Origin of the sequence: Bacillus sp. ISL-55, assembly GCF_018613155.1 — a bacterium.
Taxonomy (GTDB): domain Bacteria; phylum Bacillota; class Bacilli; order Bacillales; family Cytobacillaceae; genus Mesobacillus.
On the sequence record NZ_JAGGQU010000001.1, the window covers coordinates 117,190 to 232,532 of the forward strand.

The window sequence follows — 115,343 nt, forward strand, 5'->3', positions numbered from 1 at the left end:
GCTGATCCGAGAATTGCTGATAACGCACGTCCACTTTCCGTGGTAACATATACCGAAGTTTGCAATATGGCTTACCAGGGAGCAAAGGTGATCCACCCACGTGCTGTTGAGATCGCCATGCAGGCAAAAGTTCCGATCAGAATCAGGTCAACTTATTCGGAAGGCCTTGGCACGCTCGTTACTACCCTTAATCGTGAAAATAAAGGAACTGACATAAAGGAACGACCTGTAACGGGAATTGCGCATGTTTCAAATGTAAGCCAAATAAAGGTTTTTGCAAAAAAAGACCAATACAATCTCCAATCTGAGGTTTTTAAGGCAATGGCCAATGAAAATATCAGCGTGGATTTTATTAATATTTCTCCAAATGGAGTGGTCTACACTGTCTTGGACGAAATGACGGACCGGGCTGTGAGAGTATTAGAAGGATTGGGACACACTCCGCAAATTGTGAGACATTGTGCGAAGGTATCGGTTGTCGGAGCAGGAATGGCAGGAGTCCCGGGTGTAACTTCAAAAATTGTTACAGCTTTATCAGAAAAAGGGATCCGCATCCTTCAGTCCGCTGACAGCCATACAACCATTTGGGTATTGGTCAAACAAGAGGATTTAGGAAAGGCAGTAAATGCATTGCATGATGCCTTCCAACTCGAAGAGGAAACAGCAGATTTCGAACGGCAAGATATTTAATAAAGATTTTGCTTCCGGCCTCTAAAAGCCGGAAGCCTTTCAGAAGAGGAGTGAACAGGAATGGTTCAATTCGGAAGAGTATCCACAGCAATGGTGACCCCTTTTGACCACAAAGGTCACATTGATTTCAATAAAACGACCCAGCTAGTAAACCATTTGATCGATAACGGGACAGATTCCCTTGTTGTTGCAGGGACAACAGGTGAATCCCCGACTCTATCTAAAGAAGAGAAAATCGCATTATTCCGGCACGTCGTGAAGGTTGTTGACAAGAGGGTTCCTGTCATTGCAGGAACGGGCAGCAATAACACATATGCTACCATCGAACTGACTAAAAAAGCAGAAGAGATTGGCGTGGACGCGATCATGATTGTAGCGCCATACTATAATAAGCCAAACCAGGAGGGCCTTTACCAGCATTTTAAGGCAGCTGCAGAAGCTACCTCACTCCCAGTAATGGTGTATAACATTCCGGGCAGGTCAGTAGTCAACATTCTGCCAGAAACAATCATCAGGCTTGCTGAAATTCCCAACATTGTCGCTGTAAAAGAAGCAAGCGGCGACTTGAACGCCATGACGCAAATCATCGCCAATACACCGGACGATTTCCTTCTATATAGTGGAGATGATGGATTGACTCTGCCAGTGCTTGCAATCGGCGGTACTGGAATTGTATCTGTAGCTTCACATGTAATTGGAAATGAAATGCAAGCAATGGTTGATGCATACTTAAGCGGAAGAAATGCTGATGCAGCGAAACTCCACCAGAGACTGCTGCCAATCATGCAGGGACTGTTCGCAGCTCCTAGTCCTTCACCTGTAAAAACGGCTTTACAGCTAAAAGGGCTTGATGTAGGATCTGTACGTTTGCCAATGGTGCCATTGACTGAACAGGAAAGAACCGCAGTAGCTAAACTATTTCAATAAATTGTGTAAGGCCAACCTTTGGGGGTTGGCTTTTTTTGAGATGTAAAAAAAGCAATTTTTGAACTATGGCATTTCAGTAATGTCATCGTGGCCTTTCTTATGGTACTGTCCACAAGCTACAAAATGTCTAATAACCACAGCTTCCTGGACATTTTGAAAGTGCACAAGCACCAAAATGTCTAATAAAAATAGTTTCCTGGACATTTGAAAAGTGCACAAGTTCCAAAATGTCTAATAACCACAGCTTCCTGGACATTTTGAAAGTGCACAAGCTACAAAATGTCTAATAAACCCAGTTTCCTGGACATTTTGAAAGTCCACAAGCTCCAAAATGTCTAATAACCACAGCTTCCTGGACATTTTGAGAGTGCACAAGCTTCAAAATGTCTAATAAACCCAGCTTCCTGGACATTTTGAAAGTGTACAAGCTACAAAATGTCTAATAAACACAGTTTCCTGGACATTTTGAAGGCCCACAAGCACCAAAATGTCTAATAAAACCAGCTTCCTGGACATTTTGAAAGTGCACAAGCTACAAAATGTCTAATAAACACAGTTTCCTGGACATTTTGAAGGCCCACAAGCACCAAAATGTCTAATAAAACCAGCCTTCCTCGACATTTTGACTGAACACGCGGCCTGAAATGTCTATTAAGTTCAGTTAGACATTTGGCCACCTTCCTGACCTCAGGATGTTTGATAAACACTTATGCTGGTTCTAATGGATAAAAGCAGATTAATGAAAAAACCGGGTTCTGTCACCTAGAAAATCCCTTAGGATATTAAGTTGTCAATATTTTCTGTCATCAAGTATAATGTTATTAATTGGTCACGGTCGGAGATATAACAACATAGGAGGAGCGGAGAATTGAATACGAAGAAAAATGAAAATATAAAAATCATTGCACTTGGTGGAGTAGGGGAAATCGGCAAGAATATGTACGTCACCGAAGTGGACGGTGATATTTTTGTGGTTGATGCAGGGTTAATGTTCCCCGAAGATGAGATGCTGGGGATCGATATTGTCATTCCCGATTTTTCCTATTTAACTTCTAATAGTGAAAGGGTAAAGGCGATTCTACTGACGCATGGGCATGAAGACCACATTGGCGCATTAACTTATGTTTTGAGAAAAATAAGTGTTCCTGTTTATGGAACTAAGCTTACCATTGCCCTTGCAAAGGAGAAGATGAAGGAACAGGAATTTTGTGGTTCGGTTGATTTTCATGACATCAATGCAGATACTGTCTTGAATTTCGAAAGTGTTTCTGTTTCATTTTTCAAGACCAATCACAGCATCCCTGATTCAGTTGGCATCAGCATCAATACCTCAGAAGGAGCAATCGTACATACAGGTGATTTTAAATTCGATCAGGCTGCTGGCCCGCTATACAAACCCGAAATTGGCAAGATGGCCGCAATTGGTGAAAAAGGAGTTCTCTGCCTGCTTTCTGACAGTACAGAGGCGGAGAGCCCGGGATATACTCCATCTGAATCAACCGTTGTTTCTGAGTTGTCTAATGTATTTCATAATGCACAGGGCAGAATCATTGCTGCCTGCTTCGCTTCTGATCTAAACAGAATCCAGCATCTCTTTGACAGTGCCGCGGCAAATGCCCGTAAGGTAGCTGTGGCAGGAAAAAGCCTGAAACGTGTTTATGATCTGGCATTACAACTTGGCTACATACAGGTTGAAAAGGACTTGATTATTTCGGTAAATGATTTGGAGAACTATGAAGATAATCAGGTAGTTATTTTAACCACGGGAAATCAGGGCGAGCCAATTGAAGCCCTTCAAAAAATGGCTAAACAAGTGCATCCCCAGGTAAATATCCAGGAAGGGGACACTGTCTTGTTTGCAGCATCCCCATTAAGGGGAAGTGAAGTATTTATTTTTAAGACAATGGATATGCTTTACCGAGCCGGAGCAAACGTAGTATCAAGCAAAAAAAGTGTTCAGGTTTCAAGCCATGGAAGCCAGGAAGAACTGAAATTCATGATTAATTTAATGAACCCGAAATTCTTCATTCCTGTTCATGGTGAACACAAAATGCTTAAGGCCCACAAAAAGTTAGCGCAGTCTTGCGGAATTTTGGAAGAGAATATTTACATCCCGGACCGCGGTGACGTTATTGACATTTCTGGCGGAAAACTAAAGTCCACAGAGAAGGTGCCGGCAGGGAATATATTGATTGATGGAATCGGAGTAGGAGATGTAGGCAATATTGTTCTCCGCGACCGCAGGCTGCTCTCGCAGGACGGTGTTTTAATTGTAGTCGTCACACTGAATAAAGCAGACAGAAAGATTGCAGCCGGCCCGGAAATTATATCCCGCGGATTCGTCTATGTACGAGAATCAGAAAAGCTGATGGCTGATTCAATCACCCTGGTAAAAGAAGTCGTAGAGAAAAATACAAATAAAGAGCCATTCGATTGGAACAGTCTAAAACAGGATATACGTGATTCACTGAGCCAATACTTATATGAAAAAACAAAACGCCGCCCAATGATCATGCCGATCATAATGGAAGTTAAATAAGCACGATAAAGTACTGGCTCAAGGCCAGTGCTTTTTGTTTTTTTATTTTTATGTCACTTAGCGCTCTGGAATGAAATTGAAGATGATGTTCATACTAAAATTATCATGCCTGAAGGGAGCATATGAATATGAATAAATTCAGTTCGGAAAACCAGGAAGGTCAGCAAGGGGATAAGGAAAACAAACCATCGGGCCTTCTTGAGAAAATCCAACAGCTTGGTCAGACGAATGTTCCCCAGCTGTCTCAAGATTCAAAAATTCATTGTTTGACGATTGTCGGTCAAATCGAAGGGCATATGCAGCTTCCGCCTCATAATAAAACGACAAAATATGAGCATTTGATTCCGCAGCTTGTTGCAATTGAACAAAACCAGAATATTGAAGGATTGCTTGTCATTCTTAATACTGTTGGCGGGGATGTGGAAGCAGGGCTGGCAATCTCGGAAATGCTGGCATCACTTTCGAAGCCAACCGTTTCTATCGTACTTGGCGGCGGTCATTCCATCGGAGTGCCTATAGCAGTTTCCTGTGATTATTCGTTTATTGCCGAGACTGCGACAATGACAATTCATCCAGTCAGGTTGACTGGACTCGTCATCGGTGTTCCGCAAACATTTGAATATCTCGATAAAATGCAGGATAGAGTTATTAACTTTGTTACGAAGCATTCCAATATAACTGAAGAGACATTCAAAGAGTTGATGTTTGCCAAAGGCAACCTGACAAGGGACATCGGAACGAATGTTGTCGGCCTTGATGCAGTTGAGACTGGTCTGATCCATGAAGTCGGCGGAATAGGGCAGGCGATGAAAAAATTAAATGAATTAATCGATATAAATAAACGAGAGTCAGAAGTGATTGTACAATGATCCTTTATACTATGATGCCGCATGAACAGGTTTTTCCGCCGAGTGAAGAGGGAGCCGTTAACCAGGTCATGATCAGCTATAATGGAATCCCTATCATGGCTGAATATACAGAGAATCACGAGTACCGGGTAGTCAGGGTAATGAGTACAGACCCAAACCATTATATGGAGCAATCCTGTTTGCCTGGTTCTACCATTACTCTTTCTTAAGTACTCATTGCGCGATATGATTTAATAGAAAACCTTTTACCACGACCAGAGCACCCAGTGAAATAGCATCGCCCCTATCTATTATAAAAAACGATTGTGCCGATTCTACTGGCAAATATGATATAATATGGTTACACTAAAGCATTGGCAGCCGAATAGGGCTGCTTTTATTCTTACTGCAGTTTGAGAACAGGACTCTTTGCTTATGCTGATAGTGAAGCTAAAAATATTCAGGTGATAAAATGGCCAAAAAGAAAAGACGGCAATCGAGAAAGAAGAGTACATTGAAAACAACAGTTCAATATGAACTTGCCGGGTTAGCACTGCTCGCGTTGGCCATCATAGCGATGGCGGATTTGGGTGCTGTAGGAAGGGCGGTCGTAATGTTTTTCCGCTTTTTCTTCGGGGAATGGTATATGCTCAGTCTGGTAGGACTGGTCGTGTTCAGTATTTACATTATGTGGAAACGCAGTCTCCCGTTTATATTCCATACCAAATTGCTTGGTACATATCTGATTGTTGGTGCAATCTTGTTATTAAGTCATGTGACGTTATTCGAACTATTATCCAATGGAGGTAAGTTTGAGGATCCTAGTGTCATTAAAAATACTTTTGAGCTATATGTCATGGAAGCAAAAGGAGAGACAAGCACGACCGACCTCGGAGGCGGGATGATCGGCGCTGTGATGTTTGCGCTGTTTTACTTTTTGTTTGATGCAGCAGGATCTCAATTGATTGCTTTTCTTCTGATCATCATTGGAGGTATTCTCGTTACAGGGAAGACCTTTAGTGAAGTTGCGGGGAAAATACTTACACCGATTGGCAGTTTTATCAAAGGCCAGTGGATTTCATTTATTGATGATCTAAAGCAGTGGAAGGAAGATCAACAGCATAAAAAGGAAGCCAAGAAGCTCGAAGCGAAACAGGCAAAAACTGAGAGCAAACAGGCAGATAAACAGGAATCATCTGTTGAAAAAATAATTGACCTTAACCCGGAGCCCGCTCCAGAGCCAATCATCTCCAGCTTTGCGGAGCGAGCCTATACAAACCCGGCTGAAGCACAACCATGGCAGCCGGAGAAGCAGGCAAAACCTGCAAATGACAAAGAAGATGACGGGGAAGCATTGGCACAGCCCATTACTTTTACCGAGGTAGAGAATACCTCCTATGAGCTCCCGCCGATAGACATATTGAAGCTGCCGAATAAAACCGACCAGAGTGGAGAATACGAAATGATCCATGCCAATGCGGCCAAGCTTGAACGTACATTCCACAGCTTTGGCGTAAAGGCAAGGGTTACCCAGGTGCATCTTGGTCCTGCTGTTACGAAATATGAAGTGCACCCCGACGTCGGTGTCAAGGTTAGCAGAATTGTAAGTCTGAACGATGATCTGGCACTGGCTTTGGCTGCGAAGGATATCAGGATCGAAGCGCCTATACCAGGAAAATCAGCCATTGGAATAGAGGTTCCTAATTCTGAGGTGGCAGTGGTTTCTTTACGGGAAGTTATTGATTCAAAACAGCACAACAAACCTGGGGCAAAACTCCAAATTGGTTTAGGACGCGATATTACCGGTGAAGCAGTGCTTGCAGAATTGAATAAAATGCCCCACCTTCTTGTTGCTGGTGCTACAGGAAGCGGCAAGAGTGTATGTATTAATGGCATTATCACTAGTATTCTCATGAAGGCAAAGCCTCATGAAGTCAAACTGATGATGATTGATCCGAAAATGGTAGAGTTGAATGTTTATAACGGAGTTCCACATCTGCTGGCTCCTGTCGTCACCGATGCTAAGAAAGCATCCCAGGCACTGAAAAAAGTGGTCAGTGAGATGGAAAGGCGCTATGAGCTCTTCTCACACACTGGTACAAGGAACATAGAAGGCTACAATGAATATATTAAGAGGTATAATAGCGAGGAAGAAGCAAAACAGCCTCTGCTTCCATTCATTGTCGTTATTGTGGACGAGCTAGCTGACTTAATGATGGTCGCATCTTCGGATGTTGAAGATTCAATTACCAGACTCGCTCAGATGGCACGAGCTGCGGGAATCCACCTGATCATTGCAACGCAGAGACCATCTGTTGATGTCATTACAGGGGTAATCAAAGCAAATATTCCGTCAAGAATTGCATTTGCCGTTTCTTCGATGACAGACTCACGGACGATTCTCGATATGGGCGGCGCTGAAAAGCTGCTGGGAAGAGGAGATATGCTGTTCCTGCCGGTCGGTGCATCCAAGCCTGTCAGGGTGCAGGGAGCTTTCTTATCGGATGAAGAGGTTGAAGAGGTTGTAAACTTCGTCATTGGCCAACAAAAGGCACAGTATCAGGAGGAAATGATTCCAGAGGATATACCTGAGAACACGTCTGAGGTTGAAGATGAATTGTATGGTGATGCTGTAGACCTTGTGGTGGAAATGCAAACAGCTTCTGTATCCATGCTGCAAAGGAGATTCAGGATAGGATATTCACGCGCGGCAAGGCTGATTGATGAAATGGAGCTGCGCGGTGTCGTTGGTCCTTATGAAGGAAGTAAACCAAGGACCGTCCTGGTGGCTAAGTCAGAAGAGGCATAAAATCAATACTTGAAACGAGTCAAAAGCCGGATGGTCACATCCGGCTTTTGCTTTTGATATAGTAAATACCTCCTATTGGAGAAATAATTATGTCATACTATTAAAACCGCTTACAAATTACTATTATATCAAAAATATAGGTTTATTGTCCCGGAAAAAGTGACAATTTTGGTTATTCTAGCTTTTTTCGACAAATTGTTGAAACACTATTTATTTATGCCTGAAAAAGTGTTATAGTATTTTCGATTAGTAGGAATGCTATACATCAGATGTCTGATGTCTTGAGCAAAGGTTGGAGGAACGCCTCATGTCGATCAAGTCAGATAACCGGCACCTGTATTTACAAGTAATCGATCACCTGAAGCAAGATATTCAAAAAGGTATATATAAAGAAAGAGAGAAATTGCCTTCTGAATTCGATCTTGCCAAACAACTTGGAGTTAGCAGAGCGACTCTCCGCGAAGCATTGCGAATCCTTGAAGAAGAAAACGTCATTGTTCGCAGGCATGGTGTAGGAACCTTTGTCAACGCCAAACCATTGTTTGAGTCAGGCATTGAACAGCTTAACAGCGTGACGGGCATGATTGAGCAGGCAGGGATGAAGCCTGGTACAATCTTCTTAAACTCAACGACTACTGGGCCAACCGAAGAAGATATTCGTCGTTTTTCATGCGCGCTTGATGATGAAATCACTCTCGTCGAAAGGGTCAGAACTGCAAACGGGGAACCTGTTGTCTATTGTCTGGACAAGATTCCTGCAAGCATCCTGCCGGAAGATACTTCTTTTGAAGATGAATCATTGCTTCATCTTCTTGAGGTCAAATCAAACCGGAAGGTCACATATGCAGTGGCCCAAATCGAGCCAATCGGCTACCATGAGAAGATTTCACCCATCCTTGAATGCGAGCCGGAAACAGCGCTGCTTGTATTGAAGCAGATGCATTTCGATGATAACGATGTTCCAATTCTTTATTCGGTGAATTACTTTAAAGCCGACAAGTTCAGTTTTCATGTCCTTAGAAGAAGAATTTAACTTTTTTTAATGAAATGAAAACGCTAACTGATTGGTTTTTCAGAACATTCCTGCGAAATCACAAACATTCTCTGGGGGGTACAAACCTTGAAAAAGCGTAAATTTGGTTTGGTAATGTCATTGCTTTTAGCGGCAGGTACAATGTTGGCAGGTTGCGGAAGTGACGAAGGCGACAGTTCTAAGGGCAAGGAGTCAGACTTAAGAGTTGGTATGGTTACTGACGCAGGTACGATTGATGACAAATCTTTCAACCAGGGCACTTGGGAAGGAATCCTGAAGGCTGAGGAAGATCTTGGAGTTAAGACAAAGTACCTTAAGCCAGCTGGAACGACTGAAGCAGAATACTTAAAAGAAATCGGTAACTTATATGATGCAGAATATAAGTTTATCATTACACCGGGCTTTAAATTTGAAACAGCAGTTTTCCAAGCCCAAGATAAATATGAAGATGCTAAATTCGTCATCATTGACGGAAACCCACACAATGGCGACTATAATCCAGTAGTAAAAGACAACACTGTTGCAGTATTCTTTGCTGAGCATGAGTCTGGATTCCTTGCTGGTGTTGCTGCAGCGGTTGAATTGAAGGAAGGCGAAGCTGGATTCATCGGCGGTATGGAAATTCCAGCAGTACAAAAGTTCAACTGGGGCTTCCAGCAAGGACTTAAGTATGCAAATGAAAATCTTGACACTAATGTAACAATGAAAGCTGAGAACGTTGTATATCAAGGTTCATTCGACAACGCAGCTGCTGGTGGACAAATCGCGGCTCAATTCTATGACCGTGGCGTAGATGTCATCTTCACTGCTGCAGGTGGTGTTGGTGTTGGAGCGATCAACGAAGCTAAGAACCGTGCGAAGGCTGGAGATAATGTCTGGATCGTTGGTGTTGACGTTGACCAGTTTGAAGATGGTAAGTACGATGGCGACAAGTCAGTTATCTTGACTTCAGCAATGAAGAAGCTTGACCAGGTTGCTTTCGACATGGTACAAGCTGAGATTGACGGCGAATTCCCAGGCGGAAAAACAATGATTTTCGATGCTAAGAACGATGGTATTGGTCTTCCTGAGAAGAACCCTAACCTAAGCGAAGAAACTACTGGCAAGGTAAAGGAAGCTTACGAAAAGATCAAATCTGAAGAAATCAAGGTCTCTGCTGAACAAGGAGATTTATTCAAGTAAAAAAGTGCAAAAGAGACGGTCTCTTCCGTCTCTTTTGTCTATCAAACTCAAAACGGAAAATATTTGAAATTGTATTTCCGCTTCGATAAAGAAATGTACAGCTCCAGAGCCTGGCTTCCAATCGATCGGCCTTCCAAAGGATTTGTTTTTTCTCACTTCCCCTTGGTATCCTGGCCTATTCTTGTGAAGCTGACCAAGGCGCTTACGCTATTCTTAATAGGTATAGAGTCTAATACAAAGGTGAGTGCTACTATGAGTTATGTAGTTGAGATGTTGAATATTCGGAAAGAGTTTCCGGGTATCGTAGCCAACGATAATATTACCCTTACACTAAAAAAAGGGGAAATACATGCACTTCTAGGTGAAAACGGCGCAGGAAAGTCAACCCTGATGGGTGTTCTGTTTGGCATGTATCAGCCTGAACGAGGCTTAATAAAAGTAAATGGCAAAGAAGTGAAGATTACTAATCCTAATGTTGCAAACCGTTTGGGAATTGGGATGGTTCACCAGCACTTTAAGCTGGTTGATAACTTTACTGTAACAGAAAACATCATATTGGGCAGTGAGCCGCTTAAAGGCATGGTGCTCGATATTGATAAAGCTGCAAAAAGAATTGCAGAATTATCAAAGCATTACGGTTTGAATGTAGATCCTCATGCGAAAATCGAGGACATTTCAGTAGGTATGCAGCAAAGGGTAGAAATTTTGAAAATGCTTTATCGTGAAGCAGATGTACTGATTTTGGATGAGCCAACAGCTGTTCTTACACCGGCAGAAATCGATGAATTGATGAAAATCATGCGCAATCTTATTAATGAAGGTAAGTCTATTATTATTATCACTCATAAACTGAAGGAAATTAAGGCAGTTGCTGACCGCTGTACGGTAATCCGCCGCGGAAAAGGAATAGGCACTGTTAATGTGGCAGAATCGAGTGAGGCAAGTCTTGCCGAAATGATGGTCGGACGTCATGTCTCTTTCAAAGTGGATAAGAAAGAAAGTACTCCTGGTGAAGTGGTACTTAAAATAGATTCTTTATCAGTCAAGAACAATAGAAAAGTGATGGGTTTGAAGGACTTTTCATTGGAAGTCCGAGCTGGCGAAATAGTCGGTATTGCTGGTGTTGAAGGCAATGGACAGACAGAAATCGTAGAAGCAATCACTGGCTTAAGGAAAGCTGAGTCTGGGACAATTTTAATCAGTGGTGAAGAAATCACGAACCTTCCAATCCGTCAGCGGAATGAAAAAGGAATTAGCCACATTCCGGAAGACAGGCAAAAGCGCGGTCTTGTCTTGGATTACTCACTTGTATCAAATATGGTGCTTCAAATTTATAACAAGCAGCCTTTCTCTAAGCGCGGACTATTAAGTTTCCCTGCTATGAAAGCGTATGCTCAAAATATCATCGAAAACTTCGATGTGCGTTCAGGCGAAGGTGCTTCATCGATTGCCAGGACTCTTTCTGGAGGGAATCAACAGAAAGCAATCATCGGCAGAGAGCTCGAACTTGACCCTAAGCTCTTGATTGCAGTCCAGCCGACTCGTGGTTTGGATGTAGGTTCCATTGAATATATCCATAGAAGGATTATTGAGCATCGTGACAAAGGAAATGCAGTACTTCTTATTTCATTGGAGCTTGACGAGGTTCTGCAGCTTTCAGACCGTATCGCCATCGTGAATAATGGTGAGCTTGTAGGCGAGGTAATCGCTGCGGAAACAAATGAAAATGAAGTTGGTCTTATGATGGCAGGCGTGGCTAAGGAGAGAAGCATATGAGAAATACCATCGTATCATTAATATCTATTATTCTAGGTCTGGTGGCCGGTGGCATTTTGATGCTGTTCATCGGCAGCAATCCGATTGAAGGCTATTCCTACTTGCTTCAAGGAGCATTGAAAAACCTAGAGCGTATCGGTAATACTTTAGCAACAGCAACTCCTCTTATTTTCACTGGTTTGTCTGTTGCGTTTGCTTTCCGTACAGGTCTTTTTAACATTGGGGCATCAGGACAGATGCTGGTTGGGGGTCTTGCTGCTACAGCAGTTGCCTTGACTTTCGATTTATCCCGGCCAATCCTTCTTTTGGTCATGGTCCTTGCAGGTCTGGTAGCCGGCGGATTATGGGCTTTCGTTCCTGGTCTTCTCAAAGCGAAATTCAATGTTCATGAGGTTGTTTCGACGATCATGATGAACTGGATTGCTTACTGGACGATTTACTATGTGGTACCTGGTTACTTCAAAGGTGAATTCCTTGAGACAGAATCTAAGAAACTGGCAGAATCAGATACTCTGAGAACTCCATTTCTTACAGAAATGTTTGATGGATCTTATATTAACTTAGGTCTGTTTCTTGCAGTCATCGCAGTTATCATTATTGCCTTCATCATTGAAAAGACAACCCTTGGATTTGAGTTAAAGGCAGTTGGATTTAACAGATTCGCTGCGGAATATGCAGGTATGAAAGTTAACCGAAACATCATTCTTTCCATGTTGATTTCTGGTGCTCTTGCTGGAGTCGGCGGAGTAGCACTGTACACAGGAAATGCATCAAGCATTCAAATCGGTATACTGCCTGCGCAGGGTTACGATGGCATCGCGGTCGCTCTTCTCGGTGCAAATCATCCTGTGGGTGTATTCTTCGCGGCAGTGCTGTTCGGGATTCTTTACTCAGGTACTGGGTTCATGAATGCTATGACTGAAATTCCACCTGAATTGGCAAATACCATTATCGCGATCATCATTTATTTTGCTGCAACGAGTGTAATGATTGAACGTCTGCTGAATAAATTCAAGACGAGAAAATCAAACAAAGAAGATAAAAGTGGTCCTGTAGTCGAGAAGGGAGATTCATAAGATGTGGTCAATAATAGAGCAAATTTTTCCTTACGCGATTATCTTTACAATTCCTCTTCTTATTACGGCATTAGGCGGACTTTTTAGTGAAAGAAGCGGTATTGTTAATATTGCCCTTGAGGGATTAATGGTCATTGGTGCCTTTTCTGGCGCTTTGTCCATCCATTACCTGAACGGCGTATTGGACAACCACACATTGGTACTGTGGCTTGGATTGCTGGCTGCTGTAATTGCTGGTATACTTTTCTCCATCTTGCATGCATTTGCGAGCATTAATCTTAACGCAAACCAAATCATCAGTGGAACGGCAATTAATATGATTGCCACTGCCCTGACCGTTTTCCTGGCACGCAATATCACTGGAAGTGGAAACATAAGAATCTCAAGCGGTTTCTCTCCATCAAATGTTCCTTTTCTATCTGATATTCCAGTGATTGGAGATTTATTTTTCACAAAAACATATCCAACAACATGGTTTGTATTAGCTATTCTTTTCGTAAGTTCATTCGTTTTATATAAAACAAGGTTTGGTCTTCGTTTAAGATCATGTGGTGAATTCCCGCAGGCTGCTGAAGCAGCAGGAATTAATGTCAGGAAAGTCCGTTACAGCGGGGTGCTGATCTCTGGAGCTTTCGCCGGATTGGGCGGAGCCTTGATTATTGTCACGCAGTCAGGTGAATTCACAGGGACTGTTGCAGGACTGGGCTTCCTTGCACTGGCTTCCTTGATTTTCGGTCAGTGGAAACCGCTAGGCGTGCTGGCAGCGACATTATTTTTTGGATTTGCCAGTACGATTGCAAACGTCTCTCAAGTAATTCCTGAGCTGGCTGTTATCCCGCCGATCTTGTTAAAGATTTTCCCATATGTAGTGACACTGATCGCACTTGTTATATTCTCCAAGTCGTCACAAGCTCCAAAGGCTGTTGGAGAAACCTTTGACAGTGGAAAACGTTAAACTTTTATACTGTAAAAAGAGGTACCTGCTAAAGGTACCTCTTTTAATTCGGAGCTTGGATTTTATTCACTACATTAAAATATCATATGAAAATGCATATTCCTTTTAGAATAAATCTTCCATATGTGTTAATATAAAGGAAAAGTTTGCTAAAAATAATATCGTCAAGAGGGCATGCATATGAAACTATCATTATATATGGATGATCGTGAAACAGAAAAAATCTTTTCTTATTTACGCTGGATATTCTTGTTGGTAGGAATTATGGTATTTTATTTCCCCCCTCTGGCGGACAGGCTGAATTTCACCAAAGAAACCTTTCCCTTATTGCTGGCGATAGGATTTGTCTATATGGCCGTGACTCAGGTTGCTTTAATTAAAATGCCGGCGGGAAACGAGTATTTCAATTTGCTTACGAAAGCCGGAATCGTATTTGATTATATTGCGCTGATGTGGCTTCTTGCATTGACGAACGGAGTCTTGTCGCCGCTTTTTCCGATTGCTTATTTGGTTGTCATGCATGCGACAATCTACTGGAGGACGAAAGGGGCAATTCTATCCTCGATTTCGCTGACAGCAGGATACTCAACTATTTTTGCTTTACAGGCTCAATTCGATTTTAATACAACGTTTGTCTTTATTTTAAATCTTATTTTCATTTGGATCATAGGTGTGTTTGGGTCGTTAATCGTCATTCGTGAAAGGAAGCATTTGAGACAGAAGGAAATTTTTCATGAATTGATGTTCACTGATTACTTAACAGGCTTATACAATCATCGGCATTTCCAGGAACAACTAAGGATTATGACAAGCGTACAGCAGAATTTCCTGCTTGTCATGGGAGATATCGATCACTTTAAGCAAATCAACGACCATTTTGGCCATTTGACTGGAGATGAAATACTAAAAAATTTAGGTGGGATTTTTCGGGATCTGGCTGATGATTACGATGCACAGGCTTTCCGTTATGGTGGAGAAGAGTTTGCCTTTCTTTTGCCGGACACAGAGGAAAACAGGCAGATTTGCTTTTTTGATGACCTATATGGAAAGTTATCATCCGAGAAGTTTAGCAAAGAATGCATTAGTGTCACAATGAGCTTTGGGATTGCTGCTTCAAAAGCGGGAGTTTTGCCGGATAAACTCCTTGGTTACACAGACCAGCTTTTGTACAGGGCGAAAGCAAACGGGAAAAATCAGGTGAAATTTGAATCAGGATATACATATTATTATTCGAAAGCTAAAGAAGAAATAGCCGCTTCAAAGCAATAAAAGCTTCCCACTTGGGAAGCTTTTTCCGTATTGGCTGCCAATTCCTTGAATTAGCCTTAATGTCAAAGGTATAGTTAGAGTATATTTATTGGAATATTAAATATAGACTTCACAACGTATACATAACAGAGAAGAATGTTTTATTTTCATCAATGATGTGAAGAAGAATGATTGTAAGCAAGTCCTGGTGTTATAAATAAAGGAGGATTTCAATGGCTGTCATTTCAGAAAGTATCAAGGATATGAAAGGCTACAAGCTCCATATTGTTAAAACGGAAAAATTCAAGACGAATACAATTGTTTGGAAGATGAAGGCACCACTTACCAGTGAGGATGTAACAAAAAGGGCGCTTCTCCCTTATGTACTGCAAAGCAGCTCTAAGGCTTACCCTTCCACTTCAAAGTTTCGTTCCTACCTTGATGAGCTATACGGAGCAAATTTATATGTTGATGTATCAAAAAAGGGAGAATATCAGGTCATTAGTTTTTCATTAGAAATCGCCAATGAAAAATTCTTAAGCGATCGTGAACCTTTACTAAAAAAAGGATTGCAATTGATGGCGGAAATGTTGGTGAATCCGTTTGCAGACAATGAAGCTTTTGACAAAGAAACTGTCGAAAAGGAAAAGCGAACGTTAAAGCAGAGAATCCAGGCTGTCTATGATGATAAAATGAGATACTCTAATTTCAGGCTCGTCCAGGAAATGTGCAAGGATGAACCATACGAGCTCCATGTCAATGGCGAGATTGATGACATTCCGCAAATCGACGAGAAGAATCTCTATGAATACTATAATAAAGCCTTTGCAGAAGATGAGCTTGACTTGTTCATTATCGGAGATGTCGATGAGACAGAAGTACAGTCGATTGCCGAAGAACTCCTGCAATTTAGCCAGCGCACACCGAAACTCGTTGAGCCTGCTAAAGATGCCCATGTCGAAGAGAAAACTGTCAAGGATCAGGAGGATGTCAAACAAGGGAAGCTGAATATAGGCTACAGAACAAATGTACTTTATGGTGATAACGATTATTATGCTCTCCAGGTTTTCAACGGAATTTTTGGAGGCTTTTCACATTCCAAGCTTTTCTTGAATGTCCGGGAAAAAAATAGCCTTGCGTATTATGTCGCAAGCCGTCTTGAAAGCCATAAAGGTTTGATGATGGTTATGTCAGGCATTGAATTTGAAAATTTCGAGCTGGCTGTAAAAATAATCCGTGAACAAATGGAAGCAATGCAAGCAGGCGATTTTACTGACCAGGAAATCGAACAAACAAAGGCAGTGATTGAGAACCAAATGCTTGAAACAATGGATACAGCAAGAGGGATGGTAGAGGTCCTGTATCATAATGTTGTATCACGTCAAAATGTCAGCCTCGATGACTGGCTTCAGGGCATGAGTAAAACCACAAAAGAAGAAATCGTTGCTGTAGCCGAAAAGGTTCAGCTTGATACGGTCTACTTCTTAACTGGATTGGAGGCGGACAAATAATGGAGAAAATTACGTTTGAACAGCTTCAGGAAGAAATGTACTATGAAAAGCTGAATAATGGGCTTGATGTTTACATCCTTCCGAAAAAGGGCTTCAATAAAACATATGCTACTTTTACAACTAAATACGGGTCGATCGATAATCACTTCCTTCCGCCGGGAAAGGATGATTATGTTAAGGTGCCCGATGGCATCGCTCATTTCCTTGAGCATAAATTGTTTGAAAAGGAAGATGGGGACGTGTTCCAGCAGTTCAGCAAACAGGGTGCTTCTGCGAACGCATTCACATCCTTCACGAGGACGGCTTATTTGTTCTCCAGCACTTCCAATGTGGAGAAAAACCTGGAAACGTTGATTGACTTTGTTCAGGAACCATATTTTACAGAGAAGACAGTTGATAAAGAAAAGGGAATCATCGGGCAAGAGATCACGATGTATGATGACAACCCTGATTGGAGATTGTATTTTGGGCTGATCCAGAATATGTATAAGAACCATCCAGTAAGCATTGATATCGCAGGTACAATCGAATCAATTTCCCATATCACGAAAGATATGCTGTATGAATGCTATGAAACCTTTTACCATCCAAGCAATATGTTATTGTTCGTAGTTGGTCAAGTTAACCCTGATGAAATCATGGGCTTAATAAAAGAGAACCAGGGGAAGAAGGAATACAAAAACAAGCCAGAAATCAAGCGGGTATTTGATGAGGAACAGGCAGGGGTTGCTGAAAAGAAACAGGTTCTGAAAATGAATGTCCAAACGTCCAAGTGTCTTGTTGGCATCAAGGCGGCCGATCCAACTGAATCAGGCAAGCAGATGCTGAAAAAAGAGCTGTCAATCAATGTGATGCTTGATATTCTTTTTGGGAAAAGTTCTGAAAACTACACCGAGTTATATGGTTCAGGCTTAATCGATGATACGTTCTCATACGATTATACCGAGGAGCAAGGCTTTGGTTTTGCAATGGTTGGCGGTGATACAAATGAGCCTGATGTCCTTGCCAGCAAATTAGAAGCCATGCTGTTGGATGCAAAAGCCGGCCGGGGATTGACAGATGACAATCTCGAAAGAACAAAAAAGAAAAAAATAGGAGCTTTCCTAAGGGCTGTTAATTCGCCAGAGTATATTGCAAACCAGTTCACACGCTATGCATTCAATGAAATGGATCTGTTTGATGTTGTGCCGGTACTTGAAAGCCTTACACTGGAGGACATTAAGCAGGCTGCCAACAATTTAATTGCCGAAGAGAGATTCACGGTTTGTCAGGTAGTACCAAAGGAAAAGAAATAACACACGATTCAATAAGATGTGCGCCGGTCATTACCGGCGCATTATTTAATGAAGCTGGAGAGGAAGAACATGAAGAAATTCGCGCTCGTAACAGGAGCAAGTGGAGCGATTGGCAGGGCAATATCCATTAAGCTTGCATCAGAAGGTTATTCGTTATACCTGCACTATAATCAAAATGAAAATGGAATGAAAGAACTTATTGACCAGATTGAACAGTTTGGCGGTGAGTATATTCCAATCAAGGCTAATTTGGCATCAAAATTAGGTTACTTGGAATTAGCTGCAAACATCTTTTCACTTGATGCGATTGTACATAACGCAGGCAATGCTTTATACGGTCTTGTTGAAGACTTAGAGGAAAATGATGTAGAGGAACTTATACAGATTCACGTCACATCTCCGCTGATGCTGACAAAAAAGCTTATTCCCAAATTAAGGGCCAAGGGAAGCGGAAGTATCGTCATCGTGTCGTCGATATGGGGACAGACAGGCGCGTCCTATGAAGTAGCCTACTCGACTGTGAAGGGAGCCCAAATAGCCTTCGCCAAAGCCCTGAGCAAAGAGCTGGCAAGCTCCAAGGTCAGGGTGAATGCCGTAGCTCCAGGTGCCATTCAAACCCCAATGGTTGAAGGATTCACACACGAGGAGATTGAGGGCATAATCGAACAAATTCCTTCAGGGCGTTTAGGGTCAGCTGAAGAAGTAGCTAGTAGTGTGGAATTCCTGTTATCTGAAAAGTCCTCCTATATAACTGGCCAAGTCCTGGCAGTGAATGGTGGCTGGCTGACGTGACGGACATGTGACAATTTTTCAAAACATGTATTGTAATGAATAATAATTGTCGTACGTATGCAAAATAACCTTGTACTATTTTAGACAAGGAGGTTGTCAATATGTCCGTATTGGATAGTTGGAATCAGTGGAAGGATTTCTTGGGAGACCGCCTTCATCAGGCGCAGGACCAGGGAATGAATAAAGAAGTTATGGGAGACCTTGCCTATCAGATCGGGGATTATCTTGCTCAGAACGTCGATCCGAAAAATGAGCAGGAAAGAGTCCTTTCAGACCTTTGGTCAGTTGCAAGCCCGGAAGAACAGCATGCCATCGCTACAATGATGGTTAAACTTGTACAGAACAACGGCACTAAATAATGTGTAAGATTTAAGAGAGGACATCTAAAATCCTCTCTTTTTTTATTGTCCTTTCGTTCAATTAGAAACATATACCCGGCTTTTTTTTACTTTTAACTTCTGGCTTGTTTTTCCTTTCATCTTCCTTGAAAATCATATAATATAGTAGCTAGATATTTGATGTCAAAATGTGTCGCAATCAAGTGACCTTATAGCAGAGGAGGAGAACGATGGAAAAGAAAGAATGGTACTTGGAATATGAAATAATGATTAACCGTCCAGGACTGCTAGGTGATATATCCTCTTTGCTTGGTATGCTGTCAATCAATATTGTTACGATCAATGGAGTCGATGAAGGTAGACGCGGTCTATTGATCCTTGCGAAAGATGATGACCAAATTGAGCGTTTAGAGTCAATTTTGAATACTATGGATACAATAAGGGTAATTAAAATCCGTGAACCTAAGCTTCGTGATCGAATGGCGGTCAGACACGGCAGGTATATACAGCGAGACGCAGATGATAAAAAAACATTCCGGTTTGTAAGGGATGAGCTTGGACTACTTGTCGATTTTATGGCAGAATTGTTTAAGCAGGAGGGGCACAAGCTGATTGGGATTCGCGGGATGCCGCGAGTTGGCAAGACAGAATCGGTGGTGGCTTCAAGTGTTTGTGCAAATAAACGCTGGTTGTTTGTTTCTTCCACTTTATTAAAACAAACAATCCGTAATCAATTGATTGAAGATGAATACAATGCAGAAAACCTATTTATCATTGACGGTATCGTTTCCACAAGGAGGGCTAATGAAAAGCACTGGCAGCTTGTCAGAGAGATTATGCGCCTGCCTGCGGTGAAGGTTGTGGAACACCCGGATATTTTTGTCCAAAATACAGAATATACAATGGAAGATTTTGATTATATTATTGAACTTCGCAATAATCCAGATGAAGAAATCGTTTATGACATGGTTCAGAAGAATCACATGTTCACCGATTCTGATTTTGGAGGATTTGATTTTTAACAGTATTGGAAGGTGTTATCGTGACTGAGTTAGGAAATATATTAAAGGAAGCACGTGAAGCTAAGGGCCTCAGCCTGGACGAACTGCAGTCCATCACGAAAATACAGAAGCGCTACCTTCTAGGCATCGAAGAGGGTAATTATTCAATGATGCCAGGAAAGTTTTATGTCCGTGCATTCATTAAACAATATGCTGAAGCTGTCGGCCTTGATCCGGAACAGCTGTTTGAGCAGCACAAAAGTGAAATTCCATCTACATACAACGAAGAATTGCCTGACCAGCTTTCCCGCGTTCAGTCGAGGAAAAGCATTTCTCCTGAGACATCTAGGATCTTGAATATCCTTCCAAAGATATTGATAGTAGTATTTATAATAGGTGCATTCGCCTTAGTATGGTATCTGATTGTCAAGAATGCAAGTGACGATATAAAGGATCCCGTGACGACAGGCAAGGAGACAAAGGTAGAAGAACCTGCCGAGATCGTAGATGATACTGATACAGAAGATGAAAATAATGGCGAAGAAGCGTCTGAGGAAGAACCAGCCGAAGAGGAAGCTGAGCCTGATACACCTGCACAGGAGCTTTCAGTCTTATCGAACAGCGGCAAGAACACTGTTTATGAGTTGAAGAATACAGACAAGTTTGTCGTGAAGGTTGTTTCTTTAGGCAGGACATGGGTCAGTGTGAAAAATGGGGCAGGCAAGACTTATTTTGGAGAAGAGTTGAATAAAGATGTTAAAGCCAGCGAGACTGCTGACCTGACAAACGATACTCAGGCTTTGATCAGAATCGGCTTTGCTCCAGAAACAGAAATATACGTAAATGATCAGAAGCTGGAATATGCAATTTCCCCTTCAGATGTTACGACACAAAATATAACCATCAATTTTGTTAAGTAAAGTTTAAGCCAATTGCCCGTATGGACTATTGTTTATACGGGCTAAAATTATACTAGGCATTTTTAATGAAGATTTATACATATTGGATATAATGAAGGAAGTCATACTAATGGCTTTGCAATTTTGCACCTTGGAGGAAAAGAATATGAATTTGCCAAATAAGATTACGGTTTCACGAATTTTATTGATACCGTTATTCATGATTATCATGATTGTTCCGTTTTCATGGGGGGAAATCTCCCTGCTTGGTACGACCATGCCGGTCACTCATTTTGTAGGAGCTTTAATCTATATTTTTGCGTCTGTGACAGACTGGGTTGACGGTTATCTTGCGCGTAAGCACAATTTAGTAACTAATCTAGGGAAATTTCTTGACCCTCTGGCGGATAAACTGCTTGTTTCTTCTGCATTGATTGTGTTGGTTGAACTGGGGTATGCCCCAGCATGGATCGTCATCATTATTATCAGCCGAGAGTTTGCGGTGACAGGACTTCGTTTATTGCTAGCAGGCGGTGGTGAGGTTGTTGCAGCGAAAATGCCTGGCAAAATTAAAATGTGGGCACAAACAGTGGCAATTTCCGCGCTGTTGCTGCACAATATCATTTTTGAAGCATTCTCTATCCCGTTTGCAGATATTGCATTATGGGTGGCGATGTTCTTTACAATTTGGTCTGGATGGGATTACTTCGCTAAAAATATGCAAGTATTCCGTAATTCCAAATAATTGATTTTGTCAGGGGGACAAGATATGAATGCAGAGATCATTGCTGTGGGATCTGAATTGCTTCTCGGGCAAATCGTCAATACAAACGCCAGATTCCTTTCCAGGCAGCTTGCCGATTTGGGAATCAATGTTTACTATCATACTGTCGTTGGGGATAATCCGGAAAGATTGAAGGTCGCAATGGAAATCGCCCAGAAACGGGCAGAGCTCATTATCTTTACAGGCGGATTGGGACCTACAAAAGATGACCTTACAAAAGATACAATTGCCGGACAGCTTGGAAAGCAGCTCGTTCTTGATGAAGAAGCGATGAGGTCCATCGAACTGTATTTCGAAAAAACGAACAGGTTAATGACTGAAAATAACAGGAAACAAGCTCTCGTGATCGAGGGATCCACCATTCTGAAAAATGAACATGGCATGGCTCCGGGAATGTTCCTGGCAACAGCAGACAACAAGTTCATGCTTCTCCCGGGACCACCGTCCGAAATGGAGCCAATGTTTCTGAAATATGGCCAGCCGGCTATAGAGGGCATGACCGGCAATCAGTCTAAAATTGAATCGAGGGTCCTGCGGTTCTTTGGAATCGGAGAGGCAGCCCTGGAAACGAAAATAGTAGATTTGATTGACCAGCAGAGCAACCCAACCATCGCCCCTTTGGCTGGTGACGGTGAAGTTACACTGAGGCTTACGGCGAGGGATGATCCCAAAGACACTGCACAAGCGTTGATTGATAGAGTGGAAGCAGAAATCATGGACAGAGTCGGTGAGTATTTTTATGGTTACGACGAAACTTCGTTAATGATCGAGCTTTCGAGACTATTGAAAAACAAAAACTTGACCTTATCAGCGGCTGAAAGCCTGACAGGCGGAATGTTCCAGCAGGAATTGACTTCAATCTCCGGTGCAAGCAGCCTTTTCAAAGGCGGCTTAGTTTGTTACTCGAATGAAGCGAAGATAGGACTTGTAAAGGTTAATCCGGAAACAATTGAGAATTATGGGGCCGTAAGCGGTGAATGTGCGGAAGAGCTGGCAATGAATGCTGCAGCGCTTACCAACTCTGACATCGGCATCAGTTTTACCGGAGTGGCTGGTCCCGACAGCCTTGAAGGTCATCCTCCAGGGACAGTATTTATCGGCCTCCACGTAGAAGGCCAACCAGTCCATTCAGAAAAACTAAGCCTGAGTGGCTCCCGAACAGCGATTAGGAAGAGGGCTGTAAAGTTTGGCTGTCAGATCATAATTAATAGATTATCAGGAACACGGAAGTGATGAACTTCCGTGTTTTATTTTTAAATGTTGCATTATCCCGTTCTTAAATAGTAAGTTTTCTTGCGAAAATTCTGTTTTAAAGGGTATAGTCTGCTTGAAAACTGGTGAATCATCCGGGTAAAATTCAATTTTCTTAATTTCCTGTGTTCTAAAAAAAACGAATAAATGTTCGATTTTTTAATAGACAAACACCCGGGAAAAAGGTATAGTAATAGTAGGCTTTAAATAAGAGATTTGCGGCCAAGCAGTATGCTGGTTCGTTTTTATATAATAAGGAGGAATTTGAGTGAGTGATCGTCAAGCTGCCTTAGATATGGCGTTAAAACAGATTGAAAAGCAATTTGGTAAAGGCTCAGTTATGAAATTAGGAGAGAAGACAGACACAAAGATTTCTACTTCTCCTAGTGGATCCCTTGCATTGGATGTCGCACTGGGAATAGGCGGATATCCTCGCGGGCGGGTTGTTGAAATCTACGGACCTGAAAGTTCAGGTAAAACGACTGTTGCGCTTCATGCAATTGCAGAAGTACAGGCAAATGGCGGTCAGGCGGCATTCATTGACGCCGAACATGCTCTGGACCCTGTATATGCACAGAAGCTTGGTGTAAATATCGATGAACTTCTTCTTTCCCAGCCAGACACAGGAGAACAGGCTTTGGAAATCGCAGAAGCACTTGTGCGAAGTGGAGCAATTGATATTATTGTTGTTGACTCCGTTGCAGCTCTTGTTCCTAAGGCTGAAATTGAAGGTGAGATGGGTGATGCCCATGTCGGTCTTCAGGCTCGTTTAATGTCCCAGGCATTACGTAAGCTTTCCGGTGCGATCAACAAGTCTAAGACTATTGCAATCTTCATTAACCAGATTCGTGAAAAAGTTGGCGTTATGTTCGGTAACCCTGAAACTACACCAGGAGGCCGTGCATTGAAGTTCTATTCAAGCGTGCGTCTTGAAGTACGCCGTGCAGAAACATTGAAGCAGGGTAATGACATGGTTGGTAACAAAACAAGGATTAAAGTTGTTAAGAACAAGGTAGCTCCTCCGTTCCGTACAGCAGAAGTGGATATCATGTATGGTGAAGGGATTTCCCAAGAGGGAGAAATCATCGACATGGGTTCAGATCTTGATATCGTCGATAAGAGCGGTTCATGGTATTCCTATAATGGTGAGCGTCTTGGTCAGGGAAGGGAAAATGCGAAGCTTTTCCTTAAAGAGAATCCGTCCATTCGTCTTGAAGTCAAACAGAAGATCCGTAATCACTATGGTCTTGATGGCGAGTTCACTGTGACTGAAACTGATGAAGACCAGGAAGAACTCAAGTTGGATTAATAGATTATCTATGCTTATGATCAAGGTCTCCTGAAAGCCAGGAGACCTTGTTTTTGTGTTAAACAGTGAAAATTCCGGATTGAAAATCAACAGAAACCATTCCAAAAATAAGAATTGATTGAATAATTAATCTAACCAATAGAATCCTTATAGGACAAACCCTTGACAATAAAATTTGACAGCTTTACAATTAAAAATGTATATTTTACATTTTCATGGTATTAAAAACGTTTAAAAGCATTTGAGCTGTATATTGATGCTTGTAACAATGTACATGCCGACACTTTAAAAAACGTAACACAAGTTCATAGCAAGAGGAGGTGAAAATGATGGATCTAATTATTTCAATCATCTCCATTTTGCTTGGCCTATTCGTCGGTGCAGTTGTTGGCTATTTTTATCGTAAATCCGTTGCGGAAGCAAAAATTGCAGGTGCCAAAAACGCCGCAGAACAAATTGTTGAAGATGCGAAGCGTGAAGCAGAGGCTATGAAAAAAGAATCCCTGCTGGAGGCTAAGGATGAAAATCACAAACTGCGTTCAGAAGCAGAGCGTGAAATTCGTGAACGAAGAAATGAACTGCAAAAACAAGAAAATCGTTTATTGCAAAAAGAGGAGAATCTTGATCGTAAAGATGAGTCGTTGAACAAACGTGAGAATCTTTTAGAGAAAAAAGATGACGCTCTTTCCAAAAGACAACAGCATATTGAAGAGATGGAAAGCAAAGTGGACGAGATGGTACGAAATCAGCAGACTGAACTAGAACGCATCTCGGGCTTAACGCGTGATGAGGCTAAATCCATCATTTTGGAGCGAACTGAGCAAGAACTTGCTCACGACATTGCACTAATGATTAAGGAAAACGAAAACAGGGCGAAAGAAGAATCCGATAAGAAAGCGAAAGAAGTACTTTCACTGGCCATTCAAAGATGTGCAGCAGATCATGTTGCTGAAACGACTGTATCAGTCGTAAATCTTCCGAATGATGAAATGAAAGGGCGTATTATCGGTCGTGAGGGACGGAATATCCGCACCCTGGAAACGTTGACGGGAATCGATCTCATTATTGATGACACTCCGGAAGCCGTTATCCTTTCTGGATTTGACCCAATCAGACGTGAAACAGCCCGTCTAGCTCTAGAAAAGCTTGTCCAGGATGGACGTATTCATCCGGCTCGAATTGAAGAAATGGTTGAGAAAGCGCGCCGTGAAGTAGATGAACACATTCGTGAGGTTGGGGAACAGACTACCTTCGAAGTGGGAGTACACGGACTGCATCCAGATCTTATTAAAATTCTTGGCCGCTTGAAATATCGTACAAGTTACGGACAGAATGTACTTAAGCATTCTATGGAAGTAGCCCAATTGTCCGGATTGCTTGCCGCAGAGCTAGGTGAAGATGAGACATTAGCTCGCCGCGCAGGACTCCTGCATGACATCGGAAAGGCGATTGACCATGAGGTAGAAGGAAGCCACGTTGAAATCGGCGTGGAGCTGGCTACTAAGTATAAGGAACATCCTGTTGTTATCAACAGCATTGCTTCCCACCATGGTGATACTGAGCCAACTTCGATCATTGCAGTACTTGTTGCTGCTGCTGATGCATTGTCAGCTGCAAGGCCTGGTGCCCGCAGCGAAGCGCTTGAAAACTATATCCGCCGTCTTGAAAGGCTGGAAGAGATTTCTGAATCCTATGAAGGAGTCGAAAAATCATTCGCAATTCAGGCGGGTAGAGAAATCAGGATCATGGTTAAGCCTGATCAAATCGATGACTTGCAGGCACACCGCCTCGCACGTGATATTCGAAAGAAAATCGAGGAAGAGCTCGATTATCCTGGACATATCAAAGTTACAGTCATCCGTGAGACACGGGCAGTTGAATATGCAAAATAAAGCGGTGCTTCGGCGCCGCTTTTTATATTGGCCGGTAAGTTCTTTTCCGATGGTTTTCATCTAATCTGGATGTTATGGTACAATTTTAACAATGGATGTTTTACAGGTGTTAAAGGTTCGGGGCTTTTATTTTGGGCGCTCACAAGAATTGGTGCTTAATACTAATGTGTTTGAGAAAAAGAGCCACGCCAAATATTTAAATTATAGACAGGAAAGTGAATGCAATGAGAATTTTATTCGTAGGGGATGTTGTAGGTTCCCCGGGCAGGGATATGATTACGGAATACCTGCCAAAGCTAAAGGGGAAATTTCGCCCGACTGTTACAATTATAAATGGTGAGAATGCAGCGAGCGGTAAAGGGATTACCGAAAAGATTTATCGGCAGTTTCTTGAACAGGGTGCCCAGGCGGTAACTCTAGGAAACCATGCATGGGATAATCGTGATATTTTTGAATTCATTGATAATGCTAAATATCTGGTCAGGCCCGCGAATTTTCCTGAAGAAGTACCTGGAAAAGGGATCGTTTATCTAAAGATCAACCAGGAAGAACTGGCAATCATCAATTTGCAGGGACGTACTTTCTTGACGCCACTTGATTGTCCATTTAAAAAAGCAGACGAATTGATAGAGGAAGCAAGAAAGCGCACATCCCTCATTTTCGTAGATTTCCATGCAGAGGCAACTAGCGAAAAGCAGGCCATGGGCTGGTATCTTGATGGAAGAGTTTCTGCTGTAGTAGGAACACATACTCATGTTCAGACGGCAGATGAACGGATTTTGCCATCTGGTACAGCTTACCTGACTGATGTAGGCATGACCGGGCCGTATGATGGAATATTGGGAGTAGAAAAAGAAGCGGTGCTTAGAAGGTTCATGACAAGTCTCCCAACGCGATTCGAAGTGGCCAAGGATGGAAGAAATCAACTATCAGCAGTATTGATAGATTTGGACAAGAAGACTGGCAAAGCAGTGAAAATTCAAAAGATCCTTGTTAATGAAGACCATCCTTTTTTTGACTAGAATATATGGATAACCTTTAAGGCTGCAGGTGGACTCTTTGAGTTTTTCTGCAGTCTATTATTTTGCGCAAAATAGGTTATTGGATATATAAAGCTGCAAATGGCTATCTTTCTGAACGATACCCTTATGAAGAGGAAAGAGTCCGCATAAGGATACGATACTGCCCGAACGATACCCTTATGAAGAGGAAAGAGTCCGCATAAGGATACGATACTGCCCGAACGATACCCTTATGAAGAGGAAAGAGTCCGCATAAGGATACGATACTGCCCGAACGATACCACTTATGAAGTGGGAAAGGCCTTCAAAAGGATACAATACTGCCCGAATGATACTCTTATGAAGAGGGGAAGGTCCGTTGAAGGGTCCGATCAACCCCGCAATCAGCCTCACACAGAACCATACCAAACAAAACATTGTCTTCACTTACAGTGCTTTTTTTTAGTGAAGGTCATATGTGGGCTTCTTCCTGAATATAGTAGCAGTGGAACAGACTAAACTGGATGTCCACTTAAGACGTCCAGGACGGGATAAATAAGGAGGAGCCAGGAATGGAGATATTAAAAGTTTCAGCAAAATCTAATCCTAATTCTGTAGCTGGTGCGCTTGCTGGAGTACTGCGCGAAAGAGGTGGCGCAGAAATTCAGGCTATCGGGGCGGGTGCATTGAATCAGGCCGTTAAGGCAGTAGCGATCGCAAGAGGGTTCGTAGCACCTAGCGGAGTCGATTTAATTTGCATCCCGGCATTTACTGATATCCTGATTGATGGCGAAGAACGGACAGCCATTAAATTGATTGTTGAACCCAGATGAAAGCGTAAGCGCTATAGATAGATTAGCACTCTAAAGAATTTTCAATAGTCACTTTCAGCCTGTTTGCTATTGCAAGCAGGTTTATTTCATTGAATGGAGTATTATGAATGTAAAGAGGAGGTATATTTGTGAAAATCTATGACGCTCATTGCGATGTTCTATATAAATTATTCATGGACCCAACGCTTGATTTTGCCAAATCCCCTGAACTGCAAGTCAATCTTGAACGGCTGAAGGCATCGTCTACTAAAGTCCAATTATTTGCCATCTATGTACCTGAATCAGTGCACCCTGATCTGAAATTTGAAGCAGCACTGCGAATGGCGGACTTATTTTATGAAAAAGTCTTAAGGCCTCACCCTCAAATCAAGCTGATTATTGACAAGGTGGACATAGACCTTCTTGCTGATGATGAAATTGGTGCAGTACTGACCCTGGAAGGTTGTGATGCGATTGGGCAGGATTTATTGAAATTACGAACTTTGCTGAGACTTGGAGTTCGGTCTGTAGGATTAACGTGGAACTTTGGGAATTATGTGGCTGATGGTGCCATGGAGGAACGGGGAGCGGGACTATCAAGATTTGGACGTCAGGTCGTCCAGCTGCTGAATGAAACCAGAACAGTCTGCGATGTCTCACACTTATCTGAACAGGGCTTCTGGGATGTAATGGAAGCAGCTGACCGGGTATTCGCATCCCATTCAAACTGTTACTCACTTTGCCGCCATCCCCGCAATCTTAACGATAATCAGATCAAAGCGCTGATTGGCCGAGATTCAGTCATTGGTGTTACCTTTGTGCCGGAATTCTTATCAGGTAAAAAGAATTCTGCTTCGATAGAAGATGTCATCCGCCATCTTGATCACATTTGTTCTCTAGGGGGAGAAAATCATGTGGGATTTGGATCTGATTTTGATGGAATTGAATTCACGGTAAAAAATCTCAATGGTAACGAACAATATGAAAATCTGTGGAACGAATTGCAAAAATATTATTCTGATATACAAGTGAGTAAGTTCCTATATGGGAATATGGCCGCCAGATTATCTGTGCAAAGATCGTAAATTCCATGAAGACAGCGAATTTCTGTATAGTAATCGAAGGGTTGCGGATTAAGAAACTTATAATATTTTAATAAATAAAAAAATATTCATATTTTCGTCAATAATTATTCTTAAAGGGTTGCTTTTTTATTCACATAGGTCTAGAATTGTAAGCGTTTAGTACCATCCATTTGCTAGATTTCAGCATGAAGTGCGAGATATAAACCGCTTAATTCTAGTGAATTACTTGGAAAAGTGCTACACTTAATAACGAAGCGTTTTTACATATTTTTTTACGTATCTAAAGGGGTGTAAGAGATGATCAATCAACTTTCATGGAAAGTTGGCGGACAGCAGGGAGAAGGAATTGAATCTACCGGGGAAATTTTCTCTATTGCATTGAACCGTCTAGGCTACTACTTGTATGGCTACCGTCACTTTTCATCACGTATCAAGGGCGGACATACAAATAACAAGATTCGAGTGAGCACTACAGAGGTTCGATCTATTTCTGACGATTTAGATATTCTTGTAGCTTTCGATCAGGAAACGATCGATGTAAACTACCAAGAATTGCATGAGAATGGCGTAATTATTGCTGATGCGAAGTTTGGCCCAAAAAAGCCTGAGGACACTCAAGCTGCGATGTATGCGGTTCCATTCACGGAAATGGCTACTGAATTGGGAACATCTCTTATGAAAAACATGGTTGCCATCGGTGCGACTAGTGCAATTTTAGATTTGGATATCCAGGTATTCGAAGAAGTCGTCAAGGAAATTTTCGGACGCAAAGGACAACAAGTTGTCGATAAAAATATGGAAGCCATCAAAGCTGGCTACGAATATACGAAAGAACAATTAGGCGGCGCTGAGACAATGCAGCTTGAAAAGGCTGATGGACAGAAACGGATGTTCATGATTGGCAATGATGCAATCGCTCTTGGAGCAGTAGCAGCAGGATGCCGCTTCATGGCTGCATATCCGATCACGCCTGCTTCAGAAATCATGGAATATCTGATCAAGAAACTTCCTGCTCTTGGCGGGACAGTTATCCAGACCGAAGATGAAATCGCTGCTGTCACTATGACAATCGGCGCTAACTATGGCGGCGTACGTGCCATAACAGCTTCTGCTGGACCAGGTCTTTCATTGAAGATGGAAGCAATCGGGCTTTCAGGTATCACGGAAACACCGCTTGTCATTGTTGATACACAGCGTGGCGGCCCATCAACGGGACTTCCTACAAAACAGGAACAGTCAGATTTAATGGCAATGATTTATGGAACTCACGGTGAGATTCCTAAAATCGTCTTTGCTCCAAGTACTGTTCAGGAAGCATTCTATGATGCAGCAGAAGCATTCAACCTTGCTGAGGAATATCAGTGTCCTGTCATTATGCTGACTGACCTGCAATTATCTTTAGGAAAGCAGACAGTTGAACCGCTTGAGTTTGATAAAGTAGAAATCCGCCGCGGTAAATTGGCTACAGAAGCTCTTCCTGAAATTGATAACAAAGGCTACTTCAAGCGTTATGAAGTAACTGAAGATGGCGTTTCACCACGTGTTATCCCAGGAATGAAGAACGGTATCCACCATGTTACTGGTGTAGAGCATGATGAAACAGGAAAACCTTCAGAATCTGCTGCCAACCGTATTGCGCAAATGGATAAGCGTATGCGTAAAATCAGTAATCTGAAGTTCAATACGCCTATCCATAAGAATGCTCCGCATGAGGAAGCTGATCTGTTGATTGTAGGTTTCAACTCTACAAGAGGTGCAATTGAAGAGGCAATGGGAAGACTTGAGAAGGATGGCCTGAAAGTAAACCATGCACATGTGCGCCTGGTACATCCATTCCCGGCTGATGAGATGATGCAGCTTGTACAATCTGCAAAGAAAGTTGCAGTTATTGAAAATAATGCGACTGGACAGCTGGCAAACATCATGAAGATGAATGTTGGAAGTCATGAGAAGATCCATAAGATCCTCAAGTATGACGGAAACCCATTCTTGCCGCAGGAAGTCCACACAAAATGCAAGGAGTTGTTCTAGGATGGCGACTTTTAAAGAATTTCGCAATAATGTAAAACCAAACTGGTGCCCTGGCTGTGGCGACTTCTCTGTACAGGCAGCCATGCAGCGTGCTGCTGCTAATGTGGGTTTAGAGCCTGAAGACCTGGCTGTAATCTCTGGTATCGGCTGTTCAGGCCGAATCTCCGGATATATTAACTCATATGGTTTCCACGGAATCCATGGCCGTGCGCTTCCTATTGCGCAAGGAGTTAAGATGGCTAACCGTGATTTAACTGTTATCGCTTCTGGTGGTGACGGAGACGGATTCGCAATCGGTATGGGACATACAGTCCATGCGATCCGCCGTAACATCAATATCACTTACATTGTCATGGACAACCAGATTTATGGTCTGACAAAGGGACAAACTTCCCCTCGTTCGGCTGCTGGCTTCAAGACAAAATCAACTCCTGCAGGTTCTATCGAGCAGGCCATTTCCCCAATGGAATTGGCTTTGACAGCTGGAGCTACTTTCGTGGCACAAAGCTTCTCAACAGACCTGAAAGACTTGACTGCACTGATCGAGGCTGGAATCAAGCATGAAGGTTTCTCTTTAATCAACGTATTCAGCCCTTGTGTAACTTACAACAAGGTAAACACATACGACTGGTTCAAGGAAAACTTGACAAAACTTGGCGACATTGAAGGATATGATCCTTCAAACCGCGAAGCAGCAATGCAGACATTGATGCAGCACAATGGTCTTGTTACTGGATTGATTTATCAAAATACAGAGCGTAAATCTTATCAGGAACTAGTCAGCGGTTATTCTGAAACTCCGCTATCTCAAGCTGACCTTAAGCTAGATCAAGATCACTTTGATAAGCTAGTTGCTGAATTCATGTAATACAACAAATCCGGAAATCAAGCCGGAATGAAATAAAACCCCAATCGACCAGGATTGGGGTTTTGTTATTATTATAAAATGCTGTTTTTGTAAAGATTGTTGTTGAAATCCTAAAACCGTTTTTAACGTTATAGAAGGTCAGTTTGCAGGTCGGTATTCAGTTTGCATGCTCTTTTCTCACAAAAACAGTCAACTTTGCGAAAAAAATAGGTTATTCACTCCTATTTTGTTGTCAATAGCAACGAAGTTTGAGAAAAGTGCCTTATAAAATAAATCCGATTGCTAGAATTAGTGACAAGCATCACTACAAAATAATAAACTGTTAGGTAATATAATTTATTAAGTCGGCTTTTTTTACCAGGAAAGCTGTATTTCCAGTGCCTGCTATTGTGTTCATTGATTGAAGAGTTTATACTATTATAATGTGTATATTTTATATTTTCAGGGTGAAATATAGCCCTTTTAAAAGTAGAAAGCAGAACTGTTTGTGAACCTAGCACGGGCACCAGGCTCTATCAATCTGCCTGCTCGCTTTCTAATGAAAGGAGATCTATAATGAACGAGAATCAACGCTTGGAAGGACAACAAGTACAAACTGGAAGTTCTTCGGACAAAAAATCCAGCAAGGATTACAGCAAGTACTTTGAAACAGTATATACAGCTCCTTCCCTGAAGGATGCAAAAAAACGCGGCAAGGAAGAAGTCCAGTATCATAAGGACTTCGACATCCCTGAACAATTCATTGGTATGGGACAAGGGCGCAAATTCTATATCCGCACTTATGGGTGCCAGATGAATGAGCACGACACAGAAGTCATGGCAGGTATTTTCCTTGGTCTTGGCTATGAACCTACTGACAGTGTAGAGGACGCGAATGTCATCCTCTTGAACACTTGCGCAATCAGGGAAAATGCTGAGAACAAGGTGTTCGGTGAACTTGGACATCTAAAGCATCTTAAAAGAGAAAAGCCTGATCTTCTATTGGGAGTTTGCGGCTGCATGTCCCAGGAAGAATCCGTCGTTAACAAAATTCTAAAAACGTATAACCAGGTTGATATGATTTTTGGTACGCATAATATTCATCGCCTGCCACATATTCTCCAGGAAGCATACATGTCCAAAGAAATGGTTGTAGAAGTTTGGTCTAAGGAAGGGGACGTAATCGAAAACCTTCCTAAGGTGCGCAAAGGCAATATTAAGGCATGGGTAAACATTATGTATGGCTGTGATAAATTCTGCACATACTGCATCGTCCCTTATACACGAGGCAAAGAACGCAGCCGCCGTCCTGAGGATATCATCCAGGAAGTCCGTCAGCTTGCTGCCCAGGGCTACCAGGAAATTACCCTTCTTGGCCAGAATGTAAACGCCTATGGAAAAGACTTGGCAGATATGAAATACGGTCTTGGTGACTTAATGGATGAAATCCGTAAAATCGATATCCCGCGGATTCGGTTTACAACCAGCCACCCGCGTGATTTTGATGATCACTTGATTGAAGTGCTGGCAAAGGGCGGTAACCTGATGGACCATATCCATCTTCCAGTACAATCAGGATCTACTGATGTATTGAAAATCATGGCCCGGAAGTACACTCGGGAACAATATCTCGAACTTGTCCGCAAAATCAAAGCAGCAATTCCTAATGTTACATTGACTACGGATATTATTGTAGGTTACCCGAACGAGACGGATGAGCAGTTCGAGGAAACAATGTCACTTGTCCGTGAAGTTGGCTATGAAGCAGCCTATACATTCATTTACTCTCCAAGGGAGGGAACACCTGCAGCTAAAATGCAGGATAATGTACCAATGGAAGTGAAAAAAGAGCGCCTTCAGCGCCTGAATGCACTTGTGAATGAGCAATCCGCACAGTCTATGAAGAAATATCAGGACCAGATTGTTGAGGTCCTGGTAGAGGGCGAAAGCAAAAACAATCCAGATGTTCTTGCAGGTTATACAAGCAAGTTGAAACTTGTCAATTTTGTAGGACCTAAAACGGCAATCGGCAAAATCGTCAGGGTAAAGATTACTGATGCAAAAACATGGTCTTTAAACGGGGAAATGGTAGAAGAAATACAACCAGTTGAGGTGAACTAAGTTGGCAAAATATAATAAAGATGACATTATCCAGCGTTCAAGAGAAATCGCAAGAATGATTGCGGAAACAGAAGAAGTTGACTTCTTCAAGCGTGCAGAAGCACAAATCCATGAGAATGAAAAAGTGAAAACACTCATTTCTTCTATTAAAGGTCTACAAAAACAGGCAGTTAACTTCCAACACTATGGAAAAACAGAAGCATTGAAGAAGACTGAAGCAAAAATTGCTTCTTTAGAACAACAACTTGATGAAATTCCGGTGGTCCAGGAATTCAAGCAGTCGCAAATCGATGTAAATGAATTGCTTCAGCTAGTGGCCACAACGATTTCAAATACCGTTACAGATGAAGTAGTCGAATCAACTGGAGGAGATATACTTCGCGGTGAAACTGGAGCAGCTCTGAAAAACGAAGAAAGCTGCCATACACACAACCATTAATTATCGATCAGTAAATGGTACCTGAATATTCAGGTGCCATTTTTTTATCGCGGCCATCGAATCTTGATTTTAATTAGCCTTCGCAAGTAGCTCCCCCGTGCGTGCCACTTTAAAGCAATCAAATCCCAATCAACTTTCATCAATCGGGAACATTCAGGGCATATGGGCATACAATGAACTATGCCTAAGTTTTTACCAGCGGTTCTAAAATTAATCGCACACTAGTCTAATATCACGCATAGGATGAATTGAAAAAGATTGAGGAGGTTTCGCTCGCAATGGGAGATTACAGAGAGATTATTACGAAAGCCGTCGTAGCGAAGGGACGCAAATTCACGCAGTCCAATCATACGATCAACCCAGCGCATAATCCGAGCAGCATTCTGGGCGCTTGGGTCATAAACCATAAGTATAAGGCAAAAAAGGTAGGGAAAGTGGTTGAAGTAAACGGGTCTTACGAAGCCAACATCTGGTACTCCTTTGATGATAATACAAAAACTGAAGTAGTGACGGAGAAAGTAACTTACTGCGATGTCATCAAGCTGAAGTACCGTGACCCTGACTGCATGGATGATCATGATGTCCTTGTAGAGGTCCTGCAGCAGCCTAACTGCATTGAAGCAGTCATTTCGCCTAATGGCAACAAAATCATCGTTCACGTCGAGAGGGAATTCCTTGTAGAAGTCATCGGTGAAACCAAGGTATGTGTTGTCACTCATCCGGGCGGATGCGATTGCGATGATGACGAGTGGGGTCATGGCATCGATGATGACGAATTCGAAGACTTGAACCCAGACTTTCTCCTGGGAGAGGAAGAATAACATCGAACTAGGAAGCTTTCACTTCCTAGTTTTTTTTTTTGGAAAATGAACAAAGAGAAGGCATCGGTTTGCAACTCCAGCACCTTTGGTTCCAGTGCCTTATGCTTTATTTTGAAAAGGAGTTACAGAAAAAAATTAGGTTTCTCGATACTTTTGCAGATTTCACATTCATTTAATTCTACCCATGAGTAAAAACTGCTTCTGCAAGAATTACATTCATTTTTATTAACATGATAGACAACTACACGTGTCTTGTGGATATTATGAACAATCTGAATTCCGCTGTGCTGGCATATATCCATGCAAAGATTGCACCCTGAACAATTTTTATCATCGATTGTTAGTGTACCGTCCTCCAGTGTGAAAATCTTTGTAGGGCAGATGTTAAAACAGGCCTCACATAATGTGCATTTCTCCTCATGTATCCTTACTTCGTGAAACGACCAATCATTATATAGGCTAGAAGCCTTAAAGCTGTCCTCATTGAATCGCCATTTTACTGGCGTTACTGAAGACAGTACAGTCTTTTTGCCATCCATCGAGAGTTTCGTAAAAAAGCCACGCCTTGATAGCTTCGGTTGAGCCTCTTCTTTAAGTGATATGGTCTTGATGATCAACAGTGGATCAAGTTCCAGTACCTTCAAAACTTCATTGGCTTTCCCTATACGTTTTTCTAGCTCCTCATCAGCAGCTGCTTTTTGGATAAAGCGGACTCCTTTTTTATGAAAATAAAGCAATTCCATGAAGCTAGGAAGCGGAGAATCATCTTGTAATAAAAGGTAGTCCTTGATGACCTTCCTTGCTGGCGACTGTCCTTTTATTGCCTGCTGCGGACATACTGTGATGCAAACACCGCAGAGGGTACAAGCCTTTTCATCTATTTTTAGTGTTCCTTCTTTTATATTTATTGCCCCTTGTGGACATTCATCCATACAAGCTGTACAGGTACTCAATGGACTTTTCTTTTTTGAACAGGCTTCTGATATTTCCAGTTCATAGCTCAAGCTTTCGAGCCAATTGGTTAGCAGCGACATATAGGTCACCTCAAGAGTGATAATTCATTTACTTCCATTCTACGACTAAAGTTCTTAAAAAGCGGCGAGTTTGCTGGATTTACAAACATATTTAAAGGAATGTTCACATTTCCAGTATTGCTGTAAGCGTTGTAAAGCCTTTATTTAAGTGTCTTTTAATAGTTTTCTATAATCTGGACTGAAAAATAAACAATAAAATTAGGTGAAATCCTTCACATACGCTACGGGGAATATCCACAGAATGTATATTGTTTCACAAACTTGATTGCCATATAGTGAAGTTGTAATCGAAAGGTGGTGAATCCCGGTGATTGGATTAGATAGAAAAACAGAATGTGCAAATGTTTTTATAGTCCTTGCAGATTTATTTAAACAACCAACTACAGAGATCTGGGATGAGATTCAGCAGCAGGATCTACTGAAGAAGCTGGAAGAATCGGTCAACGAACTTTTTAGTATCGACTTTTTCATAGAGGAAGTCCTGCCTGAGAACTATGAAGAATTTAGGGAATTATACATATCCTCTATTGGCAGCACGCAAAAGAAGGCTGCACTTCCAATTGAATCTTTGTATAAACAGTGGACTATGGATGAAACGTGCACTCTACCCTTTGCCAGGGACAAAGGGTATATATTGGGAGATTCGGCGTTACATATCAATTACCTGTTAGAAAAGCTAAAGATCGAAATACCTAATGAATTACAGGGTATGCCGGACCATCTAGCAATCCTGTTAGAGTTGTTGGCTTTTTTCATTGAGCATGCTCCCGATCATTCCACTGCTGAATTTTTGGATGATCATTTCGATTGGCTCGATGAATTCGAATCTCAGCTTTCGGAAGTAACGGTTCTGCCATTTTATCAGAGACTGACGAGGGCATTGATCGAAATATTGGAGGCACAACGAAATAGTTACCTGTAAGGCTTCAAATTTTAAAGGTGGTGATGCTTTTAGTGAAAGACATCCTGTTAAAAAGAGCTGCAATAACAGATTCCATTAAAGAGACCGGGTACTCTGCAAAAGAGTTAATGAGTTTTATAGACAGCAGTAATGGAAGAAAGCATCAATCACAAAAATGGCTGGCATAAACGGTCAAGTCAAAAATCACTAAATGTATTATCGGTCTTGAGTAAAAGGAGGGCTAGAGAAAATGGTGGATACAAAACTATCACGTCGAGGATTCATTAAAGCCTCTGCAGCAACTGCTGCGTTGGCATCTGCGGGAACAGTAGGCTTTAATGAATGGTCCAATCAATATGTAAAAGCAGGAGCAAATGCAGAAATAAAGGAAATACCTAGTACATGCAATGCATGTTCAAGCAAATGCGGGATGATCGGCCATGTCAAAAACGGGCGCTTATGGAAGTTGACGGGGCACCCTGATCACCCTTATTCAAAAGGGAAGTTATGTGCCAGGGGGCATGGGTACGCTACAGTTGTTTATTCCCAGGATAGGCTGACACAGCCTTTAAAGCGTGTTGGTGAAAAGAAATTCGAGCCGATAACATGGGAACAAGCTTACAAGGAAATTGCTGAAAAATTGAACAAGATTATCAAAGATCATGGTCCACAGTCAGTAGCACTGACGGAGGATCCACGTGCTTCAGGGAAATTCTATTCTCCTAGATTCATCAATGCTCTTGGTTCTGCGAACTATTATACGCACCATGTTGTTTGTTCAAATTCCAGGGATGCGGGTTTCCTTCATACAGTAGGTGTTACGGCCACGAGTGCAGATATCAGTAATGCCAAATACATTATGTTCATAGGCAGAAGCTATGGAGACGGAATTAGGCCAAGCTCGGTACAAGCATTGGCATCTGCGAAAGACAACGGAGCCAAAATTGTCATTGTCGATCCACGATTGAATAACACAGGCAATCTTGCGACAGAGTGGCTGGCAATCCGACCAGGCACTGACTTGGCTCTTGTACTGGCTATGTCACATGTGTTGATTAAAGAAAATCTTCACGATATGGAATTCATTAAGAACTACACAATTGGATTTGACGAATATGCAAAAGAACTGAAAAAATATACACCAGAATGGGCAGAAAAAATCACCGGTCTCCCTGCTGATGCAATCACACGGATTGCCATGGATATGGGTAAAGCCAAACCGAAGGCGTTGATTGAGCAATCCTGGAGAGGTGCATTCGGATGCAACTATGAAAATAGTACGGAAACCGGCCGTGCCGTTGCAATGTTTAATGCTTTACTTGGCAACTACCAGCAAAAAGGCGGAAGTATATTCGGGGGGAAACCTTCACTAGGCAAGCTCGATAAAGCTAAATATCCGAGTCCTAAGGAACCTGAACTTCCAAAGGCTGGCTCAAAGGAATTCCCGATTGCTTATCCAAGTAATGGGGTTGCAACAATCGTCGCAAAAGAAGCATTGGAAGGCAAAATGAAGGCGGCCATTTACTACCATTCTAATGCAGCGCTAGGTTATGGAAATCCGAAAGTAATGAAGGAAGCTCTTTCTAAAATGGATCTCGTTGTGGCCATCGATGTACAAATGTCTGAAACGGCACAACTGGCACATTATGTCCTTCCGGAAGTAACTTATATTGAACGTGATGAGGTAATTGAAGGTTTATCAGGGAAAATACCAGGCATCGCGCTCCGTCAACAAATGGTTGACAAGGTTCATCCGCAGACAAAACCAATACATGAAATCTATACGGAATTAGCTGAAGTCTGCGGTGTAGGACAATATTTCAACTTCTCCCTTGATGAATTGAACGAAGCGATGCTTGCGCCTACAGGTATTACTTATAAACAGCTAAGGGAAAAAGGAACCATCATGTTCCCTAATGAAGAAATCACCTTAGGTAAGATGAAAGAACTGAAAACGCCTTCTGGAAAGGTCGAGTTTTACAGTGAAACATATAAAGAAGCAGGCTTTAAACCGATCGTTGAATGGATTGAGCCAAAGGTAAGCCCGGCAGACGATTCTTTCCGTCTGATCACTGGTAAACAGGCAATCCACAGCCATACGCAAACTGCGAATATACCAATCTTAATGCAGATTACAAAAGATTATGATTTAGAGAGAATCTGGATCAACCCTATTCGTGCCAAAGCGCTGGGAATCAAGGATGGAGATATGGTTGAACTGAAATCAAGTGAAGCCACAAGCAAAATTCGAGTGAAGCTGACAGAAAGAATCCACCCAGAAGCGATTTTTGTGCCAAGCCATTATGGAATCACTTCAAAGGATTTAAAGACAGGACAGGGCATAGGATTTGGCTATATGGAACACGTACCATTCGATTTTGAAAAATGGAGCGGCGCAGGAAATATCCACGAAGTAATCGTGAAGGTTAGGAAGGTGAATGGCTGATGGCACGCTATGGAATGGTAATAGACACACGAAAATGCGTCGGCTGTTATGCTTGCCGGGTAAGCTGCCAGATGCAGAACGAGCTTCCGGTAGAAGAGTCATTTATTAAGTTTTATGAAAAAGAAACGGGTGTATTCCCAAACGTGAAGAATGAAATCATCCCGGTACAATGCCAGCACTGTGAGGATGCCCCATGTGTGAGTGTCTGCCCGACAAAGGCTACCTACACGACAAAAGAAGGCATCGTGCTAGTTGACGCTGATAAGTGTATCGGCTGCAAATATTGTATGGTCGCTTGCCATTATGGAGCAAGAACGCAGGATCATAAAACCGGGGTAGTTGAAAAATGCCGCTTCTGTGCCGAACTTGTGGCAGAGGGCAAACAGCCAGCCTGTGTCAGCACATGCATCAGCAATGCCCGTATTTTCGGTGACCTCGATGATCCAAACAGTGAAGTTTCAAAAGCAATTGTTAAATTGAATGCCCAGCCTTTAAGGCCGGACTTAGGCAAGGCAAAAATTTACTACGTGAGGTGATTATAATGGTTTGGGGAACAATTATCGCTGCCTATCTATTCCTAGCTGGACTTAGTGCCGGTGCGTTTTTAACATCTTCGTATGCAGCAAGGAAATATCCTGATGCCAAAACAATCAGGATTGTCGGAAGGTTAATCAGCCCGATTCTTATGGGGATAGGACTATTGCTTCTTATCGTCGATGCAGAAGCAGGTCTTAAGGATCCTTTGCGGTTCATCTATCTGTTTACAAATTTCAGTTCTGTCATGACAATCGGTACTTATTTCATTAGCTTTTTCATGATGGCTGCAGCTTATATCGCCCTGATGGAATTGCTGAAAAAAGATACGAACCAAATTGTTGAGTACGTCGGCATCGTATTTGCTGTCGCTACAGCCATTTACACAGGCTTCTTGATCGGTGTCATTGGTGCTGTGCCACTATGGAATACAGCAATTTTGCCAATCCTGTTCGTTGTGTCGGCATTCTCAACGGGGATTGCTGGTACAATGCTCGTGTCAGCAATCGTGGATAAAAAGGTGATCCATCATGTGACGTCTATCAAAAAAATTCACTTTACATTGCTGATTTCCGAAGTATTCCTGATTTTCACAATGTTCTTGATCACTTCATCGACCAATGAATCTGCTGCACAATCTGTTGCCATGCTTATCTCCGGTGAGTATAGCCCTTTATTCTGGGTTGGTCTGATTGTTATCGGATTGATGGTTCCAATTGGAATTGAGGCTCTCGAATTATGGAATTCGCGAAAACTTCACCAGAGCCAGGCGGGACTGGAAGTAGCAGCTTCCGGATCTCACGGAATTACAGCTACCTTGATCACTGAAAGTGCCGTACTTGCAGGTGGATTCATCCTTCGTTATCTGCTGCTAGCAGCAGCAGTACCGGTAATATTTTTATAAAAGGCTCTTTTCACAAACTTTGTTGCTTTTGAATACAACATAGGATTTCAAGACCTATTTTTTCGTAAAGTTGACTCTTTTTATGAGAAAAGAGCATGCAAACTTAGTACCGACCTGTAAAATGGTTTTTTATTACGTTAAAATCGGCTTTAGGATTTTAACAACAATCTTTACGAAAACAGCGTTATAATAAATGCAAGCAGACCTGGACAAAACACGTCCAGGTCTTTTATGTATCAATTGAACTCTTTTGCTTTCTCTTTATAAAAAAATTTATGATTTGAAGCGCTATATTACTGACCATCAAAATCAGGATGGGCATAAAAAAGTATGGACTTGCCTGGTTGACCCAGGTAAGCTCAAAAAAGTAATCGACAAAAGAAAATAAAACGAAAATAAGTACAATAAGGCGAGTTATGCTTTCCAGTTTAATTAACATACCAACCTATCCTTTCAATAATTAATCTATAAATTCTCTAAAATATGGAAAATTCCTTCTAAGAATATATTAGGAAAGATGATTTTTGTTTGTTGAACGAGGAGAGGATAATTAAGTTAATTTTGCCTGCTGCTGTTTTAGGGATTATGGCTGAATATCTGCCGTTGCATGAAGGGTTATCAGTAGTTAAGGGTAATCATGGATATTGTGGACAATCAGGAAACATATTCGAAAAGAGTAAGTTAACCAAAAAGAAGGGATATCAGACGAGAACACAGAATAATATTTCCAACGTTTATGTAAAAGAGGGATGTTGATGGAGGTGCAATTTACGGTACCGTGGTGTTCTTCTCAGGAAGTGGATGATACCTTTCCACTTCCTGATGATTATAAGTATTGGAGACCTTTAGTCGCACATTTTCTTGAAGAAACTGATACAGTAGAAATCCATTGTTGGAATGAAGAACAGGAGGTAATCCTAGAAATTCAAACTATACTTAAAAGTTCTGTCCATGTCAGCGAACACATGACTGTTTTTAAAATCACCAATGATAAAAGCGCGCAAGATATACTTTTGAACAAATATGAAAAGAACCATAGGTTTAAGTGGTTCACCGTGAATCTTATTCAACAGAGTGAAGTCATTTTCCATTCCGGCCACTGGGCTACGGAATTTGCAGTCACTGCCAAGAATTCGGAAGAGGCTTCATGGATTCAGTCAGTCACCCCAACGAACACGGATTTTCTCTTTTATTAACGCTCTTTTCTCAAACTTTGTTGCTATTGACTACGACTAAAGAGGTGTATAAGTGATTACTTTTGGAGAAATGGAATCAGGAATTAGCTATACCCTGCGGCCGGGTGTCTATGGAATCATTTTTAATGAACAGAAGAATTTGATTGCCCTGATTGAGACGGATGATGGAAAGTACTTTCTTCCAGGTGGTGGGTTGGAAGAAAATGAAAGTCATGAGGAGTGTCTAGTTCGGGAAGGTATAGAAGAAATGGGGAATCTGCTAGAAATTGGAGAATGGATTGGAAAAGCACAGCGCTATTTTTATTCTAAGAAGGATTCGGAATATTATCTCGGTGAAGGTCATTTTTATTTTGCGGAAATAGCGGGAGAGGCGGGGGAACCTGTGGAAGATGATCATCAACTTAGATGGGTTGAAACTGGTGCAGCAGTGAACATATTATTTCATGAACATCAGACCTGGGCCCTTCAAAAGGCTTTGGCTTTGATTGAAAAAAACGAGGAAATATAAGTGAAATATCCCTGCCTTGCTTGATGAAAAAAGTCACCTTGGTACAAGTCTGTAATCAGCTTTGTTGGGAAATTCAAATGAACCAAATTACCTCTTCCCTTTCTCACCTGCTTAATGGTAATGTTAGCTTAATTACATCCTCATTATTTATTTGTTTGACAATAGGGATAAATGGGAAAATATTTCTTAGAACAGTAAAAAAGTAATGAGGGCGATTATGATTAACAACTTTGAGTATCGGATCTTTTACGAGGAACTAAGAAGACTTCATAAAGAATACCAGCGGTGTGAAAGTGCCACCTTAAAACAATCAATTTCAAAGGACATTGAACTTATAGAGGACGCGCTGGAAACAATCTGAATAATAAATTAAGCAGGAGATTTTTTAATGAATAAACAATTAACCGATCCAGAATTCCTTTCATTTTGTGAAAACGCTATGCCAATTGAAGTGGTAGAAAAGTTCACTGATAATAACATCCGCGGACTTGAGAATATTGCACTTAGGTCAATTTCAACCCGAAGCAAACTACCGTCCAATGTCGTCAATCTTTTGGTTGCCTATTTTTACAGCCACTATGGTAAACAGGTATATAATCGTAATGACCTTGCACGTTTATATGATTACTGGGCATCGAAGGATGTCCGGACAATGACTCAGGCAATTGAAATGACCAATGAAGATATTGAGGAAGTTCTTAAAACGTTGAAATGATGTTATTACTTTTGGACAGGCTGAGCTCAGCCTGTTTTTTTTGAAGCAAAAACAATTGTATTATTGAATAGTAAAATAAATTAATAGAAAGCAGGTGTAATTTTGCTTGAAGATGCTCAGATTAAACTTGCTGTAAAAGATGAAGGCACAAAGGTCATTGAGATGCTTAAAAAAGTCGCACAGTGGATGCGGGAACAGAAGATCAATCAGTGGCAATATCTATTGAATGGAGGGGATGATGAGGAAATTCTGGAAGCGATTAAGCAAAACGAAACATTCATTATCCTGAATGATGAAGAAATAATCGCAACGTTCACCCTCTCGACAATCCAAAGTGATTGGGACAGACATATTTTTGGTGGAGATACTGAAGAAGATTCAGTGTATTTACATAGGCTCGCAGTATCACCAGAACATATAGGCAAAGGTCTTGGAAAAGAGCTGTTAAATTGGATAGAGAAGAATTTTTCAACGGACAAAACATATCTCAAATTAGACTGTGTAGCAGACAACAGCAAATTGAATCAGTTTTATTTAGCCAACGGATTTCACTATCTCGGTGAAACAGACCATCACAGTAAATACGAAAAAAAGTTTTTTTCTTAACTCTGATCCTTATTGGGTCTTTTTTTATGGAGACATAAAAAGCCCGAGATTTCACTTAATGTTAATAAACATAGGGAAGTATCCGCTGAAATAGAGGTTAAAATGGAGTTGCGACGAAGAGATGTTTAGCGAGGGATCAATTATGTTGATGCAAACAGAATTTTTGGAGGAAATAGTCGACCATCTGCCTGAGGGTATGATTGTTATGGATAAAAATCGTACGATTCATTATCTTAATGAAAAAGCGGTTGACATGACCGGATGGAAACTCGGAGAGAAAGTACCTTACTGTACTTATTGCCAGGAAAGAGAGCTGGAAGAGAATGAAAATCGCTGTATCTTGACTGCTGATAATCCATTACCTTTTTTTAACTCCCATCTGGCTGTATATGAGGGACTAGAAGAATTTGAGATGTCTTTAAAAAAAATGACTATATCGGAAGAGGTATATTATGTTTTAAGGATACGGCCTCCAGTCCAGAATGAAAATAGTGAGCGGGCACGATTCCATGAGCTGCTTGTACAAGAAACGCTGCTCGCTCAGGAGGCAGAGCGAAAAAGGATTGCCATGGAACTGCATGACCATATTGGACAAAGTGTCTATAGCATATTTCTTGGCCTCGAGGTTATTAAACAGAACATTAGCGAAGATAAGTATCAAAATCATGTCACCAACATGGTTAATGTCATGGGCAAAACTCTGGAAGATATTAAACGCCTGACAAAAAGCCTTAGGCCTGAGATCGTTTATGACATAGGATTGGAGAAATCACTTCGGCAAGCAGTAAAGGACTGGAGAAAGCTATACCAGATAGAAATTTTTTTGGAGATGGAGCTCGATAACGAACAAAAACTGGATCGGGAAAAAGAACTCCATCTATTCAGGGTCATCCAGGAAAGCATTACAAATTCTGTTAGACACGGCAAAGCAAGCTATTTCTCCATTCATTTAAAGACATACTATCAATATATCTTTTTTAAGTTATATGATAATGGCAATGGCTTTAATGGAGGAGGATGTAAAACGAAAGGGCTCGGTTTGAAGCATATGTACGAGCGCTGCAAAATGCTTGATGGGGACATTAAGTGGATCAGCAAGGAAGGCGGGCCTACACGGGTGGAAGGGTTTGTTTCTTTAACAAAAGCGGAAGGGGAGAGGAAAGATGAACCTAATGATTATCGATGATCATGAAATCGTCCGTGATGGGCTGAGCATGCTTTTGCAGCAATCCTTTTGCATTGATGGGAGGATTTGTGCCTGCGATGGCTATGAAGCTGTTAAAGCTGCGGTTGACTTCCCTGCCGACCTTGTACTTCTGGACCTTTCGATGCCAGGCGGCCTGGATGGAATGACGACATTGGAAAGGCTTCGGAAACTCCTCCCAGACGCAAAAATAGTCATTTTCTCAATGCATGATGATATCGGCTATCAAAAGAAGGCTTATGAAGCGGGAGCTGACGGCTATCTAATCAAGCAGCTGAAGCGCGACGATCTTATCCAATCTCTGGATAAAATTTTAGCGAACCAAAAGGTGTTCGATACACATATATGGGAGGATGATACAGAGGGTGACCAATTCAATCTGGTTGACCTTCCGATCACGAAGCGCGAAAAGGAAGTATTCATCCTTACGGTCAAGGGATATTCCCAGAAAGACATAGCTGAAAGGCTTGATATATCAGTCAAAACAGTGGAAAACCATCGCCAGAAAATTGGGGAGAAGCTAGGGACACACAAGCGATATGAATGGGTAGAAACAGCACGGAAATATAATGTATTTCACCCTTAGAAGCAGGACATACTGATGTCTTGCTTTTTTGTTGGTCATATATTTAAAGTGTTTAAATCTATTAGAATGATTAGAGAATTTTGCGAAATTGTCAGTGGAAGCCGTTATATCCCAGAATTCAGCTTTAATCCTGGTTGCATTCAGCTTACTATTTTTCACAATCGGTCTGAAAAAAATGAAATATGATTGATGTATACCAGTCCATATTTGGAATGGTAATTCTTTTTATGGGGATTCTATCGAAAATTGTATTTTGTCGAGTTATAATAGATATTTAGAGTAAGAGTCGAAAATGATTATTGGATTGACACAAAAAGAATAAATAAAGTTACTCGGGTAAAAGCGGGTCACCTGACATTACCCGAAATTGATAAAATCATAATGGGAGAGGCAGAATCTCTGCACAACCCTAACAATAAAGCTAAGTGAATTTTGGAGGATAATATGGCTGCATATACCCCTATGATCAAGCAATACCTGCAAGTGAAGGCAGATTACCAGGATGCCTTTTTATTTTTTCGTTTGGGAGATTTTTATGAAATGTTCTTCGAGGATGCTTTAAAGGCTTCCCAGGAACTTGAGATTACACTGACAAGCAGAGAGGGCGGAGGAGAGGAACGGATTCCGATGTGCGGTGTTCCTTACCATTCCGCTCCAAACTATATTGAACAACTGATTAACAAAGGCTACAAAGTCGCTATATGTGAACAAACAGAAGACCCGAAGACTGCTAAAGGGGTCGTTAAGCGGGAAGTTGTCCAGCTGATCACTCCGGGAACAGTAATGGAAGGTCGAGGTCTTTTAGAAAAAGAAAATAATTTTATCGCTACCGTTTCAGTATTTCCTGGAGACACATATGGGTTTGCCTGCAGTGACCTGTCGACCGGGGAAAGCAGGGCGACATTAGTTAATGGCAGTGTCGAAGAGCTTATTAACGAACTATCGATTTCTGGAGCAAAGGAAGTTGTCATCGAAAGCACGCTTTCGCCGGAAATCCAGAAAAAGCTGAAAGAGCGTTCTATCCTGGCGCTTTCAATTGAGGATAACACCAATCTCAATGAAAGCTTTTCAGAACTTTTTGCTGATCTGGAAAATGAACAATTAAAAAACACAGTATGCAGGTTATTCAATTACTTGTACCGAACCCAGAAGCGCAGCCTGGACCACTTACAAAAAGTATCAGTTTACAAAGTCCAGCAGTATATGAAAATAGATTATTTTTCCAAGCGGAATCTTGAACTGACAGAGACAATCCGTTCAACAGCGAAAAAGGGAACGCTTTTATGGCTGCTTGATGAAACGATGACCGCAATGGGCGGCAGGATGCTGAAGCAGTGGATCAACAGGCCGTTGATTGACCAAGCTGAGATCAGCCGCCGTCAGGAATTGGTGCAGCTTTTTGTCGGACAGTTTTTCGAACGCCAGGAATTGCGGGAAAAGTTGAGAGAGGTATATGATCTTGAACGATTGGCTGGAAGAGTTGCTTTTGGAAATTTGAATCCAAGAGACTTGATGCAGCTAAAGAGATCTTTATTACAGGTACCTTCACTAAAGCATATTTTGGAGAGTCTTTCCCATGAGGAAGCTGCCCGTATGGCAGACAGACTTGACCCTTGCGAGGAGGCGGCGGATCTGCTGGAACAGGCAATCGTTGATAATCCCCCGCTTTCGGTCAAAGAGGGGAACATCATCCGTGATGGCTACAATCATCAGCTTGACCAGTATCGCGATGCCAGCCGGAACGGCAAGACTTGGATTGCCATGCTTGAACGGGACGAGCGTGAGAAAACAGGCATAAGATCCTTGAAGGTCGGCTATAATCGTGTGTTTGGCTACTATATTGAAGTAACAAAAGCGAACCTCCATCTTTTGCAGGAAGGCCAGTATGAACGAAAGCAGACGTTATCAAATGCCGAACGCTTCATCACACCTGAACTGAAAGAAAAGGAAGACTTGATTCTTGCTGCGGAGGAAAAAAGTGTCGAGCTTGAATACCAGCTTTTTACCGGAATCCGCGAGACGATCAAAGAATATATTCCAAGATTGCAGGGACTTGCCAGGGCTCTTAGTGAACTCGATGTACTCCTTGGGTTTGCAGAGCTTAGTGAACAGCGACAGTATGTAAAGCCGATGTTCTCAGCTGAGAGGAAAATCGTCCTGAAGGATGGGCGCCATCCAGTTGTCGAAAAAGTAATGGATGCCCAGGAATATGTGCCTAACGATTGCTATATGGACAATGAACGCGAAGTCCTGCTGATTACTGGACCGAATATGTCTGGTAAAAGCACATATATGCGCCAGGTTGCCTTGACAGCGATCATGGCTCAAATTGGCTGTTTTGTCCCGGCGACCGAAGCGGTATTGCCGATATTTGACCAGGTTTTCACAAGGATTGGTGCTGCAGACGATCTAGTTTCAGGACAAAGTACCTTCATGGTCGAGATGCTTGAGGCAAAGAACGCAATTACCAATGCTACAAAGGATAGCTTGATTCTTTTTGATGAAATTGGCCGGGGCACATCCACTTATGATGGTATGGCACTCGCCCAGGCAATGATTGAATATATCCATGATAAAATAAGTGCAAAGACGCTGTTTTCGACGCACTATCATGAAATGACTACACTTGAGAATGAACTGCAAAAATTAAAGAATGTACATGTCAGCGCAGTTGAGCAGAACGGCAAAGTGGTTTTCCTTCATAAAATCAGGGAGGGCGCAGCGGATAAGAGTTACGGTATTCATGTTGCACAGCTTGCTGAATTGCCTGCTGACCTGATAGAACGTGCTGCGGAAATCCTGCACATACTTGAACAAACAGACACACCGGCTTCACTTGGGTCTCAGAGTCAGGTTAGCTTAGACTCTGTCCGGGAAACATTGCAGCACGAGCAAGACAAACAAAGCATGATTCAAGCAGCAGAAACAGCAGCCGCGTCTCAGTTATCATTCTTTGATGAAGAGCCTGAACAGAAGAAAACTAGTGGTGGAAGCAAAAAGGAGAAGCAGGTACTTGACCAATTAAACGGACTTGAAATCCTGGATATGACTCCTTTGCAGGCCATGAATATTCTTTATGAACTGCAAAAGAAGCTGCGTAAGTAAGATTCTATAAATCCTAAATGGGTCAGGAGCTGGGAAAAGGGTCTATAGAAAGATTCTATAAGCCTGAAGTGTAAGTAGATCGAGAAAAAGGGGCCATAGAAAGATTCTATAAGCCCAAAATGAAAGAAGATCGAGAAAAAGGTCTCATAGAAAAATTCTATAAGCCCGAAATGAAAGAAAATCGAGAAAAAGGTCTCATAGAAAGATTCTATAAGCCCGTAATGTAAGAAGATCGAGAAAAAGGGCACATAGAAAGATTCTATAAGCCTGAAGTGTAAGTAGATCGAGAAAAAGGGCCCATAGAAAGATTCTATAAACCCAAAATGAAAGAAGATCGAGAAAAAGGTCTCATAGAAAAATTCTATAAGCCTTAAATGAAGAAAGATCGAGAAAAAGGGCACATAGAAAGATTCTATAAGCCCAAAATGAAAGAAGATCGAGAAAAAGGTCTCATAGAAAAATTCTATAAGCAAGTAATGAAAGAAGATCGAGAAAAAGGGCTCATAGATAGAATTACATTGCAAAAATCCAACATTACTTGCGTATAAACAAAAGCTGGAGGTGACGGAATGGCGAAAATTATACAATTAGACGATGCATTGTCAAATAAGATTGCTGCCGGTGAGGTAGTAGAACGGCCGGCATCTGTTGTTAAGGAATTGCTGGAGAACGCGATTGATGCTAACAGTACCGTGATTGAAATTGATCTTGAAGAGGCTGGTCTTGCCCGGATCAGGATCATAGACAATGGAGACGGGATTGAGGAAGATGACGTTCTCGTCGCCTTCCAGCGACATGCTACGAGCAAAATCAAGAATGAAAACGACTTGTTCCGAATCAGGACTCTCGGGTTCAGGGGAGAGGCGCTGCCGAGTATCGCATCCGTTTCGAGGCTTGAAATGAAAACATCAACAGGGATCGAAGGCAATAAAGTGGTCATCGAAGGCGGCAAGGTCGAGTCGGTCGAGAAAGCCGACAGCCGTAAAGGAACGGATATCATTATCTCAGACCTGTTTTTTAATACTCCGGCACGCCTTAAATATATGAAGACCATTCATACCGAACTTGGCAATATTACAGATGTTGTAAACCGCCTGACGCTGGCAAATCCAGATATTTCCTTCAGACTTGTCCATAATGGCCGCCAGCTTTTAAAGACGACAGGAAATGGAGACGTCCGCCAGGTACTGGCTGCCATTTACGGTATTAATATGGTTAAATCAATGATTCCTATTACTGGTGAATCTTTGGATTATAGAATAAGCGGCTATATATCGATGCCAGAAATCACAAGAGCATCGCGAAACTATATCTCGACCATGATTAATGGCCGTTTTATCAAAAATTATGCGCTTGTTAAAGCGATACAAGAAGGCTATCATACATTACTCCCTATCGGCAGATATCCGGTTGTTCTTTTGAATATTGAAATGGATCCGCTCTTGATTGATGTGAACGTCCATCCATCCAAGATGGAGGTTCGGTTGAGCAAGGAGCAGGAGTTGAATGAGTTAGTCTCAAGTGTCATAAAGAATGCTTTTAAGACGAAGGAATTGATTCCGGCTGGAATGGTTACTCAGAAGCTGGAGAAGCCGAAGTCAGAGCAAACCTTCATGGAGCTGGATCATTTGCGTGAAGCAGAAGAAAAAGATTCTACTGTGCAATCGACTTTTGAACGCAGGCCATTTGTGGAGGAGAAGGCTGTTGAGCTAAGTAAGAGCTATAAAGCTGCTGAACCATCCCATATTTCACAGCAGGGAGCTCCTGACTGGAGGAATGCCTTTGTAGCTCAAGAAAACACGACCTTCGAGGCCACTGCACCTGTCGCTGATGAGGAACTCGTTCATGATGAACAAGAAATCCTCGAGCCAGGCATTTCTCCTGAAGCCCAGGAACCGGCAGAAGTTCAGGCTTCACGAGTCCCTCCCCTTTATCCTATTGGGCAGATGCACGGAACCTACATTCTCGCTCAGAATGAGCGGGGTTTGTATATAATTGACCAGCATGCCGCTCAGGAGAGAATCAAATATGAGTACTTCAGGGACAAGGTAGGCGAGGTGGCGACTGAGCTGCAGGAAATGCTTGTGCCAATCACTCTTGAGTATTCAGCGGATGAGTGCATTAAAATAAATGAACATCAGCATGAGCTCGAAAAAGTAGGAGTCTTTCTTGAGCCATTTGGCTACAACAGTTTCATCGTTCGATCACATCCTCAGTGGTTCCCTCGCGGAGAGGAAAAAGATTTGATTGAAGACATGATTGAACAACTCTTGTTGATGAAGAAAGTAAATCTTAAAAAGCTTCGGGAAGAAGCAGCCATCATGATGAGCTGCAAGGCCTCAATCAAGGCTAATCACCACCTGCGAAACGACGAGATTCAGGCATTGCTCGATGAATTGCGGCGTTCATCCGACCCGTTCACATGCCCGCATGGCCGGCCAATCATCGTTCATTATTCCACTTATGAAATGGAGAAAATGTTTAAGCGGGTAATGTGATTAGTAGAACGCAAATGTCTTGTTCAGCTTCGCCAAGCATCTAGAGTAGCTAGGTGCTGGAGCTAGACAATTCTTGAAGTGAAGAGTTATACTCTCTTATTCAACGAGAAGCAACAGTGTTCCCAATGGGGCACTGTTTTTTAATGAAAAAATTACTACAGTTGGATAAAAATTCTTTTATTTTAAATTAAAATAGTGTAAAATTACACTAATAGGAAATTTATTTAACATCAAATAATCTATTCATTAAATGGGTTATTAGCTCTTATAATATTCAAAGGGGGCGATATATTGTTCGTATTCTCAATATTATTTTTCATACTACCTGTAGTTGTATTGATTTTTATAGTAGCTTTTGCAGTGAAAAATAAAGAGCAAGGGGGAGAGAAAGTGGTCAGACATTTATATACTTATCTAGTATTGTTTGCTACATTGATGATGGTCATTGGCGGAGGGGGTTCGATCTTCATGGCGACAGCTGATCTTGTCAGCCCAACAGGTTATTATCAAAGCTTTACAGAATATAAGCAGATGACGTTAAATGGAAAAATTGAAGGTTCCGAGACAGACATGACTGAGGAAGAACTTCGAAGCAATTATGACATGTATGTTACAGAAGAAAAGGAAAGGCAAAAAGATAGAGCGGTTAATCAAATTATTAAGAGCCTGGGATTTGTAGTCATACCACTGCCCGTTTTCCTTTACTTTAACAGGTTAAGGAAACAGTATAAAGAGTAAGGTCTGACAGATAATGTTACCCAATCAACTTACAGATTCTAAAGCTAAAAAAGAAAGATTGCCAATAAACTGGCAATCTTTCTTTTGGTCTTATCTTACAGCAGGCTGAAGTTTATGGATATACTGCAATGCTTTACCAGTACCGATCGCTACGGATTCCAAAGGATTTGGAGCGATGTGTACAGGTACAACCATCTCACTGCCGAGCCAATCCTGAATTCCGTTCAGCAGCGCGCCGCCACCGGAAAGGATTACACCTCGGTCAACAATATCACCGCTTAGTTCGGCAGGGCAATCCTCAAGAGTGGCACGGATTGCCTCCATGATATGAAGAAGAGATTCCTTGATTGCATCCCTTATTTCATAAGAATTGAGTGTAACAGTCTTTGGAAGGCCTGTTACAAGGTCACGGCCACGAATATCCAGTTCCATCATTTCATGGTCAACTAGCGCGTACCCAATCTCCATCTTGATTTTTTCAGCCGTTCTTTCACCGATTAACACATTGTACTCTTTGCGGACATATTGAATAATGTCCTCGTCCAATCTGTCGCCGGCAATTCGAATCGAATGGCAAGCAACGACACCGCCGTATGAAATGATCGCGACTTCAGTTGTGCCGCCGCCAATATCAACGACAACGTTTGCTACCGGCTCATCAACAGGCAATCCGGCGCCAATTGCTGCAGCGACTGGTTCCTCGATCAGATGTACCTTTTTTGCGCCTGCATTCCTTACTGCATCCTGGATCGCACGTCGTTCAACACTTGTTGAACCTGAAGGTGTGCAGACAACTACGTCTGGCTTACGGAGCGAGAAACCGCCCTTTTTGGCTGCTTTTTTCATGATTTGTTTCAGCATTTCGGTTGTCACATCGAAATCAGCAATGACACCATCTTTCAAAGGGCGGATAGCGACGATTTTTCCAGGTGTCTTCCCGATCATTTCCTTCGCTTCCTTACCAACAGCAAGGACATTTTTTGTTTCAGTATCAATCGCGACGACGGAAGGCTCGTTCAATGCGACTCCTTTATTTTTACTATATACAAGAGTGTTAGCTGTTCCTAAATCAATTCCTATTTCTGTAGTTGATAACATAGTGTGTTCACCCAGTTCCCTAAAAATTATTAACCATCATAGACTTCTATTAAACTATCATGAATGTGGGGGTGAAATCTTGTTTGTTACCGAATCGTTATCTAACTGTAAAAGTTGAGGAAAATTTTTTCAAAAGATGATATAAGAGAATAATACTTGTAAAATTCGGGTATAATGCATAGATGTTCAACTGCTTTCTATTTAATGGTAAAATAAATGTATGATGTCAGAGCAAAATTGCTGACACGCTCTATGAAAAGGCAGTGTGAAATTTTTTGGAACAAAAACAGAAATTGATTGTGTTAATTGGGCCGACCGCAGTTGGCAAAACAAAGCTAAGCATTGATCTTGCGAAAAAATTCAATGGTGAAATCATCAGTGGCGACTCGATGCAAATTTACAAAGGGATGGATATTGGAACCGCAAAAATCACCCGGGAAGAAATGGAGGGAGTCCCCCACCATTTAATAGATATCAAAGAGCCTGATGAAAGCTTTTCAACCGCAGAATTCCAGGAACTAGTCCGCAAGAAAATTAGTGAAATAAGTTCCCGAGGAAAGATGCCAATGATTGTCGGCGGTACAGGATTGTATATCCAGTCGGTGATTTTTGATTATCATTTCACTGAAGCTCCTTCTGACCCAGTCTTCAGACGCAGCCTGGAGGAAGAAGCAGAGACAAAAGGGCAGGAATTTGTACATGGAAAATTGAAAGAGGTTGATCCTGAAAGTGCTGCAAGAATTCACCCTAACAATGTTCGCCGTGTCATCAGGGCGCTGGAAATCATCCATTGTACGGGCAAAACTGCCGGAGAACTGCAGGAGAACCAATCTCCTGAACTTTTGTATGATACAGCACTAATCGGCCTGACAATGGATAGAGAGATGCTATACAACCGGATCAATTTCCGTGTCGACCTAATGATGGAGCAAGGTCTCCTTGATGAGGTTAAGTACTTTTACGAAAAGGGCTTAAAAGACTGCCAGTCCATCCAGGCAATCGGGTACAAAGAGCTTTATGACTACTTTGATGGCAAGGTTCCACTGGAGGAAGCAATCGAGAATTTAAAGCAAAATTCCCGTCGATATGCAAAAAGGCAGCTAACATGGTTTCGAAACAAGATGATTGTGGAATGGTTTGATATGTCAGAGTCTAAAGACGCTGAAAAAAAATTCGCCGAAATTTCCAAGTTCATTGAAGGAAAGCTCGAGATAAAAGCGAATACATAATAATAGAGATAAAAGAGGAGGATCCGCCCATGAAACAAGTGAACATTCAGGACCAGTATTTAAACCAATGTCGTAAGGACAATATTAATGTTACCGTCTTTTTACTGAACGGTTTTCAGTTAAGAGGCCAGATTAAAGGTTTCGACAACTTTACCGTGCTTTTTGAATCTGATGGAAAACAGCAGCTTGTCTATAAGCATGCGATCTCAACATTCGCGCCGCAAAAGAATGTCCAGATCGATTATGAGGGACAGGCTTAATTAAATAATGACGAAGGAAACCCGCCTGGTGCGGGTTTTTTCTTTTTTATAAGGCTCTGTTCTCAGTCTTTTTCGCTATTACGAAACAGCCTTTATGAAAAAATTCTTATTACAACATGCTGTGGAGTTGAAATGCACCCTTATGAAGGCGACTCGAGCGACATAAGGGTATGTTTCTGGTATAAATGTGCCCTTATTAATCTGATGCCAGCCAGTTAAAGATGCTGTTCACAGCTTTTAAACGATAATTGTTTAATTTAAAAATGAATTTCCACTTCCTTGAATACATATAAATATAGAAGTTTATTTCTTGGGAAAGCGCATATTGTGACAAAAAGAGAGAATACCGCTGGTGTTTGTCGAACAATTCGAGTCCTTTGCATTAGGGGATTCCTAATGCGATATAAATGGCCGCATTTTTAACATGCATATGTTATAGGCGAATATCACAAATACAGCAAGAATGCGTATACTGTTTTCAGAATGAGAGGTGAAATCTTTGGACCAACCGCTTCGGAAGAAAAACAACGGTCAAATCAGCATTGTTTTGAACGCACAGCAGAGAAAGACGTTGACAAAGGAATTGCCTGAGTCGCAGCTGGTTCCAAAGTCAATCCCGCAGGAGCACGCAGCTTTAAAAGAAATTGAGGAAGAGCTCGGCGCGCTTGTAGGCATGGAAGAAATGAAAAGGATGATCAAAGAGATTTATGCCTGGATTTATGTGAATAAGAAAAGGGAAGAAATGGGGCTTAAGGCTGGAAAACAGGCTCTGCATATGATGTTTAAGGGCAATCCGGGAACAGGTAAGACAACGGTTGCCAGGATTATCGGGAAGCTCTTCCTCAAAATGAATGTCCTTTCAAAAGGACATTTAATTGAAGCGGAGAGAGCTGACCTTGTTGGTGAATATATCGGGCATACCGCGCAAAAAACGCGAGATTTGATAAAAAAAGCAATGGGAGGCATCCTGTTCATTGATGAAGCCTATTCCCTCGGCCGTGGTGGAGAAAAGGATTTCGGCAAGGAAGCGATTGATACCCTCGTTAAACATATGGAGGATAAGCAGCATGAGTTTATCCTAATCCTTGCGGGGTATTCGCGGGAAATGGAATTTTTCCTGACTCTGAACCCTGGGCTTCATTCAAGGTTTCCGCTCGTCATTGATTTTCCCGATTATTCAATAGATCAGCTTATGGAAATCGGCCAGCGAATGCTGAAGGAAAGGGAATATAGTCTGAGCCACGAGGCTGAAAGGAAGTTGCGGGAGCACCTTGTGAATGTGAAATCAACACTCGGTGCCGCTGCATTTTCGAATGGGCGCTATGTTCGTAACGTGATTGAGAAATCCATCCGGGCACAGGCAATGCGGTTGTTAATGCAAAATCAATACGACCGGCATGAACTCATGACTCTCCGCAGCAATGACCTCGTTTTTTCAGATGATAAGGGGAAATAATGTCAGCAGCTTTGTTGACATTATTTTTTGCTTTTGTTAATATACCCATAAGGGTATAAAAACCAAACTACTGGGGGAATTTAGAATGAACGATATTACAGTTTACACTACAAATACTTGTCCATACTGCACCATGCTGAAGAACTTTCTCGATGATAAAGGGATCGCATATAAAGAAGTGAATGTACAGCAAGACCCAATCGCCGCACAAAGGCTGGTCAATGCAACTGGCCAAATGGGTGTGCCTCAGTCAAACGTAAACGGAAACTGGGTATTGGGCTTCGATCCTAATTCTGTTATGTCATTCTTAAAATAGTTCCAGAGGATTCCAGTAATACTGGAATCCTTATTTATTTTCCGTATAAATATAAATCCATTTACATCCTTCCAATCTGTTGGCGAAGAACCCTTTTGATTGACTTCCCAAATGTACTCAATCTCAACCGTTATTAGGGACCTCTTATTTAACATACTAGAGGCTTTAAATCACCCATTTTATAGTTTTTATTGGCTAGTGGGTTTGAAGATAATCAATAAGGGGTAAAACATTGGGGTTTCCTTAAAGATTTTTTGGCAAAACTAATCATTATTGTAAATGGGGAGCAAACAATTTATATAGATAAAAAAGGAGCTAGTTATCAATGGGGTATGAGTACAATCATGATATTGCAGGATACAATTTCGGCTGGGATGTAAATTCCGGAAAGTTCACGTTCGAGGGCGAAGACGCTGTGCTTTTTTGGATCTCTTCAGCTATGAAAACCTTTTTTGATACGATTGAAGAGATATCTGGGGAAGAGGCCTCAAACCTCGTATTTGAATCGACAGGATTTCGCCAGGGGCTAGTCGTAGGCCAATATTTTGAAAAAATGAAAGAAGTAAACGTAGCCGAAGCGGCTGCGATGATTACCAATACATATGCAACCGCTGGGTGGGGGTTGACGATTATAAAGGATTTGGACTTTGAAACGAAAACATTTACAGCAATTATGAAGGACAGCTGGGAGCATAAAGTGAATGTTGCCCAAGGAAAGCAAAAGGGTGGAAGTTTCCTGCCCGCACATTACGCTGGAGTTTTCTCGGGACTGTTCGGAACAAATATCTGGTATGAAATCAAGCAGCATCAGTTAGAAGGACATGAACACAGTGTGATTGAATACTTCCCTTCTGATGTCACAATCGCTGATAATATCCATCAGCTGGCACGAAAGAAAGAATCAGAACAAATCAGGAAACTCGAAGGGCTTGTTGAAGAAAAGACAGCTGAATTAAAAGAATTGGTCAATAAGCTTTCCTCTCCGATCATCCCGGTACTTGAGGGAATCGTCGTCGTTCCCCTGATTGGAAAATATGAGGAAGATAGGGCGGATCAGCTGATTGTAAATACACTTGATCGACTGCCATCCTATAAAGCCAGCTATCTCGTTCTCGATTTGACAGGCATGGATCAGGAAATCGGACCGCATGCCGTTAGTTTGATCGAGAAAATCGGATCAGCAGCAAGGCTAATCGGTACGAAAACAATACTGGTTGGGATTTCATCCACTCTTGGGATTGAAATCACCCAATCCAAGATCAACCTATCGAAATTCGATTGCTTCCAGACTCTTCAGCATGGCATCCATTATGCGATCGGGCAGATGGGAAGAAAGATTATATAAATAGAAAAAAACAGAGCTGATTCATGATGAATCAGCTCTGTTTTCTGCCAGGAAGTATAAGTTTCCACTTCGAGAATTGTCTAGCTCAAGTGCCTATCTCCTCGAGTCGCTTCGGCACAGTCCTTATTGTACTCCAAGCTTTCGGACTGGTAAGTGCCATTTGTAAGTATAAGACAGTACGCGGAGTGCGGTGATGACAGCGAATAGTCCATAGAGTTCGACAGCTTGATTAGCCATTCCAAGGCCGATGACAAGTCCGGCAAGAACGGCCCACACTGCATAGATTTCTGCCTTCAATACTAATGGCTTTCTGCCAGCGAGCAGATCGCGGATTATTCCGCCGCCGCTTCCGGTTAACACAGCTGCAACAATGATGGCGCTTAATGGATGGCCCATATTAGATGCGTAGATCGCTCCCTGGATCGCGAAGGCAGCAAGCCCGATGGCATCGAAAAAGTTGCCCCAGCGCTGCCAATGTTTTAATAGATTGCCAGGAAATAAGAAAACGATGGTGATTGACATCAAAGCCAGATTAAAAAATATGCCCTGTTCCCATAATGCTGAGACGGGTACGCCGATTAGCAGGTTACGGATAGCCCCGCCGCCAAATGCTGTGACGATTCCTAATATATAAACTCCGAAGATATCATATTCCTCTTCCATTGCAATAAACGCACCGCTGATCGCGAATGCTACTGTTCCAATCATGCTGAGTACTTCCCATGTCATCATGTTTTTCTCCTCTTGTTAAAATGATGCCTGAATACTAAAATAATTAAATGAAAACATATTGATTTTATCATGTTTATTTCAATTTACAACGATTTTTACCCCGACTTTCAAAATTTTTGTTTGGTGCTTTATTTTGGTATGATGTCTTTAGCTATATATATGGAAAGAAGGGTGTTATTTGGAACAGGAAAACGTATTTGAAAAAGTGATTCTTGTTGGCTGCCAGACGACTGAAGAAGATCTTCGGTTTCAATATTCAATGGAGGAACTTGAATCACTTACGGAAACGGCAAAGGGAAATGTCCTTATGCAGGTTGTCCAAAAGCGGCCTAAAGTTCATCCTGCTACATACATTGGCAAAGGAAAGGTGGAAGAGCTTCAGACACTAGAGGAGGAGCTCGAGCCGGACTTAATCATCTTCAATGATGAACTGTCGCCAAGCCAAAACCGCAATCTTTCTGCCAACTTAAAGGCCAGGGTTATCGACCGCACGCAGCTGATTCTCGATATTTTCGCTCAAAGGGCTCGGTCCAAAGAAGGAAAACTTCAGGTTGAGCTTGCTCAGCTCCAGTACCTGCTGCCTCGGCTTGGCGGAAAAGGGATTGAGATGTCTCGTCTTGGTGCTGGAATCGGAACAAGAGGGCCTGGTGAAACGAAGCTGGAGTCCGACCGCCGTCATATCCGAAAACGAATTGACGATATCAAAACTCAATTGTCAGTAATCGTTCAGCACCGTGACCGCTACAGGGAACGCCGGAAGAAGAACAAGACGTTCCAGATTGCGCTAGTCGGTTACACAAATGCAGGAAAGTCGACGCTGTTTAACCGGTTGACAGAAGCAGAGTCCTTTGAAGAAAATCAGTTATTCGCTACGCTTGATCCTATGACAAGGAAGGCGATTTTACCAAGCGGCTTTACGGCTCTCTTGACAGATACGGTCGGATTCATCCAGGACTTGCCGACAACATTAATCGCTGCTTTCCGTTCGACACTGGAGGAAGTCCGGGAGGCAGATTTGCTTCTGCATGTAGTGGACATGTCGAATGAAGATTATTTTTCACATGAACAGACCGTCAATAAATTGCTTGAGGACCTTGAAGTCCACCACATCCCGCAGATTACCGTTTATAACAAACGAGATATCGCACACCAGGATTTTGTGCCAAATGCCAAAAATGAAACGGCTTTTATAAGCGCGTTCAGTGAGGAAGACCGCAGGAATCTCCTTTTAAAAATCGAACAGTCAATCATTGGGATGATGGAGCCATTTCATGTCCTTGTGCCCTCCGATGAGGGGAAACTGCTGGCACAGCTGAAAAATGAGACCATTCTTCGTGAACTTGCTTTTGATGAAGAAAAGCAAGGCTATGTCTGCAAGGGATACTCGCTGGCAGACCATTATATTACCGGCCAGCTGAAACTATTTTCGATTTAAATTGATTCTAACAAAATCTTTATGACAACAGCCTTTTATACAGATAGGAGAGCAACATGTTTACACAATTAAAAAACGGGCAGATGCTGCAGTCGCTTGTCAGCGAAATTGAGCAGCAAATCGCCGGGGTACACAAGAAAATTGATGAACGTATTGATTTAAACCAATTCAGGGTATTGCAGAGTTTCCAGAAGCATCGTGTGAGTGATTCTCATTTCATCCCGACCACTGGCTATGGATACGACGATGCTGGCAGAGAAACACTCGAGAAAATATACGCCGAGGTGTTTGGAGCTGAAGCCGGACTGGTTCGCCCGCAAATCATCTCCGGAACTCATGCTATTTCTATTTCGCTATTTGGAATTCTCCGGCCTGGAGATGAGCTGTTATACATCACTGGTAAACCTTATGACACTCTTGAAGAAATTGTCGGGATACGCGGTACCGGAAATGGATCATTGAAGGAATTTGGAATTTCCTACAATACGGTCCACCTTACGGAAAAGGGAGAAATCGATTGGAGTGCGGTCGAAAAAACAATCAAGCCTGAAACAAAAATGATCGGAATCCAGCGCTCAAAAGGTTATGCAACGAGGCCATCTTTCACTGTTGAGCAAATTGGCGAAATGATCAAATTTGTTAAGGAGATCAAGCCAGACGTCGTTGTGTTTGTTGATAACTGTTATGGTGAGTTTGTTGAGGAACTTGAACCCTGCCATGTTGGCGCTGATTTGATGGCTGGCTCTTTGATTAAAAATCCTGGCGGCGGTATTGCCAAAACAGGCGGGTACATCGTTGGCAAGGAACAATATGTGGAGTCATGTTCCTACCGGATGACATCCCCGGGAATTGGGGCAGAGGCCGGAGCTTCATTATATTCATTGCAGGAAATGTACCAGGGATTCTTCATGGCACCACATATTGTCGCGCAGGCCTTGAAGGGTGCCGTTTTCACAGCCGCAATGCTGGACCGTTTAGGGATGAACTCATCCCCTAAATGGAATGCGGAACGGACTGATCTAATCCAGGCAGTCCAATTCGATGACCGGGATAAAATGGTTGCTTTTTGCCAGGCGATTCAGTATGCTTCGCCAATCAATTCCCATGTAACGGCACATCCTGCTTATATGCCGGGATATGAGGATGATGTAATTATGGCTGCTGGTACATTCATCCAGGGAGCGAGTATTGAATTAACAGCTGATGGACCAATCAGACCTCCATATGTCGCGTATGTACAGGGTGGTTTAACATATTCCCATGTGAAGATGGCTGTTTGCATTGCAATCGATTCTTTAATCGAAAAAGGTTTAATTCATATAAAATAGGTAAATATACAACAGGACGCTTGCTAAATAAGTCCTGTTCTTTTTTTATGATTTTTCATGTCAGATAATCTAACATATGTTTGACAACAAAACTTACATTGAATATAATGAGAGTATCTTAAAAGGAAGGAGGAGAAATCATCATGGGCGGAAGTGATATTCGCCGGAATATGCCGCTCTTTAGCATTGGGATTGTCATGCAGCTGACAGATTTGACTGCCAGGCAAATCCGATACTATGAAGAGCATGAATTGATTTCTCCGGCAAGAACAGAGGGCAATAAACGACTCTTTTCCTTAAACGATATTGATAAGCTCCTCGAGATCAAAGATTTGATCGACCAGGGAGTAAACATGGCAGGCATCAAGCAAATTTTTAATGTTAAACAACAGACAGCCATTAGTGCTGCTGAGAAAAAACAAGCTGAAAAAACGAGACGGGAATTATCTGATGCAGATCTGCGTAAATTGCTTCGCAAGGAACTACAGCAGGCAGGACGCTTTAACCGATCTGGCAACCATGGAGACATGTCGAGATTTTTTCATTAGTAATCCAAATTTCTATCATTTAAATTCTAGGAGGAACTTTAACAATGGCTAAGACGTTTACAAGAGAAGACATTATTCGCTTATCAAAAGAAGAAAATGTAAAATTCATTCGTTTGCAGTTCACAGACATTCTAGGAACAATCAAGAACGTTGAAATTCCAATCAGCCAGCTTGAAAAAGCGCTTGATAATAAGATGATGTTTGACGGTTCTTCAATTGAAGGCTTCGTTCGTATCGAAGAATCTGATATGTACCTGATCCCTGATTTGGATACATGGGTAATCTTCCCTTGGACAGCTGAAAAAGGTAAGGTTGCACGTTTGATCTGTGATATTAAAAATTCTGATGGCACACCTTTTGCAGGTGATCCACGCGGTAACCTTAAGCGTGTCCTGAAGGAAATGGAAGAGCTGGGTTTCACTAACTTCAACCTTGGACCAGAACCGGAATTCTTCCTGTTCAAGCTCGATGTGAACGGTGAGCCAACACTTGAATTGAATGACAACGGCGGTTACTTTGACCTTGCGCCAACAGACCTTGGTGAAAACTGCCGCCGCGATATCGTGCTTGAACTAGAAGAAATGGGCTTCGAGATTGAAGCGTCCCACCACGAGGTTGCTCCTGGACAGCACGAAATCGACTTCAAATATGCTGATGCATTGACAGCTTGTGACCAGATCCAGACATTCAAGCTAGTTGTTAAAACTATTGCACGCAAACACGGTCTGCACGCAACATTCATGCCGAAGCCATTGTTCGGCGTAAATGGATCTGGAATGCACTGCAACATGTCATTGTTCCGCAACGGCGAAAACTCATTCTATGATCCATCCGATAAAAAGCTTGAGCTAAGCGAAACTGCGTACCAGTTCATCGCTGGAACGCTTAAGCACGCATCTGGATTCACAGCTGTAACAAACCCAACTGTTAACTCTTATAAGCGTCTCGTTCCTGGTTATGAAGCACCTTGCTACGTTGCATGGTCTGCAAAGAACCGTTCACCATTGATCCGTATCCCTGCTTCACGCGGCTTGAGCACACGTGTTGAAGTCCGCAGCGTTGACCCTGCAGCAAACCCATACCTTGCAATGGCAGTATTGCTTGCAGCAGGTCTTGATGGAATCAAGAACAAATTGACTCCTCCTGCATCAGTAGACCGCAACATCTACGTGATGAACAAGGAAGAACGTGTGGAAGAAGGAATCGATGACCTGCCACCAACATTGGCAGCAGCTCTAGACCAGCTGAAAAAGAATGAAGTAATCAGCGCAGCTCTTGGCGACCATATCCTCGAACACTTCGTCGAAGCAAAAGAGATTGAATGGGATATGTTCCGCACTCAGGTTCACCCATGGGAGCGCGAACAGTACATGAGCATGTATTAATCGGAAGAAATGGCCTCTTGATTAAACTCAAGAGGTCTTTTTTTATGGTAATTTCAGTCCTGAATCATAGAAAAAGGCCCAGAAATATGGAAATGTCACTTCGAAATCATCGGTAATCAAGTCACTGTAGTGCTCAATCACCACGTTTTTGGCCTTTTCACTACGGAATCAATAATAATCACTACGAAATCAGAAGTAATCACTACATTGCCATTCCTTATCCCTGCGGAAAACTCTAGAATCACTACGTTTTCATTCCTTATCAATACGGAAAACTCCAGAATCACTGCGTTTTCATTCCTTCTCCCTACGGAAAACACCAAAATCACTACTTTTAACATCTCCAATCAGAAAAATCCTCAATAAATATTAAAATTTTCAGAAAAATAATTGACTTTTTCCTATATACACGTTATCTTTGTTTTAAAATATATAACACATTTATTGTGTTACGGTAATATAACGTTATATAAATAAAATTTTATGTAATACAGGGGGCGGAATCTTGATTTTACATGAAATCGAAACAAGTAGTCGTGAGTCCATAGAAGAAATTCAACTACAAAGACTCAAGACAGTAGTTAAGAGAGTCGCTCAAAGGGTGCCATTTTACAAGAAGAAGTTTGAAAGCGCCAATTTTTCTCCTGAGATGCTAACTAGTCTTGAAAATTTGGAAGCGCTTCCTTTTACAGAGAAGCAGGATTTGCGGGATCATTATCCATTCGGATTGTTCGCTGTTCCCCAAAGTGAATTGGTCAGGGTACACGCTTCATCAGGGACGAGTGGCAAGCCGACGGTGGTTGGCTATACACAAAATGATATTGAAATGTGGGGAGAGATTGTCGCCAGGGCGATTGCTCTTGGCGGTGGTGAACCAGGGAGTTTCCTCCATAATGCCTATGGCTATGGACTTTTCACAGGTGGTTTGGGACTGCATTACGGAAGTGAACAGCTTGGGATGGTCACAGTACCGGTTTCCGGAGGGAACACCCAGAGACAAATCATGTTAATTGAAGATTTTAAACCGCAAGTCATATGCGGGACCCCTTCTTACATTTTGAATATCGCCGAAACAATGGAGGAAATGGGCAAGGATCCACGCAATACTTCATTGAAATACGGTATTTTCGGGGCGGAACCCTGGTCCGAGGAAATGAGGAAGACACTCGAAGAAAAGCTGGGAATAAAGGCATGCGATATTTACGGGCTGAGCGAAGTGATCGGTCCAGGTGTCGCAAGTGAATGTCACGAAGCGCAGGCCGGGCTCCATGTTGCCGAGGATCATTTTTATGTTGAAGTCATAGATCCTGAAACGTTAAAACCTGTTCCTGAAGGTGAAGAGGGGGAACTGGTTTTCACCAGCCTCACGAAGGAAGCATTTCCGGTCATTCGCTACCGGACAGGGGATATCGCTTCTCTTACGAAGGAAAAATGCAGCTGCGGACGGACGACGGTGAGAATGTCCCGAGTCAAAGGACGAATCGATGACATGCTGATTATCAATGGAGTCAATGTGTTTCCGTCTCAGATTGAACATTGTCTGCTGGCGGTGCCTGAACTTGCCCCGCATTACCAGATTCAAATTTTACAGAAGCGCACGTTAAAGGTTCTTGAACTGCATGTTGAGATGAATGAGGAATATTTCAATCTGATCGGCGAGGATCCGATCTCAGACGCTGTTTACGAGCTGGAACAGGGGATCCAAGCGCTGTTAAAAAGCCAGTGCCTAGTTTCGATGGAAGTGCGTGTGCACCGGCCAAAAACAATCCCGCGCTCTGAAGGCAAGGCAGTAAGAATTATTGATAAAACAAAGGAACCAATAGGAACTTAAACCTAAGGAGGAAAACAGCATGGAAAACACAATTTCCTTCGACCAGCTGACCGAAGAAGCTAAATACGAGCACTTCATGAAGCGAATCGAAGCTGGCGATAAAATCGAGGCAGAAGACTGGATGCCGGATGACTATCGAATGACCCTGATCAAGCTAATATCAATGCATGGCATCAGTGAGATCATGGGCGCGCTCCCAGAAAAGGAGTGGGTGCCTAAGGCTCCTTCTTTGAAAAGAAAGCTGGGAATAATGGCCAAGGTGCAGGATGAGATGGGGCACGGGCAACTGCTGTTAAGAGTGGCGGAGGATTTGATGAAGCCGCTCGGAAAGTCACGCGAGAACATCATTCAGGATTTGCTATCCGGCGACTTGAAATTCCACAATGTCTTCCACATGGAAGCAAAAACATGGGGAGATGCCGGGTTGATCGGCTGGCTTGTCGATGGTGCAGCCATTATATCCCAGACCAATATGCTGGATGCTTCATATGGACCATACGCAAGAGCGTTGAAGCGGATCTGTGCCGAAGAGGTTTTCCACGCCCAGCATGGCGAGGCGATCATCATGGCGCTTGCAGAAGGAACAGACGAGCAGAAAGCGATGATCCAGGATTCATTAGACCGCTGGTGGGAAGCGCTTCTTATGTTTTTCGGTCCTGCAGATGCGTCAACGACTGGAACTTCGAAACAAGACACAACCATCAAATACAGGATCAGAACGAAAACGAATGAGGAGCTCCGCCAGGATTTTTTCACGAAATACATTCCTAGGGTCCTGTCACTCGGCCTGAAGCTGCCGGATGAAACAATGCATTTTGAACAGGAGTCAGGCATGTGGCAATACAAGCAGCCAGATTGGAGCAAGTTCAAACAAATCATCAAGAACAATGGCCCTAAATCAAAGGACCGGTTAAGGCTAAGGGAGATTTCCTACAGTAACAACAAGTGGGTCATCGACGCACTGGGCGTTAAAGCATAAGCTTCAGGGGACAGTTGTCGGAATACCACAGGAAAGGAGAGAAAATCATGTCTGGGAATGGTTTTTATCAGGAATTTGAAGTATTCAGCAAAAGGACGGTCACTTCGCCTATGCAGTACCAGTTCTCATTGCTGGCACCGAACCATGAGCTGGCCCTAGTGATGGCACAGGAAAATTTCATGCGACGCGAACCGGTTGCGGATATCTGGGTCGTCAAGCGTGACGATATCAGGAAAATGTCGCTTGAAGAGCGCCAAACATTGCAAAGGCTCGATAACAAAGATTATCGCAATACAAAAGGCTATGGCTATTTGAAAAAGAAATGGCGCCACTATGAGCAGGAAATGCTGGATGAAAAAGAGATCTTGTCTTGGGGAGGGAAGCAGGAGAAATGAAATATGAACTTGAAGATGCCTTGAAAAATGAAGCCCTTCGCGACGCTGCAGCTGAGCTCCTGTTCCAGCTGGCGGATGATGATTTCATAATCGCCTACCGAGGTTCCGAGTGGCTTGGTCTCGCTCCTCATATTGAAGAGGATGTCGCTTTTTCCTCAATCAGCCAGGATACAATGGGCCACGCAGCGATGTTCTATCAGCTTCTAAGCGACCTGGGAGCCGGTGATCCAGACCAACTCGCACATGCAAGGCCAGCTGCAGAACGAAAGAATGCGATTTTACTAGAAAAAGTGAACGGTCCGGGTACGTATTTGACTGAGCCGCATTATGACTGGGCATTCGCGGTCGTGAGAAACTATTTTTACGCGCAGGCCAAGAAAGTGAAAATGGAATCACTGAAGAATTCATCATACCAGCCATTGGCGGAGTCAGCAGTCAAAGTCAATATGGAACTATACTACCATCTATTGCACTGGAAGACATGGTTTTCCCAGCTTGTGAGTGCCGGGGGAGAAGCGAGGACCAGGATGGAAGCCGCTATGGAGAAGGTTTTTGATGAACTTGAAGGGCTGTTCTCCATGGGAAGCCATGCAGAAGAATTCACAAAGCATAATTTGATAGATTCAGAGGATGCTTTGAGAACGAAATGGCTGCAAATGATGTCGCCTGTTTTTGAATCCCTGGGCCTCAAGATGCCGGATGAATTCGGGATGATCAGTGGAAATGGAAGAAATGGCGAGCATACATCCGATTTGCAGACTGCTCTTGATACATTAGGCGAAGTCTACAACTTCGATCCTGCAGCGAGCTGGTGATCCTTGATGCTGAGAGATAAAATCATCGAAGCATTGCAAACTGTCAAAGACCCTGAGATTGACAGTGTATCGATTATCGAACTGGGTATGCTTGAGGATCTCGAAATCCATCAGGATGGCGTCTTGATAAAGCTTTTGCCGACTTTCATGGGCTGCCCTGCGCTAGATATCATCAAAAACAATGTGGTCAAAGCAGTATCATCCATTGACGAAGTTGAAAAAGTCGAAGTTAAATTTGTTTTTCATCCGCCATGGACATCAGATCGAGTGACGGATTTGGGCAGGGAAAAGCTGAAGGAATTCGGAATTGCTCCCCCGCCAAGGCATATTGCCGAAACTGGCGAGTGGCAGGCCGATTGCCCATACTGTGCGTCCACCTATACGACGATGGAAAACCTCTTTGGACCGACGGCTTGTCGCAGCATTCTTTACTGCAAGTCGTGCAAAAACCCATTCGAGGCAATGAAACCAGTATCAACTATGATGTGACGCCAGAGTCGAAAAAAGAAACTTTGGTGTCATATCATTTGATTAATAGCTTCAAGAAGCAAAGCATATATTCTATTTGGTCTATAAATTAGGCAAAGAAAAGGGAGAGATTTTTAATGGTAAAACTAATCGCAATTTACAAGCATCCACAGGACAAAGAGGCATTTGACAAGCATTATTTTGAAACGCACGCTCCGTTGACTGCAAAAATTCCTGGTCTTCGCAAAATGGAAGTGACACGCATCGTCGGCAGCCCAATGGGTGGAGAAGGCAAATATTATCTTATGTGCGAAATGTACTATGACGACCATGAAGCATTAAAAGCCGGCATGAAATCTGCTGAAGGCAGAGCTTCTGGAAAGGATGTTATGAGCTTTGCGGGTGATCTGGTCACAATGATGATCGGTGAAGAAGTGAATGAATAAAAATTATGAAATGATCGAAACGTCTGTAAAAGGCCAAGTCGGATTAATCGAGCTGAATCGCCCGAAGGTCCTGAATGCCCTGAACAGGCAAATGGTTTCTGAGGTGCTTTCGGCTATGGAAGCATACGACCAGGACGCTGACATAAAAGTGATCGTCCTCGCAGGCAAGGGCAGAGCATTTGCTGCTGGTGCTGATATCGATGAAATGATGGACGCTGATGCGATCTCGATGGAAACGTTGAACCAGTTCACCGACTGGGACCGGCTTGCCTGGATCAAGAAGCCGGTGATTGGGGCTGTACACGGGTTCGCTCTTGGCGGTGCTTTTGAATTGGCACTTAGCTGCGATATGCTGTTCGCTGCCGAAAATGCGGAGTTCGGGTTCCCTGAAGTCAATCTTGGCGTCATGCCGGGAGCAGGGGGTACACAAAGGCTGACAAAGCTCGTTGGGAAAACAAAGGCGATGGAATGGATTCTTAGCGGCAAACGAATTTCTGCAAAAGAAGCATTGCATCATGGAATCATCAATTCGACTTTTGCCGAGGAAGTGCTGATGGAGGAAACGCTGAAATTCGCGGACACAATAGCAGGTCAGGCTCCGGTAGCAGTAAGGCTTATTAAGGAATCGGTTTTGAAAGCGGTTGATTATCCTTTATATGAAGGAATGCAATATGAGCGCAAAAATTTCTACATGCTTTTTGCGACAGAAGACCAGAAGGAAGGCATGAGAGCTTTCAAAGAAAAACGAAAGCCCGATTTTAAAGGGAAATAAGGGGGTACATAGCTGTGTTTGAAACCGTTTTGTATGAAGTGCGTAATCAGGTAGCCTATATCACCCTGAACCGTCCCGATAAGTTGAATGCCTTCACTCAGCAGTTGAACAGGGAGATTCAGACAGCTATCAAGTCTGCATCCCGTGATAAAGAGGTAAGAGCACTGGTGATCACAGGGGCAGGCCGGGCATTTTGTTCAGGCGAGGATTTGGCAGGAGTTTCAGATGAAATGGACCATGGCGAAGTACTTCGCAATCGCTATAACCCGATGCTGCTGGAACTTGATCGTTGTGAAAAGCCAGTGATTGCTGCGGTCAATGGAGTGGCGGCTGGTGCTGGGATGAGTCTTGCGCTTGCCTGTGATTTCCGGATTGCCTCGGAGAAAGCAAGTTTCGTAGAAGCATTTATCCATGTTGGTCTTGTGCCGGATGCCGGCAATCTATATTACCTTCCACGGCTTATCGGCCACGCGAAAGCGATGGAGCTTGCCGTTTTTGGGGAGAAAATATCTGCTGATAAAGCAAAGGACCTTGGCCTTGTCACTGAAGTCTACTCATTGGACAACTGGAACGATCATGTCGCTGCATTTGCCGAAAGACTTGCCAAGATGCCAACAAAGGCAATCGGGCTGATCAAAAGGAACCTGAAGGCAAGCTGGCATTCCAATCTTGAAGACTATCTGGAGAGGGATGCACAGAGCCAGCGTATTGCCGGGCAGACTGCCGACCATAAGGAAGGCGTCCAGGCGTTCATGGAAAAAAGAAAACCGGTTTTCAAGGGTGAATAAATTCGATCAATTAATCTATTAAAAGGAGATGTTACGCGTGACAACAGTAAAAGAGCAAAAATTCGAAGCAATGGCAGTAAAACGCGAGACATATCAGCTAATCATCAATGGAGTTCGCCAGGACAGCGTCAATGGTGAAACCTATAAGGTTTACAATCCAGCGACAGGCGAAGAAGTTGCAAATGTGGCGAAGGCCTCAAAAGAAGACGCAGAGCTTGCAGTACAGGCGGCAAGAAATGCATTCGATTTCGGGAAGTGGCGTCATTTCCCTGTGAACAAGCGCTCCCGCACACTGAATAAAATCGCTTCAATCATGCGCTCCCGTTTCAATGAGCTTGTAGAGCTGGAGATTCTTGACACAGGTAAATCACTCGCTGCAGCACAGGGACAGGTAATGCAGGCGATCGAGGACTTTGAATTTTACGCAGGAGCCATTGTCAGCCACCGCGGTGCAGTGAACAGCATGCCCGGTGCATTCCAGAATATCACCGAAAAAGAGCCTGTCGGCGTTTGTGCCCAGATCATCCCTTGGAACTATCCAATGATGATGGCAGCTTGGAAAATCGCCCCGGCAATCGCAGTCGGCTGCTCCGTTATTGTAAAACCTGCTTCATTAACACCGTTGACTGCCATTGTCCTTGGTGAGATTTGTATTGAAGCAGGCGTTCCGGAAGGCGTAGTGAATGTCATTCCTGGCTCAGGTTCTGTGGTGGGCAACTATCTTGTTGAACATGAAAAAGTCGACAAAGTTGCGTTCACAGGATCTACGCCAATCGGCAAGGATATCATGGCGAGGGCTTCCCAAACGCTAAAGCGTGTGACGCTTGAGCTTGGCGGAAAGTCACCGAGCATCGTTTTTGAAGATGCGGATGTTGATGCTGCAGTAGCGGGCTCTCTATTCGGGATTTTCTACAATACAGGACAATCATGCGAAGCGCGTTCTCGTTTGTATGTACATGAGGATGTATACGATGAGTTCATCGAGAAATTCGTCGCAAAAACAAAGCAGCTTAAGCTTGGCAACCCATTTGATAAAGAAACGCATGTTGGTGCTGTCATCAGCCAGGACCAAATGAATGTCATCGACGGTTATGTAAAATCAGCTGTTGCTGACGGAGCACAAGTTTTAACAGGCGGAAAGGCTGCTAACCTGGAAGGCTATGAAAATGGCTACTGGTATGAGCCAACCATCATCGCCGAAACAGACCACAGCATGAAAGCTGTAAAAGAAGAAATTTTCGGACCAGTTGTCGTGGTCATGAAGTTCAAGGATGAAAAAGAAGCTGTAAAACTAGCGAATGACAGTGAATATGGACTGGGATCTGCCATCTGGACGAAGGACTACGGTCGTGCTACGAGAGTTTCCAAGTTGATCCAGGCAGGTATCGTCATGATCAACTGTCCATTCTCAGCTTTCCCTGGCACACCATTCGGAGGATATAAGCAATCTGGATTCGGCCGTGAACTCTGCATCGAAACACTAGATTTATATACAGAAACTAAGAGTATCGTCTCTTATTACGGCAGCCGCCCGCTTAACCCGTTTAACGTATAAAAAAGAGGCGAGCACTCCTCGATTCGGGTGCTCGCCTTTCAATGTTTATTACAGGAGGTTTATATAATGAAGAAACTCGTCGTAACCGGTTCAGGCGTCATGGGCCGAGGAATTGCCTATGTCAGCTGCCTGGGCGGTTTTGATACTGTACTGATTGATGTCGATGAAAAACAACTACGCAACGCCGAACAGGAAATCAACAACATTTTTGAAAAAGGGATCGCCAGAGGAAAAGTGTCGTTAGATGAGGCGGAGTCTGCAAAAGCCAGTCTAAGGTATTCTAATTTCCTTGCTGAGAACGTTAAGGATGCTGACTTAGTCATTGAAGCGGTTCCTGAAAAAATAGATATCAAGAAAGCGATATTTGAAGTGATTGACCAGCATGCACCCGAACATTGCCTGTTTGCGTCCAATACTTCGACAATGAGCCCTACTGAAATTGCCTCTTTTACCAAGCGTCCTGAGAAGGTCATCGCCATGCATTTCTTTAATCCTGTCCACAAAATGCCGCTTGTTGAGATCATTCGCGGACTGGAAACGAGCGATGAAACCTCTGAAGCTGTCCAAAAGGCCGCAATCCAGATGGGCAAGGAAACCGTCATCGTCAATGAATTCCCGGGTTTTGTCACAAGTCGAATCAGCGCGCTAGTCGGCAATGAAGCCTTTTACATGCTGCAGGAGGGATTAGGCAGTCCTGAGGATATCGACAAGGCAATTAAGTTAGGTCTGAATTATCCGATGGGTCCATTCGAGCTGGGTGATCTTGTTGGACTGGATACACGCTTGAACAATTTGAAGTACCTTCATGAGAAACTCGGTGAAAAATACCGCCCGGCACCATTGCTTGAGCAATACGTTAAAGCTGGCCGTCTTGGCAGAAAGACCGGGCGCGGTGTGTACGATTATAGAGAGTCTGTCACAACTAAATAAAGGGGGATGAAGATGAAGGAAGTTGTAATTGTCGATGCAGTCAGGACACCAATTGGTAGGTACAATGGCAGCCTTCGCCATATCCGCCCGGATGATCTGGGTGCGGTTGTCATCAAGGCGTTGGTCGAGCGCAATCCAGACGTTCCTGCAGCTGAAATTGAAGAAGTAGTTTTGGGTAATGCGAACCAGGCAGGTGAAGATAATCGAAATGTCGCAAGAATGTCATCCCTCTTGGCTGGACTGCCAGTCGAGGTTGCCGGTACAACAATCAACCGTTTGTGCGGATCCGGACTTGACGCCGTCAACTATGCGGCGAGGGCGATTTTGGCTGGAGAAGGTGACATCTTCATTGCCGGCGGTACTGAAAGCATGACACGGGCGCCGTTTGTGATGGCAAAGCCAGAAAAAGACTTTCCGCGCGGCAATATGGAAATGTTCGATACAACCATCGGCTGGCGTTTTGTGAACAGCAAGCTGAAGGAAATGTACGGTACGGACAGCATGCCTGAGACAGCAGAGAACGTGGCTAAAAAGTATAGCATCTCCCGTGAAGCTCAGGACGAGTTTGCAGCAGAAAGCCAGCTTCGCGCCAAAAAGGCAATGGAAGCCGGTCGTTTTGAAAACGAGATCGTTCCAGTTGTTTACGAAGATAAAAAAGGTAATAAGACAGTGATTGATACTGACGAACATCCACGCCCAGGCACGACAGCCGAAAAGCTGGCAAACCTGAAACCATTATTCAAGGACGGCACAGTGACAGCAGGAAATGCTTCGGGAGTCAATGACGGTGCATCCGCACTGCTGCTGATGAGCCGGGAAAAAGCGGAGGAGCTTGGCTTGAAGCCGCTGGCAAAATATATTGTGTCAGCGACAGCAGGATTGGAACCTTCCATCATGGGAATGGGTCCTGTTTATGCAGTTCAAAAGGCGTTAAAGCGTGCAAATCTCTCTGTTGGAGATATTGACTTGATTGAATTGAACGAGGCGTTCGCAGCCCAATCACTAGGATGCATCCAGGAATTGGGGCTGGACCAATCCAGGGTCAATGTAAACGGCGGGGCCATTGCGTTCGGCCATCCGCTCGGTGCAAGCGGTGCGCGAATTTTGACGACCCTTTTATATGAAATGAAAAAACGGGATTCCAAGTACGGACTTGCGACGATGTGTGTAGGTGTCGGCCAGGGAATCGCCACGATTATCGAGAATATAGGAGAGAGATAAATGAACAACATCAAATTCCAGAAAGAGCAGCATATCGCATATGTGACGATTGACCGTCCAGAGTCATTGAACTGCTTTAATTTTGAGACACTGGTGGAGCTTGGTGACCTGGTAGATAAACTGCATACTGATTCTGATGTAAGAGTGGTCATTTTTACAGGCGCTGGAGAGAAAGCATTCAGTGCCGGGGCAGATTTAAAAGAAAGGAAGCATCTTACTGAGGAAGAAGTGCGCCGTAACGTGAAAAAGATTCGCGATGTTTTCAGCGCGATTGCCGAGCTGCCGCAGCCGACGATTGCCGCTGTTAATGGATTCGCCTTTGGCGGTGGATTCGAATTGATGTTGGCTTGTGATTTTAAAATTGCTGCAGATACAGCCTTGATGGGCATGACAGAGGTGAGCTGGGGCATCATTCCTGGTGCAGGCGGCACACAGCGGTTATCGAGGCTTGTTGGTGAGATGAAGGCGAAAGAACTGATTTTTACAGCAAGGAAGATTTCTGCTGAGAAGGCTTTTGAGCTTGGAATACTTACGGCGGTTACATCGAAAGAGGAAGTCATGGCTTCCTGCAAGGAACTGGCCGAGGAAATCCTCCAGAATGCACCGATTGCCGTGAGACAGGCGAAGTATGCGATCCAGCATGGAAGCAGTACAGACCTGCAGACAGGTCTGGCCATCGAATCGAAAGCGTATGAGATAACAATACCTACAAAAGACCGTGTTGAAGCATTGAACGCATTCAGTGAAAAACGCAAGCCAGTTTTCACTGCGCAATAATCCATAGGGAGAAATCCCTATGGTTTTTTCGCTTTTAAGCAAATTGTTTTTGCAAAATAATGATAATACTGTAAAATATTTTATAACGGTTTTATTACGTACAACAAAAACGGATGAGGATGACACAAGCTTGAATACAAGATCAATGATTTTTACCTTATACGGTGACTATATCTCCCATTATGGAAGCAAGATTTGGATTGGCAGCCTGATCCGGCTGCTGAATGAATTCGGCCACAATGACCAGTCAGTAAGAGCGGCGATTTCGCGCATGAACAAACAGGGCTGGGTGCAGGCAGAAAAAATCGGTAATAAGAGCTATTACTCCCTGACGCCGCGAGGCCAAAAGAGGATTGATGAGGCAGGAAAGCGTATTTTCAAATTGAAGCCTGAAGACTGGGACGGAAAGTGGAGAATCCTAATGTATACGATTCCCGAGGAAATCCGCAATGTCCGTGACGAGCTGCGCAAGGAATTAATCTGGAGCGGCTTCGGGTCGATGTCGAACAGCTTCTGGATTTCAGCCAATAATCTCGAGAGACAGGTAAGGGACCTGATCGAGAAATATGAAATCGAAGAATATGTCGATTTCTTTGTAGCCGAATACAAAGGCCCGCATGAAAATCAGCGCCTTGTTGAGAAAAGCTGGGACCTAGGCGAGATTAACGCGAAATATCAGGATTTTATTAGTGAATACAGTCAGAAATACATCATTGATAAAAACAAGATCCAGAAGGGCAGCATGACTGACGCCGAATGCTTCGTCGAGCGCACGAAACTGGTGCATGAATACAGGAAGTTCCTCTTCTTTGACCCAGGACTTCCTGAAGAACTTTTACCTGAAAAATGGCTGGGCAGCCATGCCGCCGCATTGTTCAGCGAATACTACAAAGAACTCGCAGAACCAGCATCCCGTTTCTTTGAGTCCGTCTTCAAAGAAGGAAATGAAATCAAGCATAAAGACGTGGACTATAACGTTATGGACCACCCGTATATCTTAGAATAGCATCAAGCCATCCTTGCACCGCCTTGGGTGGCTTTCTTGCATCAACTTATAGGAGAGATTGGTGCTGGGCAACTTAATTTTAAGTGAGGAGTCCTGTGTTCAGACAGGTTTGGAGGAAGAAGGGGAAAAGCTGTCTGAAGTAGCCTCAAGTTCGGACAGGTTTAGCGGTGAAACAGGAAAAGCTGTCCGAAGTAGCCCCGAGTTCGGACAGGTTTTGAGGCAGAAGGAGAAAAGCTGTCTGAAGTAGCCCTGAGTTCGGACAGGTTTAGAGGAAGAAGGAGAAAAGCTGTCTGAAGTAGCCGTGAGTTCGGACAGGTTTAGCGGTGAAACAGGAAAAGCTGTCTGAAGTAGCCCTGAGTTCGGACAGGTTTTGAGGGAGAAGGAGAAAAGCTGTCTGAAGTAGCCTCAAGTTCGGACAGGTTTGGAGGAAGAAGGGGAAAAGCTGTCTGAAGTAACCCCGAGTTCGGACAGGTTTTGAGGGAGAAGGAGAAAAGCTGTCTGAAGTAGCCTCAAGTTCGAACAGGTTTGAAGGAAGAAGGGGAAAAGCTGTCAGAAGTAGCCCCGAGTTCGGACAGGTTTTAGAGGAAGAAGAGGAAAAGCTGTCTGAAGTAGCCCCGAGTTCGGACAGGTTTTGAGGGAGAAGGAGAAAAGCTGTCTGAAGTAGCCTCAAGTTCGGACAGGTTTGGAGGAAGAAGGGGAAAAGCTGTCTGAAGTAGCCCCGAGTTCGGACAGGTTTTGAGGGAGAAGGAGAAAAGCTGTCTGAAGTAGCCTCAAGTTCGGACAGGTTTGAAGGAAGAAGGGGAAAAGCTGTCTGAAGTAGCTCCGAGTTCGGACAGGTTTTGAGGGAGAAGGAGAAAAGCTGTCTGAAGTAGCCCTGAGTTCGGACAGGTTTGCAGTGGAAAGGGAAAAAGCTGTCCGAAGGCGAGCGGGCCTCGCACTTGCGGGAGTAGACTTGATTTTGCAAAATTAGTTTTCCTAGGAGTTTGCTGCAGAGGAAGCGATATTGAATTCCTTATCACAGGCTGAAACCACTAAAGTGAGAAAAGGCAGAGCGGTAGAGGCGTATCCTTTTTGCAGGCAATTTTAAATAAAATATGATAAGTTTAAAAAAACAAACCTTGGAAGGAGAGATACATATGCGAGACAAAGAGACTTTGAAGCAGGAGATTCTTGACGCTTTCCATTTTAGGCATGCAACAAAGGAGTTTGATCCAAGCAAAAAAATTCCAGAGGAAGACTTCCGTTTTATCCTGGAGACAGGCCAGTTATCACCGAGTTCTTTTGGTTTTGAACCTTGGCGCTTTCTAGTTGTCCAGAGTGAAGAGCTTCGCGAAAAAGTTAAAAATACCGCATGGGGAGCGTTTGGCAAGCTTCCGGAAGCAAGCCATTTTGTGATTATCCTTGCGAGGACTAAAGTCGATACAAAATATGACTCTGAATATTTGCAGGATCATTTTAAAAATAAGAAGAAAATGCCAGAGGAATTCATGGCGAATTACCTCAAGCGCATCAAGGAATTCCAGAAGTCTGACTTTAAATTGCTTGAAGGTGACCGTCCGCAGTTTGATTGGGCCTGTAAGCAGACTTATATCGTTTTGGCGAATATGATGACGGCGGCAGCACAAATTGGCATTGATTCATGTCCGATTGAAGGCTTCAATTCCGAAAATATGAACAAACTTCTGGCAGATGAGGGATTGCTGGAGGATGGCCATTTCGGAATTTCCGTCATGTGTGCGTTTGGCTATCGTGTTAAAGAGCCTAATCCAAAAACAAGAAGACCATTGGATGATATCGTTAAATGGGTTTAGTGCAGCCTCTATTAAAGCAAGAGAGCCAGGCAGACGCCTGGCTCTCATTTTATTTGATATCTTTTAAAGTTTCGCAGTATTCCTTGCCCTTTTGAACATATGTATCGATTGATAGTTGAATCAGCTCCAGATCCTTATCGCCGATTTCCCTTACGACTTTCCCCGGAGCTCCGACAACTAAAGACCGCGGTGGTATTTTTTTGCCCGCAGGAATCAAAGTATTGGCCCCAATGATGCATTCTTCACCGATTTCGGCTCCATCAAGGATCGTCGAGCCCATGCCAATAATGCATCTTTTCTTGATGGTACATCCATGCAGGATCGCATTGTGGCCGACGGTGACCTCATCTTCAATGACGAGCGGAGAGCCCTCATATAAATGGCAAGTTACGTTATCCTGTATACTGCAGCTTTCTCCTATGGTAATTGTATCTTCATCCCCGCGTAAAACTGCATTGAACCACACGCTGGAATTTTTGCCGATTTTCACATCACCGATGATGTAGCTTCCAGGTGCCTGGAAAACAGATTCATCAACCAAAGGTTTTTTATCTAAATAACTTAGAATCAATGAAAAATCCCCCTTTTCAATTGTCATAATTTTAGAACTAGTATAACATTAATTTAACGAAGGGGGAATTTTTGTGAATGGAATTACTTCTGTTCTGGGCATAAAATATCCAATCATTCAGGGTGGAATGGGGAATATCAGCAATGCCATTTTAACAGCGGCTGTTTCCGAAGCGGGCGGCCTGGGCACAATAGGTGCTGGAACGATGTCTGCTGAAGAAGTGGAGCAAATTATTCTTGAAACAAAGTCGAGGACATCAAAGCCTTTTTCTGTGAATGTGGCCTTGAGTGTATCACCGAATGTGGTGGAGATCCTCCGCCTGGCTGTCAAACATAAGGTTTATGCAGTAACTTTATCAGCAGGTAATCCTGCGCCTTTCATTCCTAAGCTAAAAGAGGCTGGAATCAAGATTATTACTGTTGTAGCATCTGTAAAACAAGCCCAAAAAGCCGAAGCTGCAGGTTCTGATATTTTAGTGGCTGAGGGATATGAAGCAGCAGGGATTAACTCGAACCTGGAAACGACGACATTGGCGCTGATTCCTCAGATTGTCGCCCGGGTAAACATACCGGTTGTTGCGGCAGGGGGAATTGGGGATGGAAAGGGTCTTGCAGCCATGCTTGCACTTGGAGCGAGCGGCGTACAGATGGGTACGAGGTTCATCGCTACAAAGGAAGCTCCGTTCCATGAAAACTATAAGCAAAAGCTTTTGCAGGCAAGCGACCATGAAACAGTTATAGTCGGCAGGTCTGTTGGAAGAATCCGCAGGCTGATGAATACCTCTTATGCAGGAAAACTGCTGGAAGCTGAAAAGCAGGGAATTACTGTAGAAGAGTTTGCTGAACTGACGACAGAGGATATACATAAAAAAGGTGCGCTGGAAGGAAGCGAAGAAAACGGATTTATGAATGGAGGCCAGGTATCCGGACTCGTTTCTGATATCCCGACCGTCCAGGAATTATTGGATCGAATGGTAAAGGAAGCGAAAGAACGCCTGAGAATCGCAACACTTTTATTATAGATTTTTCGAAGCATGCTTCAAATAGGAGCATGCTTTTTTATATTATTGTTTTTTTAATCGGAATTAAATTCAGAATCTTTTAAAAGAAAAAAACATTAGAACCTTATAAATACTGAGTTTTACAGTCGCTTTCGTGCATAAAAGCGAAAAAGTTTTATTATTTTTAAAAAATGTCTTGATAGTTTGCTAAAGTGATGGTTTAATAATTAAAAATCATAACATACTAAATTTTCGGAATTTTATTGACTTTAATTTATAGCTGGTGTTAATATAACGTTATATTTACGGTGTCTATAGTGGATATCATACTTTTTGGAATCGCTTTCAAAGACTTTGAAGCTTTTTACCCAACTAAGAGCAGACAAGTTGAAATTGGTGCGTTCCGGCTGCCTGCTAGTTAAATATCTACATAGTTTTATTGCCGGTTATAAATAATCAAGGGGGATTTTTATGAAAAAATCAGTGAAAGCTATTTCTCTTGTCCTGGCTAGTGCATTGCTTTTAGCAGGATGCGGAGGAAATGAAGCATCAAACGGTTCATCTGACAAAAAGCAATACAAGATTGGCTTGACTCAATTCGCGGAACATCCATCGCTTGATGCCGCAACTGAAGGCTTCAAGAAAGCTCTTGAGGACAAAGGATTCAAAGAGGGAGACAATGTAAAGTATGACTTCCAGAACGCACAGGCAGACATGAATAATACGGCAAGCATCGCGAACAATTTTGTAGGTGACAAAGTCGACCTCATTTTCGCTAACGCTACACCGAGCGCTGTTGCGGCACTTAATGCAACAAAGAATATTCCAATCATTTTCACTTCGGTGACAGACCCTGTCGGAGCAGGACTTGTTGAAGCATTCGATAAACCTGGCGACAACATCACAGGTACTACTGATAACCATCCAGATGCTACAAAAAAGACGATTGACTTTATGACGAATGAAGTTGGTGCAAAGAAGATCGGCGTGATCTATAATGCTGGTGAACAAAACTCAGAGGTCCAGTTGAAGGAAGTAAAGAAGCTTGCTGAAGCGAATGGCGCCAAGGTGGTAGAAGCATCAATCTCGACGTCGGCTGAAGTAAAGCAGGCAGCTGAATCACTGGTTGGACGTGTGGATGCCATCTATGTTCCTACTGATAACACGGTCGTTTCAGCACTTGAATCTGTCATTTCTGTAGCTAATGAAAAAAAGATCCCGTTATTTGTTGGCGAGCTAGATTCCATGAAGCGTGGAGCAGTTGCAGCTAGTGGCTTCAACTACTACGACATTGGTTACCAGTCAGGCTTGATGGCTGCGGAAATTTTATCAGGCAACAAAAAAGCCTCTGAAATCCCGGTTGAGCTTCCTGAATCATTGACACTGACAATCAACAAAAAGGCCGCTGAGGAACAGGGCGTTGAAGTCAAGGAAGAGTGGGGAGAGGACGCAGAGTTTTACGAAGAATAAGAGAAAGGATGATTCAACTTGTTTACTTCAATATTTGGAGCATTTGAGTCAGGCATAATCTATGCGATCATGGCTCTGGGTGTATACTTATCCTTTCGGGTACTTGATTTTCCTGATTTGACGGTCGATGGCAGCTTCGTAACTGGAGCTGCGGTCGCTGCGATCATGATTGTGAATGGCGCGAATCCATTTGCTGCTACAATGGTAGCCCTTGTTGCCGGATTCATCGCTGGATGCTTAACAGGCATCATCCATACGGTCGGCAAGGTGAATGCACTTCTATCAGGTATACTGATGATGATTGCCCTGTATTCTATAAATCTAAGAATTATGGGTAAATCGAATGTCCCCCTGTTGAACACGGATACGGCAATGACCGCAGTGAGGGACTTTTTCGAAAAGACGGGAATAGACGGTTTTTTCAATGGCATTTTAACGGCTGTCGGGCTGGGAGACAGTCTCCCGCGAACATGGGGGATCCTTTTGTTCATGATTGTCGTGACAATGGCAATTAAATTCCTTACTGATGCGTTCCTTAAGACAGAACTTGGACTTGCAATCAGGGCAACCGGTGATAACAAAAGGATGATCCGCAGCTTCTCGGCCAATACAAACCTGATGATTATCCTTGGCCTTGGCCTTTCGAATGCAATGGTAGCTTTTTCTGGGGCTTTGATCGCCCAGCAGGGTGGTTTCGCAGACGTCGGTATGGGTATCGGGATGATTATCATCGGTCTAGCTTCTGTCATTATTGGTGAGGCTCTATTCGGTACAAAATCGATTGCTAGAACAACGCTTGCTGTTATTGGCGGAGCTATTATCTATCGAATTGTTGTCACACTCGCATTAAGGGTAGAGTTCCTTGAACCAGGTGACATGAAGCTGATCACAGCGATTATCGTCATATTGGCACTGACTGCTCCGAAAATGATAGAAAGCTACAAAGAGAAAAAACGGAAGGTGAAAAGACAGCTTGAAAACATGCAAATGGCAGCTGTTCCTTCTGAGGGAAAGGGTGAGGCTGGTGCTGCACTTAAATCAGATTCATAGAGTCTTCAATGAGGGTACTCCAGATGAGAAAATCGCCCTGGATGATATTAATTTAACACTAAAAAAGGGAGACTTTGTTACCGTTATCGGAAGTAATGGCGCCGGCAAATCCACCTTGATGAATATCATTTCCGGTGTAATGCTTCCTGACCATGGTCAGGTGGAACTGGACGGTAAGGATGTAACCTACATGACCGAATACAATCGCTCAAAAATGATTGGTCGTGTCTTCCAGGATCCGATGGCTGGCACTGCACCGAGTATGACCATTGATGAAAACCTTGCGATTGCTTATTCACGGAACAAGCGTCGCTCGCTTCGCCTAGGCGTCACGAAGAAACGCCGTGAGCTTTTCCAGGAGGTGCTTGAGTCGCTGCACCTTGGGCTTGAAGACAGGCTGAATGCCAAGGTTGGGACGTTATCAGGCGGTGAGCGGCAGGCGCTTTCCCTGCTGATGGCGACATTCACGGAACCATCGATTCTATTATTGGATGAGCATACCGCGGCACTCGATCCTGCACGTGCCGAGTTGATTACCAATTTAACAAAAGAGATCGTCGACAAATACCATCTCACTACATTGATGGTCACGCATAACATGCAGCAGGCTCTCGACCTAGGCAACAGGCTGATCATGATGGACAAAGGCCAGATCATCCTCGAAGTCAATGAAGAACAAAAAGCTAAACTGACAATCGAAGACTTGCTCAACGAATTCCAGCGCATCCGCGGAACAAAAATGGCAAGCGATCGGGCATTACTAAGCTAAACAAAAAACAACCAGCTCAAAGTAGCTGGTTGTTTTTTGTTTATTCTTCAAAAGAGGGATTAATTATTATACCAAAATTATTTTTAAGAAAATACCAAAATTTCTTACAATTTATTGACCGTTTATTTAACGAAATGTTATGATAACGTTAAATAAACGTTATACATATTTGCAACTTGGAAAGGTGGGATATGATGCGAGATGGTTTAATAGCTGGGCGAACGGCCTCCATCGATGTCATTGTTACACCAGATATGTTTGCCCGCTTTGAGGGGAAAGTCGTCCATCCAGTATACTCCACTGTATCGATGGTGTATCACATGGAGTGGGTATCGCGTCAAATTATCATTCCCTTTTTAGAGGATCATGAAGAAGGCATGGGCGGTGCAGTGACAGTTAAACATATAGCTCCATGTATCGAAGGGGCCGGGATTACCGTAACTGCAACCGTGACGGGCCTTCAAGCCAATACCATTCTTACTAATGTACGGGCAGAAAGCAAGGGTCGGCTTGTAGGAGTGGGGGAAGTAAAGCAAGTGGTCCTTCCTAAAGAAAAGATAAATGAATTACTTACAGGCAGCTAAAAATTTTTGCGCAAAAATGTAAGCGCTAACATGGTTTAACGGAATAAAGGAGGAAAGAACAATGGATATGTTTGAACAAATTCGTGAGCACGAGCAGGTAGTATTTTGTAATGATGAAGGAACTGGATTAAAGGCAATCATTGCGATTCATAGTACACGTTTAGGCCCAGCACTGGGCGGTTGCCGTATGTACCCTTATAAATCAGTGGACGATGCACTTGAAGATGTATTGAGGCTTTCAAAAGGCATGACGTATAAATGCGCTGCGGCTGATGTCGATTTCGGTGGAGGAAAGGCAGTCATCATTGGCGATCCTACAACAGATAAGAGTCCTGAATTGTTTAGGGCATTTGGCCAGTTTGTTGAGTCGATCCAGGGACGTTTCTATACAGGAACAGACATGGGCACAGATCCAGAAGATTTTGTCCATGCATTAAAAGAAACAAATTGCATCGTTGGTGTAGATGAGGTATATGGCGGAAGCGGTGATTCATCAGTACCAACGGCTCAGGGTGTCATCTTTGGCTTGCAGGCAACTAGCAAAGTTCTTTGGGATACGGATGATTTGTCCGGAAAATCCTATGCGATCCAGGGGCTGGGAAAGGTAGGCTACAAGGTAGCAGAGTATCTTCTTGATAATGGAGCAGACCTGTATGTGACGGATATTAATCAAAAAGCAATCGACCAGATTGTTAAGAAAGCGGAAGAAATCGGTGCAGGAATTAAAGTCGTGAACAGTGATGAAATTTATTCCCAGCCTGCAGATATTTTCATACCGTGCGCTATGGGTGGAATCATCAATGATGACACCATTCCGCAACTTCAGGTAAAAGCAGTCGTTGGCTCTGCGAACAATCAGCTTAAGGAAGAACGTCATGGTCACATTCTTCAGGAGATGGGTATCCTTTATGCGCCTGACTACATTGTCAATGCTGGCGGATTGATCCAGGTAGCGGATGAGCTGTATTCACCAAATAAGGAACGAGTTTTAAAGAAGACGAAGGCTATCTATAATTCTCTGTTAAATATTTATAAGCAGGCAGAGCGGGAGGGAATCACTACTGTTGAAGCCGCTAATAAATTTTGTGATAACCGGATTGAAGCCAGAACAAGACGAAACAGCTTCTTCTCTCATATGAAGCGTCCAAAATGGGCAGTGAGAATGTAATAGAATCATAGACTTTTAAAAAAGGGTGAGCCGATGGAAAAGGATTTTCCGATTTTTCAAGTGATGGACCAAAACGGAAACATTGTTTCCGGGGAACATAAGGATTTGGTGACCGCAGAGCGAGTGAAGAAGTTTTATTCGGAAATGGTAAGGATCCGGACGCTGGACCGGAAATCAATCAGTCTCCAGCGGCAAGGCAGAATTGGAACATATGCGCCTTTTGAAGGGCAGGAAGCATCCCAGGTAGGAACGGCTCTGGCGCTTGACAGTGAAGATTGGATGTTCCCAACCTACCGCGATCATGGGGCGGCTACGGTGTTCGGCCACTCCCTGAGGAATATTCTGCTGTTCTGGAACGGAAGAAATGAAGGCTGTGTCCCGCCGGATGGGAAAAAGATCTTCCCGCCAGCCATCCCGATTGCAACCCAGATTCCACATGCTGCAGGGGCAGCTTTTGCTGAAAAACAAAAAGGAACAAAGAATGCGGCGATTTGTTATTTCGGTGATGGAGCGACTTCGGAAGGTGATTTTCATGAAGGCTTGAACTTTGCAAGTGTCTTCAAATCTCCGGTCGTATATTTTTGCCAGAATAACCAATACGCAATTTCTGTCCCGATAAGCAAGCAGATGAACTCCGCAACCATTGCGCAAAAAGCTCTTGCGTATGATATTCCTGGAGTAAGGATTGATGGCAACGATATTTTTGCCGTTTTTGCTGAAACGGAAAAGGCACTTGAGCGTGCCCGCAATGGCGAAGGACCGACACTGATTGAAGCGATGACGTGGCGGTATGGATCACATACAACTGCCGATGACGCATCGAAATATCGTGACCAGGGAGAAAGTGCGCTGAAGCGTATGGAAACAGATCCTTTGTTAAGGCTTGAACGCTGGATGAAAAACGAAGGACTTTACGATGAAGCATGGGTGAAGGAAATAGAAGCTCAGGCAGCTGCCGAAATTGATGCCGCTGTACAGGAAATGGAAAAGTTCCCTAAAGCTGACCCAGCAGTGATCTTTGATTATGTGTTCGAAAAGCCTACATGGACAATTGAGAAGCAAAAGCGGGAATACCTTGAGCTGATCGGAGGTGAGTCATGATGAATACGGCAATACAGACAAAGACATTGACGCTTGTCCAGGCGATTACCGATGGACTGGATACGATGCTCGGCGAAAGCAAGGAAGTCATCCTCCTTGGTGAAGATATCGGAAAAAACGGCGGGGTATTCCGTGCGACTGATGGTCTTCAGGAGAAATATGGAGAGGAGCGCGTGGTAGATACTCCTTTGAGTGAGGCAGGTTTTGTAGGTGCAGCGATTGGCATGGCCGTTAATGGATTCCGTCCCGTGGTGGAAATTCAGTTCCTGGGCTTCATTTACCCTGCCTATGAACAAATCATGACCCATGCTTCGAGGCTGCGGATGAGGACATTGGGGCATTTTACCGTGCCAATGGTTATCCGGGCTCCTTATGGCGCAGGTGTGCGTGCACCTGAAATCCATTGTGACAGCACGGAATCCCTTTTTACCCATATGCCGGGAATGAAGGTGGTCTGTCCATCCAATGCCTATGACGCCAAAGGCTTGATGATCGCTGCAATTGAAGATCCGGACCCTGTCCTCTTTTTAGAGCCAATGAGAAGTTATCGTTCCTCACGAGGTGAGGTTCCGGAAGGGAAGTATACAGTTGAAATAGGAAAAGGAAAGAAATTGACCGAAGGCGACGATGTAACGGTTATTGCCTGGGGCGCTATGATACCGGTAGCGATGAAGGCTGCTGAAGATATGAAACAAAAGGGTGTTGAATGTGAGGTTCTCGATTTAAGGACGCTTTATCCGATCGACAAGGACCTGGTCATTGAGTCCGTCCAAAAGACAGGCCGTACTGTTATTGTCCATGAAGCACACGCAACTGGCGGGACTGGCAGCGATCTGATCTCGCTGATCAATGATGAGGCATTCCTTTATCAAAAGGCTCCGGCCGAAAGAGTTACAGGCTATGATACGCCTGTGCCGTATTTTGGGTTTGAAGATCATTATCTGCCGACCCCGAAAAGAGTCGCAGCTGCAATCGAAAAAGTAATGAAGTTTTAGGAGGCGTGCCGATGGTTGAAGTAAAGCTTCACGACATTGGGGAAGGCATGACCGAAGCGGACATCAATTGTTACCTGGTGAAACCAGGAGACTTCGTCAAGGCTGATGATCCATTGGTTGAAGTCCAGACAGACAAAATGACCGCGGAGATTCCTGCTCCCCGTTCAGGTGTCATTAAAGAACTATTGCTAACCCCGGGGCAAACGGTAAAGGTAGGGACTACCCTGCTGATCATGGAGGAAGGTTCCGGCGGCGTTCAAACTAGAGAGTCCCAGAAGGTCGCTGATGTTGTGAAAACAGAAGCAGAACCAGCAGAAGCTTCAGTAGCTGTATTGGAAAGACCCGCTGTAAGTAAGGTACCGGTTGGTGTTAGTGCACGATTGGGCCAGATTCTTGCTTCTCCTTATACAAGGAAGGTTGCCAGGGAAAATGGTGTCCACATTATGGAAGTAAAAGGAACTGGACCAGCAGGCCGGATTATCGAAGAAGATATATTGGCATTTGTTAAATTAAGAGATCATGGGGGTGCGAGTACTTCGGAAGGAGGTTCCGAACAGCAGGTTCCGAACGTTTCGCAGCATGGTTACGAACGAGAGGTTCCGAATGTTTCAAAACCTGCTTCCGAATCCGAGGCTCCGAATGTTTCGGAACTGGGTTCTGAAGAAAGTGCTCCGACCGAGAAAAAGCTCAGCCACCAGGATACATTGCCATTCCGCGGCCGCCGCAAGCAGATTGCGAAAAAGATGGTCCAGTCAATGTACACCATCCCTCACTGTACCCACTTTGAGGAAATTGATGTTAGCGAGTTGATCGATTTAAGGTCAGAAATCAAGGCAGCCGGCAACTCTATCTCAGCCACTGCATTCTTTATTAAAGCACTTTCGATTGGGTTAAAAGAATTCCCGGTCTTTAATGCAAAACTTGATGAAGAAAACGAAAGCATCCAGCTGCTGCGTGAACATCATATCGGAATTGCTGTGGACACTCCGGATGGCTTGATTGTACCGGTTATCCGCAATGTGGAGAAAAAGAACTTAAAGAAAATCCATAGTGAAATGAAGCATCTGACAAAGCTTGCACTTGATGACAAGCTTACGGTTAAGGATATATCTGGCGGTACATTTACTATTAGCAATGTCGGTCCCCTGGGCGGCAGTATTGGAGCAACACCAATCATCCAGCACCCGCAGACAGCGCTCGTTTCTTTTCATAAAACAAAGAAACGGCCCGTTGTAAAAGATCAAGATGAAATTGCGATCCGTTCTATCATGAATCTATCAATGGCATTTGATCATAGGGTCGCAGATGGGGCAACGGCTGTTGCTTTTACAAACCGTTTCGCACAGTTGATTGAAAATCCTAAAATGATGCTGTTGGAATTGATGTAAGTGCTAATAAAGGTTGCTTCTTTACCACACAAAAGCATTATAGCTTTACATCGCGCTCTTGAGAGGGCAGGCGTAATTACTGTAAAATAATTTTAAATATTATAAATATTTATTTCGGAGGTTTTACAATGCAAGAGAAAGTTATGGTATCCGGCCAAAGTACTGAGGATTTTTTCCCGGTTCAGGATGTTGATTATTTAGAGCTTTATGTAGGAAATGCCAAGCAGGCGTCTCACTTTTTCCAGACTGCCTTCGGCTTTAAGGTAGTGGCATATTCAGGTCTTGAAACAGGCAACCGTGAAACGACATCCTATGTGCTTCAGCAGCGCAAGATTCGTCTGGTTGTGACTGGAACATACAACGATTCATCTCGAGTAGCACAGTTTGTCAAAACTCATGGAGATGGTGTCAAGGATATCGCGCTGGCTGTTGATGATGTCGAGAAGGCTTATGAGGGAGCGGTTAAGCGAGGCGCGAACGAAATCCAGCCGCCGCATGAGGTTTCTGATGAGAATGGTACCTTGAAAAAGGCTGTGATCGGTACATATGGAGATACAATCCATACACTCGTCGAAAGGAAAAATTACAAAGGTTTGTTCATGCCTGGATTTGTTGAGCATACAACAACAGTTCCTGTGAATGACGCTGGTTTCATCGGCATCGACCATGTTGTCGGCAATGTTGAGAGAATGGAAGAATGGGTTAACTATTATGCCAATGTCATGGGCTTCAAGGAAATGAAGCACTTCACTGACAAGGATATCGTGACTGAATATTCAGCGTTGATGTCCAAAGTCATGCACAATGGCGGCCGCATCAAGTTTCCGATCAATGAGCCGGCAGAAGGAAAGCGCAAATCACAGATCCAGGAATACTTAGAATTCTACAACGGACCAGGCGTCCAGCACCTTGCGATTTTGACAGAGGATATTGTCAGCACCGTAGCACAACTCCGCGAGAATGGAGTGGAATTCCTGAGCACACCTGATTCATACTATGAAATGCTTTCAGAGCGTGTCGGTGAAATTGACGAAGAGATCGATAAGCTAAAAGAACTTAGCATTCTGGTAGACCGTGACGATGAAGGCTATTTGCTGCAGATTTTCACAAAGCCAATCGTAGACCGCCCGACGCTGTTCATTGAGATCATCCAGCGTAAAGGCGCAAGAGGTTTCGGCGAAGGAAACTTCAAGGCTCTATTCGAATCAATCGAGCGTGAACAGGAAAGACGCGGCAACCTTTAATAGCCGGGACAGAAGGGGGCGATTCGCTCCCTTTTCGTTATAAACGGCGGCAGAAAAAATGGGGGATGAACATGAACATTAAAGCAAGAGCAGAACTTGAAGGGATCACACCATATGCCCTCGGCCAGACGATTGAGGAAATCAAGAAACAGTATGGAATTACGACAGTAAGAAAGCTTTCGGATAATGAAAATGTCTATGGCACTTCGCCAAATGTCAAAGAAGCAATCATGCAGGCATCTGCTAATCTGGCATTCTATCCGGACGGAATGACATCAGGAATCGCAGAGAAACTTTCGGCCCATTATCAATTAGACCAGAAGCATTTTCTTGTTTCCAACGGTTCAGAAGAAATCATTCGTCTGCTTACAAGGGCTTATATCGATAAAAATGATGAAGCCGTCATGGCAGAGGTGACTTTTCCGCGCTATAAAACGAATGTATTGATTGAGGGCGGCAGAGCAGTCAGCATTCCGATGATTGAAGGCAGGCATGATCTCAAAAAAATGCAGGAAGCCATCAACGAAAAAACAAAAATGGTATTCGTCTGCAACCCAAACAATCCAACTGGGACAATCGTCGGAAAACAGGAATTACTTTCTTTTATCGACAATGTACCTTCAAACGTCCTGATCATTATGGATGAGGCTTATTTTGAATATGCGGATTCTGATGAATACCTTGATACGATGCCGCTGCTTGATCAATATCAAAACATTGTCATCCTCAGGACTTTTTCAAAAATCTATGGTCTTGCGAGCCTGCGTGTTGGCTACGGCATCATGCATGAGGAAATTGCTAAGGAACTTCACAAAGTCAGGGATGTATTCAATGTCAACCAGCTCGCTCAGGCGGCAGCGGTGGCTGCGCTGGAAGACCAGGCTTTCGTCCGGGACTGTTCCGCTAAAAATAATGCAGAAAGAGACTTCCTGAGTGCAAAGTTCAAAGAGTTGGAGATTGAAAGTTTCCCATCGCAATCCAACTTCCTGTTTGCCTTCACGAACAGGCCGGTCATCCAGACGCTGACGAAAAACGGCGTCCTTGTCAGGGAAATGCAGCTCTCGGGCTACAAGGAAGCATTCCGGATTACTCTCGGCACTCGTGAAGATCATGAATTCATAGTGCAAATCGTCAGCCAGCTTTTTCACGAAAGGGCGGTGTAAGCTTTGGAAATTAAAACTGACACACTTGAATGGAGAGACGCATATAAGCTTTTGCAAGGCTCAGTCCTGCCGCGGCCAATCGCCTTCGTTTCCAGTCAGGATGAAAAAGGGATCGCGAATTTGGCTCCATTCAGTTTCTTTACAGTCATCAGCGCGAATCCGATGATGGTCTGCTTTTCGCCAATGAGAAGAGGGACGGATGGCGCGAAAAAAGATACGCTGAAAAATATTGAAAGCACAAAGGAATTTGTCATCAATATTGTCAGTGAGGAGTTCGTCCAGCAGATGAATGACTGCGCTACCGAATTCACGTCCGATGTCGATGAATTCGAGGCTTCTGGACTGAACAAGGTCGATAGTGTGGCGGTAAAGCCATCACGTGTCAAGGAGTCGAAGGTCCACCTTGAATGTGTTCTGGACCAGGTCCTTCACTTTGGCGGGGAAGAGGCCGGAGCAGGCAGCCTTGTCATCGGCAAGGTTGTACATGTACATGTGGCGGATGAACTTTATGAAAGCGGGCGCGTCAATTCGGAAAAATTGAATCCAGTAGGCAGGCTGGCAGGAGCGACCTACACGCTGCCGCTGGCAAAAACCTTTGAACTGCAAAGGAAATAGGTGATGATATGAAGTTCATAACTTTTATGAAAAAAGACGGTTCAATCCGTGCAGGCTGGATTACTTCGCAGAATCACGCTGTAGATATGCACGAAGCATCTAACGGTATATTGCCTGACAATATGCTGGCTTTCATCGAGAACCATGAGGTATACACAGGTTATATCGAGGAAAATAAAGGTCTGATTGAAACTGGCAACGGATCCTATACCTTGGATGAAATCAGCTTAAAATCGCCGCTGCCGAATCCAAAGAGTGTCCGTGATTTTTACGCTTTCGAGCAGCATGTAAAAACAGCAAGGGAAAACCGAGGCCTTGAAATGATTCCTGAATGGTACGAGATTCCGGTGTTCTATTTTACCAATCATCTTGCCATCAAGGGTCCTGGGGAAGACATCATACGGCCACAGAACTGTGAATGGATGGATTACGAACTGGAAATCGCCTGTGTCATCGGCAAGGAAGGCCGCAACATCAAAGCGGAGGATGCCGAACAGTATATTTTTGGCTTTTTTATCATGAATGACTGGAGTGCCCGCGACTTGCAGCGACAGGAAATGAAGGTCGGACTTGGCCCGGCGAAGGGGAAAGATTTCGCTACTTCATTCGGTCCATATCTGGTAACGAAGGATGAGCTGGAATACCTCAAAGCGGGGAAAGGCTATGACCTTGAAATGGTTGCCCGTGTCAACGGCAGGGTGCTGTCAAAGGGAAATATGAAAGACATTTATTATTCATTCGCTGAAATGATCGAGCGTGCATCAGCGGGTACGACTCTGTATCCTGGTGAAGTGATCGGCTCAGGAACAGTCGGAACAGGCTGTATACTCGAACTTGGAACGGATGTCCATCGCTGGCTTGAACCTGGCGATGAAGTGGAACTTGAAATTGCGGGGCTCGGTGTTTTGAAAAATAAAATTATAGAAGAGTAGAAAGAAGGTGTTTTCATGTATTACCGCCAGCTGGGAGAAATCCCAAAGAAACGCCATACCATTTTTAAAAAGGAAGATGGTTCGCTGTTCAGGGAGCAGGTAATGGGAACTAAAGGTTTTTCGGGTACCCAGTCGATTCTTTATCACCACCATATGCCAACAGAGGTAGTGAAGAGCGAATTGATCGGCAGCTACCTGCCTGAGTATGAGGAACAGGGCTCATTGAACCATCGGCACTTCCTGACAGACCAGATTACTCAAACTGGGGACGCGTTAAGCGGAAGAGAATATATCCTTGGCAATGGCGATCTTTTGATTGGATTTGCGAATATTACTGAACCGATGAAACAATTTTACCGAAATGGCGATGGAGACGAGATGTTCTTTTTCCATCATGGGTCCGGCAAAGTAGAAACCATGTTTGGAACTATAAACTATCGTCCTGGTGATTATGTCGTGATTCCAATCGGCACGATGTACAGAGTTGTACCAGATGATTCCGAGCAGACAAAGGCATTGATTGTCGAATCGTTCAGCCAGATTACGACTCCAAGGCGTTATCGCAATGAATATGGACAGCTGCTCGAACACAGCCCATTCTGTGAAAGAGATATCCGTGGACCGGAAACGCTGCAAACTTTCTCTGAAAAAGGGGAGCATGAAGTCATTACCAAGACACGCGGTCATCTGCACCGCCACGTATTGAACCACCACCCGCTTGACGTGGTTGGCTGGGACGGATATCTGTATCCCTGGGCATTCAATATCGAGGACTTCGAGCCGATCACAGGGCGGATCCATCAGCCACCGCCAGTTCACCAGACGTTTGAGGGCCATAATTATGTAGTATGTTCCTTTGTGCCAAGGCTTTACGATTATCATCCTGAAGCGATCCCTGCGCCATATTACCACAGCAACGTCAACAGCGATGAGCTGCTTTACTATGTAGAAGGCAATTTTATGAGCCGCAAGGGAATCAAGGAAGGCTCGATTACATTGCATCCAAGCGGAATCCCGCATGGACCACACCCAGGCAAGACAGAAGCAAGCATCGGCAAAAAAGAAACACTAGAGCTAGCGGTCATGATCGATACCTTCCGGCCGCTGAAAACAGTAAAGAAAGCCAAAGATATCGAAGACGACCAGTATATGTATACATGGATTGAAAAATAAGTAAAGAAGGCCAATTCGCTAGATAGCGAGTTGGCCTGTTTTTGTGGAGAAACTGGAAAAAAACTATGATTTTTTCCAGTTCGCCAATAAAATTTTATTTTCGCCAATAAACTTGTGAAAATCGCCAATAAAATCATTTTTTCGCCAATAAATTTGTGAAAACCGCCAATAAAATTAAATTATCGCCAATAAGTGATGAATTAGAATCATCTTTAAAAACTCTAATTTTTCCAATTTCAACTTAGAAATACCTGATTGGTGAAGTCCAATTCCCTCTAGAAACCAAATAATCGGTTGAAAACTGGCAATACTAACAAAATCGATTACGGATTAGGAGGGTATGACGTGACTTTATCTATATTAGCCTTGGGCGGAATCAATGAAATCGGAAAAAATATGTATGTTGTCCAATATGAGGACGATATTTTTGTGATTGACTGCGGAGGGAAGTTTCCTGATGAGAGTCTATTAGGAATTGATTTAATCATTCCTGAAATGACTTACCTTGAGGAAAATCGCGAAAAAATCCGCGGTTTGATCATGACCCATGGGCACGAAGACCATATTGGCGGTGTCCCGTATTTCTTCAAAAAATTAAAGGCGCCGGTTTATGCTACGGATTTTACTCTCGGGTTAATTGAACTGAAACTTGGTGAGCACAAACTCCTGAGAGGGACCGAGCTGAATAAAATCAATTCGGACTCAGTCTTGGATTTCGGCAAGGTAAAGGTATCTTTTTTCAAAGTAAGCCATAGCATCCCGGACTGTCTTGGAATTGTTTTGCACACTCCTGAGGGGAATGTTGTCCATACAGGTGATTTCAAATTCGATTTGACGCCTGCAAATGATGAGCAATCAGAAATTCATAAGATGGCGAAGATCGGTACTGAAGGTGTCATGGCGCTGCTATCAGAGAGCACGAATGCCGAGCGTACTGGTTTGACGCCTTCGGAGCGAATGGTCGCAAGCCATCTCGAAGAAGCTTTCATGAAGGCAGATGGGAAAATCTTTGTTTCAACCTTTGCCTCTAACGTTAATCGTGTTCAGCAGGTTGTCGAGGCAGCGATTAAGACGAACAGGAAACTCGCGTTGCTTGGCAGGAGTATGGTGAACGTAGTCGATGTGGCGATAGAACGAGGTTACCTGAATGTTCCTGAGGGCATGCTGATTCAGCCAAATGTGGTCGACCAATTGGATCCTGACAAAGTGGCGATTCTTTGTACAGGCAGCCAGGGAGAGCCTATGGCTGCACTTTCCCGTCTCGCAACAGGCAATTTCCGCGATGTTTCGATTTATCCTGGAGATACAGTCATCATGGCGGCCTCCCCGATTCCAGGGAATGAAAAGGATGTTTCCAAGATTATCGATAATTTGTTCAAACTCGGAGCGAAAGTCATTTACGGCTCTGGCAGCACTACTGGCATGCATGTTTCCGGCCATGGCTACCAGGAAGATCTCAAGCTGATGCTGACTTTGATGAAGCCAAAGTATTTCATCCCGATTCATGGTGAGTACAGGATGCTGCATCACCACCGCTTGCTGGCAGAAGCTGTAGGTGTGGAAAAAGGGAATACCTTTATTGTTAAAAATGGTGATATTGTTGACATAGAAAATGGCGAAGCGCGTCAGACCCGCAATGTTCCAGCGGGTGATACGTATGTTGATGGTGTAAGTGTCGGCGATGTCGGCGAAATCGTGCTCAGGGACAGAAAGCAGCTATCCGAGGATGGAATGCTAGTCATTGTCCTGACATTAAGCAAAGCAGAAAGGAAAATTATTTCTGGCCCAGATACAATCTCACGCGGGTTTGTTTTTGTGAAAAACTCCGAAGACTTGATGAGAGATGTAAATAGTCTTGTGACGAAAACGGTGACCGATCTTCAAGAAGACAATGTACACCGATGGAATGTCATTAAACAGGGCATCAAAAAAGCAGTTGGTCAGCACATCTTCCAAAAGACAAGAAGAAGGCCGATGATTTTACCGATCATTATTGAGATTTAATTTTCATAGTGGACCAGGTACATATACTTTGTGCCTGGTCCACTTTATTGACATGACACTAAAAGGTGTTATATATTTATAAAGTGACACCAATTAGTGTTATTACATAATGGAGGCTGAAAAACATGGATACACAGAGAGAAATTCGTAAAAGTATCGTTCTAAATGCGCCAATTGAAAAAGTATGGAAAGCAGTTGCAACATCAGAAGGAATTGAAGCCTGGTGGATGCCAAATACATTTGAAGCCGAGCTTGGCAAGGAGTTCATTCTTCACGCTGGCCCATTTGGTGACTCGCCATGCAAAGTTACAGAATTGGACCCACCGAATCGTCTGGGTTTTGATTGGGGGAAGGATTGGCACCTTGTATTCGAACTGAGGGAGTTGGAAGGCAAGACGGAGTTCACCTTAATTCATTCAGGCTGGGATCCTGAAAAGGTTACGGAATTCGGACAGCCTCATACGATCATTCAGGGAATCATGGATAATGGATGGGATAAAATCGTTAACGAAGCACTTCCATCCTATATCGAGGGTTAACATGCCATCTTCTGCAGCGAGACATGATGTGTTCCAGGCTGTCGCGGATCCTACTCGACGTAAAATCCTGAAGCTGCTCGCAGACAAGGAGATGCCGGTTGCGTCCATAACAGAAGAATTTCCGATTACCAGGACGGCTGTCAACAAACACTTATTTGTGTTATCTGAAGCAGGTTTGGTATCAAGCAAAAGAATTGGACGTGAAACTCGCTATTCATTACAGCCAGAACCGCTTCAAGAATTGCAGGAATGGCTTTCGTTTTTCGAGATATATTGGGATAACAAACTATCAGCACTGAAAAATTTCGTGGAACGTGATGATGAATAAGTTTCACGCAGCATTGAAGCCTGCATTTCCATTTTAAAAATTTCCGAGCATGGGGTATTCTCCATGCTTTTTATTTTCCGCTTAACAAATGAGTACATAAGGTCTACACTAATAATTATCAATTATTGCATCTTCGGGGAGGGAGCAGAGCATGGATATCAAACTAAATCAAAAAGTCATCAAGGATTTATGCGGAACTGTTTCCTTCAAGCGGGGGGATGCGTTTTACCGTGCGGGAAAAGTCGAGTTTACTGACTCCAATGAAAATCAGGTGAAAGCAACCGTGACAGGGGCGGATGTATTTCATATCACTGTTACGAAAAATGTGGAAGGCCGTTTCGCAGCTGAGTGCACATGCCCGAAGCTTGCGTCTGTCAAACATGAGTGCCAGCATGTGGCCGCAGTATTGCTGGCTATTTTGGATGAGCAAAAGCAAGGGACATCAAATGCAATTAAAAGTAATGATCGCCCTGGAAATGGGCTCGCAGAAGGACTGCTTACCCTTTTCAGTGAAGAACCTCAAAGGAAAAGCGGCCACCAGCTCCACTTTGAAACAAGGAAGACCCTGAACACGATGTTCAAGATCGAGCCGGTTGAAACGAGTGATCAGCAAATGATGCTGGGTGTCTCGATGAGCATTGGTCCTATTGTAATAAAAGATATTTCGGGATTCCTGAAGATTGTGGCGAATCGGGAGACTGCATTACTATCTGACTTATTCACTTATAACCCGAAGCTTCATTGTTTTCAAAACAATATCGACTCTATCATCAAAATACTTATCCAAATCGTCGATGACTCAGAGTTATCGTTGAAAGATATGAATGACTCTTCCACCTTGATCATTCCTCCATCCTTTTGGCATCAGCTAGTGCCGCTGCTGGAAAAGGCTCCGGATGTTAAGTTGATAGAGGCGGGGGAAGTTACCGGTCAGTTTTCGATTTCAAACGAAAGGCTTCCGCTTTTGTTTAACTTTGAAAAAATCACAGAGAAAGACTATTCGTTAAAAATTGCTGGTATTTCTGATCTGATTGTTCTTCAAAAATATAATCTCGTTTGGTTGAAAACGCAGTTGATCCAGCTCAGCACTGAGGATTGCAGCAGATTATTTGAATTGAAAAATATGCTCGCGCAATCAAGAACGGATAGCATACCAATCTTACAGGAACAGATGGGTTTCTTTGTGGAAAAAGTCGTGCCAGGCCTGCGCCGTATTGGGGAAGTCCAAATAGATGGCGACATAACAAAGCAATTTTTAACCGAGCCGTTGATCGCAAAACTTTACCTTGATCGCGTGAATAACCGATTGCTCGCAGGAATCGAATTTCAGTATGGAAAAATCGTTTTCAATCCGCTCGAGGAGAAGGAACCGAAAGTCAATACACTGTTAATCAGGGACGTGGTCAAGGAGGATCAGATCCTTGAGTTGCTGAATGATGGTTCTTTCGCGAAAACGGATGGCGGTTATTTTTTGCATAATGAAGAGCTTGAATATGAATTTCTGTATCATGTCATGCCAAAGCTGCAAAATCTTGTTCAGGTATACGCTACAACTGCCGTCAGGAACAGGATTTTCCGGGAACCGGCCAGGCCGCAGATTCGTGTCAAGGTGAAAAAAGAGCGGACAAACTGGCTTGAATTCAAATTTGAAATGGATGGGATTCCTGAAAGACATATCAGGGATATCCTTGAAGCTCTTGAAGAAAAACGGAAATATTATCGGTTACAGAATGGGGCATTGATGTCACTGGAAACGAGGGAATGGGAAGAAATCCAGCGTTTCTTGAAGGCAGGTCCAATCCAGGATGAGGATCTGGAAAAAGGGTTAAATGTCCCGATTGTCCGTGGGATGCAAATGCTAGAATCTTTCGAGGATAAATCCATACTGCAGGTAGAGGATTCTTTCCGAAATTTTCTTGATGAAATCAGCACCCCCGGAAAAGTTAAGTTCGATGTCCCGGAAAAATTGGAGCCAATTTTACGTGAGTACCAGAAACAAGGTTTCCAATGGATGAAAACTCTTGCAAGTTACGGATTTGGCGGAATTTTGGCAGATGATATGGGTCTTGGTAAAACACTGCAAAGTATCGCGTATATTGCTTCAGAACTGGACGTTGTTAGAGACAGGCAACAGCCAGTGCTGATTGTCTGTCCATCTTCGCTTGTTTATAACTGGCTCAGTGAATTCCTGAAATTCACTCCTGATATTCAGGCAGTCATCATCGATGGCAATAAAGAGGAGCGGGCAAAACTGCTAAAGGATGTTTCGGATATTGATGTGGTGATCACCTCTTACATGCTGCTGCGCAGGGATATTCACCTGTACGAAAAAATCAAATTCCACACTGTGTTTTTCGATGAAGCACAAGCGTTTAAAAATCCGTTGACTCAAACGGCCAAAGCGGTGATGAACATACAGGCAGACCATCGCTTCGCGTTGACAGGTACACCGATTGAAAACTCGATTGAGGAGTTATGGTCCATTTTCCGGGTGGTATTTCCTGAGTTATTCCAGGGGTTGAAGGAATACAGCAATCTGACAAGCCAGACGATTGCCCGCAGGATCCGGCCATTTTTACTGCGAAGGGTAAAGGAAGAAGTGCTTCGGGAGCTGCCTGAGAAAATCGAATCAATCGATAGGGTTGAATTGCTGCCTGACCAGAAAAAGCTTTATGCTGCTTACCTGGCAAAGCTTCGCCATCAAACCTTAAAGCAGCTGGATAAGAATACGATCAGGAAAAACCGGATCAAAATCCTGGCTGGCCTGACAAGATTAAGACAGATTTGCTGCCATCCAGCCTTATTTGTAGATGGATACAAAGGCAGCTCCGCTAAATTTGACCAGTTGAAACAAATCATTGAAGAGTCCCGATTTGCCGGGAGAAGGGTACTCATTTTTTCACAGTTCACGAAAATGCTCGATTTGATCGGCAAGGAGTTAGCATATGAGGGCATTCCTTTCTTCTACTTGGACGGACAAACACCTCCTGAAGAACGAGTGGAGAAATGCGAAAAATTTAATGGAGGAGAGAGGGATTTTTTCCTGATTTCCTTAAAAGCTGGGGGCACAGGCTTGAACTTAACGGGAGCCGATACAGTCATCCTTTATGATTTATGGTGGAATCCCGCAGTTGAGGAGCAGGCCGCGGACCGTGCCCACCGAATGGGACAGAAGAATCAAGTCCAGGTCATCAAATTGATCGCAAGCGGAACAATTGAAGAAAAAATGAATGAGCTCCAGGATAAAAAGCGGAATATGATCGAAGAAATTATCGAAGAAAAAAGCTCAGCGTCGCTGACTGAGGAAGATATCCGTGAAATTTTGCAGATATAGAGAGTTGATTCATTAAAATATTTTAAGTTAAGCCGATAATAATCTTTGACACAATGTTGTTAGAGGAGAGATTATTTTGGCTAATAGAGGTTTGAACGTAGGCAAGCAAGCACCAGATTTTGCTTTGCCCGGAACGAATAATGCAAAATACAGCTTATCAGACTTCGCAGGTCAGCCTATAATCATTGTTTTCTTAAGAGGCACATGGTGACCAAACTGCCGAAATCAGCTGGTCCAGCTGAATGAACAATATGATTTCTTAAGAGAAAAGGGGATTCAGGTTCTTGGAATTGCCGGACAAAATATCAATGGAATCCAGGCGTATGTCGATAAGGAAGGCATCAAGATTCCAATTCTGTCTGATGAAAAGAGAACGGTGATCAAGCAATATGAGGTTTTTGTACCAGTAAAATGGGATAGTTTCCGGATAGCCATACCTAGCACCTATGTCCTGGACGAAAACCATTTGATTCGCTACAGCTATATAGGAGATTCGCAATTTGATCGTCCAGCGCTGGATGAAATCTTGAATATCGTCCAGGAAATCCATCAGCCAGGTCAGGATGGAGAAGAAGCAGATGACCAAGGACAGGCAGGCGTATTCGTTGGTGCAATGAAAGAAACCTTCAATGATATTGTTTTATCCACCCAGAACATTAAACAAAGTGTGAATCGTAATCTGGTTTCTATTAGTGGATTGGAAAACGAACTCACTGAAAATAAAGAAGCACTATCCCAATTTTTTACCGTATTTGAACAAATGGAATCAAAGATTAGCATGTACAGCGGTGCAATTGAAGAAGTAGCAGAGGGCTCTGTTGCTGTCATAGAGGATAATCAGCAGGCTGTCGAGCATATGAATCAAACATCAGAATTGTTAAAGGAACTTGTAAGTTTAACTAAAACCATTGGCAGCATCAGCTCAACGATTTCATCGATTTCAGGACAAACGAAAATCCTGGCCTTAAATGCTTCCATAGAAGCGGCACGTGCAGGTGAACACGGTAAAGGATTTTCTGTTGTCGCAAAAGAGGTAGGCAAGCTGGCTGCTGCCTCTGCAGAAGCATCTCAAAATATATCGACACAATTAGAAGGAATAGAGAACAAAATCAGTTCAAGTTTTTCTTCATTCACTGACTTTGATGACCTAATGCAGCAGATAGACGCTAAGGTGAAATCTCAAAATAAAGAGCTCGAAAATGTTTCGTCTGGTATCTTATCGATAAGGGCCGATAGCATGTCCCTGGCAGACCGTTTGCGAAAGATCACGGAACAGCACGACACCCAGCAGCGGAAAATCAGTTCAGTCAAACAACAAGAATTGAATATATCTTCCGAAATAGATGGAATTCATCAGGATATCGAACAAAATAATAAACTAGTGTCTGAGCTCGACAAGAGATTTTTATAGCCAACACGAAAGCCCCTATGTAAGGAATAGGGGCTTTTGCTATATTATTTCGTAACTTCGTTATCCAGATAGGATCGCAGTGTTTGCTGTAATGTACCTTTGGTTTCTGCCTTTTGGTCAAAAGTGATACCTGTATGTATCATTTTTCTGACAAGCTCGGGACGCAATCCAGTAATGACAGCGTTTGAACCCATCATCGATACGCCGCTCAATACTTTTTGGAAATGGGAAATCACATTCATTTCCATGTCTGCGATCCCAGATAGATCCATAATTAATGTTTGGACTTTCAGTCTTGAAATATCCATCAAGACCTTCTCTTCGATAATCTGCATTCTGTAATCATCCATCATACCGATTAGAGGAAGTACAGCAACAGAAGTGCTGACTGGGATAATTGGGACGGATAAGTGTTCAACCAATTTTCTCTGTGAGTTAAGCAGTTCATCTTTGTACTTTGTATAAGTCAGGAAGAAGGTGTTCAGAAATTGATCTACTCGGTCATTGATCTTTTTTTCGAGTTGGAAGAATTCCTCGCGGTCAGAAAATCGGTTATACATTTGATCATATTTATTGAGGAAATGCCATAAAGTTCGGCGAATGGCCTGAATCCATTCCAGCTTGAAAGCAACCGTCAACGAATGTTCTGCCCAGGCAATCCCTTCTTGTTCAGCAAAAGCAACCAGATTCTCTTCTTGCTGCTCCACTATGTAGACAATTAAATTTTCAGCGTTCTTTAAAAGGTCGATATTCCCTTTTTGGAGAATCTCATTAATCTTCGAAGCTACATTCACCGCTTCTGATAACAAATGTTGTTCGAAAAGTTCCCTATTGGATTGAATGAAATCGGTCACTTCATCTCTTTGGTTAAAAGTTGATTCCATTTTTATGTACACTCCCCGGCTATATACTTAGATTTAGTTAACAACATCTAGATAGGTTTAAGTATCCTTAATTTAACTTTAGCAAACATTGAAAGTAAACTCAAATAATCCAATACCAGACAGACTGAATTTCAATTTTTTAAAGGATATATGCTCAAAAAACCGAAATAATTATTTATATCAGAATTTAAGGATCAATAATTCAGCATGCTTAAGGAGGAAAACAATGGGGTGGTTCATCATTGTGATTATTGCATACTTACCGATAATATACCGGATTCATCGACGACTTGATTTTCTGGAAAAAGAGGTTGAGCGATTGAGTGAAGAAAAGCAATAAAATGGGGGCAGAGAAGTAAGGAAGATTATAATATTATTATGTTAAGTTGTTTTTAGCTAATCCATGCTGCAAAGCTCATTATACAGTTAATTGGTTCAGCATAGGAAAAAGATATGGGGGAGCAAATTGTGTGGAAAAGAATCGAATGTCTTGCAATTTATACAAATGATATTGATAAGTCAGTGAAATTCTATCAATCAATGGGTTTAAACAATGCTTGGGAAACCTATCAGGATGAGGAAAAACTTTGGCGTCTTATTGGAATGAGATTTCCTGATGGCAATTCAGAGTTAGTATTAAAGAACAATCCGAATTTAAATTTTGCTGAAATCGAAATTGTCGTTGAAGATGTTAAGGATTCGTACGAAACATTAAAAACTAATACGGAAATAGAGTGGATACGCACTCCATTTCCAAACTCTTTAGGTGGACACGTAGCAGTAATGAAAGCCCCGGATGGCAATGTTTTTGTTTTAGTCGGGAACTAATTTAATAGACACTTATTCAAAGGGGTATTTATCTTTAATATGGATTGATAATAGAAGTTGCCTGGAGCTTTATGCTCCAGGCATTTTTTTTGCTAATTTACTTTCCTTTCCCAATTAATCGTAAGGTAGTATTTAACTTTAAAATGAATCTATATAAATTTTCTCTTCAAGTCTCGTTTTGGCAGAAGTAAATTTGTCTTTCTGGAAGTATTCTAAATCAGGTTTTATAAAGACAAGTTCAAATTGACCTGTTAAAGCAGAGTATATGATAACCGCTTTTTTATCATCAATATTGCCAGATGAGGCTGTTAAATCGACTGCATCCAAATCATCGAATGAAGGAACATGACGATTGTGATCAAAGCTTTCAAGCTTACCGTTCCTGGCATTTAAATTTAACAAAGTCTCAGTTTCTAAAGGGGTATACAATGTATAACCTTCTACTTTAGGCACAGCTTTGAAGCTATAAACCTTATATCTGGAATCATCCGCAAAAGAGTTGAAATTAAATCCCAAAGAAACGAGTTCAAGATTTAAAACTTTTCCATAAATTTTTTCTAAATATAACATGGCTTTTTTTTCTGCTTCTTTTTGGTCCATGATTGGCCCATCACTTAGTGGTCCAGTATCCCCATGGTAATTGGTTATTTGGCCGGTGACTGCATCAATTTCTCCTCCATTGCCATTTTCACCTATATCAAAACGGTAGACATACATGGCATTTAGTGGGCTTTCCTTTTTTAAGTCGATATCATCTTTATTAATCTCCAGAGCGGACGCGATCCTACTTTTTAACTCGGACTCTCTCAGCACTTTGATTTGTTCAGGCATTTTGTGAAAACGGGTATAGCTGTAGCTTAATAAATTTACATTCTCATAAAATTTATCCATCTTTTTTACATCCAGAATGTGGAGGTATGAGCTGTAGCCATGGTGAGTTTTCCCGTATTCCACACTAGTGATTTCCTCCTGTTTCTTAAAGTATTCTTTAAGTGCCTGGAATGCTGCTTCATCAGTTTCTGACCATCTACCCTGGTTATAGCGAGTTTTCATTACTTGGATCATGGAATTTAATCTTTGGGTATTCAGGCTGAGAAGAAAGGTTGTCGAGTCATAAAATTTGCTTTCAATAAAGTTCATATACTCTTCAATCTCCATAATTCCCTCGGATAACTGGTAAAAAGTTTGCTCAATATGCATAAGGTCGCTCTGTTCTTTATTTTTAATAGAATCAAACATTTGTGGTGAGTTTTCGATCGCAACATAATAATCGCTGACAGCCATGAACATTTTTTCCCGTTCATTTACATAGTCAGTTAAAATCATAGAAAAAATGATTGCTGCTAGCACGACAGAAATAAGCCGCAGACGAGTCAGTTTCATTCTAAGAATGATCTTTTCATCTAGTGATTGTGGTGCTGCAGGCTCTTCAATTTTATTTATTTGAAATGATTTCTCCCCTGTTTCGTAAAAAGACTTGCATTCCTCACATTCCTTCAGATGCTCATCAACTGAGGTTTTTACTGAAGGACTTAAATCGTTTTCTATATATAGCGGATATAAATCCTGTACAACATCATGCTCCAGCTTCATTCTCCATCCTCCATTTCTCTGTAGATTTCCCTGAATCTCTTACGTGCTCGGTATAATCCAACTTTCACCTGGCCGATTGATTCGTTTGTTATGACAGCAACTTCTTCATAGGTTAGGTCATTGACATCCCGTAAAATAATATACGTCCTGTAATTTTCGGGAAGCCTTAGTAATGTCAGTTCAATTACTTGCTGGTCCTCAGAACGTTTGTATAGATTTTGCTGTTCGGACCATTGCTGGTCGATCAAATCAGACTGGAACTCCATTTTATTCTGTTTCTTTTTGCTGTAATTGATATATGTGTTCCGTGCTATTTTAAGAAGCCAGGTTTTCAAAGAGGATTCACTACGAAAGCTGGATAGTGACTGGAAAGCCTTCAAAAATGTATCCTGGGTAAGATCTTCGGCAATATGTTGATTCAAAGTAGAGCGATACAAGTATAAGAAAATCGCATTCTTGTAGGTCTCATATAATTCAATTCTTGGGTCTGACATTTCATCCCCCTCTCTGGAAAACATAGACAGTTGAAACCAGGAAAAGTTACACGTGTATTTTAGAAAATTTTATAAAGAAGGGTAAGAATTCACGAGTTAATGGTAAAATCAGTTAAAATAATAACATGAATTACATCGGTTAAGATTTTTATTTTTGTAGATAAATAGGAGTGATTTTATGGTGTTGACGTTAAAACCGATTACAAAGGATAACTGGGAAGATGCAATTCAGTTAAAGGTTAAGGAACAGCAAAAGGATTTTATCGCGTCCAACCTGTACTCCATCGCAGAAGTCCAATTTCTTGAACAGTTCACTGCAAGTGGTATTTATGCAGGAGATCAAATGGTGGGTTTTGCGATGTACGGAATTGACCCTGACGACAATAATTATTGGATTTATCGTTTAATGATCGATGAGCTGCACCAGGGTAAAGGCTTTGGGACTGCGGCGGTAACATTAGTAATTGAAGAGATTAAGAGAATGAACACGACCGAAATCCCAACGATCATGATTGGCTATAATCAGGAGAATGAATGGGCAAGAGCTGCGTATAAGAAAGCCGGATTTATGGAGACAGAAATAGCACCCTGGGGAGAGCAGTTGGCTGCTTACAACCTTAAGGCTTAGGTTCACTGATATGACGGACAACAATCATTGAAAGCAATGGAAAAGTGTCCGTCATCGAGAGGTTTGACGGACAAAAATCCGAGGAAACATGGAGAAAGTGTCCGTCATCGAGGGTTTGACGGACAAAAAACCGAGGAAACTTGGAGAAAGTGTCCGTCATCAAGGCCATGACGGACAGAAATCAGAGGAAACACCGAAAAAGTGTCCGTCATCAAGGATATGACGGACAGGAATTAGAGGAACTCGAAGTAATTTGTCCGATATTAATGTTAGTTGGCTTCCGGCTTGTTCCCGAACTTGCTGAATGAAAAAATGCGTGTCACGAAACTGGTCAGTGATCCAAGAAGTGCGCTTCCGATGATATCGGATGGATAGTGGTGGCCAACCCATATGCGTGAAAATCCAGTTAGCGCTGACATCAACATCATGATTGTTCCTAATTTACGATGGAACATTAGTATAGTAGTCGAAGCAGCAAAGGCCAGGATTGTATGCTTGCTTGGGAAGGATGAATCCGTTTTAGACGGAATCAGAATTCCTACTCGTCTTTTTACGAAAGGGCGAGGTTTATTGTAAAACAATTTTATAAAGAATTGCACAACAAGACCTAGTAGTACTGAGCTTCCCGTTTCAAGTGCAATTCGATTGTTTCTCCGGTTTTTTAACAGCAGTACAAGGAGTATAAAAGCATAAACATAGCGGGATTGATTTGAAATGAAAATCATCAGGTTATCTACGGGTGAAATTCGTCCTGACAGCTTGTTAATTTGTTGGAAAAGTCTTAAGTCCATAATGTACTCCTAATCGTTTTAGTCTTACTTTTCCCGTTATCAGAAATTAAAATGTGAAAAAGAATGACTTGTATTTGGAAACTTATTTATTGATGGAGGGTAAGTTGGTTAGAGGGAGAAAGTATCAAAATTATTCGAGGATAAAAATTTTCCCAAGTTTATTTTTATCAAAAAAAAACAAGCACTCTGGAAGCTGCTTGACCAATGGCGCTAGCAAACTTCTTTCTCTTAGGCTGAGGTATTGATTTTTTCATTTGCCAATATCCTCCCCACCCGCGTTACCGCTTCCTATTCGAAATAATTCAAGTCCTCTTAGTAAGGCATCACCCCCGAAACCCGCCATGATGGACATCAAAAAAACTCTAAGAAGTGAATCAGCTTCTGAAGATACTACCAATAGTGCGGCTGCTAATGAAGCGGTGAGGATTTCTTCCAAGAAACCAAGGTAAATGAATTTCTTTGTTCTTCTCGGCATAATGATCTTGCCTCGTTTTCTCACATGAGCTGTCAGTCCAACAAATCCACCAATGACCATTGCGAAAATAACGTTTTCTAACAAATTGATCACTCTCCTAATTTTGTTGGTCTACCTTTGATAACTCTAGGTGTAATACTATTATACAAGTAGTAATGTTGGAAAAGCATGTGTAAATTTATCGAATTTTCAGTAAATTTAATTAGTAAAATTTATGTGTAACTTTTTGGTAAAAAACGTTAATTGGGCCCTTTGAAAAAAGTTACAGGGCTTTAGGCTTAAAGAAGGGATGCAAATGAGTGTATGCGAATAAGAGAAGAACAATTGGAAAGGAGCCCATCCCAATGCTCCCATCTGGTTAAAAGAAAGCATTGAAGAGGCAGAGAAAATAAATATCAAACTGCAGTACAAATAATCCCGCCTTTACTAGGTGGTTTTATTTTTGCCTAAAAAAGGAAATAGGTGTCAACTTAGCGAATAATGAGGTTACGATTATGGATGCCGTAGATTTATTAATGACAAAAATCGTGTCGGCGGTTCGTCAAAATAAACGCATTATTTTAGGTATAGATGGCCTGAGCAGGTTAAAAAATCCACAATTTGGTCTTTCACCTGGACGACCATATTGTAGAAAAGTCAAAAAGGTACAGTACCGGCAACGAGGAATGGCAGGAATATTATTTCTTGCAGTGGGATGTAGAGTGGTTAAAGAAATCCTTGCTGGATAATTTGATCCATCTAAATGAAATTGAACTCCCATTTTATGATAATAAATTGGATCAACATGTTTATCAAAAGTTGCAGCTGACCGGGAAAGATGTCTTTATTGTTGAAGGGGTTTTTCTTCAGAGAGAGGAATGGAGACCATATCTTGATTTTAACGTCTTTATAGACTGTCCAAGAGATATAAGGTTTGCGCGGGAAAGCTATCAAACCCAGCAGAAAATCGAAAAGTTCAGGAACAGGTACTGGAAAGCGGAGGACTACTACATGGAAAACCTCCGGCCAGTAGAAAAAGCTGATCTTGTCATTCCTTATTATGAACTGATTAACAAAAATTGCAGGTGATAGGAAATGAATTGGAAAAGGTTATTTAGCGTTGGCAGGAGTAAAGAAACCGAATTTAAAGTAGAACAAAGCGGAATCTCACAAGAGGCATTGGTAATAGTCAGAAGCAGTATAAATGGCAGAATTCATCCTTTTTACAAAGTAGATTTGTATACTGAAAAACAAGCTGATCTTGTGGGGATTTGTGTGGAAGTCAAACAGGAAGAAGCGGAGCAATTGGTTTTGAATCTTAAAGAGGAACTTAAGTCAATAGACTACCAGGCTTTTATATGTGATTCTAATCATGAAAAAATCGCCATCATACCTGGATCAGACCAGTTTGATATCCTTAGATTTCAGCAGACGAATGGGGATAACTACGATATTAGTAATGAAAGGGTTATTTCTAAACTCAAGGATTGGTATAGACGTTATCCATTTATCATCATTGGCTCAGATTACGATTGGATAGAAGCGAACTTTGAAGTCTTTCCTGAAGGGAAAGCCCTTAAAGCATTTGCAACAGAAATTTATAAATTCTGTCCTGATATCGTCGAACAGGGCTCAGGAAGCATCAATGGTTTAATTGAAGAAATGAGAGAAACAAGGAAGTTGATTTTATGGTGGGACTGAAATGAAAAATAAAGTGCTGCGACACAAATTATTAATAGTCTCTATTTTTATTGGCTGGATTGGGGTGACAATTACTCCTCTCTTTGATTCCGTCATTGTCACCTCGAATTATGATCTAACCAAACATAGACTTGGGCTGCCATTGCCAATAATTGAACAGCATACCTCATTGACACCGATGGAGGATGCCTATCCGTTTGAACTGGGATTCTTCAGTCCACAAGAGCATCCCACAACATTAATAGCAGGAAACTATTTGATTCTTGTGGTGACAGCAGTGTTTGGTGTTTATTTGATACTATTTGGTATTGTGTCTTTATATAAAAGGATAAAGTGATGCTTGTTGTCTATATACAATAATATTTACGATGCAAAGCTTCACTTCGATTATTATCTCAATGGACAAGAAAACTTGAACACAATCGGGGAAACCGAAGGCCATGGCCGTTGGTTCAAACTGAATTTGCAGAATGTTGACATAGGGTGATTTATATGGATAAAGGTTCTTTAATTATTTCCTTCATAGGTATGGCCGTAATCATTTTATATTCAATTTTTTATTTGTTTATCAGTAAAAAGACAGTTGGATTGGAGCAAGAAGTAAAAGAGGAGATAGAAGCCCGTTCAATCGCCAACGTTATTCGCTATTTGATCTTCCTTGCTTTCAATTCATTCCTTGCAAATATGTTTTTCGACATTGGCTGGCTGTTATGGATTAGTTTTTTTTCAGCAGTTGCATTATGGATTTTGCTGGTTAAGCATAAGTTTAATATTTCATATCTAATAAGTGTCATTCTTATTCTTTTAATTTACTTAGGAGCTAGTGTTCCGAAGCATCAACAATCGTTTCTAAATCATATCAGTGATCATACAGAATACAAATGTTTTAGCATTGAATGTGTGAAAGTGTCTCAGGTGGTTATAGAGGATAAGTTGAAGACTGAGATCGAAACTTATTCGATCCAGGGCTACTCGTTTGATTGGTATTTGCTGTTTGCCAAAGGAGCATTATTGATAAAAGATGAACAAGGTAATATGGAGGAATTCAGAGGTGTTAACATTGGTGGCCTGTGGCTGCTGGAAAAACAACTGTGATCAGGAGTGGGAGTATGATTAGCGATGATAAGAGATTACTAGCTGAAAGATGGTTCGGTGAATATTTTACAGAGGGTAAACTCGAAGTGATTGAAGAACTGACTACTGAGGACTTTATTTACCATTCGAGAAATGGTGAAAACTCACGGAGTTCGATGGTGGATTTCATGAAATGGTACCGCTCCGTTTTTCATGACGATATTTGGGTGCTGGATGATTTGATAGAACAGGGCAATAAGCTGGTGGTGCGTTATACCGGATGGATGACATACAAAGGCGGCTGGTTCGATATCCCGTCAGAAAATCAGCGTGTAAAAGAAACGGGCATCATGATTTTTACATTTGAAGGCAGCAAAGTGAAGGAAATGTGGTGTGAGAATAGCGATGCTGGCATTTTATATGATTTAGGTGCATTGAAGAAAAACACTCATGAAGTTTTTTAAGAGGGATGAAATATGGCAGGGGCAATATTTTGGCTATTGATTGTGGCTTCAGGCTTCCTTTTTATAGGGGGATTGGTAAATAAATCCTCGAAGCTTCTACTGATGAGCGGAGTGGCCGTTACCCTACCATCCCTTTATTTTCTGGGTGCGGAAAATGGATTTAGGCTGTTAGCTCTCGTTCCATTACTACCCTTTGGATTGAGTTATTTTTATGCGGAAAAGAGAAATGAAAGCAGATAAGTAGGCAGCAAAACTTCACCTAAAAGCAGCGAACATAATTTATACCAGCGGAGGGGAATATGAAAATCCGATTAGCCAACCAAGGGGATATTGATCAATTAATAAAAATGAGATGGGACTTTACACTCGAGGATTATCCCGAAATGGGGGAGGGAGTGGAGTATAGCTCGTTTGAAAAAGAATGCAGAGAGTTTCTTGAATCTGCGCTGGAAAGTGGGCAATGGTTTGTCTGGATTGCCGAGAATAACGGGGAAATCATTTCCCATATTTACATTGAATTGATCCATAAGGTGCCACGTCCAGGCAGGATTACCAATCCGTTTGCTTATATGACCAATGTATATACTGTTCCCGAATTTAGGGGAAAAGGGATTGGGAGCAGGTTGCTGTCACGTGTCAATGAATGGGCAGAAGAAAAGAAGTTCGAGTTCATCATCGTGTGGCCCAGCGATACGAGCATCGAGTTTTATGGAAGAAATGGCTACACACAATGTAGAGAGCCAATGGAAAAGCATTCTTAATGTTGATTGTTCAATGAATTTATCCAGAGTAAATTTTTGGAATATTTGAAACCTTCTTCCTTGATAAACGTATTAACAATTATCTAGGGAGAAGGAGGATAAATGATGGCGCGTTTAAGTTTCAGTACAGAGAATTCATCTAATATAATCCTTGTGACAGCAATTATTTTGATCATAAGCAGTTTGTTCATGCCTCTAGTTTTTGTTTATATTATTCAGGATTATCTTTACCTGTCAGCTGATAAATGGTTTTATGATACCCCATCATCTGCATATGTAATTTTCATGATTGGCATGCAGTGGATAGCGGTAACTCTATTTCTGTATTTATTTTTCACGTGGAAGTTCGAATGGAAAGGCATCAAGTGGATTACACTCCTCATTATGCTAGGATGCGTACCATTCTTCATGTTCGGCGTGTCAAACTATTATTACCTTGATGACCAGGGAATGCATTTTAATGATTATAATACGTTCAACACCATTAACTCCTATCATTGGGAGGATATTAAAGAAGCAAAAGAAATTTTCGTGAAAAGTAATGGAGTAACCATAGTGGACCATTTAAATCTTGTCACAAAAGCTGGAGAAGTGATTGAACTGCCTTACAACAGCAAGGTGCAGAACAACAGATTTAAAATCATGGAGAAACTGCAAGAAAACAATATTCCCCTAACTAATAATATGGGAGATTTATATGAATGATAATAAGTTAAAAAGAAAATATGGTGACCGGGCTGATTGGGCTCGTGTCGTTAAAAGGGAATTCATTCAGGATTTCTTCGATGAAGATGGTTTTAAGGGTCACGTTACCATGTTAAAGGTGATTAAAATAACTGAACCTTTATATGCCCAATATGGGGATAAGAAGGTCTGCGTAGTAGACGAAGGGTATACCTGGCTACAGCATTTCCCTGAGGGGACACGTTATTCAGTCACTACTATGTTTAATGCGGCAGGGGAGATTGCCCAATGGTATATCGATATTTGTTATCGAAATGGCATGGATAACGGCCGCCCGTGGATGGACGATCTCTTTTTGGACATCATAATCCTTCCTACAGGAGAAGTCTTTCATAAAGATGCCGATGAGCTAAAGTCAGCTTTATCATCTGGTGTTATTGATGAAGAACTATATCATATCGCTATCTCTGAGGCCGATGTTATAACAAAGCAGGTCGAAGTAAATGAATTTGATTTACTGCATTTAACGAAGGTACATAAAAAGGATTTGGAATGGAAGCTGAATTGTCGACGGATTCGAGGTGTGTAAAAGTGTTTGTGAAGATATATAGTTACCATGTAAAGTCAGGCAAAGAACAGGAATACCTGAATATCCAGGAAGAAGCAGATCAGGTTTATTCTAGATTCCCAGACCAAAAGACAATTCATCTCCAAAGTATGGCAGACAAAACGAAATGGCTTGAGATACACACTTATAAAAATGAAGATATTTATCAAGAAACCATTCAAACCATAGACCAACAGTCTGAAATTCAGGTATTGTACAAGCGGTTTCTTGATGTGATCACCTCGGTTGAAGAAATGTCAGAAGAAGACTATCAACTGATTGAATTTTTAGGCGATAAATAGGACGGGGATTGAGATGAAAAAACTTAGTATAGGGCTACTTGTGATTTTTCTATGCATTGCAGGGTGTAGTGCCAGTGTTGAACCGGAGCTGACTAGGATAGATGTGCAAAAGATATCTGAAGAAGGCCTAAATGATGGTGAAGAAAAGATCATAGCCTCAAATGAAACGCTAAAGAAGATTCAGCAGGCATTCGATAAAGTTAAGTGGTCACCTAACACGAAAGTGGAAATGGCAAGGAAAGAAGATGTGTTTGCCACTTTCTTTATCCAAGAAGAAAAGAATATGCCCGAAAGTTTATATCATTATCGTATATGGTTTAAAGGAGAAACGGCTACGATTATCAGTGAGAAGGAAAATGAGGGTTACGGAAGGTTAACAGACAAAGAGCAGGTCGAGGTTCTTGAATCTGTACTGTTGGCTGGGGAGTAGGAGATTGATAATGGAAAACAAAAAAGAGAAGTGGATTACAATCATACTATATTTAGTATTTCTTATAGGTCTGCTTGTTACGATGTCCATTGTATTAACAGATATCGACACTCCGAACTCCATAAGATTTGTAATTGGGTTTGTTATATTCTTGCTTTTATTTGGGCTTTTTCAAATGATCCTTATCGCTATAAATGTTAAGAAGCTGCCTGGGTTTGATATTAAAAAACGGATATTTAGATTCGCAGGGACTTTTGTATTCCTAATGGCAGTATCTTATATTTCAAATTATTTATTTTGGCCAGAGCGGCTTGATAACCTGGACTTTGGTGCTCCTTTGGGATTGGCTCTTGGCATAACCTTTTATGATCTATTGTTTACAAAAGGTGAGGAGAGGTAGAGTCACGCTGTTTCTCCTCACCAATAAAACTAACTTACAGCATTAAATGCAGGCGGATACTCAATTTTCCCCTGTAATCCACTTAATGAGCCTTTCTTTAGCTCAAGTGCCATGAATACTTCGTCTGGCACAGGAAAAGGAGAATCTATCCCAAACTGGCTTGCTCGCGAAAAGCCAAAGCGAGGGTAAAAGTTTGGGTGCCCAAGAACGAAAACGTGTTTATACTCTAAAGCTTTGCACACTCTTAATCCTTCAGTAACGAGTGCAGAGCCAATACCGCTATTTTGATAATCAGGTTTCACGGCCATTGGGGCAAGACCTAAAGTATGTACAGTCCCTTGCTCGGTAACAAGGTTGATGATACTGAAAAGGATATGTCCGATGACTTCTCCGTCATCCTTTACAGCGACTAGGCTCAATTCAGGGACAAATTGTTCTGATTCCCGTATTAGTTCAACCAAGCGGGCTTCGTTTTCTCCCTTGTCAAAAGCCATTACATTTGTCTCTCTTATCCCTGAATAATCATCAGGATGTTCCTGGCGGATGTTGTAATCATTTCTTTTCATATTTCTTGTACTCCCTCCATATCAGGTTTGAAGTTTTAGATTCCGAGTCAGTAAATTCTTTATAATATTGTTTTTCATTTTCGCCCGATATTGAGTCTGCTTTATTTAACAATGTAATAAGAAAGTCTATTTTAAGATTTATTTCCTCTTGGGTCTGTGCGTAATCCGAATCTTTCTTTACAGAAACTGCTAATTGATAATAATCATCTGCAAGTGAATTGAGAATGTCTCCGATGACTGAGATTTTTCCGTTCATCATATAATATTGTCTGCTTAGTCGAGTTATTTCTCCAATGTGAGAGGCTAATGTGATTTCCCCTTCCTCTTCTTTCAAAATCTTGATCCAGATGTTTGGATCACCATCATGTTCCAATATAAATAGGGAGTCCCTCACTGTCTGTTGGAAGTTGGATCCTAGTTGACTCTCAAATTCTGTGATTCTGTTGTACTGGTAAATATTAATGAAAAACAATAGAGCAATGAGAGCAATCATTATATAAGTGATTTTTTTAGATTTCATATAGACTCCCCTTATGCAGATTTAGGATTATTTTAACAGTTTATTCCTAATAATGGAATTAGAGTTTTTACCTATATTTTATATTTCATTTCTTTCACTAAATGACTGATTATCTGTTATGATAAAAGCTGGCTTTTTTGCCGGAATCAATAGTCGAGGAGAACCTGAATGACAAATAAACTTCCATTTACAATAAGTAAAAACGATACATTCTTTGATTTATTAGGCGATTACATTGGTGATGTCTTTTACGATATTCTGCCAGAAAAGGGATATGAACTCCGTGATGAGCAGATTTATATGGCCTTCCAGGTGGAGCAGGCCTTTAAGAATAAAGGAATTGTTTTCGCCGAAGCTGGCGTGGGCACCGGTAAAACATTCGTCTACCTCATTTATGCCATTCTATACGCAAGATACATGGGCAAGCCGGCGATTGTTTCCTGCTCTGATGAAACACTGATCGAGCAGCTCGTAAAAGAGGGCGGAGATATCGAAAAACTAGAAAAGGCGTTAGGGTTGAAGGTCGATGTCCGATTGGCTAAAGCAAGAGAGCAGTACGTGTGCGTGAAAAAGCTTGATGACCTTTCAAACACATCGAATGAAAAAGAAATCCTTGACGTCCATGATCAGTTGCCAGATTTCATCTTTGATGAAGGGATTTCAATGAATTCATTCACTCGTTATGGTGACCGAAAGGAATATCCATGGGTCACAAATGAAAATTGGGCTTCGATGGCCTGGGATCCACTTCAGCAATGCTCAACATGCAGCTGGCGCCACCGTTGCGGCCAAACTTTGAACCGTGATTACTATCGTCATGCAGGCGATTTAATTATTTGTTCACATGACTTTTACATGGAGCATGTCTGGACGAAAGATTCCCGCAAACGGGAAGGGCAGATGCCATTGCTTCCAGAAGCAAGTACAGTGATTTTTGATGAGGGGCACTTGCTTGAGTTCGCAGCGCAAAAGGGGCTAACATACAGGTTCAACTCACAAACTTTGACAACTGTACTGACGGGATATATGCACCAGGATGTCCGTGAGGAGTCTCTTTACTTAATTGAGGATATTATAGAGCTTCATGATGCATGGTTTGACCTTTTAGTGGAAAATTCTTCTTCAATAGAAGGGTCTAATCGAAAAGAAGTACCAATGCTGCCGAGTATCAGGAGAAATGCAGAAACACTCGAGAAAAAGGTTTCCGATTTAATGGACCAGCTAGTATTTGACTCGGAAATGTTCCTGATTGACGAATACCATTTAAAAATCATGGAAGAATACCTCGAGTTTTTTGCATATGGTCTTTCAATTTTCTTAAAGAACGACGAAGGGATTTTCTGGCTAGAAGAGAATGAAGTGCAAACATCTCTAGTCATCATGCCTCGACTCGTTGAGGATATATTGAAAAAAGAAGTATTTGCACAAAACATCCCGTTTGTATTTTCTTCAGCAACCTTGTCTCAAGCTGGAGAATTCAGCTATATAGCGAAAAGCCTGGGAATCGAAAAATACTCCTCCTTTACTGTAGCGTCACCATTTGATTATGAAGAACAAATGGAATTGGTGGCACACATTGAGGATGATGAAATGAAGAAATGGAACAAAATAGGGGACGACCTTATAAGCAGCAATGGCAGCTCGCTTGTTTTGTTCTCTTCCATGCAGGAAATGGAACGATTCCGAATGTGGTCTGAAAAACAAGAATGGAATTTCCCTATCCTGTTTGAAGGAGACCGTGAAATCAGTGAAACCGTAAAGGGATTCCAGAATGATATCGAGGCAGTTTTATGTTCTTTCAGTTTATGGGAAGGACTGGACGTACCAGGAGAGTCATTGAATCAAGTCATCATTGCATCATTGCCATTCCCGCCTCATGACCCAGTCTTCCAGGCGAAAAGAAAGCATGCAGATAATCCAGCTGCTGAGGTAGATATACCATATATGCTCCTGCGCCTTAGACAGGGGATGGGCCGATTGATCAGAACCAATCAAGATAGCGGAACCGTACATGTGTGGCTTACTCAAAGTCAAAAAGCTGCGTACTATGAAGAGTTAAAAGGTGTACTGCCTGTTCAAAATATTCAATGGAAATAGAAAGATCCCGAAA

The 115,343-nt window shown here is 42.6% G+C and carries 111 protein-coding genes and 2 pseudogenes (1 of these 113 running past the window's edge); 102 read left to right on the plus strand and 11 right to left on the minus strand.

The annotated features are described in order from the left end of the window. The 30 genes from dapG to J7E32_RS00725 form a co-directional block, all read left to right on the plus strand. Positions 1-690: the 3' portion of an aspartate kinase gene (gene dapG, locus J7E32_RS00580; protein ID WP_214902119.1), read on the plus strand. Its footprint begins 555 nt before the window's first position; only the last 690 of its 1,245 coding nucleotides appear in the window; its start codon lies off the left edge, out of view; the stop codon is at positions 688-690. A gap of 60 nt (positions 691-750) precedes the next feature. Beyond that, positions 751-1,617, plus strand: a complete 867-nt coding sequence (gene dapA / locus J7E32_RS00585) for a 4-hydroxy-tetrahydrodipicolinate synthase (protein ID WP_214902122.1) — start codon at positions 751-753, stop codon at positions 1,615-1,617. A gap of 868 nt (positions 1,618-2,485) precedes the next feature. After that, entirely contained in the window at positions 2,486-4,156 is a 1,671-nt protein-coding gene (locus tag J7E32_RS00590) for a ribonuclease J (protein ID WP_214902125.1), read from the plus strand. A 128-nt stretch (positions 4,157-4,284) separates the two neighbouring features. After that, entirely contained in the window at positions 4,285-5,025 is a 741-nt protein-coding gene (locus J7E32_RS00595; protein WP_214902128.1) for a ClpP family protease, read from the plus strand. After that, complete coding sequence (locus J7E32_RS00600) at positions 5,022-5,234, plus strand: YlzJ-like family protein (RefSeq protein WP_214902130.1); 213 nt, start codon at positions 5,022-5,024, stop codon at positions 5,232-5,234. The genes J7E32_RS00595 and J7E32_RS00600 overlap by 4 nt, the downstream gene beginning before the upstream one ends. Positions 5,235-5,476: 242 nt before the next feature. Beyond that, positions 5,477-7,813, plus strand: coding sequence for a DNA translocase FtsK (locus J7E32_RS00605; protein ID WP_214902132.1), 2,337 nt, complete (start codon positions 5,477-5,479; stop codon positions 7,811-7,813). 307 nt (positions 7,814-8,120) lie between these two features. Continuing rightward, the gene (locus tag J7E32_RS00610; RefSeq protein ID WP_214902134.1) at positions 8,121-8,846 is read left to right on the plus strand and encodes a GntR family transcriptional regulator; all 726 of its coding nucleotides are present in this window, start codon (positions 8,121-8,123) and stop codon (positions 8,844-8,846) included. Between the two features lie 87 nt (positions 8,847-8,933). Next, positions 8,934-10,028 carry a BMP family lipoprotein gene (locus J7E32_RS00615; protein ID WP_286182534.1) on the plus strand — a complete coding sequence of 365 codons (1,095 nt, stop codon included), beginning with the start codon at positions 8,934-8,936 and terminating at the stop codon, positions 10,026-10,028. Positions 10,029-10,280: 252 nt separating this feature from the next. After that, a complete protein-coding gene (locus J7E32_RS00620) occupies positions 10,281-11,804 on the plus strand; it encodes an ABC transporter ATP-binding protein (RefSeq protein ID WP_214902136.1) in 1,524 nt (507 codons plus the stop codon). Then, positions 11,801-12,880: an ABC transporter permease gene (locus J7E32_RS00625; protein ID WP_214902139.1), complete on the plus strand. Its 1,080-nt coding sequence runs from the start codon at positions 11,801-11,803 to the stop codon at positions 12,878-12,880. The genes J7E32_RS00620 and J7E32_RS00625 overlap by 4 nt, the downstream gene beginning before the upstream one ends. A 1-nt stretch (position 12,881) precedes the next feature. Further along, positions 12,882-13,835, plus strand: coding sequence for an ABC transporter permease (locus J7E32_RS00630; protein ID WP_214902141.1), 954 nt, complete (start codon positions 12,882-12,884; stop codon positions 13,833-13,835). Between the two features lie 180 nt (positions 13,836-14,015). After that, positions 14,016-15,104 carry a GGDEF domain-containing protein gene (locus J7E32_RS00635; protein WP_214902143.1) on the plus strand — a complete coding sequence of 363 codons (1,089 nt, stop codon included), beginning with the start codon at positions 14,016-14,018 and terminating at the stop codon, positions 15,102-15,104. 212 nt (positions 15,105-15,316) lie between these two features. After that, positions 15,317-16,594, plus strand: a complete 1,278-nt coding sequence (yfmF, locus tag J7E32_RS00640; protein WP_214902145.1) for an EF-P 5-aminopentanol modification-associated protein YfmF — start codon at positions 15,317-15,319, stop codon at positions 16,592-16,594. Then, positions 16,594-17,889: an EF-P 5-aminopentanol modification-associated protein YfmH gene (yfmH, locus tag J7E32_RS00645; protein ID WP_214902147.1), complete on the plus strand. Its 1,296-nt coding sequence runs from the start codon at positions 16,594-16,596 to the stop codon at positions 17,887-17,889. Before yfmF ends, yfmH begins: the two co-directional genes overlap by 1 nt. A 69-nt stretch (positions 17,890-17,958) precedes the next feature. Continuing rightward, positions 17,959-18,681: an elongation factor P 5-aminopentanone reductase gene (ymfI, locus tag J7E32_RS00650; RefSeq protein WP_214902149.1), complete on the plus strand. Its 723-nt coding sequence runs from the start codon at positions 17,959-17,961 to the stop codon at positions 18,679-18,681. Between the two features lie 101 nt (positions 18,682-18,782). Then, positions 18,783-19,040, plus strand: a complete 258-nt coding sequence (locus J7E32_RS00655) for a DUF3243 domain-containing protein (RefSeq protein WP_214902152.1) — start codon at positions 18,783-18,785, stop codon at positions 19,038-19,040. 209 nt (positions 19,041-19,249) lie between these two features. Then, complete coding sequence (locus J7E32_RS00660) at positions 19,250-20,041, plus strand: DUF3388 domain-containing protein (RefSeq protein WP_214902154.1); 792 nt, start codon at positions 19,250-19,252, stop codon at positions 20,039-20,041. A gap of 20 nt (positions 20,042-20,061) precedes the next feature. Then, positions 20,062-20,940 carry a helix-turn-helix domain-containing protein gene (locus J7E32_RS00665; protein WP_214902156.1) on the plus strand — a complete coding sequence of 293 codons (879 nt, stop codon included), beginning with the start codon at positions 20,062-20,064 and terminating at the stop codon, positions 20,938-20,940. Between the two features lie 145 nt (positions 20,941-21,085). Next, positions 21,086-21,664 (plus strand): CDP-diacylglycerol--glycerol-3-phosphate 3-phosphatidyltransferase, encoded by a 579-nt coding sequence (gene pgsA / locus J7E32_RS00670; RefSeq protein WP_214902158.1) that lies wholly within the window; start codon positions 21,086-21,088, stop codon positions 21,662-21,664. A gap of 24 nt (positions 21,665-21,688) precedes the next feature. Continuing rightward, on the plus strand, positions 21,689-22,936 hold the full coding sequence (locus tag J7E32_RS00675; protein WP_214902160.1) for a competence/damage-inducible protein A: 1,248 nt from the start codon (positions 21,689-21,691) through the stop codon (positions 22,934-22,936). Positions 22,937-23,222: 286 nt separating this feature from the next. Further along, the gene (gene recA, locus J7E32_RS00680; protein ID WP_041966664.1) at positions 23,223-24,263 is read left to right on the plus strand and encodes a recombinase RecA; all 1,041 of its coding nucleotides are present in this window, start codon (positions 23,223-23,225) and stop codon (positions 24,261-24,263) included. A gap of 329 nt (positions 24,264-24,592) precedes the next feature. Further along, complete coding sequence (gene rny, locus J7E32_RS00685) at positions 24,593-26,155, plus strand: ribonuclease Y (protein ID WP_483297589.1); 1,563 nt, start codon at positions 24,593-24,595, stop codon at positions 26,153-26,155. A gap of 224 nt (positions 26,156-26,379) precedes the next feature. Continuing rightward, the gene (locus J7E32_RS00690; RefSeq protein WP_214902596.1) at positions 26,380-27,177 is read left to right on the plus strand and encodes a TIGR00282 family metallophosphoesterase; all 798 of its coding nucleotides are present in this window, start codon (positions 26,380-26,382) and stop codon (positions 27,175-27,177) included. A 551-nt stretch (positions 27,178-27,728) separates the two neighbouring features. After that, entirely contained in the window at positions 27,729-27,989 is a 261-nt protein-coding gene (gene spoVS / locus J7E32_RS00695; protein ID WP_010193268.1) for a stage V sporulation protein SpoVS, read from the plus strand. Between the two features lie 128 nt (positions 27,990-28,117). Beyond that, on the plus strand, positions 28,118-29,053 hold the full coding sequence (locus J7E32_RS00700) for a dipeptidase (protein ID WP_214902164.1): 936 nt from the start codon (positions 28,118-28,120) through the stop codon (positions 29,051-29,053). A 297-nt stretch (positions 29,054-29,350) separates the two neighbouring features. Then, on the plus strand, positions 29,351-31,084 hold the full coding sequence (locus J7E32_RS00705; RefSeq protein ID WP_214902167.1) for a 2-oxoacid:acceptor oxidoreductase subunit alpha: 1,734 nt from the start codon (positions 29,351-29,353) through the stop codon (positions 31,082-31,084). Position 31,085: 1 nt separating this feature from the next. Continuing rightward, positions 31,086-31,952: a 2-oxoacid:ferredoxin oxidoreductase subunit beta gene (locus J7E32_RS00710; protein ID WP_214902170.1), complete on the plus strand. Its 867-nt coding sequence runs from the start codon at positions 31,086-31,088 to the stop codon at positions 31,950-31,952. A 555-nt stretch (positions 31,953-32,507) separates the two neighbouring features. Beyond that, on the plus strand, positions 32,508-34,052 hold the full coding sequence (gene miaB, locus J7E32_RS00715) for a tRNA (N6-isopentenyl adenosine(37)-C2)-methylthiotransferase MiaB (protein WP_214902173.1): 1,545 nt from the start codon (positions 32,508-32,510) through the stop codon (positions 34,050-34,052). 1 nt (position 34,053) lies between these two features. Beyond that, the gene (locus tag J7E32_RS00720) at positions 34,054-34,491 is read left to right on the plus strand and encodes a YlbF/YmcA family competence regulator (protein WP_214902175.1); all 438 of its coding nucleotides are present in this window, start codon (positions 34,054-34,056) and stop codon (positions 34,489-34,491) included. A gap of 278 nt (positions 34,492-34,769) precedes the next feature. Continuing rightward, positions 34,770-35,312: an outer spore coat protein CotE gene (locus tag J7E32_RS00725; protein ID WP_041966656.1), complete on the plus strand. Its 543-nt coding sequence runs from the start codon at positions 34,770-34,772 to the stop codon at positions 35,310-35,312. Positions 35,313-35,434: 122 nt separating this feature from the next. Here the strand turns inward: J7E32_RS00725 and J7E32_RS00730 are convergent, their stop codons facing one another. Next, a complete protein-coding gene (locus tag J7E32_RS00730) occupies positions 35,435-36,346 on the minus strand; it encodes a 4Fe-4S dicluster domain-containing protein (protein WP_286182539.1) in 912 nt (303 codons plus the stop codon). Positions 36,347-36,653: 307 nt separating this feature from the next. Here J7E32_RS00730 and J7E32_RS00735 point away from each other — a divergent pair, with 307 nt between their 5' ends. The 15 genes from J7E32_RS00735 (at position 36,654) to J7E32_RS00805 (ending at position 52,287) form a co-directional block, all read left to right on the plus strand. Beyond that, on the plus strand, positions 36,654-37,268 hold the full coding sequence (locus tag J7E32_RS00735) for a TorD/DmsD family molecular chaperone (RefSeq protein WP_214902177.1): 615 nt from the start codon (positions 36,654-36,656) through the stop codon (positions 37,266-37,268). A gap of 229 nt (positions 37,269-37,497) precedes the next feature. Continuing rightward, positions 37,498-39,693 carry a molybdopterin-containing oxidoreductase family protein gene (locus tag J7E32_RS00740; RefSeq protein ID WP_214902179.1) on the plus strand — a complete coding sequence of 732 codons (2,196 nt, stop codon included), beginning with the start codon at positions 37,498-37,500 and terminating at the stop codon, positions 39,691-39,693. Beyond that, positions 39,693-40,229, plus strand: a complete 537-nt coding sequence (locus tag J7E32_RS00745; RefSeq protein ID WP_214902182.1) for a 4Fe-4S dicluster domain-containing protein — start codon at positions 39,693-39,695, stop codon at positions 40,227-40,229. Before J7E32_RS00740 ends, J7E32_RS00745 begins: the two co-directional genes overlap by 1 nt. 5 nt (positions 40,230-40,234) lie before the next feature. Continuing rightward, positions 40,235-41,131 (plus strand): NrfD/PsrC family molybdoenzyme membrane anchor subunit, encoded by an 897-nt coding sequence (gene nrfD, locus J7E32_RS00750; RefSeq protein ID WP_214902185.1) that lies wholly within the window; start codon positions 40,235-40,237, stop codon positions 41,129-41,131. Positions 41,132-41,886: 755 nt separating this feature from the next. After that, positions 41,887-42,327, plus strand: a complete 441-nt coding sequence (locus J7E32_RS00755; protein ID WP_214902188.1) for a hypothetical protein — start codon at positions 41,887-41,889, stop codon at positions 42,325-42,327. Positions 42,328-42,379: 52 nt separating this feature from the next. Beyond that, positions 42,380-42,835 (plus strand): NUDIX hydrolase, encoded by a 456-nt coding sequence (locus tag J7E32_RS00760; RefSeq protein ID WP_214902191.1) that lies wholly within the window; start codon positions 42,380-42,382, stop codon positions 42,833-42,835. A gap of 217 nt (positions 42,836-43,052) precedes the next feature. Beyond that, positions 43,053-43,196, plus strand: a complete 144-nt coding sequence (locus J7E32_RS00765; RefSeq protein ID WP_214902193.1) for a hypothetical protein — start codon at positions 43,053-43,055, stop codon at positions 43,194-43,196. 27 nt (positions 43,197-43,223) lie between these two features. Further along, positions 43,224-43,550 (plus strand): hypothetical protein, encoded by a 327-nt coding sequence (locus tag J7E32_RS00770; RefSeq protein WP_214902196.1) that lies wholly within the window; start codon positions 43,224-43,226, stop codon positions 43,548-43,550. Positions 43,551-43,652: 102 nt separating this feature from the next. After that, complete coding sequence (locus J7E32_RS00775) at positions 43,653-44,156, plus strand: GNAT family N-acetyltransferase (protein WP_286182541.1); 504 nt, start codon at positions 43,653-43,655, stop codon at positions 44,154-44,156. Between the two features lie 142 nt (positions 44,157-44,298). Continuing rightward, a complete protein-coding gene (locus tag J7E32_RS00780) occupies positions 44,299-45,342 on the plus strand; it encodes a sensor histidine kinase (RefSeq protein ID WP_214902199.1) in 1,044 nt (347 codons plus the stop codon). Then, on the plus strand, positions 45,320-45,946 hold the full coding sequence (locus tag J7E32_RS00785; RefSeq protein WP_214902202.1) for a response regulator transcription factor: 627 nt from the start codon (positions 45,320-45,322) through the stop codon (positions 45,944-45,946). Before J7E32_RS00780 ends, J7E32_RS00785 begins: the two co-directional genes overlap by 23 nt. A gap of 444 nt (positions 45,947-46,390) precedes the next feature. Then, entirely contained in the window at positions 46,391-49,051 is a 2,661-nt protein-coding gene (gene mutS, locus J7E32_RS00790) for a DNA mismatch repair protein MutS (protein WP_214902205.1), read from the plus strand. A 374-nt stretch (positions 49,052-49,425) separates the two neighbouring features. Continuing rightward, entirely contained in the window at positions 49,426-49,599 is a 174-nt protein-coding gene (locus J7E32_RS00795; RefSeq protein ID WP_214902208.1) for a hypothetical protein, read from the plus strand. Between the two features lie 21 nt (positions 49,600-49,620). After that, entirely contained in the window at positions 49,621-51,549 is a 1,929-nt protein-coding gene (mutL, locus tag J7E32_RS00800; protein WP_214902211.1) for a DNA mismatch repair endonuclease MutL, read from the plus strand. Positions 51,550-51,840: 291 nt separating this feature from the next. Then, on the plus strand, positions 51,841-52,287 hold the full coding sequence (locus J7E32_RS00805; RefSeq protein ID WP_214902214.1) for a hypothetical protein: 447 nt from the start codon (positions 51,841-51,843) through the stop codon (positions 52,285-52,287). Positions 52,288-52,377: 90 nt separating this feature from the next. Here J7E32_RS00805 and mreBH read toward each other — a convergent pair whose 3' ends face one another. Continuing rightward, positions 52,378-53,385: a rod-share determining protein MreBH gene (gene mreBH / locus J7E32_RS00810; RefSeq protein ID WP_214902215.1), complete on the minus strand. Its 1,008-nt coding sequence runs from the start codon at positions 53,383-53,385 to the stop codon at positions 52,378-52,380. Positions 53,386-53,660: 275 nt separating this feature from the next. Here mreBH and miaA point away from each other — a divergent pair, with 275 nt between their 5' ends. The 5 genes from miaA to J7E32_RS00835 all read left to right on the plus strand — a co-directional run bounded on the left by miaA (position 53,661) and on the right by J7E32_RS00835 (position 57,991). After that, on the plus strand, positions 53,661-54,614 hold the full coding sequence (miaA, locus tag J7E32_RS00815) for a tRNA (adenosine(37)-N6)-dimethylallyltransferase MiaA (RefSeq protein ID WP_214902217.1): 954 nt from the start codon (positions 53,661-53,663) through the stop codon (positions 54,612-54,614). Between the two features lie 29 nt (positions 54,615-54,643). Then, entirely contained in the window at positions 54,644-54,874 is a 231-nt protein-coding gene (hfq, locus tag J7E32_RS00820; protein WP_214902219.1) for an RNA chaperone Hfq, read from the plus strand. A gap of 499 nt (positions 54,875-55,373) precedes the next feature. After that, positions 55,374-56,330: a stage V sporulation protein K gene (gene spoVK, locus J7E32_RS00825; RefSeq protein WP_214902221.1), complete on the plus strand. Its 957-nt coding sequence runs from the start codon at positions 55,374-55,376 to the stop codon at positions 56,328-56,330. 85 nt (positions 56,331-56,415) lie between these two features. Then, on the plus strand, positions 56,416-56,646 hold the full coding sequence (locus J7E32_RS00830) for a glutaredoxin family protein (protein ID WP_041966636.1): 231 nt from the start codon (positions 56,416-56,418) through the stop codon (positions 56,644-56,646). Between the two features lie 325 nt (positions 56,647-56,971). Continuing rightward, a complete protein-coding gene (locus J7E32_RS00835; protein ID WP_214902223.1) occupies positions 56,972-57,991 on the plus strand; it encodes an STAS domain-containing protein in 1,020 nt (339 codons plus the stop codon). A gap of 123 nt (positions 57,992-58,114) precedes the next feature. Here J7E32_RS00835 and J7E32_RS00840 read toward each other — a convergent pair whose 3' ends face one another. Continuing rightward, positions 58,115-58,720 carry a trimeric intracellular cation channel family protein gene (locus tag J7E32_RS00840; RefSeq protein ID WP_214902604.1) on the minus strand — a complete coding sequence of 202 codons (606 nt, stop codon included), beginning with the start codon at positions 58,718-58,720 and terminating at the stop codon, positions 58,115-58,117. A 181-nt stretch (positions 58,721-58,901) separates the two neighbouring features. Between J7E32_RS00840 and hflX the strand changes: the two genes are divergently transcribed. From hflX to J7E32_RS00930, 18 genes are all read left to right on the plus strand, one after another. After that, the gene (hflX, locus tag J7E32_RS00845) at positions 58,902-60,158 is read left to right on the plus strand and encodes a GTPase HflX (RefSeq protein WP_214902225.1); all 1,257 of its coding nucleotides are present in this window, start codon (positions 58,902-58,904) and stop codon (positions 60,156-60,158) included. A gap of 56 nt (positions 60,159-60,214) precedes the next feature. After that, a complete protein-coding gene (locus J7E32_RS00850) occupies positions 60,215-61,486 on the plus strand; it encodes a methionine gamma-lyase family protein (protein ID WP_214902227.1) in 1,272 nt (423 codons plus the stop codon). A 143-nt stretch (positions 61,487-61,629) separates the two neighbouring features. Beyond that, positions 61,630-62,034: a MerR family transcriptional regulator gene (locus J7E32_RS00855; protein WP_214902230.1), complete on the plus strand. Its 405-nt coding sequence runs from the start codon at positions 61,630-61,632 to the stop codon at positions 62,032-62,034. Between the two features lie 44 nt (positions 62,035-62,078). After that, positions 62,079-63,419, plus strand: a complete 1,341-nt coding sequence (glnA, locus tag J7E32_RS00860) for a type I glutamate--ammonia ligase (protein ID WP_214902233.1) — start codon at positions 62,079-62,081, stop codon at positions 63,417-63,419. Positions 63,420-63,924: 505 nt separating this feature from the next. After that, positions 63,925-65,250 carry a phenylacetate--CoA ligase family protein gene (locus J7E32_RS00865; protein ID WP_214902236.1) on the plus strand — a complete coding sequence of 442 codons (1,326 nt, stop codon included), beginning with the start codon at positions 63,925-63,927 and terminating at the stop codon, positions 65,248-65,250. 19 nt (positions 65,251-65,269) lie between these two features. Next, positions 65,270-66,229 (plus strand): 1,2-phenylacetyl-CoA epoxidase subunit PaaA, encoded by a 960-nt coding sequence (gene paaA, locus J7E32_RS00870; protein WP_214902238.1) that lies wholly within the window; start codon positions 65,270-65,272, stop codon positions 66,227-66,229. Positions 66,230-66,276: 47 nt separating this feature from the next. Next, positions 66,277-66,624: a 1,2-phenylacetyl-CoA epoxidase subunit PaaB gene (paaB, locus tag J7E32_RS00875; protein WP_214902240.1), complete on the plus strand. Its 348-nt coding sequence runs from the start codon at positions 66,277-66,279 to the stop codon at positions 66,622-66,624. Beyond that, positions 66,621-67,439 carry a 1,2-phenylacetyl-CoA epoxidase subunit PaaC gene (paaC, locus tag J7E32_RS00880; protein ID WP_214902243.1) on the plus strand — a complete coding sequence of 273 codons (819 nt, stop codon included), beginning with the start codon at positions 66,621-66,623 and terminating at the stop codon, positions 67,437-67,439. The genes paaB and paaC overlap by 4 nt, the downstream gene beginning before the upstream one ends. A 6-nt stretch (positions 67,440-67,445) precedes the next feature. Beyond that, positions 67,446-67,928: a 1,2-phenylacetyl-CoA epoxidase subunit PaaD gene (paaD, locus tag J7E32_RS00885; RefSeq protein ID WP_214902246.1), complete on the plus strand. Its 483-nt coding sequence runs from the start codon at positions 67,446-67,448 to the stop codon at positions 67,926-67,928. 116 nt (positions 67,929-68,044) lie between these two features. After that, positions 68,045-68,353, plus strand: a complete 309-nt coding sequence (locus J7E32_RS00890; protein ID WP_192473315.1) for an EthD family reductase — start codon at positions 68,045-68,047, stop codon at positions 68,351-68,353. Beyond that, positions 68,346-69,125 carry an enoyl-CoA hydratase-related protein gene (locus tag J7E32_RS00895; RefSeq protein ID WP_214902249.1) on the plus strand — a complete coding sequence of 260 codons (780 nt, stop codon included), beginning with the start codon at positions 68,346-68,348 and terminating at the stop codon, positions 69,123-69,125. Before J7E32_RS00890 ends, J7E32_RS00895 begins: the two co-directional genes overlap by 8 nt. Before the next feature lie 14 nt (positions 69,126-69,139). Next, positions 69,140-69,913: an enoyl-CoA hydratase-related protein gene (locus J7E32_RS00900; RefSeq protein WP_214902251.1), complete on the plus strand. Its 774-nt coding sequence runs from the start codon at positions 69,140-69,142 to the stop codon at positions 69,911-69,913. A gap of 37 nt (positions 69,914-69,950) precedes the next feature. Next, positions 69,951-71,468 carry an aldehyde dehydrogenase family protein gene (locus J7E32_RS00905; protein WP_214902253.1) on the plus strand — a complete coding sequence of 506 codons (1,518 nt, stop codon included), beginning with the start codon at positions 69,951-69,953 and terminating at the stop codon, positions 71,466-71,468. Between the two features lie 66 nt (positions 71,469-71,534). Continuing rightward, the gene (locus tag J7E32_RS00910) at positions 71,535-72,398 is read left to right on the plus strand and encodes a 3-hydroxyacyl-CoA dehydrogenase (protein WP_286182547.1); all 864 of its coding nucleotides are present in this window, start codon (positions 71,535-71,537) and stop codon (positions 72,396-72,398) included. Positions 72,399-72,410: 12 nt separating this feature from the next. Then, positions 72,411-73,619, plus strand: a complete 1,209-nt coding sequence (gene pcaF, locus J7E32_RS00915) for a 3-oxoadipyl-CoA thiolase (RefSeq protein ID WP_214902255.1) — start codon at positions 72,411-72,413, stop codon at positions 73,617-73,619. Continuing rightward, a complete protein-coding gene (locus J7E32_RS00920; protein WP_214902256.1) occupies positions 73,620-74,396 on the plus strand; it encodes an enoyl-CoA hydratase-related protein in 777 nt (258 codons plus the stop codon). Positions 74,397-74,526: 130 nt separating this feature from the next. After that, entirely contained in the window at positions 74,527-75,402 is an 876-nt protein-coding gene (gene paaX / locus J7E32_RS00925) for a phenylacetic acid degradation operon negative regulatory protein PaaX (protein ID WP_214902258.1), read from the plus strand. Positions 75,403-76,538: 1,136 nt separating this feature from the next. Continuing rightward, the gene (locus J7E32_RS00930) at positions 76,539-77,213 is read left to right on the plus strand and encodes an NAD(P)H-dependent oxidoreductase (protein ID WP_214902260.1); all 675 of its coding nucleotides are present in this window, start codon (positions 76,539-76,541) and stop codon (positions 77,211-77,213) included. A gap of 49 nt (positions 77,214-77,262) precedes the next feature. Here the strand turns inward: J7E32_RS00930 and J7E32_RS00935 are convergent, their stop codons facing one another. Next, positions 77,263-77,784 (minus strand): gamma carbonic anhydrase family protein, encoded by a 522-nt coding sequence (locus tag J7E32_RS00935; protein WP_286182550.1) that lies wholly within the window; start codon positions 77,782-77,784, stop codon positions 77,263-77,265. Between the two features lie 73 nt (positions 77,785-77,857). Here J7E32_RS00935 and J7E32_RS00940 point away from each other — a divergent pair, with 73 nt between their 5' ends. The 19 genes from J7E32_RS00940 to J7E32_RS01035 all read left to right on the plus strand — a co-directional run bounded on the left by J7E32_RS00940 (position 77,858) and on the right by J7E32_RS01035 (position 100,052). Further along, positions 77,858-78,805: an NAD(P)H-dependent flavin oxidoreductase gene (locus J7E32_RS00940; protein WP_214902265.1), complete on the plus strand. Its 948-nt coding sequence runs from the start codon at positions 77,858-77,860 to the stop codon at positions 78,803-78,805. A gap of 450 nt (positions 78,806-79,255) precedes the next feature. Next, positions 79,256-80,254 (plus strand): ABC transporter substrate-binding protein, encoded by a 999-nt coding sequence (locus tag J7E32_RS00945; RefSeq protein WP_214902278.1) that lies wholly within the window; start codon positions 79,256-79,258, stop codon positions 80,252-80,254. Between the two features lie 18 nt (positions 80,255-80,272). Further along, complete coding sequence (locus J7E32_RS00950) at positions 80,273-81,304, plus strand: ABC transporter permease (protein WP_214902281.1); 1,032 nt, start codon at positions 80,273-80,275, stop codon at positions 81,302-81,304. Then, positions 81,279-82,073, plus strand: a complete 795-nt coding sequence (locus J7E32_RS00955) for an ABC transporter ATP-binding protein (RefSeq protein ID WP_214902284.1) — start codon at positions 81,279-81,281, stop codon at positions 82,071-82,073. The genes J7E32_RS00950 and J7E32_RS00955 overlap by 26 nt, the downstream gene beginning before the upstream one ends. Positions 82,074-82,267: 194 nt before the next feature. Beyond that, positions 82,268-82,657, plus strand: a complete 390-nt coding sequence (locus J7E32_RS00960; RefSeq protein ID WP_214902610.1) for a thioesterase family protein — start codon at positions 82,268-82,270, stop codon at positions 82,655-82,657. Positions 82,658-82,718: 61 nt separating this feature from the next. Next, positions 82,719-83,825: a Leu/Phe/Val dehydrogenase gene (locus J7E32_RS00965; RefSeq protein WP_214902287.1), complete on the plus strand. Its 1,107-nt coding sequence runs from the start codon at positions 82,719-82,721 to the stop codon at positions 83,823-83,825. Between the two features lie 33 nt (positions 83,826-83,858). Next, positions 83,859-84,926, plus strand: a complete 1,068-nt coding sequence (gene pdhA / locus J7E32_RS00970) for a pyruvate dehydrogenase (acetyl-transferring) E1 component subunit alpha (RefSeq protein WP_214902289.1) — start codon at positions 83,859-83,861, stop codon at positions 84,924-84,926. Then, positions 84,926-85,921 (plus strand): alpha-ketoacid dehydrogenase subunit beta, encoded by a 996-nt coding sequence (locus J7E32_RS00975; protein ID WP_214902614.1) that lies wholly within the window; start codon positions 84,926-84,928, stop codon positions 85,919-85,921. The genes pdhA and J7E32_RS00975 overlap by 1 nt, the downstream gene beginning before the upstream one ends. Positions 85,922-85,932: 11 nt before the next feature. Then, complete coding sequence (locus J7E32_RS00980) at positions 85,933-87,309, plus strand: dihydrolipoamide acetyltransferase family protein (protein WP_214902292.1); 1,377 nt, start codon at positions 85,933-85,935, stop codon at positions 87,307-87,309. A gap of 128 nt (positions 87,310-87,437) precedes the next feature. After that, positions 87,438-88,553, plus strand: coding sequence for a 4-hydroxyphenylpyruvate dioxygenase (gene hppD / locus J7E32_RS00985; RefSeq protein WP_214902295.1), 1,116 nt, complete (start codon positions 87,438-87,440; stop codon positions 88,551-88,553). 71 nt (positions 88,554-88,624) lie between these two features. Beyond that, a complete protein-coding gene (gene hisC, locus J7E32_RS00990) occupies positions 88,625-89,716 on the plus strand; it encodes a histidinol-phosphate transaminase (protein WP_286182552.1) in 1,092 nt (363 codons plus the stop codon). 3 nt (positions 89,717-89,719) lie between these two features. After that, positions 89,720-90,331: a flavin reductase family protein gene (locus J7E32_RS00995; protein WP_214902300.1), complete on the plus strand. Its 612-nt coding sequence runs from the start codon at positions 89,720-89,722 to the stop codon at positions 90,329-90,331. An 8-nt stretch (positions 90,332-90,339) separates the two neighbouring features. Continuing rightward, positions 90,340-91,263: a fumarylacetoacetate hydrolase family protein gene (locus J7E32_RS01000; protein WP_214902303.1), complete on the plus strand. Its 924-nt coding sequence runs from the start codon at positions 90,340-90,342 to the stop codon at positions 91,261-91,263. A gap of 15 nt (positions 91,264-91,278) precedes the next feature. Further along, complete coding sequence (locus J7E32_RS01005; protein ID WP_214902306.1) at positions 91,279-92,436, plus strand: homogentisate 1,2-dioxygenase; 1,158 nt, start codon at positions 91,279-91,281, stop codon at positions 92,434-92,436. Between the two features lie 345 nt (positions 92,437-92,781). Beyond that, positions 92,782-94,440 carry a ribonuclease J gene (locus J7E32_RS01010; RefSeq protein WP_353653999.1) on the plus strand — a complete coding sequence of 553 codons (1,659 nt, stop codon included), beginning with the start codon at positions 92,782-92,784 and terminating at the stop codon, positions 94,438-94,440. A 125-nt stretch (positions 94,441-94,565) separates the two neighbouring features. Then, complete coding sequence (locus J7E32_RS01015) at positions 94,566-94,979, plus strand: SRPBCC family protein (RefSeq protein WP_214902309.1); 414 nt, start codon at positions 94,566-94,568, stop codon at positions 94,977-94,979. Position 94,980: 1 nt separating this feature from the next. Next, positions 94,981-95,307 carry an ArsR/SmtB family transcription factor gene (locus tag J7E32_RS01020; RefSeq protein ID WP_214902312.1) on the plus strand — a complete coding sequence of 109 codons (327 nt, stop codon included), beginning with the start codon at positions 94,981-94,983 and terminating at the stop codon, positions 95,305-95,307. Positions 95,308-95,458: 151 nt separating this feature from the next. Continuing rightward, entirely contained in the window at positions 95,459-98,641 is a 3,183-nt protein-coding gene (locus tag J7E32_RS01025) for a DEAD/DEAH box helicase (RefSeq protein ID WP_214902315.1), read from the plus strand. A gap of 91 nt (positions 98,642-98,732) precedes the next feature. Continuing rightward, positions 98,733-100,052 (plus strand): redoxin domain-containing protein, encoded by a 1,320-nt coding sequence (locus J7E32_RS01035; RefSeq protein WP_286182575.1) that lies wholly within the window; start codon positions 98,733-98,735, stop codon positions 100,050-100,052. Between the two features lie 44 nt (positions 100,053-100,096). Here the strand turns inward: J7E32_RS01035 and J7E32_RS01040 are convergent, their stop codons facing one another. Then, on the minus strand, positions 100,097-100,936 hold the full coding sequence (locus tag J7E32_RS01040) for an STAS domain-containing protein (protein WP_214902323.1): 840 nt from the start codon (positions 100,934-100,936) through the stop codon (positions 100,097-100,099). A 468-nt stretch (positions 100,937-101,404) separates the two neighbouring features. Here J7E32_RS01040 and J7E32_RS01045 point away from each other — a divergent pair, with 468 nt between their 5' ends. Further along, positions 101,405-101,764: a VOC family protein gene (locus J7E32_RS01045; protein ID WP_214902326.1), complete on the plus strand. Its 360-nt coding sequence runs from the start codon at positions 101,405-101,407 to the stop codon at positions 101,762-101,764. 138 nt (positions 101,765-101,902) lie between these two features. Here the strand turns inward: J7E32_RS01045 and J7E32_RS01050 are convergent, their stop codons facing one another. Beyond that, the gene (locus J7E32_RS01050) at positions 101,903-103,357 is read right to left on the minus strand and encodes a zf-HC2 domain-containing protein (protein WP_214902329.1); all 1,455 of its coding nucleotides are present in this window, start codon (positions 103,355-103,357) and stop codon (positions 101,903-101,905) included. After that, entirely contained in the window at positions 103,354-103,851 is a 498-nt protein-coding gene (locus J7E32_RS01055; RefSeq protein WP_214902331.1) for an RNA polymerase sigma factor, read from the minus strand. Before J7E32_RS01055 ends, J7E32_RS01050 begins: the two co-directional genes overlap by 4 nt. Before the next feature lie 178 nt (positions 103,852-104,029). Between J7E32_RS01055 and J7E32_RS01060 the strand changes: the two genes are divergently transcribed. Next, positions 104,030-104,479, plus strand: a complete 450-nt coding sequence (locus tag J7E32_RS01060; protein ID WP_214902334.1) for a GNAT family N-acetyltransferase — start codon at positions 104,030-104,032, stop codon at positions 104,477-104,479. A gap of 269 nt (positions 104,480-104,748) precedes the next feature. Here the strand turns inward: J7E32_RS01060 and J7E32_RS01065 are convergent, their stop codons facing one another. After that, positions 104,749-105,270, minus strand: a complete 522-nt coding sequence (locus J7E32_RS01065; RefSeq protein ID WP_214902336.1) for an undecaprenyl-diphosphatase — start codon at positions 105,268-105,270, stop codon at positions 104,749-104,751. Between the two features lie 250 nt (positions 105,271-105,520). Next, positions 105,521-105,829, minus strand: coding sequence for a DUF4257 domain-containing protein (locus tag J7E32_RS01070; RefSeq protein ID WP_214902338.1), 309 nt, complete (start codon positions 105,827-105,829; stop codon positions 105,521-105,523). A 431-nt stretch (positions 105,830-106,260) separates the two neighbouring features. On the opposite strand from J7E32_RS01070, the pseudogene J7E32_RS23280 reads away from it, so the two are divergent. From J7E32_RS23280 to J7E32_RS01130, 12 genes and pseudogenes are all read left to right on the plus strand, one after another. After that, positions 106,261-106,813, plus strand: a pseudogene (locus J7E32_RS23280) (nucleoside/nucleotide kinase family protein). Positions 106,814-106,819: 6 nt separating this feature from the next. Then, positions 106,820-107,425, plus strand: coding sequence for a DUF4253 domain-containing protein (locus J7E32_RS01080; RefSeq protein ID WP_214902340.1), 606 nt, complete (start codon positions 106,820-106,822; stop codon positions 107,423-107,425). A 1-nt stretch (position 107,426) separates the two neighbouring features. Continuing rightward, positions 107,427-107,762 carry a hypothetical protein gene (locus tag J7E32_RS01085; protein ID WP_214902342.1) on the plus strand — a complete coding sequence of 112 codons (336 nt, stop codon included), beginning with the start codon at positions 107,427-107,429 and terminating at the stop codon, positions 107,760-107,762. 12 nt (positions 107,763-107,774) lie between these two features. After that, positions 107,775-107,912, plus strand: a pseudogene (locus J7E32_RS01090) (DUF2332 domain-containing protein); the annotation flags it as partial. Positions 107,913-107,917: 5 nt separating this feature from the next. Further along, on the plus strand, positions 107,918-108,520 hold the full coding sequence (locus J7E32_RS01095; RefSeq protein WP_214902346.1) for a hypothetical protein: 603 nt from the start codon (positions 107,918-107,920) through the stop codon (positions 108,518-108,520). A gap of 14 nt (positions 108,521-108,534) precedes the next feature. Continuing rightward, a complete protein-coding gene (locus J7E32_RS01100) occupies positions 108,535-108,963 on the plus strand; it encodes an ester cyclase (protein ID WP_214902349.1) in 429 nt (142 codons plus the stop codon). 299 nt (positions 108,964-109,262) lie between these two features. Further along, the gene (locus tag J7E32_RS01105) at positions 109,263-109,724 is read left to right on the plus strand and encodes a GNAT family N-acetyltransferase (protein ID WP_214902352.1); all 462 of its coding nucleotides are present in this window, start codon (positions 109,263-109,265) and stop codon (positions 109,722-109,724) included. Between the two features lie 102 nt (positions 109,725-109,826). Continuing rightward, positions 109,827-110,429 (plus strand): hypothetical protein, encoded by a 603-nt coding sequence (locus tag J7E32_RS01110; RefSeq protein ID WP_214902355.1) that lies wholly within the window; start codon positions 109,827-109,829, stop codon positions 110,427-110,429. Next, on the plus strand, positions 110,422-110,997 hold the full coding sequence (locus tag J7E32_RS01115) for a ribonuclease FAU-1 family protein (RefSeq protein WP_214902358.1): 576 nt from the start codon (positions 110,422-110,424) through the stop codon (positions 110,995-110,997). Before J7E32_RS01110 ends, J7E32_RS01115 begins: the two co-directional genes overlap by 8 nt. A 2-nt stretch (positions 110,998-110,999) precedes the next feature. Then, positions 111,000-111,317, plus strand: coding sequence for a hypothetical protein (locus J7E32_RS01120; RefSeq protein WP_214902361.1), 318 nt, complete (start codon positions 111,000-111,002; stop codon positions 111,315-111,317). A 13-nt stretch (positions 111,318-111,330) separates the two neighbouring features. Then, positions 111,331-111,747 carry a hypothetical protein gene (locus J7E32_RS01125; RefSeq protein ID WP_214902364.1) on the plus strand — a complete coding sequence of 139 codons (417 nt, stop codon included), beginning with the start codon at positions 111,331-111,333 and terminating at the stop codon, positions 111,745-111,747. 10 nt (positions 111,748-111,757) lie between these two features. Next, the gene (locus tag J7E32_RS01130) at positions 111,758-112,147 is read left to right on the plus strand and encodes a hypothetical protein (RefSeq protein ID WP_214902366.1); all 390 of its coding nucleotides are present in this window, start codon (positions 111,758-111,760) and stop codon (positions 112,145-112,147) included. A 29-nt stretch (positions 112,148-112,176) separates the two neighbouring features. Here the strand turns inward: J7E32_RS01130 and J7E32_RS01135 are convergent, their stop codons facing one another. Next, entirely contained in the window at positions 112,177-112,713 is a 537-nt protein-coding gene (locus tag J7E32_RS01135; protein ID WP_214902368.1) for a GNAT family N-acetyltransferase, read from the minus strand. Further along, positions 112,700-113,233, minus strand: coding sequence for a hypothetical protein (locus J7E32_RS01140; protein ID WP_214902370.1), 534 nt, complete (start codon positions 113,231-113,233; stop codon positions 112,700-112,702). The genes J7E32_RS01135 and J7E32_RS01140 overlap by 14 nt, the downstream gene beginning before the upstream one ends. Positions 113,234-113,401: 168 nt before the next feature. Here J7E32_RS01140 and J7E32_RS01145 point away from each other — a divergent pair, with 168 nt between their 5' ends. After that, the gene (locus J7E32_RS01145; RefSeq protein WP_214902372.1) at positions 113,402-115,330 is read left to right on the plus strand and encodes an ATP-dependent DNA helicase; all 1,929 of its coding nucleotides are present in this window, start codon (positions 113,402-113,404) and stop codon (positions 115,328-115,330) included. The last annotated feature ends 13 nt before the right edge of the window (positions 115,331-115,343 follow it).

Bases quoted from the DNA above. Each gene is read 5' to 3' on its own strand.
- dapA (WP_214902122.1), top strand. From the start codon at position 751: ATGGTTCAATTCGGAAGAGTATCCACAGCAATGGTGACCCCTTTTGAC.
- J7E32_RS00595 (WP_214902128.1), top strand. From the start codon at position 4,285: ATGAATAAATTCAGTTCGGAAAACCAGGAAGGTCAGCAAGGGGATAAG.
- J7E32_RS00600 (WP_214902130.1), top strand. From the start codon at position 5,022: ATGATCCTTTATACTATGATGCCGCATGAACAGGTTTTTCCGCCGAGT.
- J7E32_RS00605 (WP_214902132.1), top strand. From the start codon at position 5,477: ATGGCCAAAAAGAAAAGACGGCAATCGAGAAAGAAGAGTACATTGAAA.
- J7E32_RS00610 (WP_214902134.1), top strand. From the start codon at position 8,121: ATGTCGATCAAGTCAGATAACCGGCACCTGTATTTACAAGTAATCGAT.
- J7E32_RS00620 (WP_214902136.1), top strand. From the start codon at position 10,281: ATGAGTTATGTAGTTGAGATGTTGAATATTCGGAAAGAGTTTCCGGGT.
- J7E32_RS00625 (WP_214902139.1), top strand. From the start codon at position 11,801: ATGAGAAATACCATCGTATCATTAATATCTATTATTCTAGGTCTGGTG.
- J7E32_RS00630 (WP_214902141.1), top strand. From the start codon at position 12,882: ATGTGGTCAATAATAGAGCAAATTTTTCCTTACGCGATTATCTTTACA.
- J7E32_RS00635 (WP_214902143.1), top strand. From the start codon at position 14,016: ATGAAACTATCATTATATATGGATGATCGTGAAACAGAAAAAATCTTT.
- yfmF (WP_214902145.1), top strand. From the start codon at position 15,317: ATGGCTGTCATTTCAGAAAGTATCAAGGATATGAAAGGCTACAAGCTC.
- yfmH (WP_214902147.1), top strand. From the start codon at position 16,594: ATGGAGAAAATTACGTTTGAACAGCTTCAGGAAGAAATGTACTATGAA.
- ymfI (WP_214902149.1), top strand. From the start codon at position 17,959: ATGAAGAAATTCGCGCTCGTAACAGGAGCAAGTGGAGCGATTGGCAGG.
- J7E32_RS00655 (WP_214902152.1), top strand. From the start codon at position 18,783: ATGTCCGTATTGGATAGTTGGAATCAGTGGAAGGATTTCTTGGGAGAC.
- J7E32_RS00660 (WP_214902154.1), top strand. From the start codon at position 19,250: ATGGAAAAGAAAGAATGGTACTTGGAATATGAAATAATGATTAACCGT.
- pgsA (WP_214902158.1), top strand. From the start codon at position 21,086: ATGAATTTGCCAAATAAGATTACGGTTTCACGAATTTTATTGATACCG.
- J7E32_RS00675 (WP_214902160.1), top strand. From the start codon at position 21,689: ATGAATGCAGAGATCATTGCTGTGGGATCTGAATTGCTTCTCGGGCAA.
- rny (WP_483297589.1), top strand. From the start codon at position 24,593: ATGGATCTAATTATTTCAATCATCTCCATTTTGCTTGGCCTATTCGTC.
- J7E32_RS00690 (WP_214902596.1), top strand. From the start codon at position 26,380: ATGAGAATTTTATTCGTAGGGGATGTTGTAGGTTCCCCGGGCAGGGAT.
- spoVS (WP_010193268.1), top strand. From the start codon at position 27,729: ATGGAGATATTAAAAGTTTCAGCAAAATCTAATCCTAATTCTGTAGCT.
- J7E32_RS00705 (WP_214902167.1), top strand. From the start codon at position 29,351: ATGATCAATCAACTTTCATGGAAAGTTGGCGGACAGCAGGGAGAAGGA.
- J7E32_RS00710 (WP_214902170.1), top strand. From the start codon at position 31,086: ATGGCGACTTTTAAAGAATTTCGCAATAATGTAAAACCAAACTGGTGC.
- miaB (WP_214902173.1), top strand. From the start codon at position 32,508: ATGAACGAGAATCAACGCTTGGAAGGACAACAAGTACAAACTGGAAGT.
- J7E32_RS00725 (WP_041966656.1), top strand. From the start codon at position 34,770: ATGGGAGATTACAGAGAGATTATTACGAAAGCCGTCGTAGCGAAGGGA.
- J7E32_RS00730 (WP_286182539.1), bottom strand. From the start codon at position 36,346: ATGTCGCTGCTAACCAATTGGCTCGAAAGCTTGAGCTATGAACTGGAA.
- J7E32_RS00740 (WP_214902179.1), top strand. From the start codon at position 37,498: ATGGTGGATACAAAACTATCACGTCGAGGATTCATTAAAGCCTCTGCA.
- J7E32_RS00745 (WP_214902182.1), top strand. From the start codon at position 39,693: ATGGCACGCTATGGAATGGTAATAGACACACGAAAATGCGTCGGCTGT.
- nrfD (WP_214902185.1), top strand. From the start codon at position 40,235: ATGGTTTGGGGAACAATTATCGCTGCCTATCTATTCCTAGCTGGACTT.
- J7E32_RS00755 (WP_214902188.1), top strand. From the start codon at position 41,887: ATGGAGGTGCAATTTACGGTACCGTGGTGTTCTTCTCAGGAAGTGGAT.
- J7E32_RS00765 (WP_214902193.1), top strand. From the start codon at position 43,053: ATGATTAACAACTTTGAGTATCGGATCTTTTACGAGGAACTAAGAAGA.
- J7E32_RS00770 (WP_214902196.1), top strand. From the start codon at position 43,224: ATGAATAAACAATTAACCGATCCAGAATTCCTTTCATTTTGTGAAAAC.
- J7E32_RS00780 (WP_214902199.1), top strand. From the start codon at position 44,299: ATGTTGATGCAAACAGAATTTTTGGAGGAAATAGTCGACCATCTGCCT.
- J7E32_RS00785 (WP_214902202.1), top strand. From the start codon at position 45,320: ATGAACCTAATGATTATCGATGATCATGAAATCGTCCGTGATGGGCTG.
- mutS (WP_214902205.1), top strand. From the start codon at position 46,391: ATGGCTGCATATACCCCTATGATCAAGCAATACCTGCAAGTGAAGGCA.
- J7E32_RS00795 (WP_214902208.1), top strand. From the start codon at position 49,426: ATGAAGAAAGATCGAGAAAAAGGGCACATAGAAAGATTCTATAAGCCC.
- mutL (WP_214902211.1), top strand. From the start codon at position 49,621: ATGGCGAAAATTATACAATTAGACGATGCATTGTCAAATAAGATTGCT.
- mreBH (WP_214902215.1), bottom strand. From the start codon at position 53,385: ATGTTATCAACTACAGAAATAGGAATTGATTTAGGAACAGCTAACACT.
- hfq (WP_214902219.1), top strand. From the start codon at position 54,644: ATGAAACAAGTGAACATTCAGGACCAGTATTTAAACCAATGTCGTAAG.
- J7E32_RS00830 (WP_041966636.1), top strand. From the start codon at position 56,416: ATGAACGATATTACAGTTTACACTACAAATACTTGTCCATACTGCACC.
- J7E32_RS00835 (WP_214902223.1), top strand. From the start codon at position 56,972: ATGGGGTATGAGTACAATCATGATATTGCAGGATACAATTTCGGCTGG.
- J7E32_RS00840 (WP_214902604.1), bottom strand. From the start codon at position 58,720: ATGACATGGGAAGTACTCAGCATGATTGGAACAGTAGCATTCGCGATC.
- J7E32_RS00850 (WP_214902227.1), top strand. From the start codon at position 60,215: ATGTTTACACAATTAAAAAACGGGCAGATGCTGCAGTCGCTTGTCAGC.
- J7E32_RS00855 (WP_214902230.1), top strand. From the start codon at position 61,630: ATGGGCGGAAGTGATATTCGCCGGAATATGCCGCTCTTTAGCATTGGG.
- glnA (WP_214902233.1), top strand. From the start codon at position 62,079: ATGGCTAAGACGTTTACAAGAGAAGACATTATTCGCTTATCAAAAGAA.
- paaA (WP_214902238.1), top strand. From the start codon at position 65,270: ATGGAAAACACAATTTCCTTCGACCAGCTGACCGAAGAAGCTAAATAC.
- paaB (WP_214902240.1), top strand. From the start codon at position 66,277: ATGTCTGGGAATGGTTTTTATCAGGAATTTGAAGTATTCAGCAAAAGG.
- paaC (WP_214902243.1), top strand. From the start codon at position 66,621: ATGAAATATGAACTTGAAGATGCCTTGAAAAATGAAGCCCTTCGCGAC.
- paaD (WP_214902246.1), top strand. From the start codon at position 67,446: ATGCTGAGAGATAAAATCATCGAAGCATTGCAAACTGTCAAAGACCCT.
- J7E32_RS00890 (WP_192473315.1), top strand. From the start codon at position 68,045: ATGGTAAAACTAATCGCAATTTACAAGCATCCACAGGACAAAGAGGCA.
- J7E32_RS00895 (WP_214902249.1), top strand. From the start codon at position 68,346: ATGAATAAAAATTATGAAATGATCGAAACGTCTGTAAAAGGCCAAGTC.
- J7E32_RS00910 (WP_286182547.1), top strand. From the start codon at position 71,535: ATGAAGAAACTCGTCGTAACCGGTTCAGGCGTCATGGGCCGAGGAATT.
- pcaF (WP_214902255.1), top strand. From the start codon at position 72,411: ATGAAGGAAGTTGTAATTGTCGATGCAGTCAGGACACCAATTGGTAGG.
- J7E32_RS00920 (WP_214902256.1), top strand. From the start codon at position 73,620: ATGAACAACATCAAATTCCAGAAAGAGCAGCATATCGCATATGTGACG.
- J7E32_RS00930 (WP_214902260.1), top strand. From the start codon at position 76,539: ATGCGAGACAAAGAGACTTTGAAGCAGGAGATTCTTGACGCTTTCCAT.
- J7E32_RS00945 (WP_214902278.1), top strand. From the start codon at position 79,256: ATGAAAAAATCAGTGAAAGCTATTTCTCTTGTCCTGGCTAGTGCATTG.
- J7E32_RS00960 (WP_214902610.1), top strand. From the start codon at position 82,268: ATGCGAGATGGTTTAATAGCTGGGCGAACGGCCTCCATCGATGTCATT.
- J7E32_RS00965 (WP_214902287.1), top strand. From the start codon at position 82,719: ATGGATATGTTTGAACAAATTCGTGAGCACGAGCAGGTAGTATTTTGT.
- pdhA (WP_214902289.1), top strand. From the start codon at position 83,859: ATGGAAAAGGATTTTCCGATTTTTCAAGTGATGGACCAAAACGGAAAC.
- J7E32_RS00975 (WP_214902614.1), top strand. From the start codon at position 84,926: ATGAATACGGCAATACAGACAAAGACATTGACGCTTGTCCAGGCGATT.
- J7E32_RS00980 (WP_214902292.1), top strand. From the start codon at position 85,933: ATGGTTGAAGTAAAGCTTCACGACATTGGGGAAGGCATGACCGAAGCG.
- hppD (WP_214902295.1), top strand. From the start codon at position 87,438: ATGCAAGAGAAAGTTATGGTATCCGGCCAAAGTACTGAGGATTTTTTC.
- hisC (WP_286182552.1), top strand. From the start codon at position 88,625: ATGAACATTAAAGCAAGAGCAGAACTTGAAGGGATCACACCATATGCC.
- J7E32_RS01000 (WP_214902303.1), top strand. From the start codon at position 90,340: ATGAAGTTCATAACTTTTATGAAAAAAGACGGTTCAATCCGTGCAGGC.
- J7E32_RS01005 (WP_214902306.1), top strand. From the start codon at position 91,279: ATGTATTACCGCCAGCTGGGAGAAATCCCAAAGAAACGCCATACCATT.
- J7E32_RS01015 (WP_214902309.1), top strand. From the start codon at position 94,566: ATGGATACACAGAGAGAAATTCGTAAAAGTATCGTTCTAAATGCGCCA.
- J7E32_RS01020 (WP_214902312.1), top strand. From the start codon at position 94,981: ATGCCATCTTCTGCAGCGAGACATGATGTGTTCCAGGCTGTCGCGGAT.
- J7E32_RS01025 (WP_214902315.1), top strand. From the start codon at position 95,459: ATGGATATCAAACTAAATCAAAAAGTCATCAAGGATTTATGCGGAACT.
- J7E32_RS01040 (WP_214902323.1), bottom strand. From the start codon at position 100,936: ATGGAATCAACTTTTAACCAAAGAGATGAAGTGACCGATTTCATTCAA.
- J7E32_RS01050 (WP_214902329.1), bottom strand. From the start codon at position 103,357: ATGAAGCTGGAGCATGATGTTGTACAGGATTTATATCCGCTATATATA.
- J7E32_RS01055 (WP_214902331.1), bottom strand. From the start codon at position 103,851: ATGTCAGACCCAAGAATTGAATTATATGAGACCTACAAGAATGCGATT.
- J7E32_RS01060 (WP_214902334.1), top strand. From the start codon at position 104,030: ATGGTGTTGACGTTAAAACCGATTACAAAGGATAACTGGGAAGATGCA.
- J7E32_RS01065 (WP_214902336.1), bottom strand. From the start codon at position 105,270: ATGGACTTAAGACTTTTCCAACAAATTAACAAGCTGTCAGGACGAATT.
- J7E32_RS01080 (WP_214902340.1), top strand. From the start codon at position 106,820: ATGAATTGGAAAAGGTTATTTAGCGTTGGCAGGAGTAAAGAAACCGAA.
- J7E32_RS01085 (WP_214902342.1), top strand. From the start codon at position 107,427: ATGAAAAATAAAGTGCTGCGACACAAATTATTAATAGTCTCTATTTTT.
- J7E32_RS01095 (WP_214902346.1), top strand. From the start codon at position 107,918: ATGGATAAAGGTTCTTTAATTATTTCCTTCATAGGTATGGCCGTAATC.
- J7E32_RS01100 (WP_214902349.1), top strand. From the start codon at position 108,535: ATGATTAGCGATGATAAGAGATTACTAGCTGAAAGATGGTTCGGTGAA.
- J7E32_RS01105 (WP_214902352.1), top strand. From the start codon at position 109,263: ATGAAAATCCGATTAGCCAACCAAGGGGATATTGATCAATTAATAAAA.
- J7E32_RS01110 (WP_214902355.1), top strand. From the start codon at position 109,827: ATGATGGCGCGTTTAAGTTTCAGTACAGAGAATTCATCTAATATAATC.
- J7E32_RS01115 (WP_214902358.1), top strand. From the start codon at position 110,422: ATGAATGATAATAAGTTAAAAAGAAAATATGGTGACCGGGCTGATTGG.
- J7E32_RS01125 (WP_214902364.1), top strand. From the start codon at position 111,331: ATGAAAAAACTTAGTATAGGGCTACTTGTGATTTTTCTATGCATTGCA.
- J7E32_RS01130 (WP_214902366.1), top strand. From the start codon at position 111,758: ATGGAAAACAAAAAAGAGAAGTGGATTACAATCATACTATATTTAGTA.
- J7E32_RS01135 (WP_214902368.1), bottom strand. From the start codon at position 112,713: ATGAAAAGAAATGATTACAACATCCGCCAGGAACATCCTGATGATTAT.
- J7E32_RS01140 (WP_214902370.1), bottom strand. From the start codon at position 113,233: ATGAAATCTAAAAAAATCACTTATATAATGATTGCTCTCATTGCTCTA.
- J7E32_RS01145 (WP_214902372.1), top strand. From the start codon at position 113,402: ATGACAAATAAACTTCCATTTACAATAAGTAAAAACGATACATTCTTT.